The organism is Limnomicrobium aquaticum (assembly GCF_040545545.1).
GTDB classification, from domain to species: Bacteria; Pseudomonadota; Alphaproteobacteria; order Rhizobiales; family Rhizobiaceae; genus Ensifer_A; species Ensifer_A aquaticum.
Genome location: NZ_JBEPMB010000007.1, coordinates 57356 through 170276, shown reverse-complemented (window position 1 = coordinate 170276; position 112921 = coordinate 57356). Strand labels below are relative to the sequence as shown.

Genomic DNA, 112921 nt, shown 5'->3' with positions numbered 1-112921 from the left:
ACCGCGAAAGCATCAAGCGGTTCGGTTTCCCTGTTCTCGATGAGAAGCGGGTCTCCATGCCTCACGGCCCGGTCAATTCTATGACCTATAGCTATATCGCGGGCGACTACGATGCTGACGCTGTCGGCTGGTCGGACTTCCTCCGTGATCGGGAAAACCACGACGTCGCTTTGGCAAGTACGAGCCTCAATGCCGACGATCTTGATGAACTGAGTGAAGCAGACATCGAATGCGCCGACGCGGTGTGGGAGCGCTTCGGCGGCATGGATAAATATGCGCTTCGTGACTGGACGCACAACCCTCGCAATGTGCCCGAATGGGAAGACCCGCAAGGCGGATCTAACCCCATTCCGCTTCAGCGCATCCTCAACGCGGTGGGCGTCGCGGATGCGGAGCGGTTCGCTGAGGAGGCGGCGACGCAACGCAACATCGACGCCGCGTTTGCAGCAGCTCGGGTGCATTGATTGGTCGCCCGCGCTGGTACATTATTGATACCGTCGGGTCCCTCCCATGATGAAAACAGGCGCCATTTGCACGTCGTCGTGACCGATCCACGCGGCGACGGCAATCAACTCATCGTTTCCATTTCCAGTTGGACGAATGCACTTTGCGATGACGCCTGCATTATCGAGGCGCATGAGCATGAGTGGCTTCATCACAAGTCTTATGTTCTTTGTCGGAAGGCGCGGATTGAAGCCGCTCAAACTTTGGATAATGGCGTAGCGAAGGGTGTGTTCGAGCAGCGGGGGCCTATGAATGCGCAGACATTTCTTCGAATCAAGAACGGTGTTTGTCGAAGCAAACAGACACCAAGGAAGATCAAGAGCTATGCTGGGTGCCCTCCGACCCCAACTGCCGCGCAGCCGACTTAATCGCGAGCGGGTTGTCGCTTTCGCAACATCTCCGTCTCGCAATCGCGTTCACTCGGTCAAGTCTGAAGAGATTCCTTTCTCAGGCAATTGTTTTTGGTACACGCACCTCAGAACGACGCCGGCGTGTTGATCCACAGCAGCACCGTCTCCCCCTCGCTCAGGTTCCGCCAGGAATGCGGCCTTCTGCTTTCGAAATAGAAGCTGTCGCCTTCGGAGATGACGAAGAATTGGTCGTCGTCGAGGACGATTTCCATGGAGCCGGCGAGCACATGGATGAATTCCTCGCCTTCGTGGGCATAGGCGCCTTCGCTGGTCGCGCCCGGCGCCAGCACGAAGCGGTGGCAGTCCATCATGTTGCGGCCTTCGGCCAGAACCTGCACGCTGACGCCGGTGGTCGTCGCCGGCCACGAGGTCCAGCGGCCGCGGCGGATGAGCGATTCGGCCGTGCGCGTGCCGCCCGTGCCGCTGAGTGCTGAAAACGATGTGCCGAAATGGTGGGCGAGGTCGTGCAGCGATTTCAGCGACAGGCCCTGCGAGGTGCGCTCGAAGGTCGAGAGCAGCGACGCGGAAATGCCGGTGTCCTGCGACACCTTTTCCAGCGTTTCTCCCGCATCGCGGCGCAGCTTGCGGATTTTTGCGCCCATCTGCTGGGACGGCGCGCGACGGGATGGCTTTCTGGGCTTGGCGGGTTGCGGTTCCTCTGCTGCGAGATTATCGCGGATCGCTGCGGGGTTGATGCCCTTCTCGCTGCGCAGCCAGCTGATCTTCTTCAACCGGTCGATATGCGTCTGCTCGTAAAGGCGCTGGCCGGTTTCGGTTCGAACCGGCTCGATGAGCCCCTGGCTTTCCCACAAGCGCAGCGTGGAGGCTGAAACGCCGGCCATGCGGGCCGCTTCGGCAATCTTGAATCGCACCGTTTCCATCATTTCGCCGCCTCAACCATCCGATATCCTCTACGGGAAAAATATCGCTCAGACCATATTGCAAGTCTACAGAAAAAATGCAAAGTTTTTGTCGCGCCGATGAGGCGACCAGATTTCCCATCCGTTTGGAGACGACGATGCAGAACACCGAGATTGCGGCCCGCCGGGCTGATGCCATTTCGCGCGGCGTGGGCGTGACCACCCAGGTCTATGCCCAGAAGGCAGAGAATGCCGAAATCTGGGACGTCGAGGGTCGCCGCTATATCGACTTCGCCGCCGGCATCGCCGTCGTCAACACCGGCCATCGCCATCCGCGCGTCATCGAGGCCGTCAAGGCGCAGCTCGACAGCTTCACGCACACCTGCCACCAGGTCGTGCCCTATGAGAACTATGTCGAACTGGCCGAGCGCCTGAACGATGCCGTTCCCGGCAATTTCAAGAAGAAGACGATCTTCGTGACGACGGGTGCGGAAGCGGTTGAAAATGCCGTGAAGATCGCGCGTGCCGCCACCAACCGTTCCGCCGTCATTGCATTCACGGGCGCCTTCCACGGCCGTACCTTCATGGGCATGACGCTGACCGGCAAGGTCCAGCCGTACAAGGTCGGCTTCGGCGCGATGATGCCCGATGTCTTCCACGTACCCTTCCCGGTCGAGCTGCATGGCACGACGATGGAAGATTCGCTCGGCGTGCTCGAAAAGCTGTTCAAGGCCGATGTCGATCCGAGCCGCGTTGCTGCCTTCATCGTCGAGCCGGTTCAGGGCGAGGGCGGTTTCTATGAAGTGCCGCGCGCATTCATGGCCAAGCTCCGCGAAATTGCCGACAAGTACGGCATCGTTCTGATCGCCGACGAGGTTCAGACCGGCTTTGCCCGCACGGGCGCGCTGTTTGCCATGGAGCATTTCGGCGTGACGGCCGACATCACCACAATGGCCAAGGGCCTTGGCGGCGGCTTCCCGATCGCAGCCGTCACCGGCCGCGCCGATCTCATGGATGCCCCCGGCCCCGGCGGCCTCGGCGGCACCTATGGCGGCAACCCGATCGGCGTTGCAGCCGGCCTTGCCGTTCTGGACGTCATCAAGGACGAGAACCTTTGCGATCGCGCCACCCTGCTCGGCAACCGCCTCAAGCAGCGCCTGTCGTCGCTCTCCTCGTCCGTTCCGCAGATCGCCGACATTCGCGGCCCGGGCTTCATGAACGCGGTGGAGTTCAACCTGCCCGGAACCAAGACCCCGAGCCCGGAGTTCACCAACAAGGTGCGTGAAAAGGCGCTCGAAAAGGGCCTGATCCTGCTGACCTGCGGCGTTTACGGCAATGTCATCCGTTTCCTGGCACCGCTGACCATTCAGGACGATGTCTTTGCCGAAGCGCTCGACATTCTGGAAAACACGCTCATCGAATGCGCGAAGGAGGCTTGATTTATGGCGATTTCTGAGAAGCTGATTGCCAAGCTGAAGGATCCGAGCCTTGTCACCGACAAGGCCGTGATCGGCGGCGAATGGCTCGCTGCGAGCGATAGCGGCAAGACCTTCGACGTTACCAACCCGTCGACCGGCGAACATGTCGCCACGCTGCCCGACATGGGCCGCGCGGAAGCGTCGCGGGCGGTTGATGCTGCCTATAAGGCGCAGAAGGCCTGGGCGAAGAAGACGGGCAAGGAGCGCGCTGCCGTGCTGCGCAAGCTCTTCGACCTCATGGTCGCCAATGCCGACGATCTTGCCACGATCCTGACTATGGAAATGGGCAAGCCCTGGGCGGAAGCCCGCGGGGAAATCCTCTATGGCGCATCCTATGTCGAATGGTTCGGCGAAGAGGCCAAGCGCGTTTACGGCGACACGATCCCCGGCCATCAGGGCGACAAGCGGATCATCGTCATCAAGCAGCCGGTCGGTGTCGTCGCCAGCATCACGCCGTGGAACTTCCCGAATGCCATGCTCGCCCGCAAGATGGCCCCGGCTGTCGCTGTCGGCTGCGCCATGGTGTCGAAGCCCGCTGCGGAAACGCCGCTTTCGGCGCTGTCGCTGGCGATCCTTGCCGAGCGCGCAGGCGTTCCGGCCGGCATTTTCAACGTCGTGACCGGCACGGATTCCTCGTCGATCGGCAAGGAATTCACCGAGAACGACAAGGTGCGCAAGCTGACCTTCACCGGCTCGACCAATGTCGGTCGCATTCTCATGCGCCAGGCCTCCGACCAGATCATGAAGCTCGGCCTTGAGCTGGGTGGCAATGCGCCGTTCATCGTGTTTGACGATGCTGATCTCGATGCGGCTGTCGAAGGCGCGATTGTTTCGAAGTATCGCAACAACGGCCAGACCTGCGTCTGCGCCAATCGGCTCTATGTGCAGTCGGGCGTTTACGATGCGTTTGCCGAGAAGCTGGCTGCCAAGGTTGCCCAGATCAAGGTCGGTGACGGCTTTGAAGAGGGTGTCAATGCCGGTCCGCTGATCACGTCCAAGGCGATGGAAAAGGTCGAGGATCACATTGCCGATGCGCTGTCCAAGGGCGCTGCCGTCAAGCTCGGCGGCAAGCCGGATCAGCGCGGCGGTCTCTTCTTCCAGCCGACGGTTCTGACCGGCGTGACGACCGAGATGAAGATCGCCCGCGAAGAGACCTTCGGTCCCGTCGCGCCGCTCTTCAAGTTCGAGACGGAAGACGACGTCATCGAAATGGCGAACAATACCGAATTCGGTCTCGCCTCCTATTTCTACTCGAAGGATGTCTCGAAGATCTTCCGCGTCGCGGAAGCGCTGGAATACGGCATGGTCGGCATCAATACCGGCCTGATCTCCACGGAAGTGGCGCCTTTCGGCGGTATCAAGCAGTCGGGCCAGGGCCGCGAAGGCTCGAAATACGGGATCGACGACTATACCGAGATTAAATATCTCTGCCTCAGCATCTGAGGCGGGTTACTGATCCTTCAAAATCCGGCTCGCGTTCGCGCGGGCCTTTCTTATTTGCCGCCGTCCACCCAGCCGGGCAGATGCTTGGCATCCTTGCTGCGTGACAGCTTCAGCGCCTTTTCCGCCGCGTCATCGAAATCGTCGTCGGTTTCGGGGCGCTTCAGGCGGCGGCGGTAGAAATCGGCCCAGAGGAATTCGGTATAGGGCGTCGATTCCTTGGCAAAGCCGCCCGCCTCGCGCACGGCGCCGGCGAGCGAGCGGAACGGGTCATCCTGCAAATCCCAGATCCGCTTCGGCAGGTCTTTCACCGGTCGGCGCTCGCCGTCGCCGTTGAAGGGATGCAGCCAGTTGCGATTGTCCATGAAGTTCAGGAACTCGTCCTTCCCGAGGTCGCTCAGATCGGCAATGGCCGAGATGAGTACGTGCTTGACACCTTCCTTGTGCAGCGCCAGCGCCAGATGGTGATGATCGACAATCCAGCATCGACCTTTCGGACCAAGGACGCCCGGCAGCATGTGCTGGCCGAGAAAATCCGCATCTTCGCCTGCCGACATGTCGCGCCATTCGCGGCGCTTGCGGTAGACCTCGCGCATGCCGACCGTCATCTGTGTGGGGCGCAGATCGGCAATCGGGATGGGGTGGAGCCGGGGTTGGAATTCATGGCGCATGGGTTTGTGCCTCCGTGATGATCTTGCGGGCGGCGTCCGCCGTGTCCTCGACGCTGTAATAGGCGCGCTGCACCAGGGCAATGGCTCCGGCGGCTGTCAGGATATCGCGCACCGGGTCGCGGGCGCGGGCAAGAAGCAGCGTGCGTCCCGAGGCGGCGATGCGCCTGTCTGTCTCCTGTATCGCCTCCAGCGCGGTGCTGTCGAGATTGAGCGTTTCCTCAAGGCTGAGCACGACGACACGGATGGCGGGGTCTGCCTCCGCTTGCGCCGCGATGGTGGCGAGCGTCCGCTCTGCATTGGCGAAGAAGAGCGCTTCGGAGGGCCTCCAGATGCCGACATGGCTCGGGACTTCCGCTTCCGGATGGCGGGTGATGTCGGCGAAGTCATGCGTGCCCGGCAGGCGGCCCAGACGGGCGATCTGCGGCAGCGCCAGCCTGCTCATGAGGGCTGCGACCGAGAAGGCGACCGCGAGCAGCATGCCGTTGACCACGCCGAAGACGAGAACGCCGCTTGCCGCGGCGAGCGCGATCCACTGGTCACGGTCGATCTTCCAGAGCCGGATCAGCGGCGACGGGTCGAGCGCGTGGGCCAGCGCCGAAATGACGATGGCCGCAAGGACGGCTTCCGGCAGGTGGGCAATGAGACCGGCGGCGACCACGACCAGCACGGCGAGCGCGCAGGCGGCAATCAGGCTCGACCAGCGGCTTTCAGCGCCGGCGGACTCATTCGCATTGCCGGCGGAAAAGCCAGCACCGACCGGCATGCCCTGAACGATGGCGGCGGCGATGTTGGAGAAGCCGAGGGCCGCCAGTTCGCGGTCCGGCACGATCGGGTCGCCATGGCGAAGCGCCAGCGCCCGCATCGTGCCCCAGCTTTCGGCAAAGAGGATCAACACCAGCGGCAGCGTCAGCTGGACGAGGCGCGACAGGTCAGGCCAACCGAGGATCGGCCAATGCGGCCATTCCAGCGTCAGGGATAACGCGCCGGTTTCCTTGAGCCCGTATTGGGGAAGATCAAGCGCCAGCGAAAGGCTCGCTCCGGCGATCACCACGGCGAAGGCGGCCGGAAAGAGTGGCCAGCGGCGTGTGCCGAAGAGCACGGCGAGAGACAGCGCTGCCGCGATCAGCCCGGCAGGATTCCAATGCGGAATGCTTTTCACCAGCCCGGCGATGAACTCAAAAATATCGTCGGCTTTGACCGGAACGCCGGTGATCGAGGGCAATTGATGCAGGATGATCGAAACGGCAAGGCCGAAGGCGAAACCGCGCAGCACAGGTCTTGCGATGAAGCCGGTCAGAATTCCCAGCCGTAGCGCCCAGGCGGCCAGAAAGACCAGCCCGGCAATGGCGATGGCCAGCGTTGCCAGCGCGGATTTGGTGGCCGCATCGCCGGGAAAGGTTGCCAGCATGGCCGAAAGGATCGCGGCTGACGAGGAGGTGGCCGATACGACCGCAAATCGGCTGCGGCCGATGATGGCATAAACGAAACAGCCCGCTACGGCCGCATAGATCGACCGGCCCGGCGGCAGGCCGGCAATGGTTGCATAGGCCACGGCTTCGGGAAGCAGCAGCCCCGCGACGGAGAGACCGGCCACGAGGTCGCGGCCGCCCGGTCTCTTCAGATTACCGCCGGCGCCGGGGGCCACTTCCGCCATCTGGGGCCCCTATCAGGCTTGCTTGCTGAAAACGTAGTCCGTTTCCTGGCGCAGGATCTCGCCGGGGCGGAGGATCGCGTTCGGGAAATGGGCGTGGTTGACCGCGTCCGGCCAGACCTGCGTTTCCATGCAGAGCCCGGCATAGGGGCCATAGTGGCGGCCGCCGAGGCCCGGAACAGGGACGTCAAGCTTGAAGGCGGCATAGACCTGAACGCCCGGTTCCGTCGTCAGCACATCCATGGACACACCGGATTTCGGGCTCTTCAGCGTGGCGACCTTGCGCTTGGCGACGCGTTCCGTCGAAAGGCAGAAATTGTGGTCGTAGAGGACCTGTTCGCCATTTTCGAGCTTGCGGATAGGGCGCGAGGTCCTGAAATCGTAACCCGTGCCGGCAATGTCGGGCGTTTCGCCCGTCGGGATCTGCGCGGCATCGGTTGGGAGATAGCTATAGGCGTCGATCTGCAGATCGTGGTCGATAATGCTTGGCCCCCCGTCGAGATTGAAATAGCTGTGATTGCAGATGTTGACCGGGGTCGGCGCATCGGTCGTCGATTCGTAGACGATGGAGAGGCAGCCGCCGTCCTTGAGCGTGAAGATCGCCTTGATCGTCGCATTGCCGGGATAGCCGGCGCGGCCATCGGGATCGAGAATGCTTAAGGTGACGCTGTTGGCGGTCAATGCGTCGATCGTCCAGACACGCTTGGCGATGCCGTCCGAGCCGCCATGCAGGTGGCCAATGCCCTTCTCGTTCTTTTCCAGCTGAATCGTCTTGCCGTCGAGGGTGAACGTGCCGCCGGCAATGCGGTTGGAGCAGCGGCCGGGCGTGGCGCCGAAATAGGAGGAGTGGAGCGGATAGTCTTCGAATTTGTCGAAGCCGAGCGAGAGGGGCGCGTCATGGCCTTCCAGACGCAGGTCCTGAATGACCGCACCCCAGGTCAGCACATGCGCGGTCAGACCGCCGCCGGAAATCCTGACGCGATGCACATCTTCGCCCTTGGCCGTCTTGCCGAACAGTTCAGCATCCATATCAATCGTTCCTTGATGTCAGTGAAATCTTACCGCGAGAGTTCGCGGGTCGCATTTTCCAGACCCCCGAGGGTGAGCGGATACATGCGACCGTTCATCAGCTTGTGTAGCATCTGCGTGGACTGGCTGTAGCCCCAATACTCTTCTTTCACAGGGTTGATCCAGACGCTTTTGCTGAAATGACCGGTCAACCTGTCGAGCCAGACGGCGCCGGCTTCCGCATTCCAGTGCTCCACCGAGCCGCCGGGATGGGAAATCTCGTAAGGGGCCATGGCAGCGTCACCGACGAAGATCGCCTTGTAGTCGGAGCCGAAGGTGCGGATGAGGTCGAATGTCGAGGTGACATCGACGCGGCGGCGCTTGTTGTCCTTCCACACGCCCTCATAGACGCAATTGTGGAAGTAGAAATATTCCATATGCTTGAATTCGGACTTGGCGGCCGAAAACAGCTCTTCCGCCACCTTGATATGATCGTCCATCGAGCCGCCGATGTCGAAGAACATCAGGAGCTTGACGGCATTGCGCCGCTCGGGCCGCGTCTTGACGTCCAGATAGCCGTGCTCGGCGGTGGAGCGGATCGTGCCGCCAAGGTCCAGTTCCTCGTCCGCGCCCTGCCGGATCCACTTGCGCAGGCGCTTCAGGGCGACCTTGATATTGCGCGTTCCAATTTCGACATTGTCATCGAGGTTCTTGAAATCCCTACGGTCCCAGACCTTCACGGCGCGGCGGTTGCGCGACTTGTCCTGGCCGATGCGCACGCCTTCGGGATTGTAGCCATAGGCGCCAAAGGGAGATGTGCCGGCCGTGCCGATCCATTTGCTGCCGCCCTGATGGCGGCCCTGCTGCTCGGCAAGCCGCTGTTTCAGCGTCTCCATCAGCGCCTCGAAACCGCCGAGCGATTTCACCATCGCCTTCTCCTCCTCCGTCAGAAACTTCTCCGCCATGCGGCGCAGCCATTCGTCGGGGATGTCAGTCGGGTCGACCGCATCCGCGCTGCCGGAAACTGCCTCAAGTCCCTTGAACACCTGCGAAAAGACCTGATCGAAGCGGTCGATGAAGCGCTCGTCTTTCACCAGCGTGGCGCGGGAGAGATAATAGAAGCCCTCGACATCGAAATCGACGAGGCCCTGCTCCATGCCCTCCAGCAGCGTCAGATATTCCCGAAGCGAGACGGGAACCTTCGCGGCCTTCAGTTCGAGGAAGAAGGGGATGAACATGGGCGAGCATACCTTGTCTTTGTTGCCGCAATTCCGGACGTGAAACCGGTTCCCACTTTCACTGGAATTGCACTTTGCTCTCCGCAATTCCGAACGTAAAACCGGTCTCCACTTTTACTGGAATTGCTTACAAACCAGCGGCTTTCCTCAAGGCGTCGTTGATCCTCGATTGCCAGCCCTTGCCCGTCGATTTGTAATAGTCCAGCACCTCCGGGTCCAGCCGGATCGACACCTGCCGGCGCGGATTTTCGACCGGCGGGCGGCCGCGGCGGGCAAGCTCGCGATCGATGGCTGCTGCGAGATCGGGGAAGGCTTCGCGCAGAGGGCGCATGTTCGCGATCTGCTCGTCTGTCAGTTCGGGATTGTCCGGGTCCGAGGCAATCATACGCTGGATCTCGGCCTCTTCGTCGTCGGTCAGTGGCCGCTTCGAGGAAAATTTTACTGGCATCATCGCATCCTTTCCCGCTTGCTGGCCGGTCGCATAGAAATGACCGAGATTGCTTCCACGCCCAGCGGGCGGAATATCACGGCAATAACCATGCGCCCGTCGAATTCGCCTACGGCCACCAATCGGCCGTGTTTGACCCGACCGAATTCGGCCAGTGCGAAAAACTCCAGCGTCAAATCCGCGAAATCCAGCCCGTGCTTGGCCAGATTCGCCCGTCGCTTGTTTTCATCCCAGACGATCTTAAATTTAATGTATCACATTTAATCGTGCAATACGATCAGTGTGATAGGAATTGAGGTCTATTACAACCAAGATTAGTATCCGGGGTTGTGCTCTTCCTGGCCGATCTTCGCCATGTCATAGGGCGTTGTCTGGTAGATGTTGTTGATCCAGTTTCCGAAAAGCAGATGGGCGTGGCTCTTCCAGCGGTTGAGCGGCTTGTTGTCCGGATTGTCCTCGGGGAAATAGTTGTGCGGCACCTCGATCGCGGAGCCCGTCTGGACGTCGCGGAAATATTCGTCCGCCAGCGTCGTGGAATCGTATTCGATGTGATTGAACACATAGAGTCGGTTGCCCTTGCGCTCATGCACGATGCAGACGCCGGTTTCGGGCGATTCCATCAGGATTTCGAGGCCCGGCACCTTCTCGATATCGGCGCGGCGGACTTCCGTCCAGCGCGAGACCGGGATCTGGAAATCGTCCGAGAAGCCGTTCAGATAGGGCGAGGCGGGGGCCAGATTGCGGTGGCGGTAGACGCCAAAGGCTTTCTTCTCCAGCGTATATTTGGGTACACGGTTGAAGTGCCAGATGGCGGCCATGCCGCCCCAGCAGATGTTCATGGTCGAGTGGACGTTCGTTTGCGTCCAGTCGAGGATCTGTTCCATCTCGTTCCAGTAGGTCACATCCTGGAATTCCAGCGTTTCAATGGGGGCGCCTGTAATGATGAACCCGTCGAATTTCTGGTCCTTCACCTCGTCCCAGGTGTCGTAGAAGGAGAGCAGATGCTCTTCCGAGGTGTTCTTGGCCTTGTGGCCGCCGACACGGACGAGCTTCAGCTCGATCTGCAAGGGCGATGCGCCGAGAAGGCGGGCGAATTGCAGCTCGGTCTTGATCTTGTTGGGCATGAGATTGAGCAGGCCGAAGCGCAGCGGGCGGATGTCCTGACGGATGGCGACGGCCTCCGTCATCACGCGCACGCCTTCGTTCACAAGGGTTTCCTGGGCGGGCAATCCATCGGGAATCTTGATCGGCATGGTCTTCTCTTCTTTCAAAACGCAAAAAACCGGCGGCGTAAAATCGCTACCGGTTCCAGAATGCTCACGTATCTGGGCCCATTTTAGCGACTTATTTTACGTGGCTGCAAGCCGGCCGGCAAATCACCACGAATTCCAGAGTCTATTTAGTCTTAACGTGACGAAGAATCAATTCTCCCGGCGCGACATGAAGGCGAGGCGTTCGAAGAGATGCACGTCCTGTTCGTTTTTAAGCAGCGCACCGTGCAGCTTCGGCAGGATGGTCTTTGCGTCTGCGGAGAGATCGGCGGGATCGATATCGTCGGCGACGAGAAGGCGGATCCAGTCGAGTGCTTCGGAGGTCGAAGGCTTCTTCTTGATGCCCGGCACGTTGCGGATCTCGAAAAAGCGGGTGAGGGCCGCGCGCACCAGATCCTGGCGGATGCCGGGATAGTGGACATCGACGATCTTCTCGAGCGTTTCGGCTTCGGGGAAGCGGATATAGTGGAAGAAGCAGCGGCGCAGAAACGCGTCCGGCAGTTCCTTCTCGTTGTTCGAGGTGATGATGACGATGGGGCGCACCCTCGCGCGGATCGTCTCGCCGGTCTCGTAGACATGGAACTCCATGCGGTCGAGTTCCTGCAGCAGGTCGTTCGGAAACTCGATATCAGCCTTGTCGATCTCATCGATCAGAAGCACGGTCTTCTCGTCGGCGGAAAACGCCTCCCAGAGCTTGCCCTTGCGGATATAGTTGGAAATGTCGTTGAAGCGCTCGTCGCCCAGCTGGCTGTCGCGCAGGCGCGAAACGGCGTCGTATTCATAGAGCCCCTGCTGGGCCTTGGTGGTGGACTTGATGTTCCACTCGATCATCTTCAGACCGAGACCGCTGGCGATCTGGCGCGCCAGCTCAGTCTTGCCGGTGCCGGGCTCACCCTTGACCAGAAGCGGCCGCTCCAGCCGGATCGCGGCATTGACCGCAATCATCAGGTCCTTTTCGGCGACGTAAGTCTCGGTGCCTTGAAACTGCATGGTCATGCGATTTTGCTCTCCAAATGTAGGGCTGAAGCAAGCCGCCCCCTCACCCCGCCTCCGCTTTGCTCGGCGTACCTCTCCCCGGAGGGGCGAGGCGGACCGAGAGGCCGCGGCGAACTCCCGCTTCTCCCCACCGGGGAGAAGGTGGCCCGAAGGGCCGGATGAGGGGCGCTCCGAATGTTGCCGCCCGTTTGGGTTCAGCGTAACCAGCGAGCCGAATTTGTGCAAGCTTGAACGAACGGAGGGCGCTCAGCCTGCGCTCGACGTGCCAAGCGGTCGCTCCCCGAGCGTTTCTGTCATCATGATCAGATAGCCGTTCGGATCGAGCACGAAGATTTCGCGGTTGCCGCCTTCCCGGTCGCCCCACTGACGCCAGACTTCGCGGGGGCCGGCGTGCAGGGCAATGCCCAAGGCTTCCAGAGCCTTTTGGATCGGCTCGGTCGAGTCCACGTGGACCTGAAACATCGCGCCACGCCCGAAGGGCGCTTCCATCGGCCCGGTTTCCCAGCCGCCATGTCGCTGGCAAAGCATGATTTGCGCGCCTTCGGGCCTTTCTAGATATACAAATTTGGCTTCCGGCCGCTGATAGGCAATTGTGAAGCCAAGACCGTCCATCCAGAAGCGCAGACTCTCCTCAATGTCCTCAACGAGGAGTTCTGGGACCAGACTGGCGAAGCCGCCCTTGGGCGGTCGTCCGTTGTCAGCGGTCATGGCTCACCCCTCCAGCTCTTCCCGCAGCATTTCCAGCTCCAGCCATTCCTCTTCCCAGGCAGCGATCTGGTTGCGCAGCTTTTCAAGCTCGGCGGCGGTCTTGCTGAAGCCGGCGGGGTCCTTTGTGAAGAAGCTGGCATCCGCCATCTTCTCTTCGAGCTTCGCGGCCTTTTTCTCCGCCTCGTCCATCTGCTTGGGCAGGTTTTCGAGCGCGAATTTCTGCTTGTAGGAGAGCTTGCCTTTCGCCTTTTCAGGTGGGGGCGAGGCGGAGGGTGCGTCTTCCTTCGGCTTGTCCTTCTTCGCCTCCGCCTGACGGCGCTCGGCCTCGATGCCCTTGCGCTGGGCCAGCATGTCGGAATAGCCGCCGGCATATTCGATCCAGCGGCCGTCCGGCGCATCCGGATTGGCGGGCGCAATGGTCGAGGTCACGGTGCGGTCGAGGAAGTCGCGATCGTGGCTGACGAGGATGACGGTGCCGTTGAAGCCGGCGACGATTTCCTGCAGCAGGTCCAGCGTTTCGATGTCGAGATCGTTGGTCGGTTCGTCGAGGATCAGCAGGTTGGTGGGCCGCGCCAGAATGCGCGCCAGCATCAGGCGGGCGCGCTCGCCGCCGGAAAGCTGCAGGATCGGCGTTCGCGCCTGTTCCGGCTGGAAGAGGAAGTCCTTCATATAGCCGGTTACGTGACGCTGCTCGCCATTGACCAGCAGGTTTTCGCCGCGCCCGTCGGTCAGATAATGCGCCAGCGTGTCGTTCAGGTTCAGGTCTTCGCGGCGCTGGTCCAGCGTGGCGATGTCCAGATTGGTGCCGAGCTTCATCGTGCCGGTGTCCGGCTCCAGCTGCCCGGTCAGCATCTTCAGCAGCGTCGTCTTGCCGGCGCCGTTCGGACCGATCAGGCCGATGCGGTCGCCGCGATGGACGCGGATCGAGAAGGGCGCGACGATCGTCCGTTCGCCATAGGTCTTGGTGATCTTTTCGGCCTCGACCACGAGTTTGCCGGATTCGCGGGCATCCGTGACGCTCGCCTGCACCGTGCCTTGCGGGCCCTTGTGGCCGCGATAATCCTTGCGCATGGTCTGCAATTCGCCCAGGCGACGCATGTTGCGCTTGCGGCGTGCGGTCACGCCATAGCGCAGCCAGTGCTCCTCGCGCTCGATGGCCTTGCCGAGCTTGTGCTGTTCCAGCTCTTCCTGTTCGAGAACCTGGTCGCGCCATTCCTCGAAATGGGCAAAGCCGCGGTCGAGCCGGCGGGCCATGCCGCGATCCAGCCAGACGGTGGCGTTGGAGACTTTCTCCAGAAAGCGTCGGTCGTGCGAAATCAGCACGATGGCCGAGCGACTGCGGGTGAGTTCGCCTTCCAGCCATTCGATCGTGTTGAGATCGAGATGGTTGGTCGGCTCGTCGAGCAGCAGGATGTCCGGCTCGGGGGCCAGTACGCGGGCAAGCGCTGCGCGGCGCGCCTCGCCGCCGGAGAGGTTGGCCGGGTTTTCGTCGCCCTGAAGGCCCAGATGTTCGAGCAGATAGGTGACGCGATAGGGATCGTCGCCGGGGCCGAGGCCTGACATGGCATAGGCCTCGACGGTCTTGTGGCTCCCGAAATCAGGCGCCTGTTCCAGATAGCGGATGGTGGCCGACGGGTGGCGGAAGATCTCGCCGCTCTGCGCTTCCGCGAGGCCGGCGGCGATCTTCATCAGCGTCGATTTGCCGGAGCCGTTGCGGCCGACAAGGCAGATTCGGTCGCCCGGTTCGACCTGCAGGTTTGCGCCGGCGAGCAGCGGCGCGCCGCCGAAGCTTAGGAAAATATCGTCGAGTTTCAGGATCGGCGGGGCCATCTTAGCCTCCAGACATGTCTGCGGGCCGGGCAATCACCATCGCGCGGCCGGATTGAAGCGTGATTGTCACCGGACCTTCGGCGACATTGGAAACGGTGCGTGACGAGCCGGCATCGATCTCGGCGCGGTCGAGCGGATAGCGCGCGCCTTCGATCGTCAGGCCCGATAGCGCTGAAAAGGGCAGGATCGAGAAGAGCGCGCCCTTCGGCAGGTCAATCCGCAAGGTGCCGCCGAGAAGCGCCTGCGCCTCTTCCTCGCCGGTCGTCAGCAGCGTCGGGATGCCGCGCTCGGTGAGAGACAGCGCGAGCAGAAGATGCATGACCGCATGGTCGGTCCGCTCGCCGCCCAGCGCGCCGGCAATGACGAGCGATGTCGCGCCACGGGCAATCGCGGTATCGACGGCGATCTCGCCGTCCGTGGCGTTCTTGGCGCGGGGATAGGGCTGGCGCTCGATACCCTGCCATTCGTCAAGCAGCGCATCGGGTGCTGAATCGAAATCGCCGACCCAGAGTTCCGGCGTCACGCCCAAGGCGCGGGCATGGCGCATCCCGCCATCGGCCGCGATCACGCGCGTTCCCGCCACCTGCGCAATCAGGCGGTCGGTGATGGCAAGGTCGCCGGCAAGAAGAAGGGTGAAAAGGCTCATGGCTGGGCTGATAGCGGAAAACCGGGCTGTCTGAAAGGCGTGACCCCGACAAAAACCTTGTCACAATTCGCGCCACCCCTTAAATGTCAACCTGCTCTAACGGGGTGCTGTTTCGTTGAAATGGCTGAGAGGCTTCACTGCCAACCCGAAGAACCTGATCCGGTTAGCACCGGCGGAGGGATTAGACGGCTCGAGATCAAGCGCCTCTTCCCCTGTATTCGAAACCAAGGAGGCGCAGATGCGCAAGACAGTTCTATTCGCGGTCGTGGCCGCATTTCTTTCCTCGACATCCGCATTTGCGGCCGACAAGACCCTCACCGTCTATACCTATGAGAGCTTCACGGCCGAATGGGGTCCTGGGCCGAAGGTGAAGGCGGCGTTCGAGAAGACCTGCGGCTGCACGGTCAATTACGTCTCGGTCGAGGATGGCGTGGCGCTGCTCAACCGGCTGAAGCTGGAAGGCAAGGACACCAAGGCCGATGTCGTACTCGGCCTCGACACGGGTCTCGTGGCGGATGCTAAGGCCACGGGGCTCTTTGTGCCGAGTGGCGTGGATGCGGCTTCGGTGAAGGTGCCGGGCGAATTCAAGGATGACGTCTTCCTGCCTTACGATTATGGCCACTTCGCCGTCGTTTATGACACCGAGAAGATGAAGACTTCGCCGAAGAGCCTGGACGAGCTGGTGAACGGCAATCCGGACGAGAAGATCGTGATTGAAGACCCGCGCACCTCGACGCCGGGTCTCGGACTGCTGCTCTGGATGAAGTCGGTCTATGGCGACAAGGCTTCCGATGCCTGGAAAAAGCTTTCCAGGCGCGTGCTGACCGTGACGCCCGGCTGGTCGGAAGCCTATGGGCTTTTCACCAAGGGCGAAGCACCGATGGTGCTCTCCTATACGACGTCGCCCGCCTATCACGAGATGGAGGAGAAGACCTCGCGCTATCAGGCTGCCAGCTTCTCGGAAGGGCATTATGTCCAGGTCGAAGTGGCTGGGTTGACGGCAACTTCGAAGGACCCGGCGCTGGCGAAGTCCTTCCTCTCCTTCATGGTGAGCCCGGCCTTCCAGGACATCATCCCGACGACCAACTGGATGCTGCCGGCGGCCAAGATGGACCAGCCGCTTCCCGACGCCTTCGCCAAGCTCGTGCAGCCGGCCAAGACCTTCCTCATGTTGCCGGACGAGGTCCAAAAGAACCGCAAGGCCTGGGTGGATGAATGGGTCGCCGCCATGGGCGCGAAGTAAGGATCACCGATGCCTGCGCGGCGCGGCATGAGCGGGGAACGGATCGGAGGGGCCTTGGCGCTCGCCTTCATTCTCGGCTTTGTCGCGCTGGCGCTTGCCCCGTTCGTCCGCTTCGGCAGGGTCGGCGGATTCGATCCGCAGCTTGCGGGCGTGCTGCAATTCACGCTCTGGCAAGCGGTACTTTCGACGCTACTCTCCGTCTTCTTCGGGGCGATCGTGGCGCTTTCCGTGGCGCGACGACCGACGCTTGCGGGCCGCGTCTGGCTGCTGCGCTTCATGGCCGCACCCATGGGGCTGCCGGCGCTCGCCGTCGCCTTCGGCGTGCTCGCCGTATGGGGACGGGAAGGCGCATTCAATAGTGTGCTATCTTTTTTAGGCATCAGCCCGAAGCTCAATGTCTATGGAATAACCGGTATCCTGATAGCGCACACATTCTTCAACATTCCGCTGGCCGCGCGACTGTTTACGGCGGCGCTCGATCGCTTCCCGCCGACCTACTGGAAGCTAGCCGCCAATCTCGGTCTCGGGCGGATTTCGCTCTTTCGTCTGGTGGAAGGGCCCGCGCTGATGGCGGCCCTGCCGGGCGTGGCGGGGCTGATCTTCATGCTCTGCGCCACGAGTTTCACTCTCGTCCTGACGCTCGGCGGCGGGCCGGCCGCCACCACGCTGGAGGTGGCGATCTATCAGGCGCTGAAATTCGATTTCGAACCGGGGCGGGCGGTGTTTCTGGTTCTGGTGCAAATGTTGCTCACGGGGCTGGTGCTGCTCTTCCTTGCAGTTTTCCCGACGCCTGCCGAGGAGCGGGCGCAGCAGGGGACTGGGCTGCGCCGTTTCGATGGCGGTTCGCCCGTCTCGAAACTCTGGGACGGCCTCGTCATCGCCGCCTTTCTTGTCTTCTGCGGAGCACCCTTCATGGCGATCCTGATCGATGGGTTGCGGGCGGATTTTCCGCATCTCTTCGCCGACCGCCTTTTCTGGCGGGCGCTTGAGACCAGCGCCGCGCTAGGGCTTTCAGCGGCGCTGCTTGCCCTTCTGCTCTCTTGGCTGATTGCGATGGCGCGGGTCTCCAGCGGCTCCCGCCTCTTTGCCGGCGGGCTGGATGCGGGCGGATCGCTGATCCTGCTCACGCCGCCTATCGTGCTGTCGACAGGATGGTTCCTGTGGCTCAAGGGCGGCAGCGGTTTCGCGCCTCACCTGCTTGTCGCGATCATCAACGCCTTGATGGCGCTGCCATTTGCATTGCGCGTGTTGCAGCCGGCGGTGCGCAGCCATGTCGAGCGGACGCGGCGGCTGTCGGAAAGCCTTGGCCTCACGGGCCACCAGCGGCTTCGCATCATCGATGTGCCGGCGCTCTCGCGACCGCTCCTGATGGCCTTCTTCTTCGCGCTTTCCCTTTCTCTGGGCGACCTCGGTGCGGTGGCGCTCTTCGGCGGCGAGGGCTTCGTGACCCTGCCATGGCTGATCTATGCCCGGCTCGGCAGTTATCGCACCACGGACGCGGCGGCGCTGACGCTCATCCTGGCTGTTATCTGCATGGCTTTCGCCGTGCTCGGCACGCCATCTGAACGGCGGCGCGGGGAGGCGGGGCGATGACTGAAGCCATTAGACTCGGAGGCGTCGGCCTGACGCTGGGCGGCCACCGCTTCCTTTTCGATCTCGCGGTTCCTGCGGGCTCCTTCACGGCGGTGACCGGTCCCTCGGGATCTGGCAAGAGCACGCTGTTCAACATCATTGCGGGCTTCGAAACGACGGATGCCGGTCGTGTGCTTCTGGGCGGGCAAGACATGGAAACCGTTTTGCCCGGCAAGCGGCCCGTTTCGCTGGTCTTCCAGGACAACAATCTCTTCGCCCATCTCGATCTCTTCACCAATGTCGCGCTGGGCGTCAGTCCCTCGCTGCGGCTGGATGCGGCGGGGCGGGTATTGGTGTCCGAGGCACTCTCCCGCGTCGGGCTTGCCGGGTTCGAAAAGCGCATGCCGGCTACGCTGTCGGGCGGCGAAAGGCAGCGCGCCGCCTTTGCTCGAGCCCTCGTACGCAAGCGGCCGATCATTTTGCTTGACGAGCCCTTTGCGGCGCTCGATCCCGAGCTTCGTCATCAGATGGGCGGCCTTCTGGCCGCGTTGCACCGCGACGAAGGCTTCACCGTGTTGATGATAACGCATGATCCGGACGAGGCGAGGCGGCTTGCTGACCGGTTCGTTCTCATTGAAGGCGGCCGCGTTGTTCGCGAGGGCGAGATCGCGGATCTGCGTGCCCCTCGCGTCCGTTGAAGCGCCACAATTCCGACGGGTCGCGATGCGATGCGGCTCTGCAACAGCTAAGCAAATCTGCGGCATTTTTCTGTGCAAAAGTCTATGCAACCGAGGGTCAATCGGCTAGACCGGGCTTGCCATGCTGCAAAAGCGAAGACCGGACCTCGCGAAGCGATGGGTGGCCGGCTTCAGGCGGGAATGCGGAACGAGATGAACAAAGCTTTGTTTTTGTTTGCTGAAGGCGCCAGGACGCGTCGCGTGCCGGCAGGCCTTGCCAGACGGGTGCCGCTTGTCACGATGCTTGCCCTCAGCGTTGCGCTTTCTTCCTGCCAGAGCATCGTTGCCGATACTGCCGCAAGCGCGATCGGGCCATCCAGCAATCCGCAGGTCTTCTCCGAAGCTCAGAAGAACGATCCGAACGCTTCGATGGGCGCGCGCGAACATCCGCGGATTCTGGCGACCTACGGCGGCGAATATAATGACGAGAAGACGGAAAAGCTGGTCGCCCGCATTGCCGGTTCGCTGACCGCCGTTTCGGAAAACCCGAAACAGTCCTATCGCATCACCATTCTCAACTCCCCGGCCATCAACGCCTTCGCGCTGCCCGGCGGATATCTCTATGTCACGCGCGGCCTTCTGGCGCTCGCCAACGATGCTTCGGAAGTCGCGGCCGTGCTCGCGCACGAGATGGCGCACGTCACCGCGAACCACGGCATCCTGCGACAGCAGAAGGAAGAGGCCGAGCAGATCGCAAGCCAGGTTGTGTCTGAGGTTCTGCAGAACGACATGGCCGGTCAGCAGGCGATTGCGCGCGGCAAGCTGCGCCTAGCAGCGTTCTCGCGCAATCAGGAACTCCAGGCCGACGAGATCGGCGTGCGCATGCTGGGCGAGGCGGGTTACGACCCCTACGCCGCCGCACGTTTCCTGACCTCGATGGAAAATTACAGCCGCTTCACCGCCGTCAACGGCGACGACCAGAGCCTCGACTTCCTCTCCAGCCATCCCAGCGCCCCGCAGCGTGTGGAACTGGCGCGCCAGCATGCCCGCCGGTTTGGCCAGGAAGGGACGGTCGGCGACAAGGGTCGTGACTATTATCTCGCTGGCATAGACGGTTTGCTCTTCGGCGACAGCCCGAAGGAAGGCTATGTGCGCGGGACCACCTTCCTGCATGCCAATCTCGGCATTCGCTTCGATGTGCCGGAAGGCTTCCAGATCGACAACAAGGCTGAAGCCGTGCTCGCGACCGGGCCGGGCGACATCGCCGTGCGCTTCGATGGCGTGTCCGGCCAAACGCAGATCTCGCTCACCGACTACATTGCCAGCGGCTGGGTGACCGGACTCGACAAGACATCGATCCGGGCGATCAAGGTCAACGGAATGGATGCCGCGACGGCGCGGGCCTCGGCGCAGAAATGGGATTTCGACGTGACCGTCATCCGGTCTGGCTCGCAGATCTATCGCTTCCTGACGGCGGTGCCGAAGGGTGACGCGAAGCTGGAAGAGGTTGCCGGCGAAATCCGGGATTCCTTCCGCCGCATGACGACAGCCGAGATTGCCTCACTGAAGCCGCTGCGCGTCCGCGTCATTACCGCTGGACCGAAAGACACGGTGGACACGCTGTCGTCCCGTATGATGGGGACCGATCGCAAGGCGGATCTCTTCCGTCTGCTCAACGCGATGACGGCGTTCAGCCCCGTTCGCCCCGGCGACAAGTTCAAGATCATTTCCGAGTAAGCGGCAACTCCGCTGAAGACGTTATCCTTTTGAAAAAAAAGAAAAACCCCGGTCTTTCGACCGGGGTTTCGAACATTCGGAGACAGAAGCTCCGCAGATTATGCGGCTTCTTCTTCCTCTGCCGCGTCGTCCTCTTCGATGGCCTTGCCACGCTTCGGACCCTTGTTCAGGTTCGTCTCGACGAGGCGCACGGCTTCCGTTTCGGAGGTGCGGTTGACAGCAGCGATTTCGCGAGCCATGCGGTCGAGAGCTGCTTCATAAAGCTGACGCTCGGAATAGGACTGCTCCGGCTGGTTTTCAGCACGGTAAAGGTCACGCACGACTTCAGCAATTGCGATCAGGTCGCCGGAATTGATCTTGGCATCATATTCCTGCGCACGGCGCGACCACATGGTGCGCTTGACGCGGGCCTTGCCCTGAACGACCTTAAGAGCCTTCTCGACACTGTCGTTTTCGGAAAGCTTGCGCATGCCGATGCTGACGGCCTTTGCGACCGGAACCTTCAGCCGCATCTTGTCCTTCTCGAAGTCGATGACAAAAAGCTCGAGCTTCATGCCCGCAACTTCCTGCTCTTCAATAGTCACAATCTGACCGACGCCATGAGCGGGATACACGATGGACTCGCCCGTCTTGAAGCCGTGTCTGATTGCTGCCGGTTTTTTCTGCTGGATCGTCATGCGTCAAAAAACTCCCTGTTTTCCCTTGGGGCTTCGCGGAAGCCCAAGGCCGGGTCAGTTCGGCCCGGGTAGACGGCAAGGCCGTCGTTGGCACTGGCTGGCCCATCAGCCGGGCGCAAAAACAAAATCCCTCAACGCAAACACACGATAAGCAACGCGACGGTTGCTGTTCAAATGTTTGATCGCGTTTTCAGGATCAGTTGCTTTCGTGGTGGTTGGCGCGTTCAAAAGTGACGCGTTTGGGTCAGTATTGATACCCTATCATAAAAAACTGAGGAAATCAACGATTTGATATGGCAACTGCATGACAAACAGGGCAGCCACCCATGATCGGGTGGCGCCCGCGCCGATTCATTTTTATATCAGGCCACAGTCTCGAAGCTACGGCTCAGTTGCCCTGGCCGGGTTCGGCCGAGAAGTACTTCTCGAACTTGCCTTCCTCGCCGTCGTACTTTTCGGCTTCGGGCATCGGGTCACGCTTGACCGTGATGTTCGGCCAGATCGATGCGAATTCCGTGTTGACCTTCAGCCACTTTTCCATGCCCGGCTCGGTGTCCGGCTTGATGGCCTCGGCCGGACATTCAGGTTCGCACACGCCGCAATCGATGCACTCGTCCGGATGGATGACGAGGAAGTTTTCGCCCTCGTAGAAGCAATCGACCGGGCATACTTCGACGCAGTCGGTGTATTTGCAGCGAACACAATTGTCAGTCACGACATAGGTCATGCGGCACTCCAGTTCAAAGGGCCAGTTCAAACAGGCGGATTTCAAATCAATCGACGCCATCTTTTTCGAACGTCAGGTAACGGCTTTAAAATCCCATTGCAAGCGCAAAACCTGCCGAAATTGCCGCAGGTGCGAGCATGAATTTCCAATCGTCAATCGATGCCGGAAAGCCCGCGCTTCAGTCGGTCTATGGCGCGCCGGTCCTTCTTTTCAGGACGCCCTGCACCCAGGGCACGCTGGGCCTGTTCGAAGGGGGTTACCGCGTCTCTTGGTGGCGGGGGTGGCGAGAGGTCTTCGTAAAGCAGCTTCGCCTCTTCGAAAGGCCCCCGGCGGTCTCCGCCAGCAACGACCTTCAGGACGATGTCGCGCCGTTCCAGCGTGACAGCCACCAGGTCGCCCGGCTTGACCTGTACTGAGGGTTGGGCAATGCGCTGGCCGTTTACCGTGACCTTGCCGCCGGAGACAAGCGTCTGCGCGAGCGAACGGGACTTCGCGACGCGCGTGAAAAACAGCCACTTGTCGATGCGCTGGCGCGCGGCAACGAGCGGCTGGTTCTCCGGCATGCCTGGCTGACCTTATTTCTTCATCTGATCCTTGAGGATCGCGAGCTTGGCGAAGGGCGAGTCCGGATCGATCGGCTTTTCCTTGCGCGGCGGTGCAGCACTCATCGACTTGTTACGGTCATTGCGGTCATGCTGCGGCTTGCCACCACCGGGCTTGCCGCCAAAGCGCTGTTCCTTGCGGTCGCCTTGCGGACGATCTCCCTGCGGGCGTTCACCCTGATTGCGCTCGCCCTGTGCCCGATCGCGGTTGCCGCCACGGTTTGCACCCTGGTTGCGGTCGCCACGACCTTCGCCACGGCCTTCGCCACGGTTCTGGTCGCGGGGACCACGGTTGTCACGGCGCGGACCGGCATTCTGGCGCGGTTCGCGCTCATGGCGGCCACCCGGACGCCACAGAAGAACCGGCTTGGGAGCGGCTTCCTCGGCGGGCGTTTCGCCGGCCGCAACAGCTTCTGCCGGTGCGGTTTCGGGAGCGGCGGCTTCGGAAGCGACCGTGTCCGACGAGGCTGCTTCTGCGGGAGCGGCAGCCTCTGCAGGCTGCTCGTCATGCTCGTGACCCGCGTCGCTGTCCGCCGTGTCGTCCTCTCCTGCTGCGGCCTCCGCATCGGCGGGTGCTGCGGCGGTATCTGCCGGTGCAGACTTTGCGTCCTGCGCGGCGAGGTGCGATGCGGCCTCTTCAGCGGTGACGCTGTCGGCGCGATAGCCGAGACCCTTCAGGATCTCTTCCATGTCGTCGGGTGTCGCGCCGAGGATGGAAAGCATGGCCGGCGTGGTGACGAAGCGACGGCCGTCATAGGCGCCGTCCGGACGCTTGCCCGTTTCCGGCTTCCACTGCAAGAGCGGGCGGATCAGGTCGGCGAGACGTTCCAGGATGTCGATGCGCACGGCGCGCTTGCCGAGGAAACGGAAGCCGGCGAGACGGTAGAAGTTCCGCTCGATCGCGTGGTCCGTCACCACGGAGGTGCGGCCGGCGGCGAGAACGGGGATGAGGTCGCCATAACCGGGCTTGTCCATGGCGTCGTTCTTCAGCGCCCAGAGAAGCGTAATGAGTTCGGCCGGGGCCGGCTTCAGAAGTGCCGGCATGAAGACGTGATAGGCGCCGAAGCGAACGCCGAGCTTGCGGAGCGCTGCACGATGCTCCTGGCTCAGCGACTTCACCTCTTCTGCAACGTCGCGGCGGAACAGCACGCCGAGATTTTCGACGAGCTGGAAGGCGAGACCCTTGGCGAGGCCTTCGAGGTCTTCGGCGCGCGACAGATCGTCGAGCGGCTTCAGCACGGTTGCGATGTGATGATTGACGAAGCGCTCGATGCGGGCGGCGACGTGATCGCGCGCCGGGCCGGTCAGCTGTTCGTCGGCGAGAAGGATCACGCGCGGATGCAGGATATGATCGGTCGAGGTGAGGCGGGCGACAGGATCGCCCAGCCAACGCACGACGCCTTCCGAGGTCAGCGCCAGATCGTTGTTGCCTGCGGCATGGAGACGGGCGGCGCGCGCCTCGAATTCCAGCGCAAGCGCCTTCTGCGCTGCCGACAGCATCGCCTTGGCTTCCTGGCCTTCCGCCGCGTTTGCCAGCGTGAACCGGAATCCGGCCAGCTGTCCGACGTGGTGGCCTTCGACGAAGACGTCACCGTTTACACTGATTTCTGCTTCCAGCATCGCATTCTCTCTCAAGCGCTTCATGAGCACAGATGTCCTGCGATCAACAAAGCGTTTCGTCAACCTCTCATGAAGCGCGTCGGATAGCCTATCCTCGATTTCGCGCGTCTTTTCTTGCCAGTGTGTCGGATCGGCAAGCCATCCGGGGCGGTTCGACACATAGGTCCAAGTTCTGATTTGCGCAATGCGCGCCGATAAACTGTCGATTTCCCCATCGGTCCTGTCCGCGCGACGGACCTGTTCGGCCATGTAATCCTCGTTGACATGGCCGCGGCGGACCAGATCGGAATAAATGGTCGAAATGATGTCGGCGTGCTGCGCGGGGGCAATCCGGCGGTAGTCGGGAAGCGCGCAGGCTTCCCACAATGTTTCCACCCGCGCGGGCCGGTCTGCGAGGTCGCGGATCTCGGGAAGTGCCGCGAGGAAGTCCAGCGCCTGCAGGTCGACCGCCGGGAGGGCGCGGGTAAGGCCGTGGACTGTTGGCGCGGCGTTGAGGCTTTCCTGCAGGGCGCGGATGGAGGAATAATCCACGGCCTTGGAGCGCCATTGCAGCACCTTCACCGGGTCAAAGACATGCGCTTCGATGCGCTCCACCAGCTCGTCATCGAAGGGCGCGACCTGGCCGGTGACGCCAAACGTGCCGTCATTCAGATGCCGCCCGGCGCGGCCGGCGATCTGGCCGAGCTCGCCCGGATTGAGGTTGCGATACTGGTAGCCGTCGAACTTGCGGTCCTGGGCGAAGGCGACATGGCCGACGTCAAGGTTCAACCCCATGCCGATGGCGTCGGTGGCGACGAGAAAATCGACATCGCCCGACTGGTAGAGACCGACCTGGGCGTTGCGGGTGCGGGGCGAGAGCGCGCCGAGCACCACGGCCGCGCCGCCGCGCTGGCGGCGGATCAGCTCGGCAATCGCATAGACCTCTTCGGCCGAGAAGGCGACGATGGCGGAACGCGCGGGAAGCCGCGTGATCTTCTTCTGCCCGGCATAAAGAAGCTGCGACAGGCGCGGGCGCTCGACAATCGTGATGCCCGGCAGGAGATGGCTGAGGATCGGGGCCATGGTGGCCGCGCCAAGGAAGAGCGTTTCTTCGCGGCCGCGCAGATGCAGGATACGGTCGGTGAAGATGTGGCCGCGTTCCAGGTCGCCGGCGAGCTGGACTTCGTCGATGGCCGCAAAGGCCGCCTTCGTCTCGCGCGGCATGGCCTCGACCGTGCAGACCGTGAAGCGTGCGCCGGGTGGCGAAATCTTCTCCTCGCCGGTGACCAGCGCGACATTGGCCACACCCACCTTTTCGGCGACGCGGCTGTAGACCTCGCGGGCCAGCAGCCGCAACGGCAGCCCGATCACGCCCGAACCGTGCGCGACCATGCGCTCGATGGCGAAATGGGTTTTCCCGGTGTTCGTCGGTCCCAGCACCGCGGTCACGCCGCGCCCGCTCAGGATCATGGGCTGGATGGTCACGTCGTTGTTGTTCCCGGCTCTGCCGGCCTTGCATTTCTTGTCTGCTCAGAGACATGCCCGCTCGGGCGGCGAAGCGCAAGGGCGAAGGTGATGTGGACAGGTCCTGCAGATGGCGTTTCCGATGCCGTTCCGCAAGCCTCGGAACAGCTTGCGAACGAATCGGAGACGAATCGATGACTCTTCCTCGTTCCTTATCTGTTCTATACCATATGTAGTCGGAATCCCAGATTCATCTCCACATCCTGAATCGTGCGGGCGAATCCGGATTCGAGTCGCGGCAGTTGTGGGGAATCGCTCGCAAGGGCTGGCAAGCGGGATTGGAATTTATGGTTAACAGATTGTTAATTTTGACCAATTCCGAGCTTTTTTGGCGTCTCCGTTAACACCTCGACCAAAGCCGGAACGAATCATCGACGAATCAGAGATCTATTCTCGTTGCGGTTCTGTTCTCCACAAGATGTGGTGGGTTTGCCCTCCCGCCGCCCATAGAAACGATTCGGGAGCGTTCCGGTTTTGGCGGTGTGGTTGAGCGGCGTTAACGATTTCAGTGCGGTCTTCATTATTCGGTAAGTTATCTCTCACGTTAACCTTTTGCGCCCCGAACCAAAGCAGGAACGAATCATCGACGAATCACCGACCTGGTCGTCTTCCCGGTTTGTTCACCGCAATATGTGGTGGAAAAACAATTTGTTAACCATAGAAAGCAGTCTGCTGAATGGCCCTTGACGGCGCTTTTATTAACCTTTGCGCTTGCGGGCGGGAACGTTCTGTTTTCTGGTTGGGCTACAGGGAATCAGCATGAATTTGGGGGAGGGAGCATGGAACTCGTCACCTATCGCGGTGTCGTCTATCCGGTGCAATGCGACGTCATGGGACACATGAATGTGCAGCATTATATCGGCGCGTTCGATCAGGCCGGCTGGCATCTGGTCGCCGCCATCGGCTACAAGCCGTCCTGGCTGAAGGAGCGCAACTGGGGCTGGGCCGACCGGCGCTATGAGATCGACTTTGTCGACGAACTGCCTGTCGGCAGCCTCTTCGAAGTGCGCAGCCGGTTCCTGAAGGTGGGGCACACGTCGCTCACGACGCATCACGCCATGTACAATTCGGAAAAGGGGACGCTGTCGGCGGAAATCACCGCCGTGACGATCCTGTTCGACCTTGTGGCCCGCAAATCGACGCCTCTGCCGCCGGAAATGGTCGAGGGGGCGAAGGCTTATCTCGTGGAAGCGTCTGTCTGAAGGCCGAGGGCCTGTCTCAAGGCGGCGTATTGTTGCCCGCTTGTGTCGGTGAAAGCCTCGGCGCGACTGGAGGGTGTGTCGTCGAAGGTGATCTCATAATCGAACTGGCTGATCGTGAAGTCATGACGCCGGCCGTCGATCACATTGTAGAAATGCGTGCCGCCCTTTGTCCGGGTCGTGACGATCTCCCCGCCGAACAAGTCCTGTGCAACCAGCGACGTGACGCTGCATTGCCCCTTGGCCGGATTGCCGGCAGTCCAACTCGTCGATGAGTTGATCGACCATGCAGTCTTGAGAGCGTCCGCGAAGATTTCCGGCGATTCAAAGTGTGACGTCATGCTTGACTCCCCAATGAAAAACGGCGCCTTCGAGGCGCCGTCCTATTTCAAAATCTTGCCGATTAGGCGAAATACTGCCCGCCATTGGCGCTGATGGTCGAGCCGGTGATGAAGCCGGCGTCGTCGGCGACGAGGAAGACGACGCAGCGGGCGATCTCTTCCGGTTCGCCGAGGCGACCGACCGGGATCTGCGGGATGATGCGTTCGTTCAGCACCTTTTCAGGCACTGCGCGCACCATTTCCGTGCCGATATAGCCGGGGCAGATGGCGTTGACGGTGATGTTCTTCATCGCGCCTTCTTGCGCCAGCGCTTTGGTGAAGCCGATGTCGCCGGCCTTGGCGGCGGAATAGTTCGCCTGGCCTGCCTGACCCTTCTGGCCATTGATCGAGGAGATGTTGACGATGCGGCCGAAGGACCGGTCGCGCATGCCGCCCCAGACCTGGTGCGTCATGTTGAAGAGGCCGGTCAGGTTCGTGTCGATGACCTCTTTCCACTGCTGCGGTGTCATCTTGTGGAACATCGCATCGCGCGTGATGCCAGCATTGTTCACGAGAATATCGACCGGACCGAGTTCGGCGGCGACCTTGGCGATGCCCTCGCCGCAGGCTTCGTAGTTCGAAACGTCCCACTTGTAGGTGTGGATGCCGGTTTCCCTGGTGAAGGCGGCGGCGGCTTCGTCATTGCCGGCGTAAGTTGCGGCAACCTTGTAGCCTGCATTCTTGAGAGCGATGGAAATGGCCGCGCCAATGCCGCGCGAGCCCCCTGTGACGAGTGCGACTCTGCTCATGATAATCCTCCGGACGTTTTTTGGATTCTTTTCTCTCCCGCGACCTTCCCGGGGTCGCGGGTCGTTCAGTCGAGCCGGTTTCGCGGCCGATTACATCGCCTCGACGCACAGGGCGACACCCATGCCGCCGCCGATGCAGAGCGTGGCAAGGCCCTTCTTGGAGCCACGGCGGGCCATTTCGAAGAGCAGCGTGTTGAGGATGCGTGCGCCCGATGCGCCGATCGGGTGGCCGATGGCGATGGCACCGCCGTTGACATTGACGATCGACGGATCCCAGCCGAGGTCCTTGTTGACAGCGCAGGCCTGGGCGGCGAAGGCTTCGTTGGCTTCGACGAGGTCGAGGTCGCCGATCGACCAGCCGGCCTTCTCCAGCGCCTTGCGCGAAGCCGGGATCGGGCCCGTGCCCATGATGCGCGGATCGACGCCGGCGGTGGCCCAGGAAACGATGCGCGCCATCGGCTTGATGCCGCGACGACCGGCTTCTGCTTCCGACATGAGCACCGTTGCGGCCGCACCGTCGTTGAGGCCGGAGGCGTTACCGGCGGTCACGGTGCCTTCCTTGTCGAAGGCAGGCTTCAGCTTGGTCATGGCGTCGATGGTCGTTCCGGCGCGAATGTATTCGTCGGCATCGACGATGATGTCGCCCTTGCGGGTCGAGATGGTGAAGGGAACGATCTCGTCCTTGAAGCGGCCAGCCTTCTGGGCAGCTTCCGCCTTGTTCTGCGAGGAAACGGCAAATTCGTCCTGATCGTTGCGGGTCAGCTGCCACTGCTTGGCAATGTTTTCCGCCGTCGTGCCCATGTGGTAGCCGTAGAAGGCGTCAGTCAGGCCGTCCTTGATCATCGTGTCGATGAGCTTGAAATCGCCCATCTTGGTGCCGCCGCGCAGATGGCCGCAATGGGGCGCCATGGACATGGATTCCATGCCGCCGGCGACGATGATGGAGGCGTCGCCCGTTGCGATCTGCTGCATGCCGAGTGCGACGGCGCGCAGGCCCGAGCCGCAAAGCTGGTTGAGGCCCCAGGCGGTCGCTTCCTGCGGAATGCCGGCCTTCATGGCAGCCTGACGGGCCGGGTTCTGGCCTTCTCCCGCGGGGAGCACCTGACCCATGATGACTTCGTTGACTTCCGCTGCGGAGACGCCTGCGCGCTCGAGCGCTGCCTTGATGGCGGCGGCGCCCAGCTCATGGGCCGGCGTGTTGGCAAAAGCGCCATTGAAGGAACCGACTGCAGTCCGTGCTGCGCTGGCGATGACGATGGATGGGGTGCTCACGTTGAGGTCTCCTCGCGTCCTGTTGGTATGATTTGCTTTTCGCGTGTTTTACGTAAGCGTGGCAAACCCGTCGATAAGAGTCAAACAGGATTTCTCGCCATTACGGAACGATAATCCGTCGTTCGTTACGAGGTGCGGAAGCAAAGTTTGCGGGAGAACGGGTCGCACCGTAAGTGAATTATTACGCTGCACTTGCGTCCGGATTCGGCTTGCGAGAGAACATTTCTGGGTCATTTTGTTTAGCGATTGAAAAATTGTATATTTCTTGGAATCTAACCCCCGGAATTTCAGGGAGTTAAACATGTCAAAATTCCATATTGCAGCCTTTCTGGCCTCTGCCGTGCTTGCTTCATCCTTCGGTGCTGCAGATGCGCGTGCCGATAATTACGGGGCTATTGCCTACTCTCCGCGCACCGGGGCTGTCGGCTGGTCTTACGATCATCCTTCGCGTCGCCGCGCCGAGCGCGTTGCGATGGGCAATTGTCGTGGCTATGCCGACGATTGCCGGATCGCCACCTATTTCTCCAATGCCTGCGGTGCCGTCGCTCGCGCACGCAATGGCGGATGGGGTGCGGATTGGGGTGACGACCGCGAATCCGCCGAAAGCAATGCGCTGGATGCGTGCTACAACCATGGCGACGGATGCCGCGTGGTGCGCTGGGCTTGTACCAGCCGATAAGTCAGCGCATTCCGCATTTCTATAATGTAAGCAATAACCAACATTTAGCGCGGCCCATGTCTGTGGCCGCGCATTTCGCGGCGATGCACAAATTCGATTGCGTTGGCGCCTCAACTCCGCTTAATCTCTCTTTTGGCAGCGCAGCAGACGCTGGAGGTGAGGAGGATTGCATGGCTAAGAACGACGGCGAAATCGTCATCAAGAAATACGCCAACCGGCGGCTCTACAATACCGGCACCAGTACCTATGTGACGCTTGACGACCTTGCAGGCATGGTCAAGCGCGGCGAGGATTTTGCGGTCCAGGACGCCAAGTCCGGAGAGGACATCACGCATTCGGTCCTCACGCAGATCATTTTCGAGCAGGAATCCAAGACGGGCAACACGCTTTTGCCAATCTCGTTCCTCCGTCAGCTAATTTCCTATTATGGCGACCAGATGCAGATGGTCGTGCCGAGTTTCCTTGAGCATTCCATGCAGTCTTTCGCCGAGCAGCAGGCGCAGATGCAGGAGCAGATGACCAGGGCCTTCGGCGAGACGCCTCTATCGAAGAACCTTCAGCTTCCGATGCAGATGATCGAGGAGCAGGTTCGCCGCAACACGGAAATCTTCCAGAATGCGATGAAGATGTTCTCGCCGTTTTCCGGTGTTGCCCAGCCGGAGGTCAAGCCCGCGAAGAAGGCAGAGCCTTCCGATCTTGAGGAGCTGAAGCAGCAGCTGAAGGCGCTGCAGACCAAGCTCGACAGTCTCTGAGCTTCCACGCCCGGTTTCGGGTGACAGTGATTTTGCATTTCGACATGGGTGCGCCTTCGCAGGAAGCGCGCCCATGATCGTTTCCAGCTCTCTGGAGGCTGTGGCCACAAGTGAATGCCTTCTGGCCATGCACGGCAGCAGAGCTTTTGCCTTATATTTGCGCTGCGTGCATAGGTGCTGTGCAGCATCAGCACTTTTTATAGGCGCTTGCGAAGGCTATATGAGGGGCATCCAAGAAGACGCCGGGACTTGAAGTTAAGCCGCTGACGTCCAGAAGACCTCAGAAAGGAAACACCCATGAACCTCGCTCGCTCTTTCAATGAATGGCGCAAGTATCGTCAGACCGTCAACGAACTCGGCCGCATGAGCCACCGCGAACTGCAGGACCTCGGCCTGACGCGCGCCGATATCCCGCGCGTTGCCCGCGGCGGTTCGGTCCGTTAATTGGATTCGCCTGACAAAAGGCTTTGATCCGGGCGCTGCCTCCCATGGAGCAGCGCCTTGTTCGTTTCGAAGATGCTCAAATTCCTTCGCACTTGCGATATGCAAAACATGCATAGCTGCACTGCAGCAAAATCGCTTCAAAGACGAACAGGAATCACTATTATAAGACTCATCGAAGCGATGCACCTCCTCCCGCAAAGCTTCGAGTGACCGGGTCCTACTCCTCCTCCCAGGGGCCCCGTCGGAACAGCGGCACTCCTCCTCCCAGTCGCTGTTCGGTTCTTTTCGAAAAGCCTGCCGCACCTCCTCCCGCGGCAGGCTTTTTCGTTTTCGGAGATCTTTTCCCGTACATCCCTGATTGAATGGATCGCCTGTCCCTGGCTGTCCGCGCTTCGCGCAATGAAAAACGCGGCCGCCGTTTCCGGAAGCCGCGTTGGTTATACGCCAGACGTTCGTCGTGCCGTTACTTGTTTTCTTCCATGATCATTGCCGTCAGGCTGCCTTCCGCCGGGAAGAGCGGGATGAGGCAGGCCTGGAAGGCGTGATAGATGTCGGGCTTGCCAATAAAGAGCTCGTCCGTGGGCTGCAGGTCTTCGGAAAGTTCCGGCATCCAGCCGCCGAAATCCTGGTCGATCAGATTGGAGGCGGCGAAGTCCCAGAGCTTGCGATACCATTCCTCGTGAAAATCAGAGGGCGCATGGGCGTTGAGGAAGGCGGCAGCGCCAATGCCTTCCGAGATCGGCCACCAGAGCTTTTCGCGACGCTTCGGGTTGTTGTCCCAGTCGAGCGTGTAGAAGAAGCCGCCATAGGCCTTGTCCCAGCCGAGGTCGATCGAGGTCTTGAACAGCGCAACCGCCGCATCCTTCAGCCAGTCGAGCTTCTTGCCTCCGAGAACCCAGAGCTGGAGGCACAGACGCGCCCATTCCAGCCAGTGGCCCGGCGTCGAGCCGGAGGGGCGGAACATCTCGTTGCCGGAATAGGTATTGTCCAGGCTCCAGTCAGACTTGAAGTGTTCGGCGACACGGTAGCCGAGCGAGCGGGCGTGCTTGTCGATGATCAGCGAGGCGATGCGTTCCGCGCGCGTTAGATAGAGGCGCTCGCCGGTTGCTTCGTAGGCGGCCATCAGGGCCTCGGTCAGGTGCATGTTGGAGTTTTGGCCGCGATAGCCGGAGATGGGCGACCAGTCGCGCTGGTACTCTTCCGACACCGCGCCGTTCGCTTCTTCCCAGAAGCGCTTGTCGAGGACTTCGGAGACGTCGGCGAGGATTTCCTTCGCCAGTGGATGGCCAATGAGGCTGGCGCTGGAGGCGGCGAGCAGGACGAAGGCATGGCCATAGGCCTGCTTCGTGTCATCCTTCGGCTGCCCGTCTTCCAGCGACCACATGTAGCCGCCGAACTTGTCGTCGCGATGGCCTTTCTTGAGGAAGTTCATGCCGTGATCGATCATTTCGGCAGAGCCCGGACGACCCAACAGGTGGCCGACGACATGGCAATGGACCATGCGGGTCGTCGCATGCAGCGCCTTCGGCCCTTCCATCGGTTCACCCTCGCGGTCGAGATCGTAGAAGCCGCCGGCGGGATCGATGGCATTCAGGCTGAAGAAATCGAGCAGATTGACGGCTTCGGCTGCCAGCCAGTCGCGATGAAATTGTCTCTTTTGCCAGCCGTTGCCGAGTTTTGCGGACATGATTTCTCTCCCTGTGAAACTGTGATTGCGGCGATACATGCCGGAAATAGCGGGGTAATTCAATCGATTTGATGACAGCGCTTCCGGTGACCGTTGACAAGTGCGCAAGATTTTGTTCTCTATTTGTTCAGAATCCGGACGAGGCGGTTCAATGCGAAGCCAGCAGACGAAATACGAGGATTTCAGATCGCTGCATATGCGCGACAGGGCTTTTGTCATTCCCAATCCCTGGGATGCCGGGTCGGCGCGTCTTCTCGCGAGCCTCGGTTTCGAAGCTTTGGCAACGACGAGCGCGGGCTATGCGTTTTCCGTCGGCAAGCGGGATTCTTTCGCGGGTCTGAGCCGCGATGAGATCCTGGCCAACGCGGCGCAAATTGTCGCGGCAAGCGATCTTCCGGTTTCCGCCGACCTTGAAGACGGTTTTGGCGCATCGCCGGAGGCTTGTGCCCGCACGGTCGAGATGGCCGTTGCCATCGGTCTTGCCGGCGGGTCGATCGAAGATGCAACGGGCAACCCGGACGATCCCATCCATGATACCGCGGCTGCGGTGGCGCGCATCGAGGCGGCCGTCGATGCCGCGCGCGGCAAGCCTTTTCTGCTGACGGCGCGGGCAGAGAATTATCTTTGGGGTCGCCCTGATCTGAATGACACGATCAAGCGCCTGCAGGCCTTCTGCGCGGCGGGCGCCGATGTGGTCTATGCGCCCGGCCTGCCTGATCTCGATGCGATCCGCACGGTGTGTCGCGAGGTCGACAGGCCGGTCAATGTCGTGATGGGACTGAGGGGTCCCCGCTATACGGTCGAGCAGCTGTCAGAGGCCGGCGTTCGCCGCATCAGTGTCGGGGGCTCGTTTGCGCGGGCTGCGCTGGGCGCCCTCAAGCGTGCTGCCGAAGAGGTGCTGAGCCGCGGCACGTTCGACTATGCTGACGATGCCATTCCGGCAAGCGTGCTGCACGCGCTGATGTCCGACGAGAAGCGTGAGGGGAGCTGAAAAGCTCGCCGAGGCAGAAATCTTAGCCGGCTTTGCCCAGACGCTTGATCCCGGAAAGCAGGCTTGCTGCATGTTTCAGCGACGTTCCTGTCGCATTCAGTATTTGCGGCAGCGCGAGCCATTCGAGCGTCCAGGCCGCACCCGACCGTTCCTGCTCGTGGATGAGCGACTGATGGAGGGCTGCGACTTGCGTTGCGTTGAAACGGGCGAGTGAAACGAGAACTTCGGCGCGCACCGGGTTCTGCTTGTGCGGCATGGCCGACGACGCGCCGCCGCCGGATAGCGCAATCTCGCCCAACTCGTTCTGCGCCATCAGTGCCACGTCCTGCCCGATTTTGCCGAGTGCGCCCGAGACGCGGGAAAGCCAGTTGCCGAGATCGGCGACGCGGCCGCGGGCGGCATGGGGCACGTAATCCGGAACGGTCAGGCCAAGGGCGTGGGCGAGGTCATCGCGGACTGCGCCGATCTTCTCGCCATATTTCTCGGCCGTGCCGGCGGCGCCGGCCAGCGAGAGGATGAGGTTTTCGCGGCGGACGGAGTCAAGCGCCTCCAGCGCCTGTGTGACGCATGCACGCCAGACGCGGATGCGGTCACCTGCCGTGATGGGGATGGCGGATTGCATACGGGTGCGGCCGGGCATTTCTGCAGCGCCGAAAGTCCCGATCAGGCCTTCGAGGAGGGCCGCGACGCCGGTCAGGCGGGCTTCGAAGAGATCGAAGACATCGCGCAGCTTCAATGCCAGCGCTGTGTCGATGACATCCTGGCTGGTCGCGCCGAAATGTACTGATTTGGCCGCATCGCCGCCGACATGGGCGCGGAGCTGACGGACGTAGTCGGGGATGACCACGCCGTCCTTAAGGGTGGCGGTCTGTAGCGAGAGGAGATCAGGTGAGAAGGTGCCAGCCTTTTCGGCCAGCTCGTAGGCATGGTCTTGGGGGATGAAGCGGTTCTTCGCCGCAGCCTCGCCAAGCGCCACTTCGAAAGTGAGCATGGCATTCATGTCTGCCTCCGTGCCGATGAGTGCCGCCACCTCGGGGTCGTAAAGCAGGTCGTTGAGAAAGGCAGGAAAGAATTCGGTCATGGGGGCCCTAGAGGAACGAGAGGCATTTTGGTCGGGAGGATGTCACGAAGCGGATGGGGTCGCAATGTGGCGTCCTCTTCTCCCCTTGGGGAGAAGTGCCGAGCGAAGCGAGGCGATGAGGGGCTCCCACGTCGCGGAGGGGATGGAACCCCTCATCCGGCCTTCGGGCCACCTTCTCCCCGAGGGGAGAAGAGGGAGGACCGTTCTTGCCCTCCTCAAATGCGGTTGCTCGACTGGGAGCTATTACACCCGCTCGAGCGCCACCGCGATGCCTTGGCCGACGCCGATGCACATGGTGGAGAGCGAGTAGCGCCCGCCGGACAGCGCCAGTTCCAGCGCTGCCGTGCCGGCGATGCGGGCGCCGGACATGCCGAGCGGATGGCCGAGCGCGATGGCGCCGCCATTGATGTTGACGCGCGGGTCGTCGTCGGCAATGCCGAGATCGCGCAGCGTTGCCAGGCCTTGGGAGGCGAAGGCTTCGTTGAGTTCGATGACGTCCAGCTGTTCCCGTTTCAGGCCGAGGCGAGCGAGCAGTTTCTTCGAGGCGGGCGCCGGGCCAAAGCCCATGATGCGCGGCGGAACGCCGGCGGTAGCGCCGCCGAGAACGCGGGCGATGGGTGTGAGGCCGTGCTTTTTCGCGGCGGCTTCCGAGGCGATGATGAGGGCTGCGGCACCATCGTTGACGCCGGACGCGTTGCCCGCCGTCACCGTGCCGCCCTCGATCTTGTTGACCGGCTTCAGCTTGCCGAGCGCTTCCATGGAGGTCGCGCGCGGATGCTCGTCGCGGTCCACGACGACTGGGTCGCCCTTTCGCTGCGGCACGCTCACCGGCGTGATTTCCTTGGCAAGACGGCCATTTGCCTGCGCCTCTGCGGCGCGAGCCTGACTACGGACGGCAAAGGCGTCCTGATCTTCGCGGGACACCTTGAAGTCGATCGCGACGTTATCGCCGGTTTCCGGCATGGAATCGACGCCATACTGCTTCTTCATCAGCGGGTTGACGAAGCGCCAGCCGATGGTGGTGTCGTAAATTTCCGCGTTGCGCGAGAAGGCCGTCTCGGCCTTCGGCATGACGAAAGGCGCGCGGCTCATCGATTCGACGCCGCCGGCGATCATCAGCTCGGCCTCGCCGGCCTTGATGGCGCGGGCGGCCGTGATAACGGCATCCATGCCGGAGCCGCAAAGGCGGTTGATCGTGGTGCCTGTCACCGAGACCGGAAGGCCGGCCAGCAGCAGCGACATGCGGGCGACGTTGCGGTTGTCTTCTCCCGCCTGGTTGGCGCAGCCATAGATGACATCGTCGATCGCCTCGAAATCGACGGTCGGATATTGCGCCATCAGGGCTTTCAGCGGCACCGCCCCAAGATCGTCGGCGCGCACGGACGAAAGCGAGCCGCCGAAACGGCCAATGGGGGTGCGGATATAGGCGCAGATGAAGGCTTCGGTCATCGGTTCATTCCTCACAATGTCGGCACGACGAGGTCGGCAACGGGGCCGTCGGTGTGGAGCTTGCCACCGGTCATGGCCTGGAGCTCGTCCATGGTCATGGCCGCTAGCTTTTCGCGCACGACGAACTTGCCATCGACAATGTCGATCACGGCATGGCTCGTATAGACGCGGGTGATGCAGCCGACCCCGGTCAGCGGGAAGGTGCAGCGCTCTACCAGCTTCGGCTTGCCGTCCTTGGTGACGTGCTCGGTGATGACAACGACCTGTTTCGCGCCATGCACGAGGTCCATCGCGCCGCCGACGGCGGGAACGCCCTTGGAGCCGACGCGCCAGTTGGCGAGGTCGCCGTTTTCGGCCACCTGATAGGCGCCGAGGATCGCGACATCGAGATGGCCGCCGCGCACCATGGCGAAGCTGTCGGCATGGTGGAAGAAGGCAGCGCCCGGCTTCAGCGTGATCGCCTTCTTGCCGGCATTGATGAGATCCCAGTCTTCCTCGCCGGCAGCCGGCGCTTCACCGAAGTTCAGCACGCCGTTTTCGGTGTGGAAGATCGCTTCGCGACCGGGCGGCTGGAACTTGGCGACCATTTCCGGAAAACCGATGCCGAGGTTCACATAGGCGCCATCGGCAATGTCCTGGGCCGCGCGCCAGGCGATCTGGGCGTTGGAAAGCTTGATGTCTTCGCGCGTGTTGATCTGGGTCACGTCGGTCATGCGTAAGCCACTCCGGCTCGGATGAGCTCTTCTTCCTGTTGCGGATTGGCGACTTCGACGACGCCATCGACGAAAATGCCGGGTGTAATCACCTGTTCGGGATCGATCTCGCCGGGCTTCACGATCTTCGAGACCTGCGCGATGGTCTTGGCGGCGGCCATGCACATCAGCGGATTGAAGTTGCGGCCGGCCATGCGGTAGGTGAGGTTGCCCATCGTGTCGCCGAGATGCGCCTTGACGATGGCGAAGTCGGCCTTGAGCCAGCGTTCCTGCACATATTTGCGACCGTCGAATTCGGCGATCACCTTGCCGTTGGCAAGCTCTGTGCCGAAGCTTGTCGGCGTGTAGAAGGCCGGAATGCCGGAACCACCGGCACGGATGCGCTCGGCAAGCGTGCCCTGCGGCACCAGTTCCAGCTCGATCTCACCGGCGAGGTAGCGGTCGGTGAAGGCGCGCGGATCGGACGAGCGCGGGAAGGAGCAGATCATCTTCTTGACCATGCCCGCATCGATCATCGCGGCAATCCCGATGCGGCCGTTGCCGGCATTGTTGTTGATGACGGTGAGGCCCTTCGGCCCCTTGTCGATCAGCGCGTGAATCAGTTCGATCGGCGCGCCGGAGCCGCCGAAACCGCCGATCATGACGGTTGCGCCGTCGCCGATACCGGCCACTGCCTCCGCCAGACTTCCAATCGTCTTGTCCATGAAATCCTCCGTCGCGGTCGGCAGTCTCTTCCGACCTGTCATGGTGAGATGGATACGGCGAATCCGGCTCGACGGCAAACATTTTGTGCGTTATACGATATTTGTTCGTATATCGCACAATGGGGATGGGTATGGCAGTTCAGGATCGTGACCTGATGGGCGGGCTGATGAAGGGGCTGAAGGTGATCGAGGCCTTCAGCGCCGAGCGCACGCGGTTGTCGATTGCCGAGGCTTCGGAACTGGCCGGGCTCGACCGTGCCACGACACGGCGTTGCCTTCTGACATTGGCCGATGGCGGCTATGCGGACTACGACGGCAAGTTCTTCACCCTGACGCCGCGCGTGCTTCGCCTGGGTGTCGGCTGCCTCGCCGCCATGCCGCTGCCGCGCGTGGTGCAGCCGATGCTCGACGCACTGTCGCAGGAAATCGGCGAGAGCACGTCAGTCTCAATTCTCGACGGTGGCGAGATCGTCTATGTCGCGCGTGCGGCCCAGCGCCGGGTGATGTCGATTGCGCTCATGCCGGGCTCGCGCCTGCCTGCCTATTGCACCTCGATGGGCCGGGTTCTGCTGGCGGCGCTTGACCCGGATGAGGCGCGCAGCATCCTCGCCAGCCATCCTCGTGCTGCGCGCACGGACAGGACCGTGACGGAAGTCGAGGCGCTGATGGCGATCCTTGCCGAAACGCGCGCGCGGGGTTTTGCTTTCATCGATCAGGAGGTCGAAATCGGGCTGCGCTCGCTTGCCGTCCCGCTGGTCAATGCCCGCGGCGCGACGGTGGCAGCGTTGAACGTAGGGCTTGCCGCGAGCGGGGAATTGCCTGATGCCCTTGCCAAAAGGCTTCTGCCCGCACTGTTGGGAGTCAAAGCGGAATTCAGGCGTCTTTCCCTGTAACGCAGAGCTTTTTTTCCGAATAAGAATCCCCCAAAAACAAACGGTTTTTCAAGTGTCTCACTTCTGAGACATATCTGAAAATGATAATTATCAATTTTCGGAAATTATACTGAACAAATTCAGTCGTTAAATTTCCATGCATCGAAAATCTACCGGATGTATCCCTATTATCGAAGCTTGTTGTTAAGAAATAAAAAAACCTGACCTGCCAGCCTGTTCCCTGAATCGTGGGGTTGGCCGTTCCCGCCGCGACCCGCACGATCTGTCAACGCGATCCTTGTCAGATCGCATAGGGGCTTGGGGGCCGTACATGCAGTTCAAATCCATCAAATCGAAGATCGCCGTCCTGTCGGGGCTTTGTGTCCTGACGGCGGTCGGCGGTGTCCTTGGCTATGGCGTCTTCTCCGCGCAGAGCCGCCAGGCATTCGTCACCGAAAACGTCTCCTCATTGACCGAGGACCTGACCAAGGACGGGCTGAAGCGGCTCGCGTCAACGCAGGCTGGCATTATCCGCGCGTCGCTCGACGAAGCGTTCGGGGCCGCGCGCAACATGGCGCGCAGCTTCGAAATGGCTGCGTCGGAAAAGGACGGCACGCATGCGGGCTCGCGCCGCGCCCAGTTCAACGCGATCCTTCTCAACGTGCTGAAGGACAATCCGCGCTTTAACGGCACCTACAGCGCCTGGGAGCCCAACGCGATCGACGGCAACGATGCCGGTTTCAAGAACAACGCTGGCGCTGGCTCCGACTCGACCGGCCGTTTCCTGCCCTACTGGACCCGCGCCGCCGATGGCAAGATCGCGATCCAGCCACTTGTCGAATATGACAGCAGCGCCACCCACCCGAACGGTCTCGTCAAGGGCGGATGGTATATCGGGCCGGCGACCACCGGCAGGGAAAGCCTTCTGGCGCCTCTGCCCTATATCGTGCAGGGGAAGAGCGTCTATCTCGCCACCATGTCGGTTCCGGTCATCGCCGATGGCAAGTTTGTCGGCGTCGCCGGTGCCGACTTCGATCTGGCCTTCGTTCAGAAGCTTGCCGAGAGCGTCAAAGCTTCGATTTATGACGGCAAGGCTTCGGTTGATATCGTGACCTCGGCTGGCCTCGTCGTTGCCTCCAGCGAGCATCCCGAAAAGATCGGCGGCCCCTATTCTGCGGTGCGCAGCGACGCTTCCAAGGTGCTCGGCGATATCTCCAAGGGCGCGGACTCGGTTGTTGCCGACGACAAGGCCTTCACGGCGCTTGCGCCCATCGTCAATGGCCGCACTCAAGCAACATGGTCGGTCGTCGTTGACGTGCCACGCGACGTTGCTCTCGCCAAGGCAGATGCTCTGCGCGACGCGCTTGCCGCCCGCAGCCGGCAGGATACGACCCTTCAGTTCGTCGTTTCCGCCGTCATGGCCGTTGCCGGCATTGTTGCCATGTGGCTTGTCGCGGGGGGCATCGCAGGCCCGATCGGCGCGATGACCGCAGCGATGCGTCGTCTCGCCGGTGGCGACCTTGAGGTGGCCGTGCCGGGCGAGGGCCGTGCAGACGAAATCGGCGCCATGGCCGGCGCCGTTGTCGTGTTCCGCGAAAACGCGGTTGCGACGCGTCAGCTGGAAGCAGACGCCACCAGCCAGCGCCAGATGTCCGAGGCCGAGCGTCAGCGCGTGGCCGAAGCGGAACATCGCAAGGCAACCGAAACGACACATGCGACCATGCAGATCGGTCTCGGGCTGCAACATCTGGCCGATGGTGATCTCGGTTTCCGCCTGACGGAACCCTTCGCCGCCGACTTCGAACAGCTGCGACAGGACTTCAACCGTTCGCTCTCGCAGCTCGCCCAGGCCATGTCGGCTGTGGCAAACTCGGCGGAATCGATCGACAGCGGTTCCCGCGAAATTAGCCGCAGTGCGGACGATCTTTCCAAGCGTACCGAGCAGCAGGCGGCTTCGCTGGAGGAAACGGCTGCTGCGCTTGACGAGATCACGGCCAATGTCAGCAACTCCTCGCAGCGTGCCGATGAGGCCCGCAAGATTGCTGCCCGCGCCAATGATAGCGCGACCGAATCCGGCCGGGTCGTTGCGGGTGCGGTCGATGCGATCCACCGCATCGAGCAGTCGTCGTCGCAGATCGCCAACATTATCGGCGTGATCGACGAGATTGCCTTCCAGACCAACCTGCTGGCGCTCAATGCGGGCGTCGAGGCTGCGCGCGCCGGCGAGGCGGGCAAGGGCTTTGCGGTCGTCGCACAGGAAGTTCGCGAACTGGCGCAGCGGTCCGCGCAGGCCGCCCGCGAGATCAAGGAACTGATCCAGTCTTCTGCGGCGGAAGTCGGTCACGGCGTCAAGCTCGTTAGCCAGACCGGCGATGCGCTGAAGACGATCGCCGACTATGTCATCAACATCAACCAGCATATGGAAGCCATCGCCACCTCGGCCCGCGAACAGGCTGTCGGTCTCTCGGAAGTCAACACCGCCGTCAACCAGATGGATCAGGTGACCCAGCAGAACGCCGCCATGGTGGAAGAAGCCAATGCCGCAAGTGGTGCGCTGGCTGATGAATCCCACACGCTGAAAGAACTGATCGCCCGCTTCAAACTCGACCATTCTGCCGGCATGCAGGTGGAAGCCCTGCGCCAGACGGCGCGGGCCATGGCGCCGAAGGCCGCAGCAGCGGCTGCCCGCCCGAAGCTTGCTGCCAATGGCGGCCGCGTCACCAACGAATGGACGGAGTTCTGACCCTCTTGGACGTCCGGCGAAGACAGAACCGCCGGACGTGCTTCAGCTTTTTGCCTGAACGCGATTCCTGACGCGAAACCGGTTCCCACTTTCGCTGAATGGCTTAGACATTCAGGCCTCCATCCCTCCGGAGGCCCGAACGGCCGGCGCGCCCGCCCCTCTCTCCGCGGCGCGCCGGTCAAATCTATCTGACGGGGCTACAGCTCCCATTTGCCGCCGGTGGCCGACAAGCGGATTGCCACCGCATCGCCAGCCACCTCGACCTTGGGTCCTCCGAGATCGTTCCAGCGAAACAGATCGAGATGCCAGCCGCCGGGGATGTTGCGCGACGGATCGATCAGGCCGTCGGCGCCAGATGCCCTCGCGATGTCGGCTGTCTTCCATGATGGCGGCTCACCGCCAGCGGCCAGCACGGATTGCCAGGATACATTCGACTGCGTGCGGTCTATGCCGAGCCTGTCGCATAGCGCCTCGTCATGCTGATCAAGCACCATCGCCTCCGTGACAAGAAGCGGCACGAGCATCCGCGCCTTGCCATCCTCCCGCATGTAACCCGAAATCGCCCGCATGGCCCATTCCGGCTCCGGGCTCATGTAAAGCGCCGGCTGACCATGGCGATGATAGCGGCCCGCGCTCTGGGCCGAGGGAGGGTCGAGAACGGCATCGACACGTTCGGAAAGCACCGCGCGATAGAAGCGGCCGCTGATGAGGCGGAAGATGGGAGGCGAATCATTCCCTGTCATGCTGTGGCTCCGTATTGGCCGGCGGTAGCTCTTCGAAGCGGACGCTCTTGAAATTAGCTGATTGTTTTATAACTCCGCACCACTCGAAATGGTTTCGCTCACGTACATTTTCAGACAGCGAGATGCACTGGAATCGGGGCAATGCCTTACTATTTCACGTCCCTGCGAACGATCGATATCGCTGCTTTAAGCGACAGCCGCTTTCGCTGCCACATCCAGTGACGTTAATGGAGCAGACGAAATAAGCGCAGTCAGATCCGTTGTGGCCGACTGCAGAAAGCCGGCTGCTGACGCTGAAAAGATCGACATCAACATTGGTGGCTGAAACGGTAGAAGCGGGAGCTGTCGCAACTGAAGGCGCTTCTCGCTTAGCGTAAGGGGTTGGTACTCAGCCCCGATCCTTCTGGCCAGATCATTGATTGTCCAGCTTTCCGTTCCTGAAAGCTCATAGGTTCGTCCCGAATGCCTGGCGGGTTCGCTCAGTATTGTGACGGCCGCATCTGCGAGATCGCGACGCGCCACGCTGGAGATGGCGCCGTGTCCAAATGGAGCTGAGATCACGCCGTTCTCCGGTTTGGCCAATGCGCCTATCAGCTCCGCATAAAGGCCGTTGCGAAGTATCGTAAAGCCGATACCGCTTCTCTTGAGGCGCTGCTCGGTCCAGCGGTGTGCAAGCGCAAATCCCAGATGATCGCCGGTTCCGGTAAGGCTCGTATAGACAACATGCTTGACCTTAGCCCGCTCGGCAGCTGCGATGGCGTTCTCATGGCGCCGGATCACCACATCATCTTCAGCATAGCCTGCCGAGATCAGGAACAGGGTTTCCACGTCGCTGAAATCAAGCGTCTCCGGGGAATCGAAGTCGGTGTGCCTTCTTTTGCCGTCAAGAGACGCTGCCCTGTGGCTGCCGACCGCAATCTCCAGTCCGCGCGCCCTCGCCTCTGTTGCAACAAGCGTCGCCAGTTGTCCCGAACCACCAGTGATCAAAATCATTGTCTTGCGTCCTCTTCGTTTGGGTCGCATCTATTTATGAGAAGATCGGCCGCCACATAAGGAGACACAATCTTGTCCGCCACGAACACAGATGTGAGCAGCGCGCTTGAGCCCTGCGGCGCGCCGGATCATGAGGATTGCGGCCTGAGCCTGATCCTCAACAGGCTCGGGGAAAAGTGGACGGTGATGACGCTGTCGGAATTGACTGTCCGGCCGCTGCGCTATCGCGAACTGGAGCGAGCGCTTGACGGCATAACCCAGCGAATGTTGACCCTGACGCTTCGACGTCTGGAGCGCGACGGTTTCCTCAGCCGCCATGTTGAGCCGACCGTGCCGCCGGCAGTCACCTATTCCCTGACGGAACGCGGCCGCAGCTTTGCCGAACTCATCGCGCCGCTCGTACACTGGTCGAGGTTGAACAAGAACTCCATTGAAGCGTCGCAGGCCGCGTTTGACAGAAGGCCTGCGGCCATGCCGTGGTATTGAGCAGAGGGATTGAACGGCGCATTCCCGTCTTGCTCGAAATTTATTGACTGACGGTCAGTCAAAATATAGGGATGGGGCAAAGGAGAGACTTATGAGCACGCAATCGATCCTATTATCCCTCTTCGACTACAAGGCTATGGCCGCCAGCGAACTCTTCGATGCGCTGAAAGAGGGTGAGGTGGCCATTCCGGCAGACAATCTCCGCCGAGCTTTGCGCATCCTCAATCACGCGCATATCGTGGACTGCATCTTCCTTGCGCATCTGGAGGGCAGGCCGCATGGCTGCTCGGGAAGTTGGGAGCCCGAGGCGCCGGCGCTGACCGAACTTGCGCTCTCAGTGGCGGAGGTTGACGGGCGCTATCGGGTCTATCTGGCATCGCTCGACGACGAGGCTCTGGACGAGGTCGTTGCGTTCACGTTTACCGATGGGCAAGCGGGCCGAATGACGCGCGCTGAAATATTTCTGCATGTCGCGACCCATTCCGGATATCATCGCGGGGAGGCGGGGAGCCTCGTTCCGGAGGTTGAGGCGGCGTCGATGCGCGATGTCTTTGCCGGCTATCTCCATCGAGCCGAACCAGCACGCCGCGAGGAGATGCCTAGATCGTGAAACCTGCCGGCAGACCGAGAACGAAGCCCGCGCCGGAGCGGCGGGAAGACATCATGGAGGCAGCAGAGGCTGTCTTTCTCGCGCGTGGCTTCGACGATGCCACGATTGAAGACATTGCAAAGGGCGCTGGTATCTCCAAGGGCGCGTTTTATCTGCATTTTGCAACGAAGATCGAGGTGGCCGAAGCCTTGCGCGCTCGCTTCGTGGACCGCCTTCTCAAGACCGTTCGGGACGCGGTCGATGTTGCGCCGCAATGGGATTTTCGCGGGCGATTGCAGATCTGGGCCAAGTCCTGTGCCGCCGGCTATCTGGCTGCCGCCGCGGAACACAGGCTCGCCTTCTCGGCCGCGCCGCCACCGAAGGACGGTCTGACGAACAATATTCTCATCGACGATCTAAGGGCGCTGCTGCTTGCCGGGAAGTCTGCCGGGGCTTGGCGCTTGGACGATCCGGTGCTCGCCGCGATTTTCCTCTTCAACGCGCTGCACGGCGCCATCGGCATCACCGAACTGGAGACCGACAGTCTGGCGCGCGTGGCGCTTCTCGATGCCCTGTCGCGACATTTCCTGCGCGCGGTGGGAATTGCACCATAAAACAGAATGGCCGCCGCACCCGTGCAGGAGAGCGGCGGCCAAATTGTCGGAACAGTCGATCCGTCAGATGTCGAAGAACACCGTTTCGTTTTCACCCTGGAGATGGATGTTGAACGTGTAGGTGTTGCCGTCCTTCTTGGCGATCAGCGTGGGTACGCGGACGCGGTGTTCGATACGGCCGAGGATGGGGTCGGCGGCGTTGGCTTCTTCTTCCTCGGGGAAGTACATGCGCGTCTGCAGGCCGATATTGATGCCGCGCGCGACGACCCAAAACGTAATGTGCGGGGCCATCCAGCGACCGCCCTTGAAGGGGACCTTGCCCGGCTTGATCGTTTCGAAGACGAATTCGCCGGTTGCCATGTCGCCGGGTGTGCGGCCCCAGCCAAGGAAGTTCGGGTCGGCGGAGCCGCGCGTTTCCGACGGACTGTTGTAGAGCCCGTCAGCGTCGGCCTGCCAGATTTCGATGAGCGCGTCTTTCAGCGGCGTGCCGGACCCGTCGAAGACGAAGCCGCGCACGGTGATGCGCTCGCCCTTGGTCTTGTCGTTATAGAGCGGGCCGGAGCCGAGATCGGTGTCGAAAACGCCTTCGATGCCGGCGAAGTTCGGCGTGCAGCCGATGTGAACGTAGGGACCTGCCGTCTGCGAAGCGGATTCCTTCAGGTAACCGAGCGGTTGAACCATGTCAGTTGCCCTCCTTGCGGTTCTCGAACAGGGTCGAGCGGCGACCGCGCAGCACGATGTCGAACTTGTAGGCGCGCATGTCGTGCGGGATCGTGTTGTTCATGTCGAGCGGCGCGACAAGGCGCTTGATCGCCTCTTCGTCCGGGATGGTCTTGACGATCGGACACAGCCAGATCAGCGGGTCGCCCTCGAAATACATCTGCGTGATCAGACGCTGGGCAAAACCGTGGCCGAAGATCGAGAAGTGGATGTGGGCGGGGCGCCAGTCGTTGACGCCGTTCGGCCACGGATAGGGGCCGGGCTTGATCGTCTTGAACCAGTAATAGCCGTTCTCGTCGGTGATCGTGCGGCCGACGCCGCCGAAATTGGGATCGAGGGGGGCGAGGTAGGTTTCCTTCTTGTGGCGATAGCGCCCGCCGGCGTTTGCCTGCCAGAATTCCACCAGCGCGCCGGGCACGCCGACGCCGCGTTCGTCGAGAATGCGGCCATGGACCAGAATGCGCGGGCCGATCGGCATTTCGCCCGGCTTGGCATAGTTGAGGATCAGGTCGTTATCGAGCTCGTTGAGCATATTGTGGCCGAAGACCGGGCCGGTGATTTCGCTCTTGGTGCCTTCCAGCGAGATCAGCGCGCGCTGCGGCGAGCGCAGCACGGATGTCTTGTACCAGGGCGTATAGGCTGGCGGATGCATCTCGCGGTCGCGCGCAAAAAATCCGCCGGTTTCGGGCTGAAAATTGGTCATTTCCCTTCCTCCGGTTGGGTAGCTTGATGGTGCATCTTCTCCAGCACGTCTTTTATGATTTTGATATTGTGGTTGGCGGCGGGCACGCCGGCATAGATCGCCACATGCAGCATGACTTCCATCAGGTCGTCGGGCGTCGCACCGGTATTGGCCGTCGCGCGGGTATGCATGGCTACCTCGTCGTGATGGCCAAGCGCCGCCAAAAGCGCGATGGTGATCAGCGAACGTTCCCGCTTCGTCAGGCCCGGCCGGGACCAGACATGGCCCCAGGCGCTCTCCGTGATCAGTGTCTGGAACGGCTCGTCGAAGGCGGTCTTCATCTTCTCCGCGCGGTCGACATGGGCATCGCCCAGAACCGACCGGCGGGTCTTCATGCCTTGTTCAAAACGCTCCGAACGCTGTTCGCTCAAGTTCTTAGTCTCCCAGTCTCGACAGGAAGCGCGAGATTAGCCGGGCCAACGCCTCGGGCTGTTCCACGCAAGGAATATGGCCGCAGCCCTTGATGATTTCGAAGGCGGCGCCCGGAATGAGATCGGCAGTGGCACGCACCAGATCTGGCGGCGTCGAGCCGTCCTGATCGCCAACGACCACGAGGGCCGGAACCTTGATGGTTGCGGTAGACGCGGTGAAATCGGCATCGCGGATGGCCGCGCAGACGCCGTTATACCCGGCAACCGGCTGGCGCTCGAGCATCTGGCGATAGCCTTCGAGGTCGATCTCGCGCTCCTTGAAGAAATTCGGCGTGAACCAGCGCTCCAGCACCTGGGTCGACAGCGACGCGATACCGTTAGCCTCGATGGCGGCGATGCGGGTGTTCCACATCTCGGCCGTGCCGATCTTGGCGGCGGTGTCGCAGAGGATGATGGCTTCGACCAGTTCCGGCTTCAGCTTCCAGATGCCTTGCGCGATCAGACCGCCGACCGAGAGACCGCAGAACACGGCCTTGTCGACACCAACCAGGGCGCAAAGGTCGATGACGTCCTGCGCGTGATCTTCGATGGAAGACGGCTGCTTGCCGAGGCCGGAAAGGCCGTGGCCGCGCTTGTCGTAAAGCAGGATGGCGATGTCGTCGTCGAGTTCGTCGAAGACGGGCAGCCAGATGCGAAAATCGGTGCCCAGCGAGTTGGCAAACACAATCGTGCGGTCGGCCTCCGGATCGCCCAGAAGTTCGTAGTGCAGTACTGTTCCGCCGATTTCAGCAAAAGCCATGATGTCCTCCGTAAGGATGTGATAGTCACTGTATTTTGTTTGGTAAAATGATATTTCTGGCTCAATCGATAACGGGATGGTTATGAATTGGACAGCCGCATCAAGTTCCGTCATTTGCAGGTGCTGATAGAAGTCGCACGTCATAAAAGCGTGGGCAAGGCAGCCGAGGCGCTTCATGTCACCCAACCGGCCGTCACCCGCACGATGCGGGAGCTGGAAGACATTCTGGAGACGGCGCTTGTGGAAAAGGACGGGCGCGGCATTCGGTTGTCTCATGCGGGCGAGATTTTCCTGCGCCATGCGGGGGAGAGCGTGGCGTCGGTGCGGCGGGGGCTCGATTCCATTTCGCAGGCGCTGAAGGATGAGGGGCCGCCGGTGCGCATCGGCGCGCTGCCGACGGTTTCGGCGACCGTGATGCCAGATGTGGCGGCGGATTTTCTGAAGTTGAAGACCGGCAGCCGGCTGACCGTGGTGACGGGGGAAAACCGCTGGCTGCTGGAAGAGCTGCGCGTCGGCGGGCTCGATCTCGTTGTCGGCCGCATGGCCGCGCCTGAAATGATGACGGGGCTGACCTTCGAGCCGCTCTATAACGAAGAGGTCGTGTTTGTCGTTGCGGCGGACCATCCGTTGGCGGCAGGGCGGAATTTTTCGCTGAGCGAGCTGGCGAACTACCCGGTTCTGATGCCGACGCGCGGGTCGGTGATCCGGCCCTATGTCGACCGGCTTTTGCTCACCAACGGGATTGCGGCCTTTCCGGCAACCATCGAAACCGTGTCCGACAGTTTCGGCCGTGCTTTCGTGGCGGAGCACAAGGCGGTTTGGATCATTTCGCGCGGTGTCGTCGCCTCCGAGCTTGCGGCAGCACGGTTCAGAGCGCTGGAGATCGATATGGCGGAGACGCGCGGGGCTGTTGGGCTGACGCGGCTCGCCGGGGCGGAGCCATCCACTTCACTCACCCATCTCATGCAAACGATCCGCGACAGGGTTTCCCGTCGCGGATCGTCATTCGACTCATAAGGCAATCGATCAGGTCCGAGACCTGAAAAGGATTAGCCCTTCTTCGGCGGCGGCGGTGCGTCTGGACCACGGTCGCGCATCATGCGCGGCATGTCCTTCAGGTCGATCACGCCGTCCCCGTTGCGGTCCATGCGCGTGAACATGCGGTCGGCCATGACGTTGAACTCTTCCTGGCTGATGAAGCCATCGTCATTGGCATCGGCGCGCAGGAACATCTCGGCCAGGCGTTCACGCGGGTCCATATGGCGCGGACCCATGTGGTGCTTGCCGTGCGGGCCCTTCGGGCCGTGACGCCATTCGCCACGCGGACCGCCCATCTCGTCTTGGCCGCCCATCGGGCCGGCATCGGCCTTGTCGGCACCCGGCGGCGGCGGCGGAGCCTTGCCATCAGCCGGCGGGGGTGGCGGCGGAGGCGCGTCGGGGCTGCCGGCTGGACCCATGCCAGGTCCGCGCTCGGGCATTTTCGCCATGACGTCCTTCGCCCAGGCCTTCACCTCGTCGTAGGAAAGCTTCTTGTCGCCATTCTTGTCGATCTCGGCGAAGATCTTTGCCTTGTCGGCGTCGAACTCATCACGCGTGATCTTGCCGTCGGAATTCGTATCCAGCATCGCAAAGGCAAAGGCCATCGGCCCACGCGGCCCCGGCATCTTCTCACCATTGGCCTGCTGGGCCAGGGACGGTATCGCGGCTGCGCTGACCAGCATCACCGAAGCAATGCCCGCCAGAACCAGTTTTCCCGATTTCATAGTGTGTTCCTCTGTTCAAGTTATGCCCGCGCATGAAGAGAGGTAAGGACGGATTGTGGCTTTTCCAAATTAAAGACAGGAAAGGAAGATTACGGATTGGTCATGGTCCGGAAAATGCAGCAAGGGACGCCCCTCTATTTGTCGTCATGCAGGACCCGATCCGGCATCCAGCGGGCGATGTCCATCGCGCGGAAGACTCGTTCGCTCCATCGAGTGGTCTTTTAGCTCGCAGACGCGAGCTGGCTGGATCCCGGCTCAAGGCCGGGATGACGGAGGAGCGGGAGGCAATGCGAGATATTCGACGGCACCGCCTACTTGCCTCAATGCGCCTCGTCCCAATTATGCGCCGCTCTCGCATCCACCTTCAGCGGCACTTTCATGTCGATGGCGGGGAAGGCAGCACCTTCCATGGCCTTGGTGACGACGGCAATGGTCTTCTCCGCTTCTGCCTCCGGCACTTCGAAGATCAGTTCGTCGTGGACCTGCAGCAGCATGCGGGCGGAGAGTTTTGCCTCTTCCAGCACGCCGTCCATGCGCACCATGGCGCGGCGGATGATGTCGGCGGCTGACCCCTGGATCGGCGCGTTGATCGCGGCGCGTTCGTTGAAGGCCTTCAGCGACGGGTTGGACGAGCGGATATCCGGATACCAGGCGCGGCGGCCGAAGATGGTTTCGACATAGCCGTGCTCGCGGGCGAAGGCCTTGGTGCTTTCCATATAGTCGCGGATGCCGGGGAAGCGCTCGAAATATTTCTTGATGTAATCGCCGGCTTCGCCGCGCGCGATGCTGAGCTGGTTGGCGAGACCGAAGGCGGAAATGCCGTAGATGATGCCGAAATTGATGGCCTTGGCGCGCCGGCGCACTTCGGACGGCATGCCTTCGACCGGAACGCCGAACATTTCCGACGCGGTCATCGCGTGAATGTCGATGCCGTCCTCGAAAGCGCGGCGAAGCTGCGGGATGTCGGCCACATGGGCCAGCACGCGCAGCTCGATCTGGCTGTAGTCGGCGGAGACGAGAAGATTGCCGGGCGAGGCGATGAAGGCCGTTCTGATCTTGCGGCCTTCCGCCGTGCGAACCGGAATGTTCTGCAGGTTAGGCTCGGAGGAGGAGAGACGGCCCGTTGTCGTGGCGGCGAGCGCATAAGACGTGTGAACGCGCTTCGTTTCCGGATGGATATAGCCAGGCAGCGCGTCGGTATAGGTCGATTTCAGCTTGGTCAGCTGACGCCAGTCGACGATGCGGCGGGGCAGTTCGTGGCCTTCGGCTGCAAGGTCTTCGAGAACCTGTGCGGAGGTGGACCATTGACCGGTCTTGGTCTTCGATCCGCCGGGCAGGCCCATCTTGCCGAAGAGAATGTCGCCGAGCTGTTTCGGAGAACCGGGATTGAAGGGCTCGCCGGCGAGCGACTGGATGGATTCCTCCAATGCTGCCGCGCCCTGCGCGAGTTCTCCTGAGAGGCGCGAGAGGATCTGGCGATCCACCGAAATGCCGCGCTCTTCCATCAGTGCGAGCACCGCGACGAGCGGGCGTTCCAGCCGTTCGTAAACGCTCATGATGCCTTCGGCGACGAGGCGGGGCTTCAGCACCATCCAGAGGCGCAGCGTCACGTCGGCGTCTTCGGCTGCGTAGGCGGTTGCCTTGTCGATCGGCACCATGTCGAAGGTGACGGAGGCCTTGCCGGTGCCGGTCACCTCCTTGTAGGCGATCGGCTTGTGGCCGAGCCAGCGTTCGGACAGCGTGTCCATGCCGTGATTGCCCTTGCCGGCATCGAGCACATAGGACATCAGCATCGTGTCGTCGAAACCGTCGATGACGACGCCATGGCGTTTCATCACCAGCCAGTCATATTTCATGTTCTGCGCGACCTTCAGCACCGCCGGGTCTTCCAACAGCGGCTTGATGAGGTCGAGCGCGGCGCGGATCGGGATCTGGCCGGCCAGCAATCCGCCACCGCCCAAGAGATCGCCCACGCCGTCCTTGTGGCCCAGCGGCACATAGGCGGCGCGGATATTCGCGCCATCCGGCGACTTGCCGTTATCGGCAATCGCGAGCGAGAAGCCAACGAGTTCGGCCTGCATCGGATCGAGCGATGTCGTTTCGGTATCGAAGCCGACAATGCCGGTTTCGTAGGCCTCGGCAATCCATTGCTTCAGCGTCTCGATATCGCGGATCGCCACATAGGCCGTCGTATCGATGGGCTTGCCGGCAAAGGCGGCGGCTCGGGCAGCGGCAAGATCGGCGGGTTTGAAGCCATCTGCGGGGGCGTCGATGGCGGCGCTCTTCGAAGAGGTCGGCGCAGCTGCGATCGGCTTTGTCGCGGCTGCCGCATCTTTCGCGCCGGCTTCGCCCGTATCGAGATCGGGGCCGTGGGCGGCCTCGCCCCATTGCACGGGCACGTTTGCCGGTTCGATTTCACCCGCTTCCGTGCCGGTCTTTTCGGCGACGCGGCGGGTGAGCGTCGTGAACTCCATGGCTTTGAGGAAGCCGATGAGCTTGGGACCATCCTGCGGATGAAGTTCCATCTCTTCGAGCGGGACGTCAACCGGGGTGTCGGTCTTCAGTGTCACGAGTTGGCGCGAGATGAGCGCCAGTTCGCGGTTGGCGATGATGGTCTCGCGGCGCTTTACCTGCTTGATTTCCTCGGCACGGGCGAGAAGCGTATCGAGATCGCCGAATTCTTCCAAGAGTTGCGCCGCCGTCTTCGGACCGATGCCGGGAATGCCGGGCACATTGTCGGTCGAATCGCCGGTCATCGCCTGCATGTCGATCATCTTTTCCGGCGGCACGCCCCATTTCTCGATCACTTCGGGGATCGAGATCTGCTTGTCCTTCATGGCGTCGTACATGTGCACGTTCGCCGTCACGAGCTGCATCAGGTCCTTGTCGGAGGAGATGATGGTGACATCTGCACCGATGGCTTCCGCCTGGCGGGCATAGGTGGCGATCAGGTCGTCGGCCTCGTAGCCTTCCTTCTCGATGCAGGGCAGGTTGAAGGCCTTGGTGGCCTCGCGGATCAGCCCGAATTGCGGGATGAGATCGGCTGGCGGTGGGGGGCGGTGGGCCTTGTACTTGTCATAGAGCTCGTTGCGGAAGGTCTTCGACGAATAGTCGAAGATGACCGCGAAATGGGTGGGTGTGACGCCGACCGAGGTATCGCGCGCATCGTTCAGCAGCTTCCACAGCATGTTGCAGAAGCCCGAGACGGCATTGACCGGCAAGCCGTCGGACTTGCGGTTGAGCGGCGGGATGGCATGGAAGGCCCGGAAAATGAAGCCTGAGCCGTCGACGAGGAAGAGATGATCACCTTTTTTCATGGGTGAATGGAATAGCGCGGGGCGGGCCAAACGTCCATCGCGGATCGCCGAAAACGGGGGGTGGGATGCGCATTGCTGACAAGCTCTGGCCCTGCGGCTTATGGGCCACGTCCATCGGCAAATTGTTATATGTCAGGCCGTCCCGCTTCCCTCCTTGCAGGGGATTTCGTATCACCATTGTCGGTGATTTCGAACCTGCGGACGGACATGCGGATCTTGAAGGCGATGATCGGGCTTTGCGAGGGCCTATCCGGGCGGGTATCCGGCATCCTGCTCGTGCTTTTTTCCGTGACGCTGATTTCGGCCTGCGCCAGTCGGCCAGGCCCTCAAACGCTTGACCCGCGCGCGGCCGATGTGCCCGGCGCGAGGATCGTGACCCTTTATCTCGCGACATCGCGCGAGCGTGCCGGTCCCGGCCTCAACCGCTACACGGATGTGCCGTCGGAGACGCTGAACTTCGCGGAATACAAGGTGTCGATTCCGCCGACGCACAAGCCGGGCATGATCGAATATCCGGGCGAACGGCCTGATCCGCGCACGTCGTTTACGGTCGTGCATGTGGAGGCGCTTGACCGCTCGACCTTCCTGAGCCGCATCGGCGCACGCAACAAAGCCAAGCAGGGCGATCTCGGCATTTTCGTCCATGGCTTCAACACCAATCTTGCCGAAGCCGTCTTCCGGCAGGCGCAGCTTTCCGCCGACGCGGACGACCCGGAACTGGACGATGTGTCCGTACTCTTCGCCTGGCCGTCCGCAGGCAGCATTTCCGGTTACCTCGCCGACAAGGCGACGGCGACGGCCTCGCGCGACCAGTTGACCGAACTGCTCGGCATGGCGGTGAAGGCGCGGCCGACCGGGGACATCACGCTGATTGCCCACAGCATGGGTGGATGGCTGACGAGCGAGGCGCTGCGCCAGCTCAAGCTGACCGGCCAGCAGGGCGTACTCGATCGGCTGAAGGTCGTTCTGGCTGCGCCCGATATCGATGGCATCGTCTTCCTGGCGCAGATGCAGAAGATCGGCCGCATGAAGAAGCCGATGACTATCCTCGTCTCCAAGGACGATCTGGCGCTCTCCGTCTCGGGCTTCCTGTCGCTCGACCAGATGCGCATCGGCAGCATCGACATCAGCAATCCGCGTGTGCAGGCGGGGGCGAAAGAGGTGAACATCCAGTTCATCGACATTTCGAGCGTCAAGACGGACGACACGTTCAAGCATAACGGCTTTGCTGCCCTTGCCGCGATTTACCCGGAGATGCGCAAGCAGAGCGACAAGGGCGGCGATGCCTTGCGCCTCGGACAGGCGGGTGTCTTCGTGTTCGATGCGGTGGGCCGTACATTGACGGCCCCCTTCGCGCTCGGCCGTCGCCTCGTGGCGAGCCAATGATGGCGGCCGGAAATGCCTCGTCTGCCGTCGGGACGGTGGGGGTCGCGATCATTGGCGGTGGACCGGCGGGTCTTGCTGCGGCAGAGGTTCTGGCGGCCGATGGTCATCGGGTTCACGTGTTCGACGCAATGCCCTCCTTCGGTCGCAAGGTGCTGCTGGCCGGAAAGACCGGGCTTAACCTGACGCATTCGGAGCCCTATGAGGCCTTCGTTTCGCGTTACGGTGCGGCCGCTTCGCATCTTCGCAGGGCGCTCGATGCCTTTACGCCGCAGGATGTGATGGCCTGGGCGGATGGGTTGGGTGGAGAATGCTTCACCGGATCGTCGGGCCGCGTCTTTCCCAAGTCGATGAAGGCGTCGCCCCTAATGCGTGCATGGCTCGGTCGGTTATCGAATCTGGGCGTGCAATTTCATACGCGTCATCGCTGGACCGGGTTTTCGAATGGAAAGCTGCGTTTCGAAACGCAAGCCGGGGAGAAGCTCGTCGGCTTCGACGCCTGCCTTCTGGCCCTTGGTGGCGCGAGTTGGCCGCGCATGGGCTCGGATGGCGCGTGGACCGCAATCCTTGGCTCTGCCGGGGTCGAAATTGCGCCCTTGAAGCCGGCCAATTGCGGCTTTGATGTTTCCTGGAGCGAGAGCTTTCGCGAGCGCTTTGCCGGGGCGCCGCTGAAATCCGTGACGGCGACCTCGGCGGCGGGGACGGTTCCCGGAGAGTTCGTCATCAGCCGGCACGGCATCGAGGGCAGCCTCGTCTATGCCCATTCGGCAGCACTTCGCGATGCGCTGGAGAAGGAGGGTCACGCCGCGCTGGTGCTGGATCTTGCACCCGGTCGCAGCGAGACACGCGTAGCAGGCGATCTTGCGCGCCTTCCGGCCAAGGTCAGCTTCTCCAACCGGTTGCGCAAGGCTGCGGGCATCGAGGGGGTGAAGGGCGCGCTCCTGCGCGAACGCGTGCCGGACATATCAGGCCAATCGCCGCAAAAGATAGCCGGCTATATAAAGGCATTGTCCCTGCCGGTTGCGCGGCCACGGCCGATTGCGGAGGCGATCTCGTCCGCGGGCGGCATTCGATGGCACGAGATTGACGATGCCTACATGCTGAAGGCTCTGCCGGGCGTCTTCGTTGCCGGCGAGATGATCGACTGGGAAGCGCCGACCGGCGGCTATCTGCTGACCGCGTGTCTGGCGACCGGCCGTGCGGCGGGGCTGGGGATCGCCGCACGGCTCAAGGGAGCCACGGCATAAGCTCGCTTGTGCGCGTCGCCGGGGCTTTGATCGGGCCGGGATGCAGCGTCTCTCCATCCAGGATGCGCTGATAGTAGTCGATATATTTCAGGGCCATCTGCCGGGCGGAGAAGTGGTTCTGCCAATGGGCGTGGATCGCGCGGCGGTCATAGCGGGCCGGATCGCGTGCTGCCTCAGCAAGTTCCGAGGCGCTGGCGGAGAGATGCCCCGTTTCCGGCGTCACGAGTTCTGGCAGCGAGCCATAAGGGGTCGCGAAAACCGGAGTGCCGAAATACATGGCTTCGGCCACGGCCACGCCAAAGGGCTCGTTCCAGAGCACGGGGAAGATGAGGCCGCGGGAATGTCTCAGATAGCGCGACTTTTCCGTATCGCCCACCATGCCGTGAAAGCGTGCGCGGGGATCGAGCGTCAGACGGAAGCCCATCTTGAGATTGAGCCGCGAGCCGCCCAGAACCTCGATGCGGCCCCCTGCCATGCCGGCGACGGCAATCGCACCCTTGACGTTCTTCGCCTTCCAGGCTGCCTTTGCGAGAAAGACGAAGGGGCCGTTGCCCGCGCTGAAATCCGGCTCGGGCAGGCCGGTTGCGTCCATGCCGTTATGGACGAAGGCCGTCGCATTGTGATTGCGAGCGTGGTTGTCCGATACGAAGATCGAATTCTGATGATAGGTGAGCGCGAGGCGGGAATTGCCGTGGACCGTCTGGCAGACGGGCACACCGGGTTCCTCCGGCACGACGCCACCGTGATAGTGCAGGATGGAGAGGTCGGCCGGAAGGACGGACGCACTCGGACCCGGCGCATGGGCGGGGCGCACCTCGGCGAAGTCGACGCGGGAGCCCGCATGGGCAAAATAGGTGACCTTGTGCCCAAGCTCGATCAGCGCACGGCCGAGCCAGAGGACAACGCGCTCGGTGCCCCCATAGCGTTCCGGCGGCAGTTTTGAATCGACAAAGAGACCGATATGCACGGGGCCATCCTCCGCAGGACATAAAACAAAACCCGGCAGCCGCAGGTTCGGCTACCGGGCTAGATCATGACAATCGGCGTATTAGGTCAAGCGACGCATCACGCCCAAGGACGGGAGCTGGCCGTCTTCTTTTCGTAAGCGTCGATGGCCGAGGCCTTTTCCAGCGTCAGGCCGATATCGTCGAGGCCGTTCAGCAGGCAGTGGCGCTTGAACTCATCGATCGAGAAGGAAATCTTGCCGCCATCCGGGCCGGTGATTTCCTGGGCTTCGAGATCGACCGTCAGAACGGCATTCGAACCGCGCGAAGCGTCGTCGAGCAGCTTTTCCAGCTCTTCCGGCGTCACGGTGATCGGCAGGATGCCGTTCTTGAAACAGTTGTTGTAGAAGATGTCGGCGAAGCTGGTGGAGATTACGCAGCGGATGCCGAAGTCGAGGAGCGCCCACGGCGCATGTTCGCGCGATGAGCCGCAGCCGAAATTGTCGCCGGCAACGAGGATCGATGCGTTGCGGTAAGCGGGCTTGTTGAGGACGAAATCGGGGTTTTCCGAACCGTCTTCCTTGAAACGGGCTTCGGCGAACAGGCCGGCGCCGAGGCCGGTGCGCTTGATCGTCTTCAGGTAGTCCTTGGGGATGATCATGTCCGTGTCGATATTGACGACCGGATAGGGCGCTGCAACGCCGGTGAGCTTGACAAACTTGTCCATGGTCTCGCCTTCAATCGTGTCAGAAACTTTGAAACTGACCTGCCTTTAGAGCAATCCGGCGGCGAATTGAAGGGGAATCTTGCGGGATGCGTGACGCTCCCGCAGAACCCTTGACGACAGTTACATGTCGATGATCGTGCCGCGACCGTCGTTCCAGATGCGGACCGGCTGGCGACCATGGGCCTCGCGGCGTTGCGCATAGACATAGGCCGGCTGGGCTTTCTGCTGCATGCGCATCGTCAAGGCGCGGCCGGCGAGAAGCACGGTGGCGATGCCCGCAAAGGCGACGACGAGGGACGCAGTGAACAGCGTTGCAAGCAGCGCGACGGCGAGCCCGATGACGGTGAAAACGACGGTCCTGAGCATGATCATTGAAGTTTCCTTTCAGCTTGAACCACATTTGGGAGACCAAATGCGTCCACACAAGGGCAGGCCTCCAAGATATTGCTCTTGCGAGGCTCAGCGATCCGCGCCAAATATTGCGCCATGACTGACACCGCCTTTCGCCGCTCCATGCTCTGCCTGCCCGCCTCCAATGCCAAGGCTCTGGCAAAGCTTGCGATTCTGGAGTGCGATGCAACAATCTACGATCTTGAGGACGCAGTTGCACCAGAGATGAAGGCGGCCGCGCGCGCAGCGCTGATTGGCCATTTTGCCGCAGGGGCAAAGCCCGGTGTCGAGCATGTGATCCGCATCAACGCGCTGTCGTCGCCCTGGGGCGAGGCCGATCTCGAGGCGGTCGCACAATGCAGGCCGGATGCGGTGCTGGTGCCGAAGGTGGAGCGTGCTGCCGACCTTGCGGCAGTGGCCGCGACGCTTGACAAGGCAGGGCTGACCGAGACGCGGCTGATGGCGATGATCGAGACGCCGAAAGGCGTGTTGAATGCCGCAGCGATTGCCGAAGCGCACGCGCCACGTCTTGCCGCTCTTGTCGTCGGGCTCAACGATCTGCGCAAGGAAACGAAAGTGCCGCGCGGGCCTAACAGGCATTTGCTCGTCCCTTGGCTCATGCAGGTCGTGCTTGCGGCCCGCGCCCATGGCGTTGTGCCGATCGATGCCGTCTCCAACGATTTCCGCGATCTTGCCGCCTTCGAGGCGGAATGTACGGAAGGGCGCGCCATGGGGTTCGACGGCAAGATGCTGATCCATCCGGCGCAGATCGAACCCGCAAATCGCCGTTTCGGTCCATCGGAGGAAGAGATTACGGCGGCGCGGAAAATCGTCGCTGCCTTCGATGCGCCCGAGGCGGTGGGTCAGGGCGCGATCAAGATTGACGGCGAGATGGTCGAGCGGCTGCATCTCGACGAGGCGCGGAAGCTTCTCGCGCTGTTATCATTTGAAGGGAAGGGAAATCCATGAAACTCTATCGTTTTCTCACGGGTCCGGATGACGCCACGTTCTGCCACAAGGTGACGGCGGCGCTGAACAAGGGGTGGTCTCTGGAAGGCTCGCCGACCTATGCCTTCGATGCGGCGACCGGCACCATGCGATGCGGCCAGGCGGTCGTGAAGAAGGTCCGGGGCAAGAAATACGATCCCGACATGAAGCTCAGCGAGCAGTAAGGCAGACGAGTTTCACGTCAGGCCGCGCCGCAACCAGCAGCGTCGTCTGGTGAAACGAGAATTCGCCCCGTGTCGGGTGATGGAAATCCCGTTCGCCTCCCTCTCGACCGAGCACGGTCTGGGCTTTCCAGAGCCGCGCGAAGTCCGGGCTTTTCGCTGTCAGGTCGGCGACGAGCTGGCGCATGGCGGCATCGTCCGGGTGCCGGTTGAAATCGGCGCGAAATTCGGCCGCCAGACGGCTGGCGCGGTCCTGCCAGTTGCCGATGAGCGTCCGTGCGGTGGGTGACAGGAACACGAAGGCGAGCAGATTGCGCTCGTCCGTTTGTGGATCGAGCCAGCCCGCAAAAAGCTCCGCCGCCGCCTCGTTCCAGGCACGCGCCGTCCAGAGATGATCGAGCAGATAGGCCGGACCTGAGAATTGTCCGGGCAGGGCGAGGAGGTCTGCCGGTAGTTCGGTTTCGTCCGGCACGGTCTCATCCGGGTCGCGCTTGCCGGCGAGATCGAACAGCGAGGCGCGCTCCGCAGGTGTCAGCCGCAGCGCTTCGGAAAGCCTGACCAGGGCCGGGACGGAGGCCTTGACCTCGCGGCCCTGTTCCAGCCAGGTCAACCATGTGGCGCTGATGCCGGCGGCATCGGCCAGTTCCTCGCGGCGCAGGCCGGGCGTGCGCCGGCGGCTCGCTGCATTGGGCGGCGGTGCTTGTCGTTCGCGGTGCGCGCGGATGAAATCGCCGAGGCGCTTGTGGGTGGAGGCGTCGTTCATGGTGGGTTTTATACCAGGATAAATGCTCATCTTGTACCAGTAGAAGATCCCGGCAAACTGCTGCAAGTCAATGCATAAATGGACAAGGAAGAGACCCATGTCGGCGAGCACCGATAACGCACAAAAATCCCACGCCAGTTTCGTGACCGAGCAATTCGGCCAGCAGGCACGTGCCTATCTAGAAAGCGCCGTTCACAGCGCGGGCGAGGATCTCGACATCATGGAGCGTGCCGTCGGCGCGCGGTCAGAGGCCATTGCGCTCGACATGGGCTGTGGCGGGGGCCATGTGACCTTCCGGCTTGCGCCGCATGTTCAGAAGATCGTGGCCTATGACCTTTCGACCGACATGTTGCAGACGGTGGCGGGCGAGGCCGCCAAGCGAGGGCTCGGCAATGTCGTGACCAAGAATGGTGCGGCGGAGACGCTTCCCTGTCCCGACAACTCCTTCGATGTGGTGGCGACGCGCTTCAGCGCGCATCATTGGCGCGACGTGCCAGCGGGCATTGCGCAGATGTATCGTGCGGCCAAGCCGGGCGCACTCGCGCTGTTTGCCGATGCGGTGGCGCATGAAGACCCGCTGATCGACACTTGGCTGCAATCGATTGAACTGTTGCGCGATCCCTCGCATGTCCGCGATTTCAAGGTCAGCGAGTGGGAGAGCATGGTGACGAACGCCGGATTTAAGGTGCGCGAGATCAGGCGCCTGCGCATCCGGCTGGAGTTTGCGTCTTGGATCAAGCGCATTCGTACACCGGAGGTGAATGCGGCCGCCATTCGCGCGCTGCAACAGCAGGCGCCGGCCGAAGTCGCGGAGCATTTCGCCTTCGAGGCGGATGGCAGCTTCATGCTCGACACGGCCGTGGTGATTGCCGAGAAGGTGTGAGGTCTGCTCTTCGGTTCATCATCCCTGCAAAGGGTGAGGTTGGATGGAAGCGGGTGCCTCTTTCCGTCTCCCCCCTTGTGGGGGAGATGGCGGCAGCCAGAGGGGGACTTTACCGCGGCCTCTGATCAAGCGGAAAAAGACCCCTCCCCAGAAGGAGGAGGGAGAGTGACCGTCGTGCCGCTCAGTGCGGCACGATATGCGACTTGTGGAATACATCGTCGGATGGCGGGATGACCTGCCGTTCGATCATGCGGTGGACTTTGGGCGGGTGTTCGCCGCGATGCAGCGCCCGGATCTGGTCGAAGTTCAGCGCATCTGCCTTGGTGCGGCGGTGGTTGTGGCGAACGTAGTCCACCCAGGTCGGGGTATGATAGGTCTCGGTCCAGATATGCGGGTTTTCGAGATCGCGCATCAGCGCCCAGGCCTGCGCGCCATCCCGGATTCTGATCCGGCGGCGCTCGACCATCAGCGACAGGAATTCGGCGACATCCTGATCTGCAATCTCATAGTCGATATTGATGGCGATCGGGCCGCTGCGAGGCAGGATTTCGAGGTTGAGGTCCGGTTCGCGGAAACGGTCGAGTGGATCGAGATCGAGGTCCTCGAAGACCGGCATGGGCAGGAAGAGGCCTATGACCACACCGACCGCCGTGACGATTGCGGCGATGGACAGCGCGGTGGCGCTGCCTGCACTTTCGGCAACCGCGCCCCAGACCCAGCTGCCCGCCGCCATCCCGCCGAAGGAGGCGGTCTGGTAGAAGGAGACGGCGCGGCCGACGACCCAGCGGGGTGTCGAAAGCTGGACAATCGTGTTGAAGAGCGAGAGCGCGACCACCCAGCAGGCACCCGCCACGATCGCTGCGAGGCCGGCGATGATGCCGTTGCCGGTTGCGCCCATAGCGGCCTCGGCCAGCGCGAAGCCGGCGAAGGAGAGGCGCACGATATTCTCGCTTGTCAGCTTCTCGCGGAGCCAGCCGTTTGCGAATGCGCCTCCGATGGCCCCGACGCCGAAAGCGCCGAGCAGCAGACCATAGGTCAGCGGGCCGCCCTTGATCAGATCGCGCGCCACGATGGGCATGAGGGCAAGGATCGCGATGGAGGAAAGGCCGAAGATGAAGCTGCGGAAGAACACCTTCAGAAGCTTCGGCGACATCGCGACATAGCGCAGACCGGCGGCGACCGCCGGGCCGATATCCTCGCGCGGCAGGGTGCGGGCCTTTTCCGAATTCTGCCAGCGGAAGAGTGCATAGATCAGCGCCAGATAGCTTGCCGCATTGGCCGCGAAGGCGGCAGCGCCGCCGCCGAAGGCGACGATGGCGCCGCCCAGCGCCGGGCCGACGCTGCGGGTCATGTTAAAGCCCATGGAGTTGAGCGAGACCGCCCCGGCCACATCCTGGCGCGGCACCATGTCGCCGACGGAGGCCTGCCAGGCAGGATTGTTCAGCGCCGTGCCGCAGCCGATGAGGAAGGTGAAACCGAGCAGCATCCAGGGGCCGATCCAGCCGAGATAGGCGAAAACGGCGAGCAGCACCGACACGACGAACATGAAGACCTGCGCAGAGAGGATCACCTGCCGCCGCTGGAAATTGTCGGCGAGCGCCCCGGACAGGATGGAGAAGAGCATGATGGGCAATGTGGTCGATGCCTGGACCAGCGCGACCATGTTTTCAGACGCCGAAATCGAGGTCATCATCCAGGCAGCGCCCACGCCCTGGATCAGGCCGCCGAGATTGGAAATGTTGTTGGCGATCCACAAGTCGCGAAATGTCGTGTTGGAGAGCGGCGCGAAAAGCGGTTTTCTATCGGGCATGTCGGGGTGACCACGGCGAGGATTTGATTCTGACCTGACTATAGGCAAGATTTGACACCCGACTAAGGAGGAAATGCGATGGCGGCGGATCAATCCGCCGCCATCGCAATCAGTTTAGCCGGGGAGCAAAACGTCCTCGTCCATGGCTGCCAGCTGGTCGACAATCAGGGTCCAGCCTTTCAGGTGCCCGTCGCGGGCACTTTCGCTGGCAAACTTGACCTGCGTCAGCGTCAGTTCCGTCTTGTCCGTGCCAGAGGGCCTGAAGTCGAGCGTGACGGTGCTGTCGTCGAGCGAGAAGACGGACTGCCAAGTGAAGGCGATTCTGCTGTGGGGATCGATCTCCAGATATGTGCCGGTATGCTCGATGTTCTTTTCACCGTTGAACATGACGATCTTGAAGTGCCCGCCGACACGCGCGTCGCTTTCAGCCACAGGCACCCCGCCACCCTCGCAGGGGACCATGAACCGTTTGAGCATTGCCGGCGTCAGCCAGGCATCAAAGACCTTTTCCGGCCGGGCATTGACGATACGGGTCAGGGAAAGGGAAAGTTCTGTCATGCGCATCACTCCTCTTCGTTGATGACGCTTTCAAGGGCGTCCAGTCGCAGTTCCCATATGGATTTCAGCCCGCCGAACCACGCTTCCACGTTCTTCAGCACGCCGAGGTCGGCCTCGATCAGATGCTCGCGGCCGAGTGTTCGGCGTTTGACCAGTCCCGCTGCCTCCAGCACCTTGATGTGCTTGGAAATGCCGTTCAGCGACATGTCGTGGTGACGCGCCAGGTCTGTGACACGTGTCGCCCCCTGTTGCACGAGTGTCGTCAGAAGCTGCCGGCGGGTCGGATCGCTGGCCGCCTTGAGGATTTGCGATAAGACTTCTTCATCCATATATTCACCTTTATGGTTGAATATCGCGGCCTGCTTCAATTGTCAACCATTTGGTTGAATTAAACGGGCGGAACCGACTGGCTTGCAATTCGCTTGCCTTTTGGCCGAAATCGGCCTATACGAGCCTCAAATTCTTGATCGGTAGATGAAGAGTGGGTCCGCGAGGTCCCGCTCTTTTTTGTTACCTGCCGGCAGGAGAGAAAATTCTTCAAGCCTGGGATAACGGCCTTGTCCGATACCGAATTCGCGCCGGAAGCGCGTCTGATCACCGAAACGGGTCTTGACCTGCGCATCGCGCAGATGATCGAGCCGCTGCTTCAATCCATGGGCTTCAATCTGGTGCGCGTGCGCCTGTCCGGCCAGAACGGCCTGACGCTCCAGATCATGGCCGAGCGTTTCGACGGCACGATGACGGTCGAGGATTGCGAAGAGGTCTCCATGGCCGTTTCGCCGGTTCTCGATGTGGAGGATCCGATCGACAAGGCGTATCATCTGGAAGTGTCCTCGCCCGGCATCGACCGGCCGCTGGTGCGCAAGTCCGATTTCGAGAAGTGGGTCGGCCATTTGCTCAAGTGCGAGACCTCGGTTCTCGTCGACAACCGCAAGCGCTTCCGTGGCAAGCTGGTTGGCGCGAACGAGACCGGCTTCATCATCGAGCGCGACCAGCCGGGCTACGGCGAGGAGCTGACGGTGGAGATTCCCTATTCGGCTCTGTCCGAAGCACGTCTGATCCTCACCGACGACCTGATCCGCGATGCGCTGAAAGCCGACAAGGACGCAAAGGCAGCCGCCCGCGAGGCCGCCAACGAGAATGAAGAACCCCAAGACGATTGACCGCCGGGCCTAACCTTTTAATGCCCCGGTCCTCAAATGGAGACGAATGAAATGGCAGTGAGTGCGAACCGGCTTGAGCTTCTGCAGATTGCGGATGCTGTTGCGCGCGAAAAAGTCATCGACCGCGAGATCGTCCTGGCCGCCATGGCCGACGCGATCCAGAAGGCGGCCCGCTCCCGCTACGGCACGGAATCCAACATCCAGGCCGATATCAACCCGAAGACCGGCGAAATCCGCCTGCAGCGCCTTCTGGAAGTTGTCGAGAAGGTCGAGGATTACTCGACCCAGATCGCTCTGGAACTCGCCCGCGACCGCAATGTCGACGCCAAGCTCGGCGACTACATTGCCGATCCGCTGCCGCCGATGGATTTCGGCCGCATCGCCGCCCAGTCGGCCAAGCAGGTCATCGTGCAGAAGGTGCGCGAAGCCGAGCGTGACCGTCAGTTCGACGAATTCAAGGACCGCATCGGCGAGATCGTCAATGGCACGGTCAAGCGCGTCGAATATGGCAACGTCATCGTCGATCTCGGCCGTGGTGAAGGCATCATCCGTCGCGACGAGATGATCCCGCGCGAAACCATGCGCTATGGCGACCGTGTCCGCGCCTTTGTTTACGACGTGCGCCGCGAACAGCGCGGTCCGCAGATCTTCCTGTCGCGCACGCATCCGCAGTTCATGGTCAAGCTCTTCACCATGGAAGTGCCGGAAATCTACGACGGCATCATTCAGATCAAGTCGGTGGCCCGCGATCCGGGTTCGCGCGCCAAGATCGCCGTCATCTCGAACGACTCGTCTATCGATCCGGTCGGCGCCTGCGTCGGTATGCGCGGTTCGCGCGTTCAGGCCGTTGTCGGCGAGCTTCAGGGCGAAAAGATCGACATCATTCCGTGGTCGCCGGATCCGGCTTCCTTCATCGTCAATGCGCTGCAGCCGGCGGAAGTCGCCAAGGTCGTGCTTGATGAAGATGCAGAGCGTATCGAAGTCGTTGTTCCGGACGAGCACCTGTCGCTCGCCATCGGCCGCCGCGGCCAGAACGTGCGTCTGGCTTCGCAGCTGACGGGCTGGGACATCGACATCATGACGGAGGCCGAGGAATCGGAACGCCGCCAGAAGGAATTCAACGAACGCTCAAAGCTGTTCATGGATGCCCTCGACGTCGACGAAATGGTCGGTCAGGTTCTCGCCTCCGAAGGCTTCGCCCAGATCGAGGAAGTGGCCTATGTCGATCTCGACGAAATCGCCTCCATCGACGGTTTCGACGAAGAAACGGCTCAGGAAATCCAGAACCGCGCCCGCGACTATCTGGACCGCCTCGATGCCGAACTCGACGAAGAGCGCAAGACGCTCGGCGTTTCGGACGAACTGCTCTCCATCGACGGCATGACCCGCAAGATGCTGGTCGCGCTCGGCAAGGACGGCATCAAGTCGATGGAAGACTTCGCAGGCTGCGCTGCCGACGACCTCATCGGCTGGTCGGAGCGCAAGAATGGCGAGACGAAGAAGTTCCCGGGTATCTTCTCCGACGTTGAGATCTCGCGCACCGAAGCCGAAGCCATGATTGTTCAGGCCCGCCTTGCGGCCGGCTGGATCACGGAAGACGATCTCGCTGCCGAGGCCGAAGAAGTGGCCGGCGACGAGGAGCAGGACGCCTGATTTAAGGGCGTCTTCGAAAATAGGGACCGTTCATGACGGAAGATGAGGACATTTCTGACGTGAACGGCCGCCAATGTATCGTGACGCGCGAAAGCGGATCGGTCGATGAACTGATCCGCTTCGTGGCCGCACCCGACGGAACGGTGGTGCCGGATATCAAGCGCAAGCTTCCGGGCCGTGGCTGCTGGGTGAAAGCGGAGAGGGGGGTGCTTGAAAAGGCCATCGCCAAGAACCTCTTCGCCCGCGCGCTCAAGAACAAGGTGACAGTGCCAGAAGGCCTTGCCGATCAGGTGGAGCACCTTCTGGCCGCCGATCTCGCTGGCATGATCAACATGGCGCGCAAGGCTGGCGAGTTCGTATCCGGCTTTGCCAAGGTCGATAGCGCCGTGCGCTCCGGCAAGGCGATTGCCGTGCTGCATGCCCAGGACGCCGCCGATGATGGCGTCCGAAAAGTCGGCCAGGCACGTAAGGCTTTTCATATGCTTGCCGAGACGGATGAGGAAATTCCAGCCTACCGGCCGTTTTCTGCCGAAGAAATGGTCACACTGATGGGCGAGAACGGCTTTATTCACGCATGCGTGCTTGCAGGAAAGGCCGGAGAGGGTGTAGTGAAGCGCGCAAGACTGCTTGAGCGCTTTCAAAGCCTCGGCAATGCAAGGGAGAAGGGTTCAGGTGCCCTGATGAACAAGTGTTGAAAGTCCCGGCTCTCGCCGGTTTGCAAATCTCATTATTGAACGATTGAACGACCGGATCGGTAGAGACGATTCCGTATCCGGTCCTTGAGGAACTGGAACGGAATGACAGACAACAACGACGACAAGACCGGCATGGCTGGCAAGAAGACGCTTACCCTGAAGCCTTCCGGCTTCAGCCAGGGAACCGTCCGCCAGGACATGGGTCGGGGTCGCACCAAGGCGGTCGTGGTCGAAACGCGCAAACGTCGCATCAACCGCCCCGAAGACGAAAAAGTAATCACACCCGTACAGCAGACGCAGCCGGCCCCCGCGCCGCGCCAGCCGGAATCGCAGACGCGCACGCAGCAGCCGGTGGCCCCGCCGCCGCAGGCTCGCCCGCGTCCCGTGACCGTGCTCAACGATCTCTCCGCCGGCGAGATGGAAGCGCGTCGCCGCGCGCTCGCCGAAGCGCAGATCCGCGATGCGGAAGAAGCCAAGCAGCGCGCCGAACTGGAAGCCCGCCGCAAGGTCGAGGAAGCCGAGCGTCTCGAACGCGAGCGCATCGAGGCGGAAGCCCGAGCACGCGAAGAAGCTCTCAAGCCCAAGGTTGAAGAGCCTGTTGCCGAGGCTGAGGAAGAAGCACCTGCGCCCGTTGCAGCGGCTCCGCGTCCTGCCGCTGGCGTTCAGGTCCGTCGCCCGGCGCAGCCCGAGCCCGTCGCTCCGCGCGCCGATGTTCGTGCGCCAGTTCCGGCAGCCGGTGCACCGCGCGGTCGTCGCGGCGCTGACGACGAAGAAGAAGACCGTGGTGGCGCCCGTCCCGGTGCGCCGCGCGGCAAGGTCGCGGGTCCGGCTCCCGCCAAGGTTCCGGCCCGTCCGAAGGCCGACGATGGCCGCCGTCAGGGCAAGCTGTCGCTGAACACCGCGCTCGATGAGGACGGTACGCAGCGTGGCCGCTCCATGGCTGCCATGCGCCGCCGTCAGGAGAAGTTCCGCCGCAGCCAGATGCAGGAAACGCGCGAAAAGGTCATGCGCGAAGTCATCCTGCCGGAAACCATCACCATTCAGGAACTGTCGCAGCGCATGTCCGAACGTGCCGTCGACGTCATCAAGTACCTGATGAAGGAAGGCCAGATGATGAAGCCGGGCGACGTCATCGACGCTGACCTCGCTGAACTCATCGCTTCGGAATTCGGTCATACCGTCAAGCGCGTCTCGGAATCGGACGTTGAAACCGGCATCTTCAATGTCGAGGACAATGCCGCTGCGATGATGCCGCGTCCGCCGGTCGTGACCATCATGGGCCACGTCGACCACGGCAAGACCTCGCTGCTCGACGCCATCCGCAATGCCAACGTGGTCAGCGGCGAAGCCGGCGGCATCACGCAGCATATCGGTGCCTATCAGGTCGAGCATAACGGCCAGAAGATCACCTTCATCGACACCCCCGGCCACGCCGCCTTTACCGCGATGCGTGCTCGCGGTGCGCAGGCCACCGATATCGCGATCCTGGTGGTCGCGGCCGACGACAGCGTCATGCCGCAGACGATTGAATCGATCAACCACGCCAAGGCTGCCGGTGTTCCGATCATCGTTGCGATCAACAAGATCGACAAGCACGAGGCGAAGCCCGAAAAGGTTCGTCAGCAGCTTCTGCAGCACGAAGTCTTCGTCGAATCGCTCGGCGGTGAAGTGCTCGACGTCGAAGTGTCGGCCAAGAACAAGATCAACCTCGACAAGCTGCTCGAGGCGATCCTGCTGCAGGCCGAAATTCTCGACCTGAAGGCAGATCCGGAGCGCACCGCAGAGGGCAGCGTCATCGAAGCGCAGCTCGATCGTGGCCGCGGTTCGGTTGCGACCGTTCTCGTCCAGAAGGGTACGCTGCGTCCGGGCCAGATCATCGTCGCCGGCGACCAGTGGGGCCGCGTCCGCGCGCTCGTCAACGATCGCGGCGAACATGTGAAGGAAGCGGGTCCCGCCATGCCGGTGGAAATCCTCGGTCTTCAGGGCACGCCGCAGGCGGGTGACCGTTTCGCGGTCGTCGAGAACGAAAGCCGCGCCCGCGAAATCTCCGAATATCGCCAGCGTCTCGCTCGCGATCTGGCGGTTGCCCGCCATGCCGGTTCGCGCGGTTCGCTCGAACAGATGATGAGCCAGCTCCAGACCTCCGGTCTCAAGGAGTTCCCGCTGGTCATCAAGGGCGACGTGCAGGGCTCGATCGAAGCCATTGCCGGCGCGCTGGAAAAGCTCGGCACCGACGAAGTGCGCGCGCGCATCGTCCATTCGGGCGCCGGCGCCATCACGGAATCGGATATCTCGCTGGCCGAAGCCTCGAACGCCGCCATCATCGGCTTCAACGTTCGCGCCAACCCGCAGGCCCGCGATGCGGCCGAACGGGCCGGTATCGAAATCCGCTACTACAACATCATCTACGATCTGACGGATGACGTGAAGGCAGCCATGTCCGGTCTTCTGTCGCCGGAACGTCGCGAGACCTTCCTCGGCAATGCCGAAATCCTCGAAGTCTTCAACATCACCAAGGTCGGCAAGGTTGCCGGTTGCCGTGTCGTCGAAGGCAAGGTCGAGCGTGGGGCAGGCGTGCGCCTGCTGCGCGACAACGTCGTCATCCACGAAGGCAAGCTCAAGACGCTCAAGCGCTTCAAGGACGAAGTGGCCGAAGTGCCGATGGGTCAGGAATGCGGTATGGCCTTCGAGAACTACGAAGACATTCGCGCCGGCGACGTCATCGAATGCTTCCGCGTCGAGCACATCACCCGTTCGCTCTGATCATGTCGTGCAATTCAATCTCGAAAATGGCGGCTTCGGCCGCCATTTTTGTTTTGTGGCTAACGCGCAATCGTGATTCAGCGTTTTGCCTGGGCGCGCTATAAGCAGGTTGAAAGACCGGAAGGAAGACATGAACCCGTTTGGTGCACGCGTCACGCAATTGAGTTTCAAGCGCCTGCCGGAAGAGCATGCGGATGTCATGCTGCGCGCGGGCAAGCTCTTTCTGCAATCGCGGTCGCGACGGAAGCCTGTGCCCTATCTCATAGGCGCGGTGATTTTCGGTGTGGTCTGTGGCGTCGGGATCGAGGCGTTCCGGCAATTCGTTCTTGCGCCCTATTTCGGTATCAATGCGCTGCCGACCATTCAGGTCGTGGCATTCGAAATGCTGCCGGTCATGCTGGCGATCGCCGCCGGCGCCGTTATCCAGCGCGAGATCGTGCGGCGTGGGCGACGAAAGCGGCTGATCGCGTCGCTCGCCGAAAATGTCATGATCGATGTCGATATCTACGAGCGCGGCATGGAGACGAGCATCGGCGGTGTCTTCGCCTATTGCAGCTGGCCGGCGTTTCGCGATGTCCAGATGGAGAAGAACGCGATCACGTTCTTTCGTGACGATGCGCTGTTTTCCATTCCTGCGCGCGCTTTCAAGGATCGCAAGGAATTCGAGGCAAGAGGTCAGGAAATCGTCGATCTGTGGAAGCGCGCGAGATCATCGGTGCGGGCTGAGCCTCCACGTGCCGAACCTCAGCGTTCGGAGCCGCTGCGCAAGGACCCGCCGCCCCTTGACCTCGGGGGCGAAACGAGGCATTGAGGCGCCTCTTTGAAAATCCCCGGGTTCGAACCCCGACATTGCCGCGTTGAGCGGCCTCACGACCGTACAGACAGAAAGACAGATGAAAAAACCGACTTCATCGGCTCCCTCGCAGCGTATGCTGCGTGTCGGCGAGCAGGTCCGCGCCGCCATTACCCAGGTGCTCCAGCGTGGCGAAGTGAACGACCCGCTGATCGAGAAGACCGTGATCTCGATCTCGGAAGTGCGCATGTCGCCCGACCTCAAGATCGCCACCGCCTTCGTGACGCCCATTGGCGTGACGGATCACGACGCCACCGTTGCGGCGCTGAACCGCAATGCGAAGTTCATCCGCGGCCGGCTGGGCAATGCGCTCCGGCAGATGAAATACATGCCGGAACTGCGTTTCCGCGACGATACCAGCTTCGACAATTACCAGAAGATCGACGAGCTGCTGCGCTCGCCGGAAGTTGCCCGCGATCTCGACGCAGACACGGAAGAATAAGCAAAGACATGTCCAAACCGCGTAAACCGAAAGGCCGCCCGGTTTCGGGCTGGCTCGTCCTCGACAAGCCGTTCGATTTCGGCTCCACGGAAGCCGTTTCCAAGGTGAAATGGCTCTACAAGGCGCAGAAGGCGGGCCATGCCGGCACGCTCGATCCGCTCGCCTCCGGCATGCTGCCGATTGCGCTCGGCGATGCCACCAAGACCGTGCCTTACGTCATGGATGGCCGCAAGATCTATGAATTCACCGTCGCCTGGGGTGAGGAACGCAACACCGACGATCTGGAAGGCGAGCCGACGCAGACCTCCGACAAGCGTCCGGCGGAAGAAGACATCCGCGCGCTGCTGCCGAAATATACCGGCGTGATCGAGCAGGTGCCGCCGCAGTTTTCGGCGATCAAGATTGCTGGCGAGCGGGCCTATGACATGGCGCGCGAGGGCGAGACGGTCGAAATCCCGGCGCGCGAGGTGGAAATCCATCGCCTGACGCTGCTGAAGGCTGAAACCGATCAGGCGCATTTTGAAGTGGAATGCGGCAAGGGAACCTATGTGCGCTCGCTTGCTCGCGACATGGGCCGCGACCTCGGCTGCTTCGGCCACATTGCCGGCCTCCGCCGCACGCTTGTAGCGCCGTTTGGCGAAGAGCGTCTGGTGCCGCTGGAAAAGCTTGTGGCGCTGGAGGAGATCGAAGATGTCGAGGAGCGGCTTGCTGCGCTTGACGCCTTCCTGATCCCGCCGGTTGAGGCGCTGACCAGCCTGCCGCATGTGCGTATCAGCGACGATCAGGTGCGCCGTTTGCGCGCCGGCAATCCCGTCATCCTGCGCGGCCGCGACGCGCCGCTGCCGACGCCGGAAGCCTATGCGACCTCGATCTCGGGCGAGCTGGTGGCCATCGGCGCGGTGGAAGAGGGCGAGTTCCGGCCGAAGCGCGTCTTCGGTTGATCGCAACATCTCGAACAAATAATAAGGCTGCCGCAATCGCTTGCGGCAGCCTTTGTCGTTTCAAAGATCTTTTCGGATCACGCGTTTGCGTCGCGGAAATCGGCTTCCGTCAGCTCGTCGGACTTGTTGGCCGGCAGGATGAAGGAGAGCACGGTGGCAACGATCACATTGGCGAGCACCGCCGTCAGGCCGTTATAGAGCGGAATGCCGAGGAAGGCCTTGGAGACCGGGACCCAGGAGGCCGGACCGTAGGAGAGGAAGGTCCCAAGCGCGAGACCGACGATCAGGCCGGCCAGAAGCGCGCCGCCCTTGTACCAGCGGGTATAGAGCCCGAAGATAATGGCCGGGAAGATCTGGATCATCCAGACACCGCCGAGCAGCTGCAGGTCGAGCGCGAACTGCGTCGGCAGGAAGAGGATGACGATCAGAGCACCAACCTTCACGACCAGCGACATGAGCTTGGCAAGCGTCGATTCTTCCGAGGACGACATGTTCTGGTTGACGAAGGGCCGCCAGAGGTTGCGCGTGAACGTGTTCGCCGCACCGATGGACATCACCGCCGCCGGTACCAGCGCGCCGATGGCAATCGCCGCAAAAGTGAAGCCGACGAACCAGCTGGGGAACATGGCGAGGAATAGCTGCGGGACGGCGTCCTGCGGGTTCTGAACCTTGATGCCAGCGGCATGCGCCATGTAGCCGAGCATGGCGATCAGCGCCAGAACCAGCGAATAGGCCGGCAGCGAGATCGCGTTATGACGGATTGCCTTCGGGCCGGAGGCCGAAAGCACGCCTGTCAGCGAGTGCGGATACATGAACAGCGCCATGGCCGAACCGATGGCGAGCGTGATGAACGGCCAGATCTGCGCGGGTGCCAGCAGGATGCCGCGCGCCGGAGCGTTCGGATTGGCGGCGAGCTGGGCCGCAAAATCCTTCTGTGCGCTATCGAAGATCGCACCGTAACCGCCGAGCTTCGCCGGGATGATGATGACCGCCGCGATCACGAAGATATAGATCATGATATCCTTGACGAAGGCGATCATGGCAGGCGCGCGCAGGCCGCTTCGATAGGTGTAGACGGCCAGAATCAGGAAGGCGATGGTCAGCGGCAGATGGCCCGCCATGCCCTCATGCGGGAAGCCGAGCGCCTGGATCACCTTTTCCATGCCCACGAGCTGCAGCGCGATGTAGGGCATGGTGGCGATGATGCCGGTCAGTGCGACCATGCCTTCGAGCCACTTGTTGCCATAGGCTCCGTAGACGAAATCGGCACCTGTCAGATAGCCGCGCTTGTGCGTGGCGTTCCAGAGGCGGGGCATGGTCAGGAAGATGAAGGGGTAGATCAGGATCGTGTAGGGCACGGCGAAGAAGCCGTAGGCCCCGATCGCATAGACCACGGCCGGAACCGCGATCACGGTATAGGCCGTATAAAGGTCGCCGCCGAGCAGGAACCACGTGATCCACGAGCCGAAGCGACGTCCGCCGAGACCCCATTCATGCAACTCGTTGAGATCGCCCGCCTTCCAGCGCGCGGCGACAAAGCCGAGAATGGTCACAAGGGCGAAGAAAAAGATGAAGACGGCGGTTGCCGTGACATTGATCCCGCTCACAGGTCATCTCCACCGGTTTTGGCGGCAAGCCAGATGAAGAGGGACGATGCCGGGATGAGGACCATCAGGAACCAGTAGAAGAAGGGAATGCCGAACAGCATCGGGTCCGTGATGTTGTAATACGGCGTCAGTACTGCAGCGATGCAGGGGATGAGCAGAAGAATGTAACGCAAGGTCTCTCCTCCATGTTGAAGCAGGCAGGCGCACGACGCACAGCGGCGGCACCGACGGCGAAAGTTTTTTTGTTGGTGTCTGGAAATCGGGTCGCTTGCGAGGCCCGGCCCCCCGGATGTGCTCTGCGGTGTCTCAAAAGCTTAACAAAACACAAACGATCACTAAGGGAGCCTTAGACTTTTTTCAAGCGGGTTGTATGTGAGCCTTACGGGTTGACCGTTGAAGGCAGAGGACGTTTCTCCGAATACCGGGTGACAGCGTGTCTGTCCTCGTTTATCGCTTGGCGCGCATGGCTTTGCGCCACTCTCTCCCCCTGTCCATGAGCTTTCCTTTGACCCAAGCTTCCACCCGCAGATCGCTCGCCATTGTCGCTGCGCTGGGTCTGACGCAGATCGTCGGCTACGGAACGCTCTATTACAGCTTCAGCATTCTGGCGCCTGCGATGGCGGCGGACGTCGGGTTGAGCCGGGAAGCCGTGTTCGGCACGTTTTCGGCCGCGCTTCTGGCGGGCGGGTTTGCGGCTCCCTTCATGGGCGGCTGGATGGACCGGTTTGGTGCTGCCCGCATGATGGCGTTGGGCTCGGTTTGCTGCACAGTCTTGCTTTCGCTCTGCGCCGTGTCACCGACAGGCTGGCTCTTTGGGCTGGCGGTTATTCTCACTCAGATAGCGACCGGTCTCGTGACCTATCAGGCGGCGTTTGCCGCGCTGGTTCAGCATGGGCCGCAAAGCGCGACCCGCAACATTACCTATCTGACGCTGATCGCGGGCTTTGCGTCCAGCATCTTCTGGCCGATTACGACAACCCTTGCTGCGCATTTCGGCTGGCGTGAGATTTACCTGATCTTTGCCGGGCTCAATCTGGCGCTTTGCCTGCCTGTGCATCTCGTTCTGGCCCGCGGGCGGGCGAGAGCGATGGAAACGGTCTCGGGATCGTTGGGGGCGGTGCCCGTTGAAGGTGCTCTGTCACCCTGGCTGCGGCGGCGCGCCATGCTGGTCGTTTCGCTTGCCTTCGCGCTGTCGGGTTTTGCACTGTCCTCGCTGCTCGTTCACATGGTGCCGATGCTCGGCGCGATGGGGCTTGGAGCGGCGGCCGTTACCGTCAGCGCGCTTTTCGGCCCGGCGCAGGTGGCGAGCCGGCTGGTCAACATGATCTTCGGCGCGCGGCTTTCGCCGACGGGTCTTGCTATCTTTTCGACGGCGCTGATTGCGCTTGGCGGCGTATTGCTCGCGGTAACGCAGGGCCATGTAGCCGGGGCGGTCGTCTTCGCGCTCTCGGTTGGCATGGGCTCGGGTATCGGGAGCATCGCACAAGGGTCCGTGCCGCTGCATCTCTTCGGGTCGCAGGGCTATGGCGCCATTGCCGGACGGATGACGGCGGTGCGGCTGGTGGCAAGTGCTGCCGCCCCCGCCTTCTTCGCACTGGCCATGGAGCGGCTGGGCATTCCCGTCTCGCTCCTTCTCAACGCTGCCATCGGCGCGCTCGGCATGATCGGCTTCGCGCTGGTCGGGCGCTGGGTCCGGCAGGGCGGCTGAGGCCGGGCGAATGGTAAGGCTGCGTGGAAACGCCGCCTCTTCCATTCCGCAAGACTTTCCTGTATAGCGGCCCCAGCTTTGGGCAGCTTGCCCGAAAGCTTCATGGCCGAAGCTGGACGACATCCCGGCTTGTGGCGTCCGATTACTCCTTAATATGAAAGGATCACACGATGTCGATCACTGCTGAGCGCAAGACGGCCCTCATCAAGGAATATGCAACGTTCGAAGGCGACACCGGCTCTCCGGAAGTCCAGGTTGCCATCCTGACGGAACGCATCAACAACCTGACGGACCATTTCAAGGACCACAAGAAGGATAACCATTCCCGCCGTGGCCTGCTGACGATGGTTTCCAGCCGCCGTTCGCTTCTTGATTACCTCAAGAAGAAGGACGAAGCCCGTTACACCAAGCTGATTGGTGCCCTGGGCATCCGCCGCTAATAGTTTCAGGGCCGGCGCGCCAACAGGTGTAGCCGGCCTTGTTGCACCGTCTAGGCGGTGTTTTTGAATTCTCCGTCCCGTTTCAACCGGGGTGGGGCGCTGGCAATCCGGATGGGCCGGAATGCCGCAACTTAACCGTTGGCCTGTCATGGGGCAGGATTGCCGGATGCTTTTGGTGGGAATGTCTCACCAGTGGGACCAAAGCTTCCTGTTGTCTTGCCCGTGATGTGCTGCACCAAAGGCGATCAGCGCGTGCTGCCCGAATGGGTTGCCGGCCGATCCGCCTTACATCGAAGGACAAGATATGTTCGAGACTCACAAGGTCGAAATCGAGTGGGCAGGCCGCCCGCTCATCCTGGAAACCGGCAAGATCGCCCGTCAGGCTGACGGCGCAGTTCTCGCCACCTACGGCGAAACCGTCGTTCTCGCCACCGTCGTTTCGGCCAAGTCGCCGAAGCCGGGCCAGGACTTCTTCCCGCTGACCGTCAACTACCAGGAAAAGACCTATGCCGCCGGCAAGATCCCGGGTGGCTATTTCAAGCGCGAAGGCCGCCCGTCGGAAAAGGAAACGCTGGTTTCCCGCCTGATCGACCGTCCGATCCGTCCGCTTTTCCCGGAAGGCTACAAGAACGACACCCAGGTTGTCGTCACCGTCGTCCAGCACGACCTTGAAAACGATCCGGACGTTCTGTCGATGGTTGCCACCTCGGCTGCCCTGACACTCTCCGGCGTTCCCTTCATGGGCCCGGTCGGCGGCGCGCGCGTTGGCTATATCAACGGCGAATACGTTCTGAACCCGCATATCGACGAGATGGACGAGTCGACGCTCGACCTCGTTGTTGCCGGCACGTCGGATGCCGTTCTGATGGTTGAGTCCGAAGCCAAGGAACTCAGCGAAGAGGTCATGCTTGGCGCCGTCATGTTCGGCCACAAGGGCTTCCAGCCGGTGATCGACGCGATCATAAAGCTTGCCGAAGTCGCCGCCAAGGAGCCGCGCGAATTCGAACCGGAAGACTATTCCGCGCTCGAAAACGAAATGCTCGGCCTTGCCGAAACCGAACTGCGCGCTGCCTACAGGATCACCGAGAAGGCTGCCCGCTACGCCGCCGTCGACGCAGTCAAGGCCAAGGTGAAGGCACACTTCACCCCCGCAGACGGTGAAGCAGCCAAGTATACCGCTGAAGAAATCGGCGCGACCTTCAAGCACCTGCAGGCGAAGATCGTTCGCTGGAACATCCTCGACACCAAGAGCCGCATCGATGGCCGTGACCTCGTCACCGTCCGTCCGATCGTCTCGGAAGTCGGCATCCTGCCGCGCACGCATGGTTCGGCTCTCTTCACACGCGGCGAAACGCAGGCGATCGTTGTCGCCACGCTCGGCACCGGCGAAGACGAACAGTATGTCGACAGCCTCACGGGCATGTACAAGGAACGCTTCCTGCTGCACTACAACTTCCCGCCCTACTCGGTTGGTGAAACGGGTCGCATGGGCTCGCCGGGCCGCCGCGAAATCGGCCATGGCAAGCTCGCATGGCGTGCGATCCGCCCGATGCTGCCGTCGGTGGAGCAGTTCCCCTACACGCTGCGCGTCGTTTCGGAAATCACCGAGTCGAACGGCTCCTCGTCGATGGCAACCGTCTGCGGCACCTCGCTGGCGCTGATGGATGCAGGCGTTCCGCTTGCCAAGCCGGTCGCCGGTATCGCCATGGGCCTCATCCTCGAAGGCGACCGTTTTGCGGTTCTCTCCGACATCCTGGGTGACGAAGACCACCTCGGCGACATGGACTTCAAGGTTGCTGGTACTGCCGACGGCATCACCTCGCTGCAGATGGACATCAAGATCGCCGGCATCACCGAAGAGATCATGAAGGTCGCTCTCGGTCAGGCCCAGGGCGGCCGCAAGCACATCCTCGGCGAAATGGCGAACGCCATCTCCGAAAGCCGTGGCCAGCTCGGCGAATTCGCTCCGCGCATCGAAGTCATGAACATCCCGGTCGACAAGATCCGTGAAGTCATCGGTTCGGGCGGCAAGGTCATCCGCGAAATCGTCGAAAAGACCGGCGCGAAGATCAACATCGAAGACGACGGCACCGTCAAGATCGCCTCTGCCTCGGGCAAGGAAATCGAAGCGGCCCGCAAGTGGATCCACTCCATCGTTGCAGAACCGGAAGTCGGCGCGATCTACGAAGGCACGGTCGTCAAGACCGCCGACTTCGGCGCATTCGTCAACTTCTTCGGTGCGCGTGACGGTCTCGTCCACATCTCGCAGCTCGCCGGCGACCGCGTTGCCAAGACGACAGACGTCGTCAAGGAAGGCCAGAAGGTCTGGGTCAAGCTCATGGGATTCGACGAGCGCGGCAAGGTTCGCCTCTCCATGAAGGTTGTCGACCAGGCGACCGGCAAGGAAGTTCCGGCTGCCGAGAAGAAGTCCAAGGATGAAGGCGACGCTGAATAAGCTTTCGCCATTCCCGATCGGGCGCGGGACCAGTTCCCGCGCCTTTTTTGTTTGAACACGGATTTGACCACCATGGCCCGCGACGCGCTGAAAACCCTTTTCCATCCCTTCGACACCGGAACGCTCGATACGCCCGGCGCGGAGCAGAAGGCATTGTTCCTCGGGGCTGAAGCGGGCTTCCGCCTGCCGGAAGGCTTTGCTGCCGAGATCGCCTGTGTGCAGGGCTTCCGCCCTGTCTACAATCGTCTGGTCGCTGGCGGGGCTACGGCCACGCCGGATGCGCAGGACAGCGAATACGATCTGGCGCTGGTGCTCTGCGACAAGTTCAAGGGTGGTAACGAGGCGCGCATGGCCGAGGCGCTGCGGCGCACGAAGCCCGGCGCGATGATCGTCGTGGCTGGCGGTAAGGAAGACGGTATCGAGGCGTTGCGCAAGCGCATCGTCAAGCTTGGCGTCCTTTGCGACTACATGCCGAAATATCACGGTCAGGCCGTCTGGTTCGTGCGTCCCGAGAATGCCGAGGCGCTTGCCGCCACGTTCGCGCCGGAACCTGCCATGGTCGAGGGCCGCTTCCGCACGGCACCGGGCATGTTCTCCTATGCGGAGGTCGATGCAGGCTCGGAACTGCTGGCTGGTCGCCTGCCGACCGATCTCGACGGCGCTGCCGCCGATCTTGGTGCTGGTTGGGGCTATCTCTCCGTCATGCTTGCGGACGCCTCGCCGCGCCTGAAGACGCTCGACCTCTATGAGGCGGACTATGCAGCCTTGCAGATGGCCAAGGGCAATCTTGCTGCCGAGCATCCCGGTATCGCCTCGCATGCCAACTGGCACGACGTGGCCGGCGAAGAGATCAAGGCGAAATACGATTTCGTCATCATGAACCCGCCCTTTCACGAGGGCCATGCTGCCGATCCGGCGCTGGGCCGCGCCTTCGTCAGGCGTGCGGCGGATATCCTGAAGATCGGCGGCAGTCTGCTTATGGTCGCCAATCGGGGTCTGCCTTACGAGGACACGCTGGCGACGCTGTTCAAGGCGCATGGCGAGACCTGCCGCAATGCGCGCTACAAGGTTCTCTGGGCGCGCAAATAACCGGCCCTCTACAGTTTTGTCTTCAACGGCTCTGAGTCCTGTGCCGTGCAAAGCGCGCCGCAAGCGCTTTGGATGACCTGACATCTAGACTTTTTCAGATATATGTGTGTCTTTACTTTAGGCACCACTTATTTGACATGCGGACTGCTATGCTGGAGGAGGCTTATTCGGATCGTTACAGCATCGTGTCCGGGATGGGCGCGGGGCTCACCGAGTTTGCGCAAAACCTGGGGCTTGATATCCGCCCGGAATGCCGGCGTCTCGGGATCGATCCTTCCCTCTTCAATTCCATGGTCGACCGGGTGAGCCTCGGCCGCTTCTGTGTGCTTCTCGAATATTGCGCGGAAACGACCAAGGATGAGACGTTCGGTCTCAGATTCGGTCTGCAATACAAGGCCGGTTCGACGGGACCGTTCGGCTACGGCCTGATGGCCGCGCCGACGCTCGAACATTTCCTGCGTTTCCAGACCGAGCATATGCAATACAGCGCGCAGACGAGTTACGGCCGCTTGGAGGCAGAGGGGGACTATCTCGTCTATCGCTGGACATTCGCTCCTGTCATTCTCAAACGCGACCAGTTTGTCGATCTGGGCATAACACTGGTCATGCGCCATATCCGCGGCCTGTTTGGGGGCAAGACGGCCGATATCGAGGTGGAGCTGGAACGGAAGGCCCCAGCCGATCCGCGACCGTTCCGGGAAAACATCGCGCGCAACCTCACATTTGACGCGCGTATCAATAGTCTTTGGGTTCCGTCCTCGCTTCTGTCGCTGCCCAATCCCCATGGCGATCCGAAACTTTTCGAACTGATGGACCTGCAATGCCGGCAGCTTCGCCCCGAATTGACCGAGGAAGCGGATTTCCGGGAGGAGATGGAGCGGTTCATTCTGTCACGCATGACGGAAGATGAAATTACGCTCGCCTCGGCGGCAAGCTTCTTCGGAGTGTCGGAACGGACGCTTCAGCGGCGGCTTGCCGAGCTTGATACGACGCTGAATGAACTGCGAGACAGTATGCGGCGAAGGCTCGCGGAGCAACTGATGGCCAAGACCGCACTCAGCGCCACGGAAGTGTCCTACAGGCTCGGCTATTCCGCACCGAGCGTCTTCACCCGGTCCTTTCATCGCTGGTTCGGGACGACACCTCGGGCGTATCGCAGCCTCAGTCGTGCGCAGAATTTGACAAAGGTCAAAGACTCTATCTCCCATTCGTAAGATTGTGTTCCAGTGTCAAGCGATTGGCATAGTCTGTCAAAGACAGATTGATAAATCCGGTTTATATATTCGCTCATGATGCGCGGATCCATCCGGATTGAGCGCATAATTTTTTTCGCGCAATTTAAAGCGCTTTGACACCGTCCTTTGGAGACTATCGTGGCCATTCCTTCGCGTATGGTCGGCGAGAGCGTTTCGCTTGCCGAAACCTTGACCCGCTCGGAACTGAAATGCCTGGCATTAACTGCGTCGGGGCACAGTGTGGAATCGATTGCGCGCAAACTGGCGCTGGCGACCCATGAGGTCGAGACCTTGCTGTTCTGCGCCGAGCGCAAGCTGAGTGCGCAGAACCGTCTGCATGCGGTCTGTCTTGCCGCCTCCATGAACGTCATTGAGTGCAATGATTAATCCGGGGATGACAAACGGCGCTTGAAGTTTATGCGTATGGGCTGTCGGTCTTGATGCCTTTGGCTGCCATTGACCTGATTGCCATCGCGCCGAAGGCGGACCCATCCTACGGAAAAGGCCCGGTCGCTCCCAACGACCGGGCCTTGTCATTTTCAGCAATGCCTTGCAGCTGTCAGTCCTGGTCGGACCTCATCAGCTGGTCGAGGACTGGCATGGACGTGATGTTATAGCCGGCATCGACATAATGGACTTCACCCGTCACGCCACGCGACAGGTCGCTGAGCAGATAGAGCGCGGAGCCGCCGATATCCTCGATGGAGGCCGTGCGGCGCAGGGGCGCGTTTTTCTGGTTCCACGAATACATGGCGCGGGCGTCTGAAATCCCCGCGCCCGCCAACGTGCGCACCGGGCCCGCCGAGATCGCATTCACGCGGATATCACGCGGGCCGTAATCGGCAGCGAGATAGCGCATCGAGGCTTCAAGGGCTGCCTTGGCAACGCCCATGACGTTGTAGTTGGGGATGACGCGCTGCGAGCCGTTATAGGTCAGCGTCAGGATCGAGCCACCCGGGTTCATCATTGCGGCGGCGCGCTTGGCGATTTCCGTGAAGGAGAAGCAGGAGATGACCATGGTGCGCACGAAATTTTCGCGCGTGGTGTCTGCGTAGAGGCCCTTCAGCTCGTTCTTGTCGGAGAAGCCTATGGCGTGCACGACGAAGTCGATCGTGCCCCAGCGCTCCTTCAGCGCCGCGAAAACGGCATCCACAGAGGCGATGTCCTCGACGTCGCAGGGAAGAACGATATCGGAATTGACCTCGGCCGCCAGCGGCTTCACGCGCTTTCCAAGTGCTTCGCCCTGGAAGGTGAATGCGAGTTCGGCACCCTGCGCATGGAGCGCCTTGGAGATTCCCCAAGCGATGGAATGGTTGTTGGCGACCCCCATGATGAGGCCGCGTTTACCCTGCATGAAACCCGACATGGACGATTACCCGTTATAGCGCTGGAAGACCAGCGTGGCATTGGTGCCGCCAAAACCAAAGGAGTTGGACAGGACAGTGTCGATCTTGGCGTCGTCGATGCGCTTGCGCACGATCGGTACGCCGTCGAATTCCGGGTCCAGTTCGGTGATGTGCGCGCTTTCGCCGATGAAACGGTTCTGCATCATCAGGAGGCCGTAAATGGATTCCTGCACGCCGGCAGCGCCCAGCGAGTGGCCGGTCAGCGACTTGGTCGACTGGATATGCGGGATGCGGTCGCCGAAGACCTCGCGAATCGCGCCGATTTCCTTGCTGTCGCCGACCGGCGTGGAGGTGCCGTGCGTGTTGATATAGTCAACCTCGCCCTGAACGGTCTTCAGCGCCTGGCGCATGCAGCGGGCAGCACCTTCACCCGAGGGGGCCACCATGTCGTATCCGTCGGAGGTCGCGCCATAGCCGGTGATTTCGGCATAGATCTTCGCTCCGCGGGCCTTGGCATGTTCCAGCTCTTCAAGAACCAGAACGCCGGCGCCGCCAGCGATGACGAAGCCGTCACGCGAGACGTCATACGCGCGGGACGCCGTTGCCGGAGTATCATTGTACTTCGAAGACATGGCGCCCATGGCGTCGAAGAGGTTGGACATGGTCCAGTCGAGGTCTTCGTGGCCACCGGCGAACATCATGTCCTGCTTGCCCCACTGGATCATTTCAGCGGCATTGCCGATGCAATGCGCCGAGGTCGAGCAGGCGGACGAGATGGAATAGTTGACGCCGTGGATCTTGAACCAGGTGGCAAGCGTGGCGGACGCCGTCGAGGACATGGCCTTCGGCACGGCGAACGGGCCGATGCGCTTCGGGCTCTTGTTGGCGCGGGTGATGTCGGCCGCTTCCACCACCTGACGGGTGGAGGGGCCCCCGGAGCCCATGATGATGCCGACGCGCTCGTTTTCCGCGTAGTCGCTCTCGGAAATGCCGGCATCTGCGATCGCCTGTTTCATGGCGACGTGGTTCCAGGCGCCACCCTGGCTCAGGAAGCGCATGGCGCGGCGGTCAACCATCTCGGCGAGCTGTTCGGTGCCGAGCGTCGGGCGGCCCCAGACCTGGCAGCGGAAGCCGTGCTCGGCAAAGTCCGGCGACGCGCTGATGCCCGAACGGGCACCTTTAAGCGACTGCGTGACTTCTTCGGCATTGTTACCGATGGATGAAACAATTCCGAGACCCGTGATGACGACCCGTCTCATGTATCCTACCTTTTTCTAGCCAGATGCGTGAAAGAGCCGTCGAGGCCTTTCCCCACCCTTCAAGTCTGCCGCATGCCGAACGGCCGCGCGCAGGATTGTGCGTGCCGCCCAAATGCGGCTCAATTCAGTACCCGACGATCGGTCAGGCGGTCTTTTCCTTGAAAAGGCCGACGCGGAGGTCGGTGGCCTTGAACACCTCTTCGCCATCGGCCTTGACCCAGCCGTCTGCGGTGCCCAGCACGAGGCGGCCGCGCATGACGCGCTTGAAGTCGATGCCGAATTCGACAAGCTTCGTTTGAGGCGTGATCTGGCCGGTGAACTTCACTTCGCCCGTGGAGAGCGCGCGGCCCTTCCCGGGTTCTCCCAGCCAGCCGAGATAGAAGCCCGTCAGCTGCCATAGTGCATCGAGACCGAGGCAGCCGGGCATGACCGGGTCGCCTTCGAAATGGCAGGGGAAGAACCAGAGGTCCGGCGTGATGTCGAACTCGGCGCGGGCAAAGCCCTTGTCGTTCGGGCCGCCGGTTTCGGAGATTTCCGTAATCCGGTGCAACATGAGCATCGGCGGCAGCGGCAATTGCGCATTGCCGGGACCGAACATCTGCCCATGCGAGCAGGTCAAAATCTCTTCATATGTAAAACTGGATTTCCTGGAGGTCATCAAATGCAGGTCCCTAATTCCGTCTGCGAACCGAGTTCTGAGTTCAGCTCCGACATTGCCTACCTTGCAAAAGGCTCAGGAGAATGTCGCTCCGCAAGCCTCTAGCAAAAAATTGAACGTGGGGGAAACTCCCAAGGCTCGGATGCCAGGCGCCCGCCTCTTATGGCGCCTGACGCTGGCCCTTGCAATTCCCTCTTGAGCACTCGCCCGTTGCCGGCCCCTATACCAGCTTTATTCTGCGGTTTCTTAGTCGAGTTGCAAGCCTGCAGCCAGTGCTGTTTTCATGTCGGGCTGCTTAACGACAGGTTTTTGCCGCCATCTGCTATCATGAAGCGGTTGCAAGCGGCGTATCCGCGCGATATATGATAAACAGTAGTGAATTCATCCACTTTTATGCCGGACGAACAAGCGGCTTGAGACGTATGGACCCGATAATGCTTCCCGATACCGAGAGCAGGCTGCGTGATTCCGGCTTGCGGCCGACGCGCCAGCGTATTGCTTTGGCCGAACTGCTGTTCGCTAAGGGCGACCGCCATCTGACGGCCGAGGAGTTGCATGAAGAGGCGACCTTTGCCGGCGTACCTGTGTCGCTGGCGACAGTGTATAACACGTTGCATCAGTTTACCGAAGCGGGTCTTTTGCGCGTTCTCGCCATCGAGAGCGCAAAGACCTACTTCGATACCAATGTCTCCGACCATCATCATTTCTATGTCGAAGGCGATAGCGAAGTGGTCGATATTCCGGTCAGCAATCTCGAGATCAGCAATCTGCCGGAGCCGCCAGAAGGCATGGAAATTGCCCATGTCGACGTGGTGATCCGTTTGCGGCGCAAAGCGCGCTGACCGGCGGTCGCCGTTAACGCCGCATGGACGGGATATCGTCCGGGTGGCGGCCGGGGCGCTGGCGATAGCCTGTGAGGCGCCAGCCGAATTTCAGCGCGCCGCCGCGAATGGCGAAGGCAACGAGCGCTCCAAGGGCTGCCGAAAGGGCATATGACAGATCAAGCTGCACCAGCGCGGTATAGGCGCCGGCGCCCGCAAGCGCAGCTGTCACATAGATTTCCGGCCGCAGCAACACGGACGGTTCCCCTGTCAGGAGATCCCGCAGAATGCCGCCGAAAGCTGCGGTGAGCACTCCGGTGACGATGGCCACTGTCGGCGAACCGGATGTTTCCAGACCCTTTTGAGCGCCGATGACGCAATAGGCGGCAAGCCCGATGGCATCGAGCCAGAGCAGCCAGACATAGCGCGATTCAAGTAGATGGGCGGTGAAGAAAAGCAGCACGGCGACGCCTGCGCAGACCATGATGTAGATGGGATTGACGACCCAGAAGACCGGCAGGTTGCCGAGGATCAGGTCTCTGAACGTGCCGCCGCCGACAGCCGTCACGACCGCAAGAAACAGGAAGCCAATGATGTCCATCTGCTTTCGTGATGCAGACAGGGCGCCCGTCGCCGCGAAAACCGCGATCCCCGAATAGTTCAGGATGTCGGCGAATCCCATCGGTCCCTCCCGGTCTCTGGCCGCTTTTTCCGCAAGCTAGGCCTTCGACCTTCCGTGAGGCTTGAGCCCGATCGTCTCGGGGATCGTTGAAAAACGCTTAAGCGAAATGCGCGTTTTGTCGAAAATCGGTTCATATTTAAGTTTTTCTGGATGTTGGAAGGAACATGTTAATTCCCCGCCGCCTATAAAATGCCGTCTGCCAGCACGGAAGTTGAAACGTCATGCGCATTCTTGGCTCCATGAAGTCGAAAGTTCGCCGCCTTGCGCGCGATATGCGCGGCAATTTCGGCATCCTTGCCGCTCTTCTCATTCCGGTGATCCTGGCCGCTGTCGCCACCAGCATGGATATTTCGAAACTTCTATCCGACAAGGGGAGGCTGTCTTCCGCGCTGGACGCTGCCTCGCTTGCCACGGCCTCGGCGCTCACCAATGGCGACATCACGACGGCCCAGGCACAGGACTTCGCCACGCGGATCGCTTCGGGGCAGATTTCGTCCACCATGTCGGATGCTCAGGTCAAGGAACTGAAGGCATCGCTGGTTGCGTCGGTGACCAGCCAGGGCAGTGGCAGCAAGAAGGACTACACCGTCAAGGTGACCGGAAAATTCACATCGCAGCTGCTCGCCTTTTCCGGGTTCCACGCCCTTGGCAATCGCACGGTTTCCGGCAGCAGCACAGCGACCAGTCAGGCGCAGACGGCGACAGCGATTTCTTTGTATCTGGTCGTGGACGAATCGGGTTCGATGGCGTGGCCTACCGAAACCGAGGACAAGTCTAAACCAAACGGCTGCTACCAGTATCCTAAGAAGGACTGGGACAAGAAGGTCTATTACGCGCCTTGCTATGTGAGCAAGATTGCTTCCTTGAAGACTGCCGCCACTGCGCTGTTTGACCAGATGGACATGATTGAGGCTTCCGATGCAACGAACTCACTTGTCCGGGCAGGCGTGAATTCGTTCAGCCATCAAGTGGAGGGACAATCAGATCTCGACTGGGGAACGAAAAAGTCGCGCACCTATGTTTCCAATCTGCCCGCAAAACCGATGGGCGGAACGGATATGACTGAAGCGCTTGACGACGCAAATGCCGCCCTGAACAGCAAGACCGAGGCCGCTGCGCAGGCCGTCAAGGGCAATGCTACCTTCAAGAAGTTCATTGTTCTTATGACAGACGGCGAGAATACCGGCGAAAGCAGCGAATGGAAGCCGGCGCTCGACGCCAAGACATTGAATACCTGCGCTTCCGCCCGCGCGGCTGGCGTGACCATCTTCACGGTCGCCTACATGGCGCCACCGAATGGCGAGACCCTTTTGAAGTCCTGTGCGGGCGAAGCATCGAACTATTACAAGGCGACCGATATGCCGTCGCTGATCAAGGCTTTCAACGACATTGGCGGCAAGGTGGCGAATCAGACGACGCGCATGACCAATTGATCTATGGCATCGATCGAACGCGCATACTGCCTTGAATTCCGCGCATCACGCCACCAGTTTATTCTCCATTGATAACCCTCATGGAGAGACGGCGTGAACAAGACTTTCGTGAAATGGACGACCTACGGCATCCTGGCGCTTGTGGCGGCATCAATGGTGGCCGTCGATCTACTGTCGGTCATTGCCGTCGAGTGAGCGCGTCAAACGCGCTCATTTCACATGCGTGACATGTTCTGCGGTTTCTATCGAAATTGAAAGTTCGTGAGGGTTTGGTGGAGCTAAGCGGGATCGAACCGCTGACCTCTTGCATGCCATGCAAGCGCTCTCCCAGCTGAGCTATAGCCCCATCCTCGCCAAGCGTTTCGCTCGACTGTCCGGGATTGGGGTCCCGGAAGGTGGCGGCTTGATAACGCTGCTTAATCGCGTTGGCAAGCCCCAAATTCGAAAGTCGGAAATTTTTATTCCGGCCCGGTCTCCGCCCCGCGAACATCACCGTCCTGTGGGGCGAAATCCCTGTTAAATCAAAAATCTTAAATCAGACTTCGTCTTCGTCGCTGTTGACGCTGATGATGCCGGACATGTCGTCGTCCTCATCGTCTTCGTCGGCTTCGAGGAAGGTATCGTCGTCATCGTCGTCGAGTTCGACGTCGTCATCGCCGAGATCGGGCAGGTCTTCCGAAGCGCCGGCCGCTTCGTCGTCGGCATCCTCCAGCGAGACGAGTTCGATTTCCGTGTTTTCGGTATCGACCTCTGCGACGTCTTCCTCTTCTTCCTTCTCCATCAGCGCGCTGACCTTCGTCTCTTCGAAGAAAGAGAGCGGATAGGACTTGCCCGTATAGGGCGAGACGATCGGATCGCGGTTCAGGTCATAGAATTTGCGGCCGGTATCCGGATCGATACGCTTTGTGCCAAGTTCTGCTTTCGCCACGGTGAAACCTCGTGTGTCGCCATTCGAAGCCCGGACGGGCCGGACTGGTGGTTGAGACGAAATAAAATCAAGCCGGTCCCATACTCATCTTGCCGCCGCCTGTCAAAGCGAAACTTAGCGGCGAAACCGGCGCCCCCCGCGATAACTGCAATTCGCCTAAAAACCGAACGTTAAGCTTCATGATTTACAAATGGTCTGAATTCCGTTCGCCGTCACGGTTTGTTGCGTGACGCGCCAGGCGCTTTCAGTCCATGCCGCCGGGCCGTTTGGTCCCGTGTTTTGTGTTTTCGGCATGTTTGTATGGAGTAGTGACGATGCGTTGGGTGTTTCTGGCATGTCTGCTGGTCTTGGCCGGCTGCGCGACCGTTCCGCGCCATACGACGAATGCCTGCGCGATGTTTGACGAGAACGACGGTTTCTTCAATAACTGGCGCGACGCCACGAAAAAGGCCGAGGCGCGCTGGGGCGTGCCTGCGCCGATCCTGCTGGCCACGATCTACACCGAATCCGGCTTCCGCTCGAATGCGCGACCGCCGCGCAAGAAGCTTCTGGGCTTCATTCCGTGGTCGCGTCCCTCGACGGCCTATGGCTATTCGCAGGCGCTTGATGGGACCTGGGCGCATTATATGGCTGAGACCGGGCGCTTTACCGCAAGTCGCACCCGGTTTGCCGACGCGGTGGATTTTGCAGGCTGGTTCCACCGCAAGAGCTACGACACGAACCGGATCGCGCTCAACGATCCCTATAACCTCTATCTCGCCTACCATTCAGGACAGCAGGGTTATGCGCGACAGAGCTATGTCGGCAATGCCGAGGCACTGAACGGCGCCCAGCGCTTCACCAAGATCGCCTACCGCTATGCGGACCAGTTGCGCACATGTCCCAATTAATGGCGGGATCATCAAATCGCCATTTTCGGTCGCCAACTTGATGCTCAGAGGCCGCCGCCTGCGGCCCGGGCGGCGCGACACCGTCCCCCATTAAAATGGTCGCGCCGTATGTGGTGTCATCGCCCCATGACGCCGCGTTATATCCCCCGGCCGCAACGGAATAGCCCCTCCGTTGCGGCCAATTTTCTTTCAAATACAGTGCCTTGAGAAGAAGGCGCGCAGGGCTTTCACGCCGCTCAGCGTGACTTTCGGATTACCAATTTGTAATCCCCGCGACCTTGAAAAGCCACATTCCGACGGCCATTTTGAACGAGTCGGCGATTGATCACGCCGCTGTCTGACAAACGGCCTGTCCCCCGCCATTGTCAGACGTGGACAAAGACCTCATCCCCCCTCTCCGGGTCTTTGTCCCCAAATCGCAAGCCGCCATGGCGTCCCCCTCCAGGCCATGGCGGCTTTTGCGTTTCCGGCTCCTTATTCGTGATTTAGTTTTCGCTTAAGTTGCATAGCCTGCTGTGGTTCCGATTGCCGCGAATCGCTGCCTCGTCTATCAGTCAGGCATGGCTTTCGACCTCTCCAGTTCCGGGATCTATCTTTCCAGCCTTCTGTCGCGAGGCTTTGCACGATCGTTTCAGGAGCGGGCGGCAAGCCTTGGTTTTGCGCCGGGGCAGTACCCGATCCTCGTCGCCCTGTGGGAAGAAGACGGGCTGACGCAGCGCCAGCTGGTCGACCGGCTCGATATCGAGCAGGCAACGATGGCCAACACGCTGGTGCGCATGGAACGGGACGGTCTCGTCGAGCGGCGGCCGCATCCGACTGACAAGCGGGCGCAGCTGCTTTTCCTCACCGAGCGCGCCCGTGGGATGCAGGCGGACGCCGAGCAGGCTGCGCGCGCGGCCGAGGACGCCATGTTCAGCGGCTTCCGCCGGTTCGAGCGAGAACTCATGCTGGAATATATGCGCTGGCTTGTCGAAAACGCCCGCAAGCTTGAACAGGACCCCCATATGGTTCCCGGACCGATTTCGGAAAGAAAACGGATTCCTGTCTGAGCCATTGTCGGTTATGGTCGCGCCGAACCTCCCGCCCAACAACTTCGGATATCCTCTCATGGCCCCAATCGACAACGTGCTGTCCCGCGCGGATGAAAACCTGCCCGCAAGCCTGGAGCGGCTTTTCGAACTTGTGCGCATCAAATCGATCTCGACTGACCCGGCATTCAAGGCAGACTGCCGCAAGGCAGCGGAATATCTGGTGACCGTTCTGACCGGTCTTGGTTTCGAGGCGTCCGTGCGAGACACGTCCGGTCACCCGATGGTCGTGGCGCATCACGAAGGCGAAAAAGCCGACAGCCCGCATGTGCTCTTCTACGGCCACTACGACGTCCAGCCGGTCGATCCGATCGAGCTTTGGGAGACCGATCCGTTCGAGCCGTCGATCAAGGAAGACGAAAAGGGCCGCAAGATCATCACCGGCCGCGGCACCTCGGACGACAAGGGCCAGCTCTTGACCTTCGTCGAGGCCGTTCGCGCCTACAAGGACGTGAAGGGCGCGCTTCCGGTTCGCGTGACCATCCTGTTTGAAGGCGAGGAAGAGTCCGGTTCGCCGTCGCTGAAGCCCTTCCTTGAAGCCAACAAGGCTGAGCTGAAGGCCGACTTCGCGCTCGTCTGCGATACGTCCATGTGGGACGCGGAGACGCCGGCGATCTCGGCCGGCCTGCGTGGTCTCGTCGGCGAGGAAATCGTCGTCAAGGCTGCGAGCCGCGACCTGCATTCGGGCTATTACGGCGGCGCTGCCGCCAACCCGATCCACATTCTCTCGAACATTCTTGATGGTCTTCATGACGAGACCGGCGCGGTGACGCTGCCCGGTTTCTACGACGGCGTCGAAGAAACGCCTGCCGACATCAAGGCGAAGTGGGAAGAACTGGGCCGCACCGGCGAGGATTTCCTCGGCTCGATCGGCCTTTCCATCCCCTCCGGCGAGAAGGGGCGCTCGATCCTGGAACTGACCTGGGCGCGGCCGACGGCCGAGGTCAACGGCATTATCGGCGGCTATACCGGCGGTGGCTTCAAGACGGTGATCGCGGCGCAGGCCTCTGCCAAGATTTCCTTCCGCCTCGTCGGCAAGCAGGACCCGGCAAAAATCCGCGAAAGCTTCCGTGCTTACGTCAAGTCGCGCATTCCGGCTGATTGCTCGGTGGAGTTCCATGAGCATGGCGGTTCGCCCGCCATCCAGCTGCCTTACGATTCGCCGCTTCTCAACAAGGCGCGCGAGGCTCTGTCGCAGGAATGGCCGAAGCCGGCGCTGATGATCGGCATGGGCGGGTCGATCCCGATCGTCGGCGATTTCCAGTCCATGCTCGGCATGCAGTCGCTTCTCGCCGGTTTTGCGCTGGCGGATGACCGCATCCATTCGCCGAACGAGAAGTACAATCTGGAATCCTACCGCAAGGGCATCCGTTCCTGGATTCGCATCATGGCTGCGCTGGCAGCCTGACCCCTTCGAAATTTGTGGGTTTGGGATAGGGCTGGCGTCGCGCCGGCCCTTTTCTCTTCCGATTGCTGCTGCATGCCGGAATGTTTAACGCCCCCTTAAACCGCCACATTTAAAGTTCACGGCGACACAGGCTCTTGGGGTTTTGACCCTGGTGGCCCAAGAAGCCCTCAAGGACAAAACCCGGCGGAATGGCAAGACACGACGACAGTGACAGGCGCATCGAGCCCTCGTTCGATGGTGGATTGAACGCGAGCGAAAGCGATCGCGTCGGCGGCCCGTCGCGTGGTTCGCGTGACAATTCGCGGGGAGGTTCGCGCGGCGGCGGGTCACGGCGCGAAACCAAGTCGTCGTCCAAGCGCTCGCGCAAGCGATCGGGCGGCGGCTTCTTCGGGATGATCCGCTCGCTGATTTACTGGGGTATCGTTCTCGCCATCTGGGGTGCGATCGGCATTGGCGGGCTTTTCCTCTATTTCGGCGCGCGCATGCCCAATGCCACGTCATGGGCGATCCCCGACCGGCCGCCGAACATCAAGATTGTCGCCGCCGATGGATCTATCATCGCCAATCGTGGTTCTACCGGCGGCGAGGCGCTGAGCCTCGACAGCATGTCGCCCTATCTGCCGCAGGCGGTGATCTCGATCGAGGACCGGCGCTTCTACTATCATTTCGGCTTCGACCCGATCGGTCTTGCCCGCGCTGTCGTCACCAACCTCGTCAGCGGTCATACGGTGCAGGGCGGGTCGACACTGACACAGCAGCTGGCCAAGAACCTCTTCCTGACGCCCGAGCGCACCATGGAACGCAAGTTCCAGGAAGTGCTGCTCGCCATCTGGCTTGAGCACAAGTTCACCAAGGACGAGATCCTCGCCATGTATCTCAATCGCGTCTATTTCGGCGCGAATGCCTATGGCGTGGAGGCGGCGGCGCGCCGCTACTACAACAAGTCCGCGCGTGATCTGGACCTGATGGAAGCCGCGACGATCGCGGGTCTGCTCAAGGCACCGTCCCGGCTTTCGCCGGCCAAGGACCCCGCAGCTGCCAAGGCGCGCGCCGAAGTCGTGCTCGGCGCGATGCGGGATGCGGGTTATATCAACGAAAAGCAGGTGCAGAGCGCGCTGGCGCAGACACCCGATCCGGCCCGCCCCTATCTGTCAAGCGCCGGCCAGTATGTCGCCGACATGGTCATGGACAAGCTGCACGACATGGTGGGCGACGTGAAGGAAGACCTGATCGTCGACACGACCATCGACCCCGCGCTCGAGACGGAAGCCGGCGACGTCATCCGCAATGCCATCACCAAGGAAGGCAAGCGGCTGAATGTCAGCCAGGGTGCGCTGGTGGCAATCGACGGCACCGGCGCGATACGGGCGCTGGTTGGCGGCAAGGACTATGCCGAGAGCCAGTATGACCGCGCCTACAAGGCACTGCGCCAGCCCGGCTCGGCCTTCAAGCCCTTCGTCTATTCTGCCGCGCTGGAGCAGGGGGCCACCCCGGATTCTGTTCGCAACGATGCGCCGGTGCGGATCGGCGACTGGACGCCGGAAAACTACGAGAAGAAGTATAACGGCCCCGTCACGCTCTCCTATGCGCTGGCGCATTCGCTGAACACGATTGCCGCCCAGCTCGTGATGGAAGCAGGCCCGCAACAGGTGATCAAGGTTGCGCACCGCATGGGGATTGAGGCCGATCTGCAGCCGAACGCTTCGATTGCGCTCGGCACTTCGGAAGTGACGTTGATGGACCTGACGGCCTCCTACGCGCCCTTCATGAATGGCGGCTACAAGGCAACGCCACATGTCGTGCGGCGCATCACGACAGCCAAGGGCAAGGTGCTTTACGAAAACACTTACGACGCGCCGCCTCGCGTGCTGGAACCGAATATCGTGGCCATGATGAACGGCATGCTCATGCGCGTCGTCAACGAAGGCACGGGCAAGGCCGCAAGGCTTTCCGGCTGGCAGGTGGCCGGCAAGACGGGAACCACACAGTCATCGCGCGATGCGCTGTTTGTCGGCTTTACCTCCGATATGACCACAGGCGTCTGGTTCGGCAATGACGACGGCACGCCAATGAAGAAGGTGACGGGTGGCGGTCTTCCCGCCGAAAGCTGGCATCAGTTCATGGTGATGGCCGAGAAGGGCAAGACGCCGGGTCCGCTCTTTGGCATGTCCGGTGGGCCGGTCGTGGCATCGCAACCGCCAAGGAACGCACCGATGGCGGCGCGTGACGTGCCGGAACATGGCCGGACGCTGACGGATATCATCTCGGATTTCCTCAACGGAACCCCGTCGAAGCCTGAGCGCCGCGTGCCGGCTCCCGCTCAAACCCAGCCTGCAACCCCGCCATCACCGGTCGCCAATACGCCGCCTGCGCCGGTGCCGCCGGCCCCCGTCGACAGAAGCCAGGCCAATGTGCGCCCGCGTCCGGACGGGTCGGTGCTGGAAGGTCCCGTTCCGCCCGGCGATATACCCGGCAGTACGCTGGAAGGACCCGTTCCGCCTGGTGATGTCGGAGCGCAGAATACACGTCCGCAGGGCGGGCGCCAGAAGACGCTGCTCGACATCATCAACGGCAACTGACGCGGGGCTTTGCGCGCGCCACCCCTGCGCAAGGCTCGCATGCAAAATCACCGCAAATCTCTTGGTTTGCAGGGCAAATCCGCCTTGCAGAGCGAAAAATCGCTCCTTATATACCCCGCATCGCCGCAGTTTAGGCTGCGATAGACAAGTGTAATCCCGTTAGGGGCTGCCAAGGAATGCCTGACCGGGTCCCGGCAGCTTGCTTCAAGGAGAGAATGAACATGGCTAAAGTAATTGGTATCGACCTTGGAACCACCAACTCCTGCGTTTCCGTCATGGATGGCAAGGACGCCCGGGTCATCGAAAATGCCGAAGGTGCGCGTACGACGCCTTCGATGGTCGCTTTCAGCGACGATGGTGAGCGCCTCGTCGGCCAGCCGGCCAAGCGCCAGGCCGTCACCAACCCGGAAAACACGCTTTTCGCCGTCAAGCGCCTCATCGGCCGCCGTTTCGACGACAAGCTGGTTGAGAAGGACAAGGGTCTCGTTCCCTACCAGATCGTTCGCGGCGGCAATGGCGACGCCTGGGTGAAGGCTGGCGGCACGGATTATTCTCCGTCGCAGATTTCCGCCATGGTTCTCCAGAAGATGAAGGAAACGGCGGAAGCCTATCTCGGCGAAAAGGTCGAAAAGGCCGTCATCACCGTTCCGGCCTACTTCAACGACGCCCAGCGCCAGGCCACCAAGGATGCCGGCAAGATCGCCGGTCTTGAAGTTCTCCGCATCATCAACGAGCCGACTGCGGCCGCACTCGCCTATGGCCTCGACAAGCGCGAAGGCAAGACGATTGCCGTTTACGACCTTGGCGGCGGTACGTTCGATATCTCGGTTCTGGAAATCGGCGACGGCGTCTTCGAAGTGAAGTCGACCAACGGCGACACCTTCCTCGGCGGTGAAGACTTCGACATGCGTCTCGTCGAATATCTTGCCGACGAGTTCAAGAAGGACAACGGCATCGACCTGAAGAAGGACAAGCTCGCTCTGCAGCGTCTCAAGGAAGCTGCCGAAAAGGCCAAGATCGAACTGTCGTCCTCGCAGCAGACCGAAATCAACCTGCCGTTCATCACGGCGGATGCTTCCGGCCCGAAGCACCTGACGCTGAAGCTGACGCGCGCCAAGTTCGAAGCGCTTGTCGACGATCTCGTCCAGCGCACCGTCGCACCGTGCAAGGCAGCCCTCAAGGATGCCGGTGTGACGGCAGCCGAGATCGACGAAGTCGTTCTCGTCGGCGGCATGAGCCGCATGCCGAAGGTGCAGGAAGTCGTCAAGCAGCTGTTCGGCAAGGAGCCGCACAAGGGCGTCAACCCGGATGAAGTGGTTGCCATGGGCGCCGCCATCCAGGCCGGTGTTCTGCAGGGCGACGTCAAGGACGTTCTGCTCCTCGACGTAACCCCGCTGTCGCTCGGCATCGAAACGCTCGGTGGCGTCTTCACCCGTCTGATCGACCGCAACACGACGATCCCGACGAAGAAGAGCCAGACCTTCTCGACGGCCGAAGACAACCAGAACGCCGTGACCATCCGCGTGTCGCAGGGCGAGCGCGAAATGGCGGCTGACAACAAGCTGCTCGGCCAGTTCGACCTCGTCGGCATTCCGCCGGCACCGCGCGGCGTGCCGCAGATCGAAGTCACGTTCGACATCGACGCCAACGGCATCGTGCAGGTTTCGGCCAAGGACAAGGGCACCGGCAAGGAGCACCAGATCCGCATCCAGGCTTCGGGCGGTCTGTCCGACGCCGAGATCGAGAAGATGGTCAAGGACGCCGAGGCCAATGCCGACGCCGACAAGAAGCGCCGCGAAACCGTGGAGGCCAAGAACCAGGCCGAAAGCCTGATTCACTCCTCGGAAAAGTCGCTCAAGGACTATGGTGACAAGGTCACCGAGGCCGATCGCACCGCGATTGCGGATGCCATCGCCAGCCTGAAGGAAGCCGTCGAAAAGGCAGAGCCGGATCTGGCTGAACTGCAGGCCCGCACGCAGACGCTCATGGAAGTCTCCATGAAGCTCGGACAGGCCATGTATGAACAGAGCCAGGCTGCCGAAGCCGGCGCTCACGGCGCTTCGGCCGACGACAAGGTTGTCGACGCCGAATATGAAGAAGTCGACGACGACAAGAACAAGAAAAAGTCGGCCTGATGCCAAACCGGCCGGATCGGGTCTGATAAGGACCTGATCCCGGCCGGACACTCGGGAAGCGGAGCTGACTGACGATGGCAAAGGCGGATTTTTACGAATTGCTCGGCGTCTCCAAGACGGCCGACGAAAAGGAGCTGAAAAGCGCCTTTCGCAAGATGGCGATGAAATATCATCCGGACAAGAATCCGGATGACACGGAAGCCGAGAAGAAGTTCAAGGAAATCAACGAGGCCTATGAAACGCTCAAGGACCCGCAGAAGCGGGCGGCCTATGATCGTTTCGGCCATGCGGCCTTCGAACAGGGCGGCATGGGCGGCGGCGGTCCCTTCGGGGGTGGTGGCCAGGGCTTCGGCCAAGGCGGCTTCTCGGACATCTTCGAGGATATCTTTGGCGAAATGATGGGTGGCGGTCGTGGTCGTCGCCCCTCCGGCGGTCGCGAACGCGGTGCCGACCTTCGCTACAACATGGAGATTTCGCTCGAGGAAGCTTACTCCGGCAAGACGGCGCAGATTCGTGTTCCGACCACGATCTCCTGCGACGTCTGCAGCGGTTCGGGCGCCAAGCCCGGTACCAAGCCGACGACGTGTCCGACCTGTCAGGGTGCGGGGCGCGTGCGCGCCGCTCAAGGCTTCTTCTCGATCGAACGAACCTGCCCGACCTGCCAGGGTCGCGGCCAGACGATCGCCGATCCTTGCACCAAGTGCCATGGACATGGCCGGATTCAGGAAGAGCGGTCGCTTTCGGTCAATATTCCGGCGGGCATCGAGGACGGCACGCGTATTCGCCTGACAGGCGAGGGCGAGGCCGGGCTTCGTGGCGGACCGGCGGGCGATCTCTATATCTTCATGTCGGTGAAGCCGCATCAGTTCTTCCAGCGGGAAGGCGCGGATCTTTACTGCTCCGTGCCTGTCTCGATGACGACGGCAGCACTCGGCGGCAAGTTTGACGTGACGACGCTCGATGGCACGAAATCGCGGGTGACGATCCCGGAAGGCACGCAGACCGGCAAGCAATTCCGCCTCAAGGGGAAGGGCATGCCGATCATGCGGTCCAACCAGACCGGCGATCTCTACATCCAGATCATGATCGAAACGCCGCAGAAACTCACCAAGCGCCAGCGCGAGTTGCTGCAGGAATTCGACCAGATCTCGTCGAAAGAAAACAACCCGGAATCCTCGGGCTTCTTCGCCCGGATGAAGGAATTCTTCGAATAAGAGCCGGCTTGATCGGCTGAGTGATCCAAACCGCCGGGTGATGCGCCCGGCGGTTTTTTGCTTTTCGGACCTGGCGCACGTCCCGGTCTTGACTCGGGACCCAACTCGCGCCATTAATTTAACGAATGTTCATTTATTTCGGGAGGGGTGATGGCGCGGCAGGCGGGTGCGAATGGCGAGACGACGGCGCGGGCGATCAGGCAGGAGAGCCTGAAGCTCTTTGCGCGCCATGGCTATGATGCCGTCTCCATGCGCCAGATCGCGTCTGCCGTCGGCGTGCAGGCGAGCGCGCTTTATCAGTATTTCCCGACCAAGCAGCAGATCCTCGTGACGCTCATGACGGAGCATATGGAGGAACTGCTGGCGGCCTATGCGGAGGAACGGCGGGATGGCGAGACGCCGCGTGCGGCGCTGACGCGCTTTGCCCGCTTCCATATCCGCCACCATATCAGCCGGGCCGATGCCGTCTTCATCTCCTATATGGAGCTGCGTGCGCTCGAGCCTGAGGGTTTTGCGGCCGTTGAAGCGCTGCGCAAGCTTTATGAAAACGAACTGAAATCCATCCTCGCCAAAGGGGCCGAGGCAGGCGAATTCCGGCTTGAGGAGCCGCATGTCGCCGCCATGGCGATCCTTGCCATGCTGACCGGCGTCAACACCTGGTATCGCACCGGCGGGCGGCTTAGCCGCGAGAAGATCGAGGATATCTACGAAGACATGGTGCTGAAAAGCGTGATTTGAAACCGGAATTTCTGATGTCGCCATCGCAGACCCGACATGGTCCAGCGCGACATGGTTCAAAGGGAGGAAGACATGTTCCATCATACGATGCGGTTTGGACTGGGCGAAGAAATCGATGCGTTGCAGGATGTGGCGCATCGCTGGGCGCAGGAGAAGCTGAAGCCCCGCGCTGCCGAGATCGACCGTACAAACGCTTTTCCCAACGAACTCTGGCCGGAAATGGGCGCGCTCGGCTTTCTCGGTGTCACCGTGCCGGAGGAGTTCGGCGGCGTCGACATGGGCTATCTGGCGCACACGATCGTGGTCGAGGAGATCGCCCGCGCCTCTGCTTCAGTGTCTCTTTCCTACGGCGCGCATTCCAATCTCTGCGTCAACCAGATCAAGCTCAACGGTAATGCCGAGCAGAAGCGCAAATATCTGCCGAAGCTCGTCTCGGGTGAGCATATAGGCGCGCTCGCCATGTCGGAGACAAGCGCCGGCTCCGACGTCATCTCGATGAAGCTGCGCGCGGACAAGCGCAACGACCGCTATGTGCTCAACGGCTCGAAATACTGGATCACCAACGGCCCGGATGCCGACACACTGGTCGTTTACGCCAAGACGGACCCGGAGGCTGGCTCCAAGGGCGTGACGGCCTTTATCATCGAAAAGACGATGAAGGGTTTTTCCACCTCGCCACATTTCGACAAGCTCGGCATGCGCGGTTCCAATACGGGCGAACTGATCTTCGACAATGTCGAAGTTCCGTTCGAGAATGTGCTGGGTGAAGAGGGCAAGGGCGCGCGCGTGCTGATGTCAGGCCTCGACTTCGAGCGCGTGGTGCTGTCGGGCATCGGGCTCGGCATCATGGCAGCCTGCCTGGACGAGGTCATGCCATATATGGTCGAGCGCAAGCAGTTCGGCCAGTCGATCGGCGATTTCCAGCTCATGCAGGGCAAGATCGCCGACATGTACACGGCGATGAACTCCGCCCGCGCCTATGTCTATGCCGCAGCCTCCGCCTGCGATCGCGGCCAGATCACCCGGCAGGATGCCGCTGCCTGCGTGCTTTATGCGTCCGAGGTTGCCATGCAAGTGTCGCATCAGGCGGTGCAGGCCATGGGCGGGGCGGGCTTCCTCAATGACAGCGCTGTGAGCCGCATCTTCCGTGACGCGAAGCTGATGGAAATCGGCGCCGGCACATCGGAAATCCGCCGCATGCTCATCGGCCGCGAGCTGATGAGCGCAATGCGCTGAGGCTTTGAGGAGCGAGATATGACGATTATCGGTTCGCCGCTTCCCCCCGAGGCTGAGACAAATCGTGCCGCGATGCAGGTTCATCGGGCGGCCATCGAGGCTGAAGCCCGGCGCATCATGGCCGGTGGGCCGCAGGCGGCGCGGGATCGCCATGTCAAGCGCGGCAAGCTTGTGCCGCGCGACCGCGTTGCCGGGCTCATCGATCCCGGCTCGGCCTTTCTGGAAATCGGTCTCTTTGCCGCGAGCGGTGTTTATGACGACGATATCCCGTCCGCCGGCGTGATTGCCGGTATCGGGCAGATCATGGGCCGCGATTGCATGATCGTCTGCAATGATGCCACTGTGAAAGGTGGGACTTACTATCCGCTGACGGTGAAGAAGCATCTGCGCGCGCAGGAAATCGCCAGTGAAAACCGGCTGCCCTGCCTCTATCTGGTGGACTCGGGCGGCGCGAACCTGCCGAACCAGGACGAGGTTTTTCCGGATAAGGATCATTTCGGCCGCATCTTCTACAATCAGGCGCGCATGAGTGCGGCCGGGATCGCACAGATCGCTGTCGTCATGGGCTCGTGCACGGCGGGCGGCGCCTATGTGCCGGCCATGTGCGACCAGACCATCATCGTGAAGGAGCAAGGCACCATCTTCCTTGCCGGCCCGCCGCTGGTGAAAGAGGCGACGGGTGAGGTGATCGATGCGGAAACGCTCGGTGGCGGTGACACGCATACGCGGCTTTCCGGCGTCGCCGACTATCTCGCCGACAATGACGACCACGCGCTGGCGCTTGCCCGCCAGATCGTCAAGCATCTCGGCCCCGCGCTAGCTCCGAATATCGCGGTCCTGCCCGCGCGCGCGCCGCTCCATCCGGCCTCCGACATTCCCGCTCTCGTGCCGGCGGATGCGAAGACGCCTTATGATGTGCGCGAGGTGATCGCCCGCATCGTCGATGGCTCCGATTTCGATGAGTTCAAGCCGCGCTACGGCACGACGCTTGTCACAGGCTTTGCGCATATCGATGGCGTGCCGGTGGGCATCATCGCCAATAATGGTGTGCTCTTTTCCGAAAGCTCGCAGAAGGGCGCGCATTTCATCGAACTGTGCTGCCAGCGAAAGATCCCGCTGCTCTTCCTGCAGAACATCACCGGCTTCATGGTCGGTTCGAAATATGAGGCCGGTGGCATTGCCAAGGACGGGGCGAAGCTGGTGACGGCGGTTGCCACCGCCGCCGTGCCGAAGGTCACCGTCATCATCGGCGGCTCCTACGGGGCCGGCAATTACGGAATGTGCGGCCGGGCTTACAGTCCGCGCTTCCTCTGGATGTGGCCGAATGCGCGCATTTCCGTCATGGGCGGTCCGCAGGCGGCCGGGGTTCTGGCGAGTGTTCGCCGCGCCGGCATCGAGGCCAAGGGCGGCAGCTGGTCTGTCGAAGAAGAGGCCGCGTTCAAGCGCCCGACGCTGGAACAGTTCGAGCGGCAGTCCGCGCCGCTCTATGCCTCCGCCCGGCTCTGGGACGACGGGATCATCGATCCCGAAAAGACACGCGACGTCGTGGCGCTGTCGCTGCGCGCAGCGCTCAATGCGCCGGTTGAAGATACCAAATTCGGCCTGTTCAGGATGTGAGGAGAATACCTGTGTTTTCGAAGATCCTGATTGCCAATCGCGGCGAAATTGCTTGCCGCATCATCCGTACCGCCAGACGCCTCGGCGTCCGCACCGTTGCCGTCTATTCCGATGCGGATGCCGAGGCGCAGCATCGCAAGCTCGCCGACGAGGCCGTGCATATCGGCCCGTCGCCAGCGCGGGAAAGTTATTTATCCGGCGAAAAGATTATTGCCGCAGCGCTGGCAACCGGCGCTGAAGCGATCCATCCGGGCTACGGGTTCCTGTCGGAAAACCCGGACTTCGTCGGCGCGGTCGAGAAGGCCGGCCTTGTCTTCATCGGCCCGTCGGCGGGTTCCATCCGCGCCATGGGCCTGAAGGATGCCGCCAAGCGGCTGATGGAAAAGGCTGGCGTTCCTGTCGTTCCGGGTTATCACGGCGACAATCAGGATGTGGGTTTTCTGGCCGTTGAGGCGGACAGGATCGGCTATCCGGTGCTCATCAAGGCGTCTGCCGGCGGTGGCGGCAAGGGGATGCGGCGCGTCGAGCGGACAGAAGATTTCGCCGCCGCGCTGGAAAGCTGCCGGCGCGAGGCCAAGTCGTCCTTCGGCGACGACAAGGTGCTGATCGAGAAATACATATCCTCGCCGCGCCATATCGAGGTGCAGGTCTTTGGCGACAGCCAAGGCAACACCGTTCATCTGTTCGAACGCGATTGCTCGCTGCAACGTCGCCACCAGAAGGTGATCGAGGAAGCGCCCGCACCCGGCATGAGCGAGGCTGTGCGTGCGGCGATGACGGGTGCGGCCGTCAAGGCGGCGCAGGCGGTGAATTACAAGGGGGCAGGCACGATCGAGTTCATCGCCGATGGTTCGGACTCGCTCCGGCCGGACGGCTTCTGGTTCATGGAAATGAACACGCGGCTTCAGGTCGAACATCCGGTGACGGAGGCGATCACCGGCTTCGATCTGGTCGAGTGGCAATTGCGTGTCGCGGCCGGTGAGGCCTTGCCTGTGACACAGGAGCAGATCCATATCCATGGCCATGCCGTCGAGGCGCGGCTTTATGCGGAAGACCCGGCCGGTGGCTTCCTGCCACAGGCGGGCCGCATCGATCATCTGGCTTTTGGCGCGGGCGAGGGTATCCGCATCGATGGCGGCGTGATCGGTGGCGATACCGTTTCGCCCTTCTACGATCCGATGATCGCCAAGGTGATTGCCCATGGCGCAACGCGCGATGCAGCGCTGGATCGGCTGGGTTCCGCACTCGGCGGCACGCATATCGCGGGGCTTGCGACGAACCGCGATTTTCTGCGGGCGCTTTCCGTGGACGCCACATTCCGCGCCGGGCGCATGGATACGGGGCTGATCGAGCGCGACCTGGACGCGCTTTTGCGTAAGCCGGAGATTTCGGAAGAGGTTCTGTTGGTCGCAGCGCTGGCGGCACTGGAGATTGATCCGCAAGCCTCCCATGCCGAATTCCGGCATTGGGGCGAGGCATCGCGGCGTGTCGTGCTGCTGGCGGATGGCGAGTCGATCGAGCGGCGCGTCGTGTTCGACGAGGCGGGGTATCGGCTGATTGGTGGCGCTGCGGAGGCGAGGATTTCGGGCGTTTCGGTTGGGGTACCCCCCTCTGCCCTGCCGGGCATCTCCCCCTCAAGGGGGGAGATTGGCAGAGAGACGGCCTCGTTCACCCACTCTCCCCCCTTGAGGGGGAGATGTCGCGAAGCGACAGAGGGGGGTGCCACAACCACCGGCCTCACCATCGCCGCCCGCACAGAACAGAACGGCACGTCCGCACATCTGACTGCCCGCGTGGTCATCACACCCACACGCGTCGGCAAGTCCGTGTCCGTCCTCCTCGCCGGCGAGACCTTTGTCTTCCTTCATCCCGATCCGCTTTCGGGCGCGGATGCGGCGCATGGCGGGTCGGGCGATATTCTTGCGCCGATGACCGGGGTCGTTCGTCTCGTCGAGGTCAAGGCAGGCGATGCGGTGAAGGCAGGCGACCGGTTGCTGGTCATGGAGGCGATGAAGATGGAGCATACGCTGAAAGCGCCGCGTGACGCGGTGGTGGATGCGGTGCTGGTGGCCGAGGGCGGGCAGGCGGAGGGCGGGTCGGTTCTCGTCAAGCTGAAGGACGCCGCCGATGGCTGAGTTCGTCACCATTTACGAAGTCGGCCCGCGCGATGGCTTGCAGAACGAGAAGGAAATCGTGCCGACGGCCGACAAGATCGCTCTGATCGATCTGCTGTCCGAAGCCGGATTCGCCAAGATCGAGGTGACGAGCTTCGTGTCGCCGAAATGGGTGCCGCAAATGGCGGATGCGGCGGAGGTGATGGCGGGCATCCGGCGGCGGCCGGGCGTGACCTATGGCGTGCTGACGCCGAACATGAAGGGCTTCGAGGCCGCGCTGGCGGCCGGCGCGGATGAGGTGGCGATTTTCGCCTCCGCTTCCGAGACCTTCAGCCAGAAGAACATCAATTGTTCGATCGAAGAGAGCTTTGCGCGCTTTGCGCCAGTTCTGGAGGCAGCGCTTGCGGCGGGCGTCCCGGTGCGCGGCTATGTTTCCTGCGTGGTTGCCTGCCCCTATGAGGGGGCGATTGCGCCTGCGGCGGTGCGCGCCGTGGCGGAGCGGCTGATGGATGCGGGCTGCCATGAGGTGTCGCTCGGCGATACGATCGGCGCAGGCGCGCCGGAGACGATTGCGGCGATGCTTGAGGCGGTGTTTCAGGCGGTTCCGGCGGAGCGTCTGGCCGGGCATTATCATGACACGGGCAACCGGGCGCTCGCCAATGTCGAGGCGAGTCTGGAGCTTGGTTTGCGGACCTTTGATAGTGCCGTTGGCGGGCTTGGCGGGTGTCCCTATGCGCCCGGCGCGAAGGGCAATGTGGCGACGGGCGCGCTGGTCGATCTCTTGCAGGCCAGGGGCTTCGAGACCGGGATCGACCGGGCGAAACTGGCGGTGGCCGAGGCGTTCATGATGGGGCGGATTGCGCGGCTTTCTGCGGGGTGATGGAAACACCCGATCTGTCAGTTTTGCCCGCGCGGATTGCCGTCCTTGCTCATGGCTTTTTCCAATTGGGTAACGGCATCGATAAATGCGGGGAGGGCGAATCTGATGCGCTCGAGGTTTGCCACAATTCTGTCCGGCTTCAGGTCGAAGCCGTATCTGTGGCGCACGAGGTGACGAAATCCCTTGATTTCCAAGAGAGCGTCGTAGAGTTCGCTGCTCAGCAAAGCTGGTCGCGTCCCTGCGATCTCCGATGCCATCTGATCGAGAATGTCCTGATGCGCTGAGCTACCCGTTGGGACATAGTCATCAATGTCCTTTGCGATACTGAGTAGAATATCCTCAATTCCGTTGTAAACATTGTGAATCCCGGATGATATGGCCGCCACGGCTCCCCAATCGCCTTGCAGCAGTTCCGCCGAATGGGCCTCGTAATAGTGCTCCATCTGGGACAATTCACGCATCGTTCGTGCAATTCTCGGCGAGAGCTTTGCAAATTCCGGCAGGCTAAACGATGTCATGCAGCAACTCCCGGAGGCGGTCTTCGGTGAGGTCGTCTTCGAAAACTAGATCGTAGGGAATTTCGCAAGCGCGCATCTGATCGGCGACCAGCCGCTCGATTGACCGGCGACGGTGGAGATCGCTGGGGCCGCGGACCAAAAGATCCACATCCGAATGCGCACGAAAATCGCCCTTCGCCAATGATCCGATGACGGTGATCTCAAAGCCGTCCTTGCCGGCGTCATCCAGAATGCGCGCAACGGCTGCCGAGGCCCGTTCGAAGCGGGTCTCCCGTCTTCTCGCCGTCAATCCCTGCATTCTGTTCATTTGCCGCTCCGCGCTCTCGTGTCGAGATTACAACACGCAGCGGAAAGCCGGCAAGTTTTCCCGTCGCGCCGTTGTCGATTTCGAGAACCAAGCTTCGCAAGGAAGGACGAGAGTTAAGATAACCGCGTTCCACCCAACAAAAAAGGCGCCCGCCGAAGCGGACGCCCTTCAAATCTTGCGTCAGCCGTAACTTACTTGAAATCGCGGATGTCGACGAAGTGGCCGGCGATTGCCGCAGCGGCTGCCATGGCGGGGGAGACGAGGTGTGTCCGGCCCTTGAAGCCCTGGCGGCCTTCGAAGTTGCGGTTCGAGGTCGAGGCGCAGCGTTCGCCCGGCTTCAGGCGGTCGTCGTTCATGGCGAGGCACATGGAGCAGCCCGGCTCGCGCCAGTCGAAGCCGGCTTCCTTGAAGATCTTGTCGAGGCCTTCGGCTTCGGCCTGTTCCTTCACGAGGCCGGAGCCCGGAACGATCATGGCGTTGACGGTGCCCGCAACCTTCTTGCCTTCGACGACCTTGGCGACAGCGCGCAGGTCTTCGATGCGGCCGTTGGTGCAGGAGCCAATGAAGACGCGGTCGATGGCGATATCCGTGATCTTCGTGCCCGGCTTCAGGCCCATATAGTCGAGCGCGCGCCACTTGGAGGTGCGTTTGTTTTCGTCATGGATGTCGTCCGGGTTCGGAACGGTGCCTTCGACGGAAACGACGTCTTCCGGCGAGGAACCCCAGGAGACGATCGGCGGCAGGGCGGCGGCGTCGAGCACGACGACCTTGTCGTAATGCGCGCCTTCGTCCGTGTTGAGCGTCTTCCAGTATTCAAGGGCCTTTTCCAACGCTTCGCCCTTCGGCGCGCGCGGCTTGCCCTTGATGTATTCGAAGGTCTTTTCGTCGGGGGCGATGAGGCCGGCGCGGGCGCCGCCTTCGATCGTCATGTTGCAGACCGTCATGCGGCCTTCCATGGAGAGCGCGCGGATCGCTTCGCCGGCGAATTCGATGACGTGGCCGGTGCCACCGGCCGTCCCGATTTCGCCGATGATGGCGAGCACGATATCCTTGGCGGTGACGCCTTCCGGCAGCTTGCCGTCCACGCGCACCAGCATGTTCTTGGCCTTCTTCTGGATCAGCGTCTGCGTCGCCAGAACATGTTCCACTTCCGACGTGCCGATGCCATGCGCCAGCGCGCCGAAAGCGCCATGCGTGGACGTGTGGCTGTCGCCGCAGACGATCGTCATGCCCGGCAGCGTGAAGCCCTGTTCGGGACCGACGATGTGAACGATGCCCTGGCGCTTGTCGTTCTCGGAATAGTACTCGACGTTGAAGTCGGCGGCGTTCCTGGCGAGCGCCTCGACCTGGATGCGGCTTTCCTCGTTCTTGATGCCGAGATGGCGGTCCGGCGAGGTGGGGACGTTATGGTCGACGACGGCCAGCGTCTTTTCCGGCGCGTGGACCTTGCGACCGGCCATGCGCAGGCCTTCGAACGCCTGCGGGCTCGTCACTTCATGGACGAGGTGGCGATCGATGTAGAGGAGACAGGTGCCGTCATCGGCCTGGCTGACCAGATGATCGTCCCAGATCTTGTCATAGAGGGTACGCGGTGCGCTCATGATGTTTCATCCCGAAGCTTGGAAAATTTTGGATTGACTGCAAGGTCGGCCCTTGTCGAGCCGCGACGGATCACGATAGGCGGGTGTTGAGCGCGCCGGAGATGGCTGCAAAAAAGCGGGCAGGAAGACGCTTCCTGTCCTGGAGCACGAAGACATGCTCGAAAATGCCGCTTTTTGCCGTCGGTATGGTCATGGGCGCGTCATATCAATTTTCGTGTGCCTCGGCAATCTTCTTGATCTTCATCGCATCTGGTTGCGGCGTAGCCGCTTTTCAAGGCGACGCAGCCCGAGCGACAGGCCGACGGTGAGGATCAGATAGACATAGGCGACAATCGAATAGGTCTCGAAAAAGCGAAAGGAGCCCGAGGCGTAGACCTTGCCAAGCTGGGTGATGTCCTGCACGCCGAGAACGGAGACGAGCGAGGAGTCCTTGACCATTGCCACGAAATCGTTGCCGAGCGGCGGCAGGATGACGCGGATCGCCTGCGGCAGAACGACAAGGCGGAAGCGCTGGAAGCGGGAGAGGCCGAGCGATTTCGCCGCTTCGATCTGACCCTTGTCGACCGACTGGATGCCGGCGCGGAAAACCTCGCTGATGAAGGCGGAATAGCCGATGGTGAGCGCCAGGATCGCCCGCCACATGAGCGAAATGTCGCGCACCAGGAGCGGCTCCATGACGCCGGCCTTGATGAGCGGCGTGGCGAGAAAATTGATCGCTTCGGTGAGCGCCGGTGCGCCGACAAAGGCGATGTAGAAGAGAAGGACGAGGATCGGAACGCCGCGGATGATCTCGGTGTAGAAGCGCGCCGTCTGCTGCGCGAAGGTCGAGCCGGACAGCCCCATCAAGGCAATGCCGAGGCCGAGCGCCGAGGCCAGCACGAAGGCCGTCAGCGTGACGCCGATCGTGACCCAGAGGCCGTGAATGACCGTTTCGAAGACCTGCACATAGAGGTCGTTCACGGCAATGGCGATCGCGATTGCAACCGCGATTACCGCGAAAACGGCGAGCCACCAGGGAAACCCTTGCGCCTCGCCGTCAGAGCTGTTTTGAGCCTGGAGGTTCATTGTGGCTTGAACATCCGGATCAGGAGCCTGACTTCGTCATGGGTCTTACTGACCCATCTTGTAGTCGAGGAACCATTTCTTGTTCAGCGCGTCGAGCGTGCCGTCGGCCTTGAGCGCCGCAATTGCTGCATTGATCGGCTTCACGAGGTCGGAGCCCCTGGGGAAGATGAAGCCGAAATCCTCGGTGCCGAGCGGGCCGCCGACGAGCTTCAACCCGCCATTGGAGGCGTCCACATAGCCCTTGCCAGCCGTGCCGTCGGTCAGAACCGTGTCGACGTCGCCGGCCTTGAGGGCCTGAACGGTGGCGCCGAAGGTCTCGAAGAGCTTGATGCGCGGGTTCTTCTCGTCACCGTCGAGAACGCTGTAGACGGCGGTGTAGAAGGGCGTCGTGCCGGGCTGTGCGCCGACCAGCAGGTTCTTGTCGGCGCCGAAGCTCTTGGCGTCGGTGAAGCGCTTTTCGTCGCCACGCACCAGCATGAACTGTTCGGAGCGCATGTAGGGATCTGAGAAATCGACCTTTTCCTTGCGCTCGTCCTTGATGGTGATGCCGGTCATGCCGATGTCGTACTGCTTGTCGGAGACCGACTGGATCATCGCGTCCCAGCTGGTGTTCTGGTACTCGACCTTGAAGTTGAGGCGCTTGGCGATCTCGTTCATCGCGTCGTATTCCCAGCCGATCTGCTTGCCGGACTTGGGGTCGACGAACTGCAGCGGCGGGTAGGCGTTTTCCGTCACGACGACGACCTTGCGACCCTTCAGGTCCGGCAGGGGGTCGGCTGCATGTGCTGCAAGCGGCGCTGCGGCGGCAAGGGCGGCGAGCGCGAGCAGTGCGCGTCTGGAAATCATGGGTGTCTCCTGTCTTTTGTGGCGGGCCACACTGTCACAGAATGTTCAGGAATTGCAAGGAGAAGGCCGTTTCCAATAGTTCCCTTCGGGTGCCTATGTGCGGCTGAAGTGCCTTCTTTCGCATCCGCGCGGGAAGGCCTATTTCCTGACTTGATCAAATCCAGACCCCGGAAAGGAAACATCATGAACGTGAAAAACGGCGTGGCCGCTCTCACCCTTGGCCTGGTGGCCACATTCGGCGGCGTTGCAGGCGCATTTGCGCAGGAAGCCGTGGTTGAGGCGAAGGACAAGGAGGCGCTCTTCACCTCCAGGGATCCGGCGCTCAACGCCAACAAGCAGGTCGTCTATCACATCGTGAAGGATCTGCTGGAGGCCGGCCAGTGGGGCCAAGCCGACAAGTATCTGACAGAACGCTATCTGCAGCATAACCCGAATGTGCCCTCCGGCCGCGCCACCGTCGTCGATTTCTTCACCAAGGTCCTGAAGGTCGAGCCGAAGCCGGTGCCGGAGAAGATGGCGACGCCCGTTGTTTTCGTGAATGCGGAAGGCGATCTGGTGACGGTGGCGACGGTCCGCACCGAGAAGGACCCACAGGACGCATCCAAGACCTATACCACGACGTGGTACGACACCTGGCGCATCGTGGGCGGCAAGGCCGACGAACATTGGGACGCTGCCGTCAAGCAGTGATCCCGCGCGCGTTCACGCCGTCAGGAGCATGCGGGGCTCGGACTCGGTCCTGCTGAAGAAGCCTTCGGTGAAAGCCGATGGCGGCAGCTGGCCGGTTGCCTCGAAATATTTCTGCAGGACGAGAAGCGAGGTGAGCTTCTCGTTCCTGCGTTCAAGGAACATGCCGATATGCCGGTTGGCGTTTGCGACGATCTCGCGGGCGCGCTTCGGATCGGCTTCCAGCGCCTCGATCTTTTCTTCCAGGTCGGAAAAGTCGTCGCGCACCTCGACATAATGATGATCGGGGATCAGCCGGCCTTCCATGAACCAGGTCTCATAGCGCGGCCGCGGCATGATGCAGACGCTGTTCGAGGCCATCACCCATTTCAGGTTCGTGGCAACGTCGCAGCCTTCCACCGAGACGATGTAGCGGTATTGAAACTGCTGGACCGGCGACAGCACGTCCTTCGGCGGCACTTCCGTGAAGTTCCGGCTGACATGGCCGACATCGCAGAACGGGCTGTTTGCGTGGCCCGAGACGAGGGCGGCACGCAGCGGATTGTTCATGCTGCCACGCCAGACTGCCTTTGGTGCTTTCTTCGAAAACGGGATGGGATCGTCGAACAGCCGGAAATGGCGGAACTTGTCGAGTTTGAGCAGAACCGAATTGGCGTTGTCGCCATCGATCGGTCGGCTTTTCAGCACGCTCGGCGCGGGCGGGACATGCGTGATATCGCCGAACAGGTAGTCGATCTTCAGATGCGCGGGAAAGAAGCGCAGATGTTCGCCAAGATCGAGAAAATAGCGGCTTCTGGAGCGATCGACAGCATCGATACGGGTGGAGGGACGCGGCAGGCCGCCCGGTATCAGGCCATTATAGTAGTTGACACGCTCGAGGATGGCCGGCAGCGCGCCCGTATCCTCAAGTTCGCGGAAAACCGCGTCCTGATCAAAGCGAAAGAGTGAGCGCGGCATCAGCTCACGCACGACGCCGGTCGTGTAGTAGTTCAGCCGCCTCACGGCAGCGACAACTTCTTCCGATATCCCACGCATCAGCGGTCGCTGTCCCCGGTCTGGCCCTGATTCCGCAAAAAAGAAGGCCGCCGGATCATACCGGCGGCCTTCCTCAAAATGCAACAGCCGAAGTGGCTTATTCAGCGGCAGCTTCTGCAGCGGCCTTTTCAGCAGCGGCCTTTTCGGCGGCTTCTGCAGCAGCCTTTTCAGCGGCCAAAGCCTGGGCAGCAGCGACCTTCTCGGCCTCGATGCGTGCCTTTTCGTCGGCGATCGCCTGGCGCTCGGTGTCGTTCAGCTTGCGGGCGCGCGTGCCGGTGTTTTCAACGATACGGGCCGACTTGCCGCGCAGGTCGCGCAGGTAATAGAGCTTGGCGCGACGGACCTTACCGCGGCGAACGACTTCAACGCCTTCGACCAGCGGGGAGTAAACCGGGAATACGCGCTCGACGCCTTCGCCGTAGGAAATCTTGCGAACCGTGAAGCTCTCGTTGAGGCCAGCACCCTTGCGGGCGATGCAGACGCCTTCATAGGCCTGGATACGGGTACGGTTGCCTTCGACGACGCGGACGTTGACGCGGACGGTGTCGCCCGGCGAAAATTCGGGAAGCGTGCGCTTGGCGGCGATCTTGGCGGCCTGTTCGGCCTCAAGCTGTTCGATGATGTTCATTGTCTTCAACCTTCTGTTCTTCTGAAACAGCCAGAGCGCTCACATCATCCCTTGGCATAAGCCTTGTGAATGCGCCTCAGCGAGGCGGTAGCGGGTTCGCCAGTTCTTTATTGGTAACGGTTGCGGCTTGAGACATAGGCCCAGCCCATCAGTTCCGGGCGGGCGTATACACCAGCGCGCCGGCTTTGTCACCCCCTTCTATGCTGTGACTTAAAGGTAAGGCAAGCCTTGCATTTCGTCAAAAAGAGGAATCAATTCGCATTTGCCTAAAATTTAGGCCAAACATCCAGGTCGCCGGGGGAGGGCGGCCTTCTGTCAAAGGGGAGTATCATGTCTGTCACCAATCCGTCACCCTCGCTTTACAACGAGGATCTGGCGCCTGCCGAAACGCGCAACTGGGGCGCATTTTCCATCTTCAACGTCTGGACCTCGGACGTTCACAGCCTCTGGGGCTATTATCTGGCCGCCAGTCTCTTCCTGCTTTGCGGCAGTTTCATCAATTTCGTGATCGCGATCGGCATCGGTTCTCTCGTCATCTTCGTGCTGATGAGCCTGGTCGGCAATGCCGGCGTGAAGACCGGCGTGCCTTTCCCGGTCCTGGCGCGGGCCTCCTTCGGCACGTTCGGGGCGAACCTGCCGGCGCTGGTGCGGGCCATCGTCGCCTGCTTCTGGTATGGCGCCCAGACGTCCGCCGCGTCCGGCGCGATCGTCGCGCTGCTCATCCGCAATGAAAGCCTGCTGCATTTCCACCAGTCGAGCCACATGCTCGGTCATTCGACGCTGGAAGTGATCTGCTATGTCATCATCTGGGCGCTGCAGCTGCTCATCATCCAGCGCGGCATGGAGACGGTGCGCAAGTTCCAGGACTGGGCCGGACCTGCGGTCTGGATCATGATGCTGCTTCTGGCGATCTATCTGATCATCAAGGCCGGCACGTTCTCCTTCGGTGGCAATATTCCGCAGGATGTTCTGCTGACTGCCACCAAGGATGCGGGTGTTTCCGGTGCGCCGGGCTCGGTCGCAGCACTTGCCGCCGTGGCTGCGACCTGGATCACCTATTTCGCAGCGCTTTACCTGAACTTCTGCGACTTCTCACGGTTTGCGCCCGACCAGGCGACGCTGCGCAAGGGTAATCTCTGGGGCCTGCCGGTCAACCTGCTCGCCTTCTGCCTTGTCGCCGGCGTCACCACGACGGCCGCCTATACCGTCTATGGCGAAGTGCTGCTGCATCCCGATGCGATCTCGGCCAAATTCGACAGCTGGTTCCTGGCAGCCCTTGCGGCTCTCACCTTCGCGGTGGCCACACTCGGCATCAACGTGGTGGCGAACTTCGTTTCGCCGGCCTTCGACTTCGCCAATGTCTTCCCGCGCCAGATCAACTTCAAGCGTGGCGGCTACATCGCGGCCTTCATCGCGCTCGTGCTTTATCCGTTCGCGCCATGGGAAACGGGGGCGGCCCATTTCGTCAACTTCATCGGTTCGACCATGGGCCCGGTCTTCGGCATCATGATGGTGGACTACTATCTCATCCGGAAGGGCGAGGTGGATGTCGAGGCGCTCTATCACGAGAACGGCGAATTCCGCTTCGAGGGTGGCTGGAACGTCAACGCGCTGATCGCCTTTGTCGTCGGGGCCATCTTCTCCTCGATCCTGCCGACCTTCACCACCGTGCTGCCCGCTTGGTGGGGAACCTATGGCTGGTTCTTCGGCGTGGCGGTTGGTGGCCTGAGCTACATGGCGCTCGTCGCGATGCGGCCGCGCCAGCGCCTGGCCTGATGCAAAAGGCCCTGCTTGGCAAAGGGCCAACCAACATGCTAGCCCCCGGAAAGACATCCGGGGGCGAGGCATGGGGGGAAACATGACGATCCTGTCTGCACTTCTGCTCTTCGTTGCGGGGCTTCTTTCCGGCGCGATCAATGCTGTTGCCGGTGGCGGCACGTTTCTCACCTTCGGTGCGATGACGCTTTTCGGTGTGCCGCCCATTGCAGCGAATGCGACCTCGTCTATCGTGCAGTTTCCCGGTTACATCACCTCGGCGCTCGCCTATCGCCGCGAAATCGCCAGCGAGTGGAAGCCGATCCTCGTGCTCTCGGCGATTTCGCTTGTAGGATCGCTCGGCGGGGCGCTGCTTCTGTTGTCGCTCGACAATCCGTCCTTCAAGCGGCTGGTGCCGTGGCTGCTGCTGGCCGCCACCCTGCTCTTTGCCGCCGGGCCGAAGCTCAGGCCAAAGGTTGAGACGGAGCATCCGCCGAACTCGCCGACCGGCATCGTCACACAATTCATCGTGTCGATCTATGGCGGCTTCTTCGGCGCCGGTATGGGCATCATGATGCTCGCCTCGCTGGGGCTGGCGACCGGCGGCGACTATCACAGGCTCAACGCCATCAAGAATTTCCTCGCGATCGTGATCGCGGCCATCGCCATTGTCGTTTTTACAGCAGGCGGAGCGATCTCGTGGCTGCATGCCATCATCATGCTGCCGGGCGCAGGGCTCGGCGGCTATATGGGCGTGTGGCTTGCCAAGCGGGTGCCGCAGACGTGGATGCGCTATGCGGTGATTGCCGTCGGACTGTTTCTCGCGGCGTATTACTTCTTCAAAGCGTGAACGAGGTCTGGCCGGCGTTCGGTGGTGAGCTTCAGCGCCTGCTCATGCCGCCACTTCTCGATTTTCGCGTGATTGCCGGACGTCAAAACCTCCGGGATCTCGCGGCCTTCGAAGACCGGCGGGCGGGTGTAGTGCGGGTGTTCGAGAAGCCCGCTTTCGAAGCTTTCGTGCACGCCCGATTGCTCGTTGCCCATGACGCCGGGCAGGACGCGGATGACGGCGTCGAGCAGGATCATCGCGGCAGGCTCGCCGCCGGAGAGGATGTAATCGCCGATGGAGACTTCCTCGAGATTGCGAGCGTCGATCACGCGCTGGTCCACGCCTTCGAAGCGGCCGCAGACGATGACCGCGCCGGGGCCGTCTGCCAGTTCGCGGACGCGCTTCTGGGTGAGCGGTCGCCCCCGCGGGCTCATGAGAAGGCGGGGGCGGTCGTCGTCGCCCACCGAATCGATCGCCTTGGCGAGAATATCCGCGCGCAACACCATGCCGGCTCCGCCGCCCGATGGCGTGTCATCGACCGAGCGATGCCTGTCGGTGGCGAAGTCGCGGATCTGGACGGGCTCGATGGCCCAAGCGCCGCGCTCCAGCGCCTTTCCGGAGAGCGACTGACCGAGAAAGCCCGGAAACATTTCCGGGTAAAGCGTGAGGATGGTGGCGCGGAAGGTCACTTTTCCGCGTCTCCGCCGTTCTTCGGGCCGTTGCCCTTGTTCGGCGGGCTGCGCTTGCGGCTGCCGGGTCCGTTTTCGCCTTCGCCATTGTCGCCGTCGTCGATGAGACCGGCGGCAATCGGATCGACCAGAATTCGGCCCTCTTCAAGGTCAATTTCCAGCACGGCGGCTTCCGAGAAGGGGATGAGCAGCGGGCGCTTGGCCGGGGCCTTCAGCTCCAGCAGGTCGCCCGCGCCGAAATCGAAAATGCCGGTGACGATGCCGTAGCTCTTGCCCGTCGCGTCAAACGCTTCCAGCCCTTCGAGATCGGCATAGAAGAACTCATCGTCCTCCAGCAGGTCTGCAGGCAGGTTGTCGCGCTCGATGAAGAGATCGAGACCCTTGATTGCCTCGGCCGCATTGCGGTCGTTGACGCCCTTGAAGCGGACGACGGCCATGTCCTTCATCTCGCGAATGTCGAGAATTTCAAACACCCGCCCGTCGGCCGCATGCAGGTTGCCGTAATCGCCGAGCGCCGTCGGCTCGGTCGTATAGGTCTTGGCGCGCACCTCGCCACGCAGGCCTTGCGCGGCACCAATGGTCGCCATGAGAACGGGGTTCTTGAGGGCCATGAGCCACCTCCGGATATGAAAACGGGCGGCCCAGTGA

General features: G+C 61.6%; 108 protein-coding genes, 1 tRNA gene and 2 riboswitches (1 of these 111 only partly in view). Of the genes, 52 read left to right on the top strand and 57 right to left on the bottom strand.

All coding sequences use genetic code 11. From position 1 onward, the window contains the following. A protein-coding gene (locus tag ABID16_RS18920; protein ID WP_354557920.1) for a Panacea domain-containing protein crosses the window boundary here: on the top strand, positions 1-464 show its 3' portion. The gene continues 109 nt to the left of window position 1, outside the view; only the last 464 of its 573 coding nucleotides appear in the window; its start codon lies off the left edge, out of view; the stop codon is at positions 462-464. 515 nt (positions 465-979) lie between these two features. On the opposite strand, the gene ABID16_RS18915 is transcribed toward ABID16_RS18920, so the two are convergent. Beyond that, complete coding sequence (locus ABID16_RS18915) at positions 980-1798, bottom strand: MerR family transcriptional regulator (protein WP_354557919.1); 819 nt, start codon at positions 1796-1798, stop codon at positions 980-982. Between the two features lie 134 nt (positions 1799-1932). Here ABID16_RS18915 and ABID16_RS18910 point away from each other — a divergent pair, with 134 nt between their 5' ends. Then, positions 1933-3213, top strand: a complete 1281-nt coding sequence (locus tag ABID16_RS18910) for a 4-aminobutyrate--2-oxoglutarate transaminase (protein WP_354557918.1) — start codon at positions 1933-1935, stop codon at positions 3211-3213. Positions 3214-3216: 3 nt separating this feature from the next. Next, on the top strand, positions 3217-4695 hold the full coding sequence (locus tag ABID16_RS18905; protein WP_354557917.1) for an NAD-dependent succinate-semialdehyde dehydrogenase: 1479 nt from the start codon (positions 3217-3219) through the stop codon (positions 4693-4695). Between the two features lie 50 nt (positions 4696-4745). Here ABID16_RS18905 and ABID16_RS18900 read toward each other — a convergent pair whose 3' ends face one another. The 11 genes from ABID16_RS18900 to ABID16_RS18850 all read right to left on the bottom strand — a co-directional run bounded on the left by ABID16_RS18900 (position 4746) and on the right by ABID16_RS18850 (position 15159). After that, entirely contained in the window at positions 4746-5363 is a 618-nt protein-coding gene (locus tag ABID16_RS18900) for a ParB-like protein (RefSeq protein WP_354557916.1), read from the bottom strand. Further along, on the bottom strand, positions 5353-7017 hold the full coding sequence (locus ABID16_RS18895; RefSeq protein ID WP_354557915.1) for a SulP family inorganic anion transporter: 1665 nt from the start codon (positions 7015-7017) through the stop codon (positions 5353-5355). Before ABID16_RS18895 ends, ABID16_RS18900 begins: the two co-directional genes overlap by 11 nt. A gap of 12 nt (positions 7018-7029) precedes the next feature. Continuing rightward, a complete protein-coding gene (locus ABID16_RS18890) occupies positions 7030-8043 on the bottom strand; it encodes an aldose epimerase family protein (RefSeq protein ID WP_354557914.1) in 1014 nt (337 codons plus the stop codon). A 29-nt stretch (positions 8044-8072) separates the two neighbouring features. Continuing rightward, positions 8073-9260: a vWA domain-containing protein gene (locus ABID16_RS18885; RefSeq protein WP_354557913.1), complete on the bottom strand. Its 1188-nt coding sequence runs from the start codon at positions 9258-9260 to the stop codon at positions 8073-8075. 127 nt (positions 9261-9387) lie between these two features. Next, complete coding sequence (locus tag ABID16_RS18880) at positions 9388-9708, bottom strand: BrnA antitoxin family protein (protein WP_354557972.1); 321 nt, start codon at positions 9706-9708, stop codon at positions 9388-9390. After that, positions 9708-9959, bottom strand: a complete 252-nt coding sequence (locus ABID16_RS18875) for a BrnT family toxin (protein ID WP_435532449.1) — start codon at positions 9957-9959, stop codon at positions 9708-9710. The genes ABID16_RS18880 and ABID16_RS18875 overlap by 1 nt, the downstream gene beginning before the upstream one ends. Before the next feature lie 63 nt (positions 9960-10022). Beyond that, positions 10023-10961 (bottom strand): homoserine O-acetyltransferase MetA, encoded by a 939-nt coding sequence (gene metA / locus ABID16_RS18870; RefSeq protein ID WP_354557912.1) that lies wholly within the window; start codon positions 10959-10961, stop codon positions 10023-10025. A gap of 61 nt (positions 10962-11022) precedes the next feature. Beyond that, positions 11023-11101: riboswitch (SAM riboswitch) on the bottom strand. Positions 11102-11129: 28 nt separating this feature from the next. Next, a complete protein-coding gene (locus ABID16_RS18865; protein WP_354557970.1) occupies positions 11130-11969 on the bottom strand; it encodes an AAA family ATPase in 840 nt (279 codons plus the stop codon). 252 nt (positions 11970-12221) lie between these two features. Beyond that, a complete protein-coding gene (locus tag ABID16_RS18860) occupies positions 12222-12683 on the bottom strand; it encodes a VOC family protein (protein WP_354557911.1) in 462 nt (153 codons plus the stop codon). A gap of 3 nt (positions 12684-12686) precedes the next feature. Next, entirely contained in the window at positions 12687-14513 is a 1827-nt protein-coding gene (locus ABID16_RS18855; protein WP_354557910.1) for an ABC-F family ATP-binding cassette domain-containing protein, read from the bottom strand. Position 14514: 1 nt separating this feature from the next. Beyond that, entirely contained in the window at positions 14515-15159 is a 645-nt protein-coding gene (locus tag ABID16_RS18850) for a thiamine diphosphokinase (RefSeq protein WP_354557909.1), read from the bottom strand. 90 nt (positions 15160-15249) lie between these two features. Continuing rightward, positions 15250-15357, top strand: a riboswitch (TPP riboswitch). A 40-nt stretch (positions 15358-15397) separates the two neighbouring features. Here ABID16_RS18850 and thiB point away from each other — a divergent pair. The 4 genes from thiB to ABID16_RS18830 all read left to right on the top strand — a co-directional run bounded on the left by thiB (position 15398) and on the right by ABID16_RS18830 (position 20388). Beyond that, positions 15398-16402 (top strand): thiamine ABC transporter substrate binding subunit, encoded by a 1005-nt coding sequence (gene thiB, locus ABID16_RS18845; protein ID WP_354557908.1) that lies wholly within the window; start codon positions 15398-15400, stop codon positions 16400-16402. Positions 16403-16411: 9 nt separating this feature from the next. Further along, a complete protein-coding gene (locus ABID16_RS18840) occupies positions 16412-17995 on the top strand; it encodes a thiamine/thiamine pyrophosphate ABC transporter permease ThiP (protein ID WP_354557907.1) in 1584 nt (527 codons plus the stop codon). After that, positions 17992-18672 carry a thiamine ABC transporter ATP-binding protein gene (locus tag ABID16_RS18835; protein WP_354557906.1) on the top strand — a complete coding sequence of 227 codons (681 nt, stop codon included), beginning with the start codon at positions 17992-17994 and terminating at the stop codon, positions 18670-18672. Before ABID16_RS18840 ends, ABID16_RS18835 begins: the two co-directional genes overlap by 4 nt. 279 nt (positions 18673-18951) lie before the next feature. Next, entirely contained in the window at positions 18952-20388 is a 1437-nt protein-coding gene (locus tag ABID16_RS18830) for a M48 family metalloprotease (protein ID WP_354557969.1), read from the top strand. A 98-nt stretch (positions 20389-20486) separates the two neighbouring features. Here the strand turns inward: ABID16_RS18830 and ABID16_RS18825 are convergent, their stop codons facing one another. From ABID16_RS18825 to ABID16_RS18810, 4 genes are all read right to left on the bottom strand, one after another. Next, positions 20487-21065, bottom strand: coding sequence for a CarD family transcriptional regulator (locus ABID16_RS18825; RefSeq protein WP_112695208.1), 579 nt, complete (start codon positions 21063-21065; stop codon positions 20487-20489). A 388-nt stretch (positions 21066-21453) separates the two neighbouring features. Then, positions 21454-21792, bottom strand: coding sequence for a ferredoxin FdxA (gene fdxA, locus ABID16_RS18820; protein WP_230837516.1), 339 nt, complete (start codon positions 21790-21792; stop codon positions 21454-21456). A gap of 152 nt (positions 21793-21944) precedes the next feature. Next, complete coding sequence (locus ABID16_RS18815) at positions 21945-22355, bottom strand: RNA-binding S4 domain-containing protein (RefSeq protein ID WP_354557905.1); 411 nt, start codon at positions 22353-22355, stop codon at positions 21945-21947. Between the two features lie 12 nt (positions 22356-22367). Continuing rightward, a complete protein-coding gene (locus tag ABID16_RS18810; protein ID WP_354557968.1) occupies positions 22368-25463 on the bottom strand; it encodes a helicase-related protein in 3096 nt (1031 codons plus the stop codon). 833 nt (positions 25464-26296) lie between these two features. On the opposite strand from ABID16_RS18810, the gene ABID16_RS18805 reads away from it, so the two are divergent. Then, positions 26297-26719 (top strand): acyl-CoA thioesterase, encoded by a 423-nt coding sequence (locus ABID16_RS18805; protein WP_354557904.1) that lies wholly within the window; start codon positions 26297-26299, stop codon positions 26717-26719. On the opposite strand, the gene ABID16_RS18800 is transcribed toward ABID16_RS18805, so the two are convergent. From ABID16_RS18800 to ABID16_RS18790, 3 genes are all read right to left on the bottom strand, one after another. Continuing rightward, positions 26695-27057: a YunG family protein gene (locus ABID16_RS18800; protein ID WP_354557903.1), complete on the bottom strand. Its 363-nt coding sequence runs from the start codon at positions 27055-27057 to the stop codon at positions 26695-26697. The two genes, ABID16_RS18805 and ABID16_RS18800, sit on opposite strands and share 25 nt — an antisense overlap. Before the next feature lie 62 nt (positions 27058-27119). Continuing rightward, positions 27120-27845: a beta-ketoacyl-ACP reductase gene (locus ABID16_RS18795; RefSeq protein ID WP_354557902.1), complete on the bottom strand. Its 726-nt coding sequence runs from the start codon at positions 27843-27845 to the stop codon at positions 27120-27122. Positions 27846-27935: 90 nt separating this feature from the next. Then, a complete protein-coding gene (locus ABID16_RS18790) occupies positions 27936-29117 on the bottom strand; it encodes an acetyl-CoA C-acetyltransferase (RefSeq protein ID WP_354557901.1) in 1182 nt (393 codons plus the stop codon). 301 nt (positions 29118-29418) lie between these two features. On the opposite strand from ABID16_RS18790, the gene ABID16_RS18785 reads away from it, so the two are divergent. The 3 genes from ABID16_RS18785 (at position 29419) to ABID16_RS18775 (ending at position 30992) form a co-directional block, all read left to right on the top strand. After that, entirely contained in the window at positions 29419-29796 is a 378-nt protein-coding gene (locus ABID16_RS18785) for a DUF4189 domain-containing protein (RefSeq protein ID WP_354557900.1), read from the top strand. 170 nt (positions 29797-29966) lie between these two features. Further along, positions 29967-30548, top strand: coding sequence for a polyhydroxyalkanoate synthesis repressor PhaR (phaR, locus tag ABID16_RS18780; RefSeq protein WP_354557899.1), 582 nt, complete (start codon positions 29967-29969; stop codon positions 30546-30548). 297 nt (positions 30549-30845) lie between these two features. Continuing rightward, a complete protein-coding gene (locus ABID16_RS18775; protein ID WP_354557898.1) occupies positions 30846-30992 on the top strand; it encodes a DUF1127 domain-containing protein in 147 nt (48 codons plus the stop codon). A 463-nt stretch (positions 30993-31455) separates the two neighbouring features. On the opposite strand, the gene ABID16_RS18770 is transcribed toward ABID16_RS18775, so the two are convergent. Beyond that, positions 31456-32679 (bottom strand): AGE family epimerase/isomerase, encoded by a 1224-nt coding sequence (locus ABID16_RS18770; protein WP_354557897.1) that lies wholly within the window; start codon positions 32677-32679, stop codon positions 31456-31458. Between the two features lie 151 nt (positions 32680-32830). On the opposite strand from ABID16_RS18770, the gene ABID16_RS18765 reads away from it, so the two are divergent. Continuing rightward, positions 32831-33670 carry an isocitrate lyase/PEP mutase family protein gene (locus ABID16_RS18765; protein WP_354557896.1) on the top strand — a complete coding sequence of 280 codons (840 nt, stop codon included), beginning with the start codon at positions 32831-32833 and terminating at the stop codon, positions 33668-33670. 22 nt (positions 33671-33692) lie between these two features. On the opposite strand, the gene ABID16_RS18760 is transcribed toward ABID16_RS18765, so the two are convergent. The 4 genes from ABID16_RS18760 to ABID16_RS18745 form a co-directional block, all read right to left on the bottom strand. After that, complete coding sequence (locus tag ABID16_RS18760; protein ID WP_354557895.1) at positions 33693-34751, bottom strand: 3-carboxy-cis,cis-muconate cycloisomerase; 1059 nt, start codon at positions 34749-34751, stop codon at positions 33693-33695. A 243-nt stretch (positions 34752-34994) separates the two neighbouring features. After that, a complete protein-coding gene (gene pcaF, locus ABID16_RS18755; RefSeq protein ID WP_354557894.1) occupies positions 34995-36200 on the bottom strand; it encodes a 3-oxoadipyl-CoA thiolase in 1206 nt (401 codons plus the stop codon). Between the two features lie 11 nt (positions 36201-36211). After that, complete coding sequence (locus ABID16_RS18750; RefSeq protein WP_354557893.1) at positions 36212-36913, bottom strand: 3-oxoacid CoA-transferase subunit B; 702 nt, start codon at positions 36911-36913, stop codon at positions 36212-36214. Continuing rightward, positions 36910-37617 (bottom strand): 3-oxoacid CoA-transferase subunit A, encoded by a 708-nt coding sequence (locus ABID16_RS18745; protein WP_354557892.1) that lies wholly within the window; start codon positions 37615-37617, stop codon positions 36910-36912. Before ABID16_RS18745 ends, ABID16_RS18750 begins: the two co-directional genes overlap by 4 nt. Positions 37618-37748: 131 nt before the next feature. Here ABID16_RS18745 and ABID16_RS18740 point away from each other — a divergent pair, with 131 nt between their 5' ends. Both ABID16_RS18740 and ABID16_RS18735 read left to right on the top strand, forming a co-directional pair. Next, entirely contained in the window at positions 37749-38510 is a 762-nt protein-coding gene (locus ABID16_RS18740) for an IclR family transcriptional regulator domain-containing protein (RefSeq protein ID WP_354557891.1), read from the top strand. Between the two features lie 310 nt (positions 38511-38820). After that, positions 38821-41232, top strand: a complete 2412-nt coding sequence (locus ABID16_RS18735) for a methyl-accepting chemotaxis protein (protein WP_354557890.1) — start codon at positions 38821-38823, stop codon at positions 41230-41232. A 197-nt stretch (positions 41233-41429) separates the two neighbouring features. Here ABID16_RS18735 and ABID16_RS18730 read toward each other — a convergent pair whose 3' ends face one another. Both ABID16_RS18730 and ABID16_RS18725 read right to left on the bottom strand, forming a co-directional pair. Then, positions 41430-41975: an RES family NAD+ phosphorylase gene (locus tag ABID16_RS18730; RefSeq protein ID WP_354557889.1), complete on the bottom strand. Its 546-nt coding sequence runs from the start codon at positions 41973-41975 to the stop codon at positions 41430-41432. A gap of 186 nt (positions 41976-42161) precedes the next feature. Beyond that, positions 42162-42968: an NAD(P)H-binding protein gene (locus tag ABID16_RS18725; protein ID WP_354557888.1), complete on the bottom strand. Its 807-nt coding sequence runs from the start codon at positions 42966-42968 to the stop codon at positions 42162-42164. Between the two features lie 72 nt (positions 42969-43040). Here ABID16_RS18725 and ABID16_RS18720 point away from each other — a divergent pair, with 72 nt between their 5' ends. From ABID16_RS18720 to ABID16_RS18710, 3 genes are all read left to right on the top strand, one after another. Continuing rightward, positions 43041-43454: a winged helix-turn-helix transcriptional regulator gene (locus ABID16_RS18720; RefSeq protein WP_354557887.1), complete on the top strand. Its 414-nt coding sequence runs from the start codon at positions 43041-43043 to the stop codon at positions 43452-43454. Between the two features lie 91 nt (positions 43455-43545). Next, positions 43546-44064, top strand: coding sequence for a DinB family protein (locus ABID16_RS18715; protein WP_354557886.1), 519 nt, complete (start codon positions 43546-43548; stop codon positions 44062-44064). Further along, complete coding sequence (locus ABID16_RS18710) at positions 44061-44657, top strand: TetR/AcrR family transcriptional regulator (RefSeq protein WP_354557885.1); 597 nt, start codon at positions 44061-44063, stop codon at positions 44655-44657. The genes ABID16_RS18715 and ABID16_RS18710 overlap by 4 nt, the downstream gene beginning before the upstream one ends. A gap of 63 nt (positions 44658-44720) precedes the next feature. Here the strand turns inward: ABID16_RS18710 and pcaG are convergent, their stop codons facing one another. From pcaG to pcaD, 4 genes are read right to left on the bottom strand one after another with little or no spacing between them, the layout of a single operon-like run. After that, on the bottom strand, positions 44721-45338 hold the full coding sequence (gene pcaG, locus ABID16_RS18705) for a protocatechuate 3,4-dioxygenase subunit alpha (RefSeq protein ID WP_354557884.1): 618 nt from the start codon (positions 45336-45338) through the stop codon (positions 44721-44723). A gap of 1 nt (position 45339) precedes the next feature. After that, positions 45340-46080: a protocatechuate 3,4-dioxygenase subunit beta gene (gene pcaH / locus ABID16_RS18700; RefSeq protein WP_354557883.1), complete on the bottom strand. Its 741-nt coding sequence runs from the start codon at positions 46078-46080 to the stop codon at positions 45340-45342. Continuing rightward, positions 46077-46454 carry a 4-carboxymuconolactone decarboxylase gene (gene pcaC, locus ABID16_RS18695; RefSeq protein ID WP_435532448.1) on the bottom strand — a complete coding sequence of 126 codons (378 nt, stop codon included), beginning with the start codon at positions 46452-46454 and terminating at the stop codon, positions 46077-46079. The genes pcaH and pcaC overlap by 4 nt, the downstream gene beginning before the upstream one ends. 40 nt (positions 46455-46494) lie before the next feature. Beyond that, positions 46495-47289: a 3-oxoadipate enol-lactonase gene (pcaD, locus tag ABID16_RS18690; protein WP_354557882.1), complete on the bottom strand. Its 795-nt coding sequence runs from the start codon at positions 47287-47289 to the stop codon at positions 46495-46497. An 87-nt stretch (positions 47290-47376) separates the two neighbouring features. Here pcaD and pcaQ point away from each other — a divergent pair, with 87 nt between their 5' ends. Further along, the gene (gene pcaQ, locus ABID16_RS18685) at positions 47377-48306 is read left to right on the top strand and encodes a pca operon transcription factor PcaQ (protein ID WP_354557881.1); all 930 of its coding nucleotides are present in this window, start codon (positions 47377-47379) and stop codon (positions 48304-48306) included. A gap of 32 nt (positions 48307-48338) precedes the next feature. Here the strand turns inward: pcaQ and ABID16_RS18680 are convergent, their stop codons facing one another. Next, entirely contained in the window at positions 48339-49052 is a 714-nt protein-coding gene (locus ABID16_RS18680; RefSeq protein ID WP_354557880.1) for an EF-hand domain-containing protein, read from the bottom strand. Between the two features lie 320 nt (positions 49053-49372). Beyond that, entirely contained in the window at positions 49373-52369 is a 2997-nt protein-coding gene (gene polA, locus ABID16_RS18675) for a DNA polymerase I (RefSeq protein ID WP_354557879.1), read from the bottom strand. A 207-nt stretch (positions 52370-52576) separates the two neighbouring features. Between polA and ABID16_RS18670 the strand changes: the two genes are divergently transcribed. Beyond that, positions 52577-53755 (top strand): alpha/beta hydrolase, encoded by a 1179-nt coding sequence (locus ABID16_RS18670; RefSeq protein ID WP_354557878.1) that lies wholly within the window; start codon positions 52577-52579, stop codon positions 53753-53755. After that, on the top strand, positions 53752-54999 hold the full coding sequence (locus tag ABID16_RS18665) for a TIGR03862 family flavoprotein (protein ID WP_354557877.1): 1248 nt from the start codon (positions 53752-53754) through the stop codon (positions 54997-54999). The genes ABID16_RS18670 and ABID16_RS18665 overlap by 4 nt, the downstream gene beginning before the upstream one ends. On the opposite strand, the gene ABID16_RS18660 is transcribed toward ABID16_RS18665, so the two are convergent. The 3 genes from ABID16_RS18660 to ABID16_RS18650 form a co-directional block, all read right to left on the bottom strand. Then, positions 54980-55966 (bottom strand): glycosyltransferase, encoded by a 987-nt coding sequence (locus ABID16_RS18660; RefSeq protein WP_354557876.1) that lies wholly within the window; start codon positions 55964-55966, stop codon positions 54980-54982. The two genes, ABID16_RS18665 and ABID16_RS18660, sit on opposite strands and share 20 nt — an antisense overlap. A 98-nt stretch (positions 55967-56064) precedes the next feature. Beyond that, the gene (gene leuD, locus ABID16_RS18655; RefSeq protein WP_354557875.1) at positions 56065-56670 is read right to left on the bottom strand and encodes a 3-isopropylmalate dehydratase small subunit; all 606 of its coding nucleotides are present in this window, start codon (positions 56668-56670) and stop codon (positions 56065-56067) included. A 120-nt stretch (positions 56671-56790) separates the two neighbouring features. After that, the gene (locus ABID16_RS18650; RefSeq protein WP_354557874.1) at positions 56791-57042 is read right to left on the bottom strand and encodes a hypothetical protein; all 252 of its coding nucleotides are present in this window, start codon (positions 57040-57042) and stop codon (positions 56791-56793) included. A gap of 114 nt (positions 57043-57156) precedes the next feature. On the opposite strand from ABID16_RS18650, the gene ABID16_RS18645 reads away from it, so the two are divergent. Continuing rightward, entirely contained in the window at positions 57157-58029 is an 873-nt protein-coding gene (locus ABID16_RS18645) for an HpcH/HpaI aldolase/citrate lyase family protein (protein WP_354557873.1), read from the top strand. Beyond that, entirely contained in the window at positions 58026-58232 is a 207-nt protein-coding gene (locus ABID16_RS18640; protein ID WP_354557872.1) for a DUF1737 domain-containing protein, read from the top strand. Before ABID16_RS18645 ends, ABID16_RS18640 begins: the two co-directional genes overlap by 4 nt. On the opposite strand, the gene ABID16_RS18635 is transcribed toward ABID16_RS18640, so the two are convergent. After that, positions 58219-58992, bottom strand: a complete 774-nt coding sequence (locus ABID16_RS18635) for a helix-turn-helix domain-containing protein (RefSeq protein WP_354557871.1) — start codon at positions 58990-58992, stop codon at positions 58219-58221. The genes ABID16_RS18640 and ABID16_RS18635 overlap by 14 nt on opposite strands. 97 nt (positions 58993-59089) lie before the next feature. Here ABID16_RS18635 and ABID16_RS18630 point away from each other — a divergent pair, with 97 nt between their 5' ends. Then, complete coding sequence (locus tag ABID16_RS18630; RefSeq protein WP_354557870.1) at positions 59090-59875, top strand: class I SAM-dependent methyltransferase; 786 nt, start codon at positions 59090-59092, stop codon at positions 59873-59875. Positions 59876-60056: 181 nt separating this feature from the next. Here ABID16_RS18630 and ABID16_RS18625 read toward each other — a convergent pair whose 3' ends face one another. The 3 genes from ABID16_RS18625 to ABID16_RS18615 form a co-directional block, all read right to left on the bottom strand. Continuing rightward, complete coding sequence (locus tag ABID16_RS18625) at positions 60057-61685, bottom strand: MFS transporter (RefSeq protein WP_354557869.1); 1629 nt, start codon at positions 61683-61685, stop codon at positions 60057-60059. A gap of 114 nt (positions 61686-61799) precedes the next feature. Beyond that, positions 61800-62243: an SRPBCC family protein gene (locus ABID16_RS18620; protein WP_354557868.1), complete on the bottom strand. Its 444-nt coding sequence runs from the start codon at positions 62241-62243 to the stop codon at positions 61800-61802. A 5-nt stretch (positions 62244-62248) separates the two neighbouring features. Beyond that, positions 62249-62572: an ArsR/SmtB family transcription factor gene (locus tag ABID16_RS18615; protein ID WP_354557867.1), complete on the bottom strand. Its 324-nt coding sequence runs from the start codon at positions 62570-62572 to the stop codon at positions 62249-62251. A gap of 228 nt (positions 62573-62800) precedes the next feature. Between ABID16_RS18615 and rimP the strand changes: the two genes are divergently transcribed. The 7 genes from rimP (at position 62801) to truB (ending at position 70753) form a co-directional block, all read left to right on the top strand. After that, positions 62801-63406, top strand: coding sequence for a ribosome maturation factor RimP (gene rimP / locus ABID16_RS18610; RefSeq protein WP_354557866.1), 606 nt, complete (start codon positions 62801-62803; stop codon positions 63404-63406). 51 nt (positions 63407-63457) lie between these two features. Next, a complete protein-coding gene (gene nusA / locus ABID16_RS18605; RefSeq protein ID WP_354557865.1) occupies positions 63458-65059 on the top strand; it encodes a transcription termination factor NusA in 1602 nt (533 codons plus the stop codon). A gap of 32 nt (positions 65060-65091) precedes the next feature. Next, the gene (locus ABID16_RS18600; RefSeq protein WP_354557864.1) at positions 65092-65754 is read left to right on the top strand and encodes an RNA-binding protein; all 663 of its coding nucleotides are present in this window, start codon (positions 65092-65094) and stop codon (positions 65752-65754) included. A gap of 102 nt (positions 65755-65856) precedes the next feature. Further along, complete coding sequence (infB, locus tag ABID16_RS18595) at positions 65857-68517, top strand: translation initiation factor IF-2 (protein WP_354557863.1); 2661 nt, start codon at positions 65857-65859, stop codon at positions 68515-68517. 130 nt (positions 68518-68647) lie between these two features. After that, a complete protein-coding gene (locus ABID16_RS18590) occupies positions 68648-69328 on the top strand; it encodes a hypothetical protein (protein WP_354557862.1) in 681 nt (226 codons plus the stop codon). A gap of 82 nt (positions 69329-69410) precedes the next feature. After that, entirely contained in the window at positions 69411-69812 is a 402-nt protein-coding gene (rbfA, locus tag ABID16_RS18585; RefSeq protein ID WP_354557861.1) for a 30S ribosome-binding factor RbfA, read from the top strand. Positions 69813-69820: 8 nt separating this feature from the next. Continuing rightward, on the top strand, positions 69821-70753 hold the full coding sequence (gene truB, locus ABID16_RS18580; protein ID WP_354557860.1) for a tRNA pseudouridine(55) synthase TruB: 933 nt from the start codon (positions 69821-69823) through the stop codon (positions 70751-70753). A 77-nt stretch (positions 70754-70830) separates the two neighbouring features. Here the strand turns inward: truB and mctP are convergent, their stop codons facing one another. After that, on the bottom strand, positions 70831-72360 hold the full coding sequence (gene mctP / locus ABID16_RS18575; protein WP_354557859.1) for a monocarboxylate uptake permease MctP: 1530 nt from the start codon (positions 72358-72360) through the stop codon (positions 70831-70833). Then, positions 72357-72533: a DUF3311 domain-containing protein gene (locus tag ABID16_RS18570; protein ID WP_112629772.1), complete on the bottom strand. Its 177-nt coding sequence runs from the start codon at positions 72531-72533 to the stop codon at positions 72357-72359. Before ABID16_RS18570 ends, mctP begins: the two co-directional genes overlap by 4 nt. A gap of 332 nt (positions 72534-72865) precedes the next feature. Here ABID16_RS18570 and arsK point away from each other — a divergent pair, with 332 nt between their 5' ends. The 6 genes from arsK to ABID16_RS18540 all read left to right on the top strand — a co-directional run bounded on the left by arsK (position 72866) and on the right by ABID16_RS18540 (position 79674). Further along, complete coding sequence (arsK, locus tag ABID16_RS18565; RefSeq protein WP_354557858.1) at positions 72866-74068, top strand: arsenite efflux MFS transporter ArsK; 1203 nt, start codon at positions 72866-72868, stop codon at positions 74066-74068. A gap of 170 nt (positions 74069-74238) precedes the next feature. Then, positions 74239-74508 (top strand): 30S ribosomal protein S15, encoded by a 270-nt coding sequence (gene rpsO, locus ABID16_RS18560; protein ID WP_354557857.1) that lies wholly within the window; start codon positions 74239-74241, stop codon positions 74506-74508. A 304-nt stretch (positions 74509-74812) separates the two neighbouring features. Next, positions 74813-76963: a polyribonucleotide nucleotidyltransferase gene (gene pnp / locus ABID16_RS18555; RefSeq protein ID WP_354557855.1), complete on the top strand. Its 2151-nt coding sequence runs from the start codon at positions 74813-74815 to the stop codon at positions 76961-76963. A gap of 72 nt (positions 76964-77035) precedes the next feature. Beyond that, a complete protein-coding gene (locus ABID16_RS18550) occupies positions 77036-78052 on the top strand; it encodes a class I SAM-dependent methyltransferase (RefSeq protein ID WP_354557854.1) in 1017 nt (338 codons plus the stop codon). Between the two features lie 149 nt (positions 78053-78201). Then, on the top strand, positions 78202-79266 hold the full coding sequence (locus ABID16_RS18545; RefSeq protein ID WP_354557853.1) for an AraC family transcriptional regulator: 1065 nt from the start codon (positions 78202-78204) through the stop codon (positions 79264-79266). A 159-nt stretch (positions 79267-79425) separates the two neighbouring features. Beyond that, positions 79426-79674: a LuxR C-terminal-related transcriptional regulator gene (locus tag ABID16_RS18540; RefSeq protein WP_354557852.1), complete on the top strand. Its 249-nt coding sequence runs from the start codon at positions 79426-79428 to the stop codon at positions 79672-79674. 172 nt (positions 79675-79846) lie between these two features. Here ABID16_RS18540 and fabI read toward each other — a convergent pair whose 3' ends face one another. From fabI to fabA, 3 genes are all read right to left on the bottom strand, one after another. Then, positions 79847-80653, bottom strand: a complete 807-nt coding sequence (fabI, locus tag ABID16_RS18535) for an enoyl-ACP reductase FabI (protein WP_354557850.1) — start codon at positions 80651-80653, stop codon at positions 79847-79849. Between the two features lie 6 nt (positions 80654-80659). Continuing rightward, complete coding sequence (fabB, locus tag ABID16_RS18530; RefSeq protein WP_354557849.1) at positions 80660-81892, bottom strand: beta-ketoacyl-ACP synthase I; 1233 nt, start codon at positions 81890-81892, stop codon at positions 80660-80662. A 142-nt stretch (positions 81893-82034) separates the two neighbouring features. Further along, positions 82035-82550, bottom strand: coding sequence for a 3-hydroxyacyl-[acyl-carrier-protein] dehydratase FabA (fabA, locus tag ABID16_RS18525; RefSeq protein WP_354557848.1), 516 nt, complete (start codon positions 82548-82550; stop codon positions 82035-82037). A gap of 434 nt (positions 82551-82984) precedes the next feature. Between fabA and irrA the strand changes: the two genes are divergently transcribed. Beyond that, positions 82985-83392, top strand: coding sequence for an iron response transcriptional regulator IrrA (gene irrA, locus ABID16_RS18520; protein WP_354557847.1), 408 nt, complete (start codon positions 82985-82987; stop codon positions 83390-83392). Between the two features lie 13 nt (positions 83393-83405). Here the strand turns inward: irrA and ABID16_RS18515 are convergent, their stop codons facing one another. Beyond that, positions 83406-84053, bottom strand: coding sequence for a trimeric intracellular cation channel family protein (locus ABID16_RS18515; RefSeq protein ID WP_354557846.1), 648 nt, complete (start codon positions 84051-84053; stop codon positions 83406-83408). 221 nt (positions 84054-84274) lie between these two features. On the opposite strand from ABID16_RS18515, the gene ABID16_RS18510 reads away from it, so the two are divergent. Next, a complete protein-coding gene (locus ABID16_RS18510; protein WP_354557845.1) occupies positions 84275-85486 on the top strand; it encodes a vWA domain-containing protein in 1212 nt (403 codons plus the stop codon). Between the two features lie 270 nt (positions 85487-85756). Here ABID16_RS18510 and ABID16_RS18505 read toward each other — a convergent pair. Further along, positions 85757-85832 (bottom strand) — tRNA-Ala (locus tag ABID16_RS18505). A 189-nt stretch (positions 85833-86021) separates the two neighbouring features. Continuing rightward, entirely contained in the window at positions 86022-86414 is a 393-nt protein-coding gene (locus ABID16_RS18500; RefSeq protein ID WP_354557844.1) for a TIGR02300 family protein, read from the bottom strand. Between the two features lie 314 nt (positions 86415-86728). Between ABID16_RS18500 and ABID16_RS18495 the strand changes: the two genes are divergently transcribed. The 11 genes from ABID16_RS18495 (at position 86729) to ABID16_RS18445 (ending at position 102313) form a co-directional block, all read left to right on the top strand. Further along, a complete protein-coding gene (locus tag ABID16_RS18495) occupies positions 86729-87304 on the top strand; it encodes a transglycosylase SLT domain-containing protein (protein ID WP_354557843.1) in 576 nt (191 codons plus the stop codon). A 560-nt stretch (positions 87305-87864) separates the two neighbouring features. Continuing rightward, complete coding sequence (locus ABID16_RS18490) at positions 87865-88353, top strand: MarR family winged helix-turn-helix transcriptional regulator (protein ID WP_354557842.1); 489 nt, start codon at positions 87865-87867, stop codon at positions 88351-88353. Positions 88354-88411: 58 nt separating this feature from the next. Then, on the top strand, positions 88412-89800 hold the full coding sequence (locus ABID16_RS18485) for a dipeptidase (RefSeq protein ID WP_354557841.1): 1389 nt from the start codon (positions 88412-88414) through the stop codon (positions 89798-89800). Positions 89801-89988: 188 nt separating this feature from the next. Continuing rightward, positions 89989-92379, top strand: coding sequence for a transglycosylase domain-containing protein (locus ABID16_RS18480; RefSeq protein WP_354557840.1), 2391 nt, complete (start codon positions 89989-89991; stop codon positions 92377-92379). 221 nt (positions 92380-92600) lie between these two features. Further along, complete coding sequence (dnaK, locus tag ABID16_RS18475; RefSeq protein ID WP_354557839.1) at positions 92601-94514, top strand: molecular chaperone DnaK; 1914 nt, start codon at positions 92601-92603, stop codon at positions 94512-94514. 74 nt (positions 94515-94588) lie between these two features. Further along, complete coding sequence (gene dnaJ, locus ABID16_RS18470) at positions 94589-95728, top strand: molecular chaperone DnaJ (RefSeq protein ID WP_354557838.1); 1140 nt, start codon at positions 94589-94591, stop codon at positions 95726-95728. A 150-nt stretch (positions 95729-95878) separates the two neighbouring features. Further along, complete coding sequence (locus ABID16_RS18465) at positions 95879-96466, top strand: TetR/AcrR family transcriptional regulator (protein ID WP_354557837.1); 588 nt, start codon at positions 95879-95881, stop codon at positions 96464-96466. 72 nt (positions 96467-96538) lie between these two features. Continuing rightward, the gene (locus ABID16_RS18460; RefSeq protein WP_354557836.1) at positions 96539-97702 is read left to right on the top strand and encodes an isovaleryl-CoA dehydrogenase; all 1164 of its coding nucleotides are present in this window, start codon (positions 96539-96541) and stop codon (positions 97700-97702) included. A gap of 18 nt (positions 97703-97720) precedes the next feature. Further along, entirely contained in the window at positions 97721-99319 is a 1599-nt protein-coding gene (locus ABID16_RS18455; RefSeq protein WP_354557835.1) for a carboxyl transferase domain-containing protein, read from the top strand. 11 nt (positions 99320-99330) lie between these two features. Continuing rightward, complete coding sequence (locus tag ABID16_RS18450) at positions 99331-101454, top strand: acetyl/propionyl/methylcrotonyl-CoA carboxylase subunit alpha (RefSeq protein ID WP_354557834.1); 2124 nt, start codon at positions 99331-99333, stop codon at positions 101452-101454. Further along, positions 101447-102313, top strand: a complete 867-nt coding sequence (locus tag ABID16_RS18445; RefSeq protein ID WP_354557833.1) for a hydroxymethylglutaryl-CoA lyase — start codon at positions 101447-101449, stop codon at positions 102311-102313. The genes ABID16_RS18450 and ABID16_RS18445 overlap by 8 nt, the downstream gene beginning before the upstream one ends. A gap of 17 nt (positions 102314-102330) precedes the next feature. On the opposite strand, the gene ABID16_RS18440 is transcribed toward ABID16_RS18445, so the two are convergent. The 6 genes from ABID16_RS18440 to ABID16_RS18415 all read right to left on the bottom strand — a co-directional run bounded on the left by ABID16_RS18440 (position 102331) and on the right by ABID16_RS18415 (position 106650). Further along, positions 102331-102831: a ribonuclease toxin HepT-like protein gene (locus ABID16_RS18440; RefSeq protein WP_354557832.1), complete on the bottom strand. Its 501-nt coding sequence runs from the start codon at positions 102829-102831 to the stop codon at positions 102331-102333. Beyond that, positions 102818-103138: a nucleotidyltransferase domain-containing protein gene (locus ABID16_RS18435; protein WP_354557831.1), complete on the bottom strand. Its 321-nt coding sequence runs from the start codon at positions 103136-103138 to the stop codon at positions 102818-102820. The genes ABID16_RS18440 and ABID16_RS18435 overlap by 14 nt, the downstream gene beginning before the upstream one ends. A gap of 191 nt (positions 103139-103329) precedes the next feature. Further along, positions 103330-104739, bottom strand: a complete 1410-nt coding sequence (gene leuC / locus ABID16_RS18430) for a 3-isopropylmalate dehydratase large subunit (protein WP_354557830.1) — start codon at positions 104737-104739, stop codon at positions 103330-103332. 70 nt (positions 104740-104809) lie between these two features. Continuing rightward, positions 104810-104932: a hypothetical protein gene (locus tag ABID16_RS18425; protein WP_269065458.1), complete on the bottom strand. Its 123-nt coding sequence runs from the start codon at positions 104930-104932 to the stop codon at positions 104810-104812. A 47-nt stretch (positions 104933-104979) separates the two neighbouring features. After that, positions 104980-105804 (bottom strand): amino acid ABC transporter permease, encoded by an 825-nt coding sequence (locus ABID16_RS18420; RefSeq protein WP_354557829.1) that lies wholly within the window; start codon positions 105802-105804, stop codon positions 104980-104982. A gap of 45 nt (positions 105805-105849) precedes the next feature. Beyond that, a complete protein-coding gene (locus ABID16_RS18415) occupies positions 105850-106650 on the bottom strand; it encodes a transporter substrate-binding domain-containing protein (protein WP_354557828.1) in 801 nt (266 codons plus the stop codon). Between the two features lie 183 nt (positions 106651-106833). Here ABID16_RS18415 and ABID16_RS18410 point away from each other — a divergent pair, with 183 nt between their 5' ends. Continuing rightward, a complete protein-coding gene (locus ABID16_RS18410; RefSeq protein ID WP_354557827.1) occupies positions 106834-107340 on the top strand; it encodes a nuclear transport factor 2 family protein in 507 nt (168 codons plus the stop codon). A gap of 12 nt (positions 107341-107352) precedes the next feature. Here the strand turns inward: ABID16_RS18410 and ABID16_RS18405 are convergent, their stop codons facing one another. Both ABID16_RS18405 and rplS read right to left on the bottom strand, forming a co-directional pair. Next, positions 107353-108372, bottom strand: a complete 1020-nt coding sequence (locus ABID16_RS18405) for a glycosyl transferase family 90 (RefSeq protein ID WP_354557826.1) — start codon at positions 108370-108372, stop codon at positions 107353-107355. A gap of 97 nt (positions 108373-108469) precedes the next feature. Next, entirely contained in the window at positions 108470-109000 is a 531-nt protein-coding gene (gene rplS, locus ABID16_RS18400) for a 50S ribosomal protein L19 (RefSeq protein WP_354557825.1), read from the bottom strand. A gap of 330 nt (positions 109001-109330) precedes the next feature. Here rplS and ABID16_RS18395 point away from each other — a divergent pair, with 330 nt between their 5' ends. Together ABID16_RS18395 and ABID16_RS18390 are read left to right on the top strand one after the other, a co-directional pair. Further along, positions 109331-110776, top strand: coding sequence for an NCS1 family nucleobase:cation symporter-1 (locus ABID16_RS18395; RefSeq protein WP_354557824.1), 1446 nt, complete (start codon positions 109331-109333; stop codon positions 110774-110776). Positions 110777-110858: 82 nt separating this feature from the next. After that, positions 110859-111605 carry a sulfite exporter TauE/SafE family protein gene (locus ABID16_RS18390; RefSeq protein ID WP_354557823.1) on the top strand — a complete coding sequence of 249 codons (747 nt, stop codon included), beginning with the start codon at positions 110859-110861 and terminating at the stop codon, positions 111603-111605. Here the strand turns inward: ABID16_RS18390 and trmD are convergent. Next, positions 111587-112273 carry a tRNA (guanosine(37)-N1)-methyltransferase TrmD gene (gene trmD / locus ABID16_RS18385; protein ID WP_354557822.1) on the bottom strand — a complete coding sequence of 229 codons (687 nt, stop codon included), beginning with the start codon at positions 112271-112273 and terminating at the stop codon, positions 111587-111589. The genes ABID16_RS18390 and trmD overlap by 19 nt on opposite strands. After that, positions 112270-112884 carry a ribosome maturation factor RimM gene (gene rimM, locus ABID16_RS18380; protein WP_354557821.1) on the bottom strand — a complete coding sequence of 205 codons (615 nt, stop codon included), beginning with the start codon at positions 112882-112884 and terminating at the stop codon, positions 112270-112272. The genes trmD and rimM overlap by 4 nt, the downstream gene beginning before the upstream one ends. Positions 112885-112921 lie beyond the last annotated feature (37 nt).

Coding starts and splice junctions, on each gene's coding strand:
- ABID16_RS18915 (WP_354557919.1), bottom strand. CDS start 1,798: ATGATGGAAACGGTGCGATTCAAGATTGCCGAAGCGGCCCGCATGGCC.
- ABID16_RS18910 (WP_354557918.1), top strand. CDS start 1,933: ATGCAGAACACCGAGATTGCGGCCCGCCGGGCTGATGCCATTTCGCGC.
- ABID16_RS18905 (WP_354557917.1), top strand. CDS start 3,217: ATGGCGATTTCTGAGAAGCTGATTGCCAAGCTGAAGGATCCGAGCCTT.
- ABID16_RS18900 (WP_354557916.1), bottom strand. CDS start 5,363: ATGCGCCATGAATTCCAACCCCGGCTCCACCCCATCCCGATTGCCGAT.
- ABID16_RS18895 (WP_354557915.1), bottom strand. CDS start 7,017: ATGGCGGAAGTGGCCCCCGGCGCCGGCGGTAATCTGAAGAGACCGGGC.
- ABID16_RS18890 (WP_354557914.1), bottom strand. CDS start 8,043: ATGGATGCTGAACTGTTCGGCAAGACGGCCAAGGGCGAAGATGTGCAT.
- ABID16_RS18885 (WP_354557913.1), bottom strand. CDS start 9,260: ATGTTCATCCCCTTCTTCCTCGAACTGAAGGCCGCGAAGGTTCCCGTC.
- ABID16_RS18880 (WP_354557972.1), bottom strand. CDS start 9,708: ATGCCAGTAAAATTTTCCTCGAAGCGGCCACTGACCGACGACGAAGAG.
- metA (WP_354557912.1), bottom strand. CDS start 10,961: ATGCCGATCAAGATTCCCGATGGATTGCCCGCCCAGGAAACCCTTGTG.
- ABID16_RS18865 (WP_354557970.1), bottom strand. CDS start 11,969: ATGCAGTTTCAAGGCACCGAGACTTACGTCGCCGAAAAGGACCTGATG.
- ABID16_RS18860 (WP_354557911.1), bottom strand. CDS start 12,683: ATGACCGCTGACAACGGACGACCGCCCAAGGGCGGCTTCGCCAGTCTG.
- ABID16_RS18855 (WP_354557910.1), bottom strand. CDS start 14,513: ATGGCCCCGCCGATCCTGAAACTCGACGATATTTTCCTAAGCTTCGGC.
- ABID16_RS18850 (WP_354557909.1), bottom strand. CDS start 15,159: ATGAGCCTTTTCACCCTTCTTCTTGCCGGCGACCTTGCCATCACCGAC.
- thiB (WP_354557908.1), top strand. CDS start 15,398: ATGCGCAAGACAGTTCTATTCGCGGTCGTGGCCGCATTTCTTTCCTCG.
- ABID16_RS18840 (WP_354557907.1), top strand. CDS start 16,412: ATGCCTGCGCGGCGCGGCATGAGCGGGGAACGGATCGGAGGGGCCTTG.
- ABID16_RS18835 (WP_354557906.1), top strand. CDS start 17,992: ATGACTGAAGCCATTAGACTCGGAGGCGTCGGCCTGACGCTGGGCGGC.
- ABID16_RS18830 (WP_354557969.1), top strand. CDS start 18,952: ATGCTTGCCCTCAGCGTTGCGCTTTCTTCCTGCCAGAGCATCGTTGCC.
- ABID16_RS18825 (WP_112695208.1), bottom strand. CDS start 21,065: ATGACGATCCAGCAGAAAAAACCGGCAGCAATCAGACACGGCTTCAAG.
- fdxA (WP_230837516.1), bottom strand. CDS start 21,792: ATGACCTATGTCGTGACTGACAATTGTGTTCGCTGCAAATACACCGAC.
- ABID16_RS18815 (WP_354557905.1), bottom strand. CDS start 22,355: ATGCCGGAGAACCAGCCGCTCGTTGCCGCGCGCCAGCGCATCGACAAG.
- ABID16_RS18810 (WP_354557968.1), bottom strand. CDS start 25,463: ATGATCCTGAGCGGGCGCGGCGTGACCGCGGTGCTGGGACCGACGAAC.
- ABID16_RS18805 (WP_354557904.1), top strand. CDS start 26,297: ATGGAACTCGTCACCTATCGCGGTGTCGTCTATCCGGTGCAATGCGAC.
- ABID16_RS18800 (WP_354557903.1), bottom strand. CDS start 27,057: ATGACGTCACACTTTGAATCGCCGGAAATCTTCGCGGACGCTCTCAAG.
- ABID16_RS18795 (WP_354557902.1), bottom strand. CDS start 27,845: ATGAGCAGAGTCGCACTCGTCACAGGGGGCTCGCGCGGCATTGGCGCG.
- ABID16_RS18785 (WP_354557900.1), top strand. CDS start 29,419: ATGTCAAAATTCCATATTGCAGCCTTTCTGGCCTCTGCCGTGCTTGCT.
- phaR (WP_354557899.1), top strand. CDS start 29,967: ATGGCTAAGAACGACGGCGAAATCGTCATCAAGAAATACGCCAACCGG.
- ABID16_RS18775 (WP_354557898.1), top strand. CDS start 30,846: ATGAACCTCGCTCGCTCTTTCAATGAATGGCGCAAGTATCGTCAGACC.
- ABID16_RS18770 (WP_354557897.1), bottom strand. CDS start 32,679: ATGTCCGCAAAACTCGGCAACGGCTGGCAAAAGAGACAATTTCATCGC.
- ABID16_RS18765 (WP_354557896.1), top strand. CDS start 32,831: ATGCGAAGCCAGCAGACGAAATACGAGGATTTCAGATCGCTGCATATG.
- ABID16_RS18760 (WP_354557895.1), bottom strand. CDS start 34,751: ATGACCGAATTCTTTCCTGCCTTTCTCAACGACCTGCTTTACGACCCC.
- pcaF (WP_354557894.1), bottom strand. CDS start 36,200: ATGACCGAAGCCTTCATCTGCGCCTATATCCGCACCCCCATTGGCCGT.
- ABID16_RS18750 (WP_354557893.1), bottom strand. CDS start 36,913: ATGACCGACGTGACCCAGATCAACACGCGCGAAGACATCAAGCTTTCC.
- ABID16_RS18745 (WP_354557892.1), bottom strand. CDS start 37,617: ATGGACAAGACGATTGGAAGTCTGGCGGAGGCAGTGGCCGGTATCGGC.
- ABID16_RS18740 (WP_354557891.1), top strand. CDS start 37,749: ATGGCAGTTCAGGATCGTGACCTGATGGGCGGGCTGATGAAGGGGCTG.
- ABID16_RS18735 (WP_354557890.1), top strand. CDS start 38,821: ATGCAGTTCAAATCCATCAAATCGAAGATCGCCGTCCTGTCGGGGCTT.
- ABID16_RS18730 (WP_354557889.1), bottom strand. CDS start 41,975: ATGACAGGGAATGATTCGCCTCCCATCTTCCGCCTCATCAGCGGCCGC.
- ABID16_RS18725 (WP_354557888.1), bottom strand. CDS start 42,968: ATGATTTTGATCACTGGTGGTTCGGGACAACTGGCGACGCTTGTTGCA.
- ABID16_RS18715 (WP_354557886.1), top strand. CDS start 43,546: ATGAGCACGCAATCGATCCTATTATCCCTCTTCGACTACAAGGCTATG.
- pcaG (WP_354557884.1), bottom strand. CDS start 45,338: ATGGTTCAACCGCTCGGTTACCTGAAGGAATCCGCTTCGCAGACGGCA.
- pcaH (WP_354557883.1), bottom strand. CDS start 46,080: ATGACCAATTTTCAGCCCGAAACCGGCGGATTTTTTGCGCGCGACCGC.
- pcaC (WP_435532448.1), bottom strand. CDS start 46,454: ATGAAGACCCGCCGGTCGGTTCTGGGCGATGCCCATGTCGACCGCGCG.
- pcaD (WP_354557882.1), bottom strand. CDS start 47,289: ATGGCTTTTGCTGAAATCGGCGGAACAGTACTGCACTACGAACTTCTG.
- ABID16_RS18680 (WP_354557880.1), bottom strand. CDS start 49,052: ATGAAATCGGGAAAACTGGTTCTGGCGGGCATTGCTTCGGTGATGCTG.
- polA (WP_354557879.1), bottom strand. CDS start 52,369: ATGAAAAAAGGTGATCATCTCTTCCTCGTCGACGGCTCAGGCTTCATT.
- ABID16_RS18670 (WP_354557878.1), top strand. CDS start 52,577: ATGCGGATCTTGAAGGCGATGATCGGGCTTTGCGAGGGCCTATCCGGG.
- ABID16_RS18665 (WP_354557877.1), top strand. CDS start 53,752: ATGATGGCGGCCGGAAATGCCTCGTCTGCCGTCGGGACGGTGGGGGTC.
- leuD (WP_354557875.1), bottom strand. CDS start 56,670: ATGGACAAGTTTGTCAAGCTCACCGGCGTTGCAGCGCCCTATCCGGTC.
- ABID16_RS18650 (WP_354557874.1), bottom strand. CDS start 57,042: ATGATCATGCTCAGGACCGTCGTTTTCACCGTCATCGGGCTCGCCGTC.
- ABID16_RS18645 (WP_354557873.1), top strand. CDS start 57,157: ATGACTGACACCGCCTTTCGCCGCTCCATGCTCTGCCTGCCCGCCTCC.
- ABID16_RS18640 (WP_354557872.1), top strand. CDS start 58,026: ATGAAACTCTATCGTTTTCTCACGGGTCCGGATGACGCCACGTTCTGC.
- ABID16_RS18635 (WP_354557871.1), bottom strand. CDS start 58,992: ATGAACGACGCCTCCACCCACAAGCGCCTCGGCGATTTCATCCGCGCG.
- ABID16_RS18630 (WP_354557870.1), top strand. CDS start 59,090: ATGTCGGCGAGCACCGATAACGCACAAAAATCCCACGCCAGTTTCGTG.
- ABID16_RS18625 (WP_354557869.1), bottom strand. CDS start 61,685: ATGCCCGATAGAAAACCGCTTTTCGCGCCGCTCTCCAACACGACATTT.
- ABID16_RS18620 (WP_354557868.1), bottom strand. CDS start 62,243: ATGACAGAACTTTCCCTTTCCCTGACCCGTATCGTCAATGCCCGGCCG.
- ABID16_RS18615 (WP_354557867.1), bottom strand. CDS start 62,572: ATGGATGAAGAAGTCTTATCGCAAATCCTCAAGGCGGCCAGCGATCCG.
- nusA (WP_354557865.1), top strand. CDS start 63,458: ATGGCAGTGAGTGCGAACCGGCTTGAGCTTCTGCAGATTGCGGATGCT.
- ABID16_RS18600 (WP_354557864.1), top strand. CDS start 65,092: ATGACGGAAGATGAGGACATTTCTGACGTGAACGGCCGCCAATGTATC.
- infB (WP_354557863.1), top strand. CDS start 65,857: ATGACAGACAACAACGACGACAAGACCGGCATGGCTGGCAAGAAGACG.
- ABID16_RS18590 (WP_354557862.1), top strand. CDS start 68,648: ATGAACCCGTTTGGTGCACGCGTCACGCAATTGAGTTTCAAGCGCCTG.
- rbfA (WP_354557861.1), top strand. CDS start 69,411: ATGAAAAAACCGACTTCATCGGCTCCCTCGCAGCGTATGCTGCGTGTC.
- truB (WP_354557860.1), top strand. CDS start 69,821: ATGTCCAAACCGCGTAAACCGAAAGGCCGCCCGGTTTCGGGCTGGCTC.
- rpsO (WP_354557857.1), top strand. CDS start 74,239: ATGTCGATCACTGCTGAGCGCAAGACGGCCCTCATCAAGGAATATGCA.
- pnp (WP_354557855.1), top strand. CDS start 74,813: ATGTTCGAGACTCACAAGGTCGAAATCGAGTGGGCAGGCCGCCCGCTC.
- ABID16_RS18550 (WP_354557854.1), top strand. CDS start 77,036: ATGGCCCGCGACGCGCTGAAAACCCTTTTCCATCCCTTCGACACCGGA.
- ABID16_RS18545 (WP_354557853.1), top strand. CDS start 78,202: ATGCTGGAGGAGGCTTATTCGGATCGTTACAGCATCGTGTCCGGGATG.
- fabI (WP_354557850.1), bottom strand. CDS start 80,653: ATGTCGGGTTTCATGCAGGGTAAACGCGGCCTCATCATGGGGGTCGCC.
- fabB (WP_354557849.1), bottom strand. CDS start 81,892: ATGAGACGGGTCGTCATCACGGGTCTCGGAATTGTTTCATCCATCGGT.
- fabA (WP_354557848.1), bottom strand. CDS start 82,550: ATGACCTCCAGGAAATCCAGTTTTACATATGAAGAGATTTTGACCTGC.
- irrA (WP_354557847.1), top strand. CDS start 82,985: ATGCTTCCCGATACCGAGAGCAGGCTGCGTGATTCCGGCTTGCGGCCG.
- ABID16_RS18515 (WP_354557846.1), bottom strand. CDS start 84,053: ATGGGATTCGCCGACATCCTGAACTATTCGGGGATCGCGGTTTTCGCG.
- ABID16_RS18510 (WP_354557845.1), top strand. CDS start 84,275: ATGCGCATTCTTGGCTCCATGAAGTCGAAAGTTCGCCGCCTTGCGCGC.
- ABID16_RS18495 (WP_354557843.1), top strand. CDS start 86,729: ATGCGTTGGGTGTTTCTGGCATGTCTGCTGGTCTTGGCCGGCTGCGCG.
- ABID16_RS18490 (WP_354557842.1), top strand. CDS start 87,865: ATGGCTTTCGACCTCTCCAGTTCCGGGATCTATCTTTCCAGCCTTCTG.
- ABID16_RS18485 (WP_354557841.1), top strand. CDS start 88,412: ATGGCCCCAATCGACAACGTGCTGTCCCGCGCGGATGAAAACCTGCCC.
- ABID16_RS18480 (WP_354557840.1), top strand. CDS start 89,989: ATGGCAAGACACGACGACAGTGACAGGCGCATCGAGCCCTCGTTCGAT.
- dnaK (WP_354557839.1), top strand. CDS start 92,601: ATGGCTAAAGTAATTGGTATCGACCTTGGAACCACCAACTCCTGCGTT.
- dnaJ (WP_354557838.1), top strand. CDS start 94,589: ATGGCAAAGGCGGATTTTTACGAATTGCTCGGCGTCTCCAAGACGGCC.
- ABID16_RS18465 (WP_354557837.1), top strand. CDS start 95,879: ATGGCGCGGCAGGCGGGTGCGAATGGCGAGACGACGGCGCGGGCGATC.
- ABID16_RS18460 (WP_354557836.1), top strand. CDS start 96,539: ATGTTCCATCATACGATGCGGTTTGGACTGGGCGAAGAAATCGATGCG.
- ABID16_RS18455 (WP_354557835.1), top strand. CDS start 97,721: ATGACGATTATCGGTTCGCCGCTTCCCCCCGAGGCTGAGACAAATCGT.
- ABID16_RS18445 (WP_354557833.1), top strand. CDS start 101,447: ATGGCTGAGTTCGTCACCATTTACGAAGTCGGCCCGCGCGATGGCTTG.
- ABID16_RS18440 (WP_354557832.1), bottom strand. CDS start 102,831: ATGACATCGTTTAGCCTGCCGGAATTTGCAAAGCTCTCGCCGAGAATT.
- ABID16_RS18435 (WP_354557831.1), bottom strand. CDS start 103,138: ATGAACAGAATGCAGGGATTGACGGCGAGAAGACGGGAGACCCGCTTC.
- leuC (WP_354557830.1), bottom strand. CDS start 104,739: ATGAGCGCACCGCGTACCCTCTATGACAAGATCTGGGACGATCATCTG.
- ABID16_RS18425 (WP_269065458.1), bottom strand. CDS start 104,932: ATGACCATACCGACGGCAAAAAGCGGCATTTTCGAGCATGTCTTCGTG.
- ABID16_RS18420 (WP_354557829.1), bottom strand. CDS start 105,804: ATGAACCTCCAGGCTCAAAACAGCTCTGACGGCGAGGCGCAAGGGTTT.
- ABID16_RS18415 (WP_354557828.1), bottom strand. CDS start 106,650: ATGATTTCCAGACGCGCACTGCTCGCGCTCGCCGCCCTTGCCGCCGCA.
- ABID16_RS18410 (WP_354557827.1), top strand. CDS start 106,834: ATGAACGTGAAAAACGGCGTGGCCGCTCTCACCCTTGGCCTGGTGGCC.
- ABID16_RS18405 (WP_354557826.1), bottom strand. CDS start 108,372: ATGCGTGGGATATCGGAAGAAGTTGTCGCTGCCGTGAGGCGGCTGAAC.
- rplS (WP_354557825.1), bottom strand. CDS start 109,000: ATGAACATCATCGAACAGCTTGAGGCCGAACAGGCCGCCAAGATCGCC.
- ABID16_RS18395 (WP_354557824.1), top strand. CDS start 109,331: ATGTCTGTCACCAATCCGTCACCCTCGCTTTACAACGAGGATCTGGCG.
- ABID16_RS18390 (WP_354557823.1), top strand. CDS start 110,859: ATGACGATCCTGTCTGCACTTCTGCTCTTCGTTGCGGGGCTTCTTTCC.
- rimM (WP_354557821.1), bottom strand. CDS start 112,884: ATGGCCCTCAAGAACCCCGTTCTCATGGCGACCATTGGTGCCGCGCAA.